The following is a 113,871-nucleotide window of genomic DNA, read 5'->3' on the forward strand; positions in this document are numbered from 1 at the left end:
GCCTGCATCGCCCAGCGCAGCTGCTGCTGGCTCATCTGATAATGGGTTTTCTGCAGGTTGCGGCAGAACTGCTGGCTGATTTTGGCGGCCAGCGCCGACATCATCACCAGCAGGATCAGCACCACCAGCAGGGCGACGCCTTTCTGTTTACGTAACGCGTTCATGGTTGTGCTTCCGGTGCGGTTGCAGGCGCTGACGCAGCGGCCTCGGGCAGATCGCCCGGCGTGGTAAACACCCAGCGCCAGGTATCGCCATTTTCCATGGTCAGGGTCAGCTCCACGCCGTCGGGCAGGTGGGCCGGGTCGCGCCAGCTTTTCTGCCAGCCCTGACGGTAAAAGCGCCACTGCAGAGACTTCACCCCGCTGACAATCAGCACTTCATCAGGCTTAGCGTTAGCCGGGCCGTCAATCACCGGCCAGACGTCGCGATACAATCGCCCCGCTTCCAGCCGCCAGCGCACGCGCTCCAGCTGCACCGTTCCGCTCACCCCGTTCAGGGTGGTCAATTCAACGGCGTCGTCGTTTTCGCGAAAAAGCGCCGGCTCGTTGCGCGGCGCGCGCGCCTGAAGCTGATAAAAATCGCGCTCCATCAGGTTCCAGGCCCGCTGGAGCTGATTGAGCTTCGCCGCGCTGGCATCGGTGGCCGAACTGGTGCGCATCGCCCCGTCCAGAATTTGCCAGGCCAGGGTGCTGATTACCGCAAAGATGGTCAGCGCAATCATGATCTCCAGCAGGGTAAAACCGCGCTGGCGTCGGGTTCTTTTCACCTGTTCTCTCCCGGCGGAACGATCTGCAGCGCGATAACCGGCTGGCTGTCGTCGCCTTCCGCATAAACGCGTATGGCGTTGGCCCAGCCGCTGTCGGCGGTTTTGACCCGCTGCTTGCGCCAGTTCCAGCTGCGCCCGCCCATGATTTCACTCCCCTGCTCCTCGGCGTCGGGGAAGTCACTTTTGGCCAGCTGCGCTTCCGCCAGCTGGTTCTCAGCCACCCAGCTCGCCTGAAGCGTATCGCCCAGCCCGTGTGTGAAACGCACGTTCAGGGAGACCGAGTTCATCAGGGCCAGCGCGGCGGTGGAGAAGATCACCAGCGCGACCATCACCTCCAGCAGCGTCATCCCCGTTTGCTTTTTGTTGCCGTTAGCCATCGTTTTCTACCGATACCGGGGCCGCGCCCTGCGACACCACGCGGAAATTCTGCTGTTTGTCATCGCTTTGCAGCGTCAGCGTGAAGCGGCTGATTTCGCCGTCAGGCAAAAAGAGCACCTGCGGGTCGGACGTTACCGTGGCGGCCAGACGCTGGGGAGAGAGCGAAACGTGCATCTCCTCCGGGAAATCGCCTTTAGTGGTAATACGCCCCGCGGACAACGGCACCCAGCGGCGCTCGCCGTTTTTATCCTCGAGCGTCACCAGCTGATAGCTATCCGTGGAAATCACCAGCCCCACAATATTTCCGTCCATCACCGCGCGGTCAGAACCGTAATCAACGAGGGCTTTTAGCTGCTGGCCAAATATATCCGCGCCGCTGCGTGAGGGTATTGTTGACACCACCATCATGGCGCAGCTGGCAAATATCACCAGCGCCAGAATAATTTCCAGCAGCGTAAAACCGCGTTGACGCTTCATTATTTTTCTTTCTTATCCAGAGACCAGTTCGTAATATCGTCGGCGGTATTGGCTTCACCGTCCGGACCGGCAGAGAATACGTCAACCGCACCGTGTTCGCCCGGGCTCACAAGGATATAATCCCCGCCCCACGGATCCTGCGGCAGGCGGCGAATATAGCCGTCAGCGCGGTAGCCGTTCGGGATAGGCGCGATTTCAGGCCTGGTCACCAGCGCCTGCAAGCCCTGTTCGGTAGTCGGGTAGCGGTGGTTATCCAGCTTGTACATATCCAGCGACCCTTCGAGCGCGACAATATCGCTGGTCGCTTTTTGCGTATCCGCTTTTTCTTTATTGCCCATTAAGTTTGGCACCACCATACTCGCTAAAACGCCGAGAATAACAATGACCACCATTAATTCGAGCAACGTGAAGCCCGCCTGACGAGCCAGGTGTTTTCTTTTTATAGCCATGATTTAACCTACCATATTATTAAGTTGCAGAAGCGGTTGTAATATTGACATGACGATGAATAAAACAATCGTCGCCATGGATACCACCAGCGCCGGTTCAAATACCGACAGCGTTAACGTAATGCGATGCTGTAATGCCGATTCCTGGTTTTCCGCCGCGCGGTCCATTAAATTGCCCAATTCCCCGCTCTCTTCGCCGGAGGCAATCATGTACAGCATGGTTGGGGGGAATAACTTCGCCTGCTCCAGCGCGGCATATAGCGAGGCCCCCTGGCGCACGGTATCCGCCGCCTGCTCCAGCACCTGCCGAGCGTAGAGGTTTTCGATACCGTCCATGGCGATATACATTCCCTCCAGCAGCGGCACGCTGCTGGCCTGCAGAATGCTGAGGGTGCGGATATAGCGGGCGCTGTTGATGGCACACACCAGCTTTTTAATCGGCGAGCCGTTCACCAGCCAGCTGTTCCAGCGAAAACGGTTTTTCACGTTGCGTACCCAGGTTTTGAAACCGATAACGCCGCCCGCCAGGCCGCCCGCAAGATAGATGCCGTACGCCTGCAGAAAATCGCTCACCGCAATCAGCGTGCGGGTGGCGATCGGCAGCTGCTGCTTCATGTGGGTGAACTGCTCGATCACCTGCGGCACCACCGCCACCAGCAGAATGCTGATGACCGCGATGGCCACCACCGTCAGGGTAATTGGGTAGACCATCGCCTGCGTCAGCTTGCTTTTCATCTTCTGGCGCTGCTCGTTGTACTCCGCCAGCTTCTCCAGCACGTCGCCGAGGTGACCGGTCTTTTCACCGGCCATCACCAGCGTGCAGTAGAGCTTGTCGAAGGTGCGCGGGAACTGGCTGAAGGCGTCGAACAGCGAGTGCCCTTCCACCACCTTCTCGCGGATCTCCACCACCATCGCCGCCAGCTTTTTGTCTTCCGTCTGCTTCGAAATCGCTTTAAGGGCACTCTCCAGCGGCAGCGCGGCGTTAATCAGCGTGGAGAGCTGACGGGTAAACATCGACAGCACCGGCGTGGAAAGCTTTGCTCCGGTTTTCGCTTTCCCGGACGCCGCCTCGCGGGTTTCGCTGATGCTGACGGGCATCAGCTTTTGCTCGCGCAACATCTGGCGAACCTGCTTTTGCCCCTCGGCCTGCAGGGTGCCGCGCCGGGTTTTCCCCGCCGCGTCCGTCGCCGTCCAGGCGTAGAGGGCCATTATTCATCCCCCCCGCGCTCGGCGGTGACGCGCATCACCTCTTCCAGCGAGGTCACGCCGTTAATCACCTTCAGCAGCCCGTTTTCGCGCAGGCTATAGGCCTGCTTAAAGAGCTGCGTTTCGATGGACATTTCGTCTTTGTCTTCATGAATGGCGCGGCGCATGGTGCTGTCCACAACAAGAAATTCATGAATACCGGCGCGACCCTGATAGCCGCTCTGGCGGCAGTGCTCGCACCCCACCGCGCGGTAAATGGCCTTAGGCGGCGCGTCCATAAAGCTGAACAGCGCTTTCTCATTGGCGTCCAGCGGACTGGTGGTCCGGCAGTGCGTACACAGCCGACGCACCAGACGCTGGGCAATGACACCGAGCAACGATGAACCGATTAAAAAGGATTCCAGCCCCATGTCCCGCAGGCGGGTGATCGCCCCTGCGGCGCTGTTGGTGTGCAGCGTAGACATGACCAGGTGACCGGTGAGCGAGGCCTGCACCGCGATCTGCGCGGTTTCGCCGTCGCGAATTTCCCCGATCATCACCACGTCCGGGTCCTGACGCAAAATGGCGCGCAGCCCGCGGGCAAAGGTCATGTCCACGCGCGGGTTAACCTGCGTCTGCCCCACCCCTTCCAGCTCGTATTCAATCGGCTCTTCAACGGTCAGGATGTTGCGTTCATGCCCGTTCAACGCCGAGAGAATGGCGTACAGGGTGGTACTTTTACCGGAGCCCGTTGGCCCGGTGACCAGGATAATGCCGTGCGGGCGGTCAATCAGCCCTTTTAACTTTTCCAGCTCTTCATCAATCAGGCCCAGCCTGTTGATGTCGGGCTTCAGGTTACTTTTATCGAGCAGACGCATCACAACGCGCTCGCCGTACTGGGACGGAATGGTCGACACGCGCACGTCGATCGCCCTGCGGCCAATGCGCAGGGAGATACGGCCATCCTGCGGCAGTCGCTTCTCGGCGATGTCCAGTTTTGACATCACCTTGATGCGTGACACCAGCAGCGGCGCGAGCTTACGCGCCGGCTGCAGCACCGGGCGCAGCACGCCGTCGACGCGAAAGCGAATGCTCAGCGTGCGCTCGAAGGTTTCGATATGTATATCCGACGCGCCGTCTTTCACCGCCTCGCCGAGAATGGCGTTGATCAGGCGGATCACCGGGGAGTTTTCGTCGTTATCGAGCAGATCCTCGTTATCCGGGATCTCCTCGGTTAACGCCATCAGGTCGATATCCGCGTCCATGTCGTCTACCAGCTGCTGCGACACGCCGCTGCTCTGCTGCCAGATTTTGGCCAGCAGCTCGTCAAAGGCTTCCGGCGCCAGGACGATCGGGACGAAAGCGCGTCCCAGCACCCGGCGCACCTCCAGCAGTGCCGACGCCGGGGTGTCATCACGGATATAGACATCGTTGTTGAAAAACAGCACGCCGTTATCTTTCGCGTAGCTGCTGCTGCACAGCGCTTTACTCAGTTCGTCCACGTTGCCCCCTCCGCCTCAGTGTTTGAACGGATTACGCGATGCGCTGGTTTTCACCGGCGCGGCGCTGGCGTCGAAGGGAAACGCGGGGAGAACCGCGTTATCCGCTGGCTCAATAATCCCGAGCTTTTTCTCTTCCACGCGCTGCTGCTGGCGGGCGCGGATCTGGTCATATTTCTCTTTCGACGCCGCGCTGTAGTTGTCGTCGTCGCGCAGAACGGTGGTATGGATAAAGACCATCAGATTGCGCTTGGACGTATCCTGCGAGGTATAGCGGAACAGCTGACCGACCAGCGGAATATCGCCCAGCAGCGGCACTTTGGACACCGACTGTTTGGTGACGTTTTCCATCAGGCCGCCGAGCACCACCGTCTGCCCGCTGTGCACCATCACTTCGTTGTTGATGGTGCGGGTGTTGAAGGTTGGGCCGAGGCTGGCGTCTTCCGTTGCGCTGTTATCCACGCTGGAGACTTCCTGCTCGATTTTCAGGTGGATCATGTCGCCGTCGTTGATTTGCGGCACAATTTTCAGCTTGGTACCGACGGTCTTACGCTCGACGGAGTTGAAGACGTTATCGCCGCTGGTGGTCTGGGAGCCGGAGAGCACCGGCACGTCCTGACCGACGTTGAACGAGGCTTCTTTGTTATCCAGGGTCACGACGCTTGGGGTAGAAAGAATATCGTTTTTTGCCCCGGTTGAGAGTGCGGTCATCAGCGCGCCAAAATCACCGTTAAAGAAGCCGGTCGCCATACCCGTGAAGCTGGCGCCTTTGATTACGCCACTCTTCACCTGGCCGATCGGCAGGCCGGTGGAGCCGAACTGCACGCCGCCGTGCTTGCCGGTCCACTGCACGCCGAGATCCAGGCCGTTGCCGTCCTGCACTTCAGCAATGATCGCCTCCACCAGCACCTGCGGACGGCGGATGTCGAGCTTGTCGATCACCTTCTCCAGAGAGTTCATCACGTTAGGCTGGGCGGTGATCACCAGAGAGTTGGTTGACTCGTCGGCGGTAATGTTCAGATCGCTGGAGGCGGTGGCGGTTTTCGCCTTCGGCGTACCGGCCTTGTCCTTCAGCTGTTCGCCAATCCCTGTCAGCACCGGCACCACCTTCGTGGCGCTGGCGTATTTGAGGTAGAAGACGCGGGTGTTCCCCTCGTTGTTCTGCTCGCGATCCAGCTGCTGGATAAGAGACCGGGTACGCGTGCGCGCATCTTCCGAGCCGCTGATCACCAGGCTATTGGTTTCGTCATCCGCCACCACTTTCGTCGCCAGCTGCGGCGCGTTCTGCCCCTTCTGCTCTTCGTTGTTGAGGTTGTTCAACATGTCCGAGAGTTCTTTAGCCGAGGCAAAGCGCAGCGGCACGATTTCGCGGCGCTGGATACCGTCTTTATCGACGCGCTGCACCAGATCCACCAGGCGGTTCACCACCGAGGCTTTACCGGTTAGCAGCAGCACGTTGGACGGCTCGAAGTGCACCACGTTACCAATGCCGGTGGCATCGTTGAGCTGGCGCAGCAGCGGGGCCAGCTCGCGCACCGGCACGTTTTCCATGCGCACAACGCGGGTAATGATCTCATCGCCCTTGCCCGGGTTTTTGCTGTCCGCCAGTGGCGCACCCGCCGTGCGGGCTACGCTTGAGCGCACCACTTTCACCATCCCGTTATCCATCGGGATCACCGACAGGCCGTACAGATCCAGCACGCTCAGGAAGAACTGGTAATACTCCTCTTCCGTTAGCACGTTGTAGGTTCTGACCGACACTGAACCCTGAACGGACGGGTCGACGAGGATGGTTTTGTTAAGGTTGCGGCCTACCGTATCGATAAACTCGCGGATATCGGTATTTTTAAAGCTCGCGCTAAAGTTGGCTGCAAGCAGCGAACTCGAATATAACGACAATGCGGTCAGCGCCACGCACGCCCAGGGAAATTTCTTCATGTCTGTACACTTGTTAATTGTTTAGAACATTAACCCAAATATTTTCAAGGTGAGCGTGACGCCTGACGACGACCTCCGCTTCTTTCATTTTTGACCAGTTGGCAATAACGTTTTTTGCATCTCCTGCATTGGTCATATCGACAGAATTCACTTTTACAGCCACATCCCCTTTTTGTAGCCCGGAGTGGCTGTAAAAGGGGGAGGCGTTCCTTGGATTAATGTTGTAGCCTTCCAGCTGGCCTTTTTCGATTAGGGGTTTTAACACCAGATAATCATCCAGATGCAAACTATCCGCGCCTGCATCTTTCGTCGATTTGGTTACCGGGCCGCTGTCTACGCTGCCCTTAAAATAAGCCGGATCTTTTAACGCCAGTACCTGCGTAGCACCTTCATAATTAACCACCACATTGTCTTTGTTAATTTCCTGAATAAATGCGTCGTTAAAACCGTTCAGCGGTTCGCCTTCGCGATAGCTCTGCTGACCACCCGGCGTTTTGATAACGGCAAAGGAGAGCCAGGCGTCGTCACTCCTTACGATCCCTTCTATCTCCGCAGCCAGCGGGGCTTTATCCGCCTTTGGAGCGCTATCCTGGCGTACCGCCGCCGTAAAAAGCGTAAAATTCTTTTCATCGCGACGCGTTTTTAGCGGCTGCACATCAGAATTAGCCAATTTAGTGGTAACTTTTTTATACTCTTTTAACGTGAGATAGCCCTGTTGGCCGCAAAAAATTAACAGCACAAACATCATACAAGGCGTTATCCACCGTGACAGAAATGAGAACCTCATTTTTCATCAGGCCTTTAGCTAAGCGAAAATAAGCAGCGTCGTACTGCGCCAATATGTGATGAAATAGTAATTACCTGCCACAAAGTCGACCACTGACTTTGCCGTTAACTTTCATAAAGAAAATTATTGACCGTATTAAATCCTGATGTTAAGCCCTGCCCACAGGTTATTTTTACCCTGTTTGCAAATTGACCACTCCAGACGCTTACCTTACCTTCACGTCCTGTTGCTATTCCTAATCAGAGACGGTAAGTCGTTATGTATCAGAGCCACTTCAGTTTTAAAAATCCGCCCTTTCGGAAAGTCACCCGCTTATCCGGGGATTTTCTGGTGCCTTATCATCAGGACGTGTTTAACCTGCTGAAAGAGAAAACCCAACGGGCGGGAATGATGGGGCTCTTTGGTGACGATGCTCCGCTGCTGGGCCAGTTCAGCGATGCCCTGAAGTCCGCGAGTCCTGGCGTACTTGCCATCAACGCGTTTCCAAAACTGAGCGCCAGTAGCCTGCTGTACAAGCTCAACCCGGGAACGAAAGAGAGCAAGAACCGGCTTCAGGCGGTGGATGCCGTGCTGCGTCAGTGGCAGGAGGAACCGTCCTCACGGAAAGCAAAAGCCAAAATTCTGACCATTGTCCACTGCGAAGCAATGAAAGAGAGCTGCCGGGAACTGCTGGGCATGTTGCTTACGCGCGCCCAGGAGCAGGATTTCCACTTATCCGTGGTGCTGATGGGCGGCGCCGCGCAGGAAGCCGTGCTGATGCAGCAGCCGGAACTGCGCGAATATATTCATACTCATCACGTTTTGCGCCCGCTGACCTGCCGTGAATTTCTCGGCTATGTGCAGGCGCAGTGTGAAGAGCATGGGTGCGAAAGTTCGCCGTTAACACCTGCTCGCGTGCGTAAAATGCATGCCCTGACCAGGGGAAACATCAGCAGGCTGAACGCGCTGGCGCATTTGTCCCTGCTTGCCGCCTGGACAGAACGGGCAGCGCAGGTTAGCCCCCGGCATTTACGCCTGGCGGCCGGCGAGATCCTGCCGGCGAAGAAACGGGGTAAGCGCCTGGCAGCCGTGGGATTATTCGCTTCTGTGCTGTTCGCGGCCTGCGGCTGGTACTTTACCGCTGCGGTAAATACAAGGCTGCCCATTCAACTTCCGGTTCCCGTCAGCTGGAAACACCAGACGCCAAAGGTTCAGGCGCCCGTCGTGCCGGTTATCGACAACGAGGTCGTCAATCAGCCGGATGCGATGCACCAGCTGTATCAGATGTGGGGGTATGACGCGTCGGCGGAAGATGCCCTGTGTCAAAACGCGGCGAAAGTAAACCTGATGTGTAAGCAGGGGAATGCCTCACCGGATGCCCTGGCGCGTGAAGGCTACCCGTGGGTCAGTGAACTGAAAACCGGCAACCATCTTAACTACGCCGTTGTCGCCCGCGTCGGCGAGACCTCTCTCGACCTGCTGATGAACAACCGCACCTGGCAGGTGAGCCGCAGCTGGTTTAGCCAGCATGCGACCGGAAATTACACGCAGCTGCACCGCCTGACGCCGGAAGGCAAAGACGCCATTAGCGCCGCCAGCGATGCGAAAGACCTTGGCTGGCTCGATCGGCAGTTAAGCCAGGCGCTGTCCCAGCCTGAAACCCATTCACAGGCATGGACGGCGGAGATGATGAAGCGCACGCGCGAGTTCCAGCAAAAAATGCATCTGCATGTGGACGGCATCCCCGGGGAAGAGACGATTATGCAGCTCATGCGTGAAACCAAAAGTACGCCGAGCGTTCTGATCCAGGCCACGCACGCCACGCCGGGCGTAAAAACGCAGGAGAAAAATACCTGATGTCCACTATCTGTCTTGCGGCTCAGCGCAGCTATACCACCGGGGAGCCGGTCTGGTTTTCCTACCGCCTCCCCGGCCTGAAAAAAGTTATTGGCACGTCATTCATCTGGATGTTGGGACTTTGCGCCATGTTGCTGGCGGGCGTGTACGCGCATATTTACTGGAACCTGCGCCACTCGGCGCCAGAACCGGTAAAAATGAGCGTCGCCAAACCAGACACGCAGCTTTCGGATATGCATTATGTGTACGTGAGTAAACCGTTCCCGCATCCACACCCGAAACCCGCACCGGTGCAAGCCGATGTTCCTGCCATGCAGGATCTGCCGATTAGCAGCGATGATAACGAGTGGCAGCAGGCGCCTGACGGTACAGTTCCACATGATACCTCGCGGGATATATTACCCGGCACCGAGGCGCATGATGATGCCTCGTTAACGGAGTTGTTTAAACAGGCGTTAAAAGAACAAGAGCAAGATTATTCGCAAGGGAAAATTCCCGCGCCGCCGGTTGACGAAACGCAGGATATTTCACAAAAGGATAGGCTGCAAAATGTTAATGCCCGATCCCCCTTGAATGTAAAAGGAGACCGGCGGGAGTAATTAATATTTCTCAGGCAATGATGTCAAATTAAGGAGTCGACCTTTTTCCACCACGATGTATTTCCCTTTCTTCAGGTCGGAGAGGATTTTAATAATGGTGCTACGAGCCAGGTTGGTGTACTCCTGTATATAGTCATAAACATTGATATCACGCTGATGATCGACAATCAGTTCATTGATCTCGTATAAGAATTCACGCACCACGGAATAGGCGCTGCGGGCAACGAGAACATCGTCGCGCTTGCTGAGCATACAAATATAACAGGCCAGCACTTTGGTCAGCTCAGGCCACAAATCATTGTCGGTCAATAACCGGGAGAAGGTCTCTTTTTTAATAGAACGCACCACCGTATTTGCACGAACGAGGCCGTACATATGGGTCGACTGGTAATACATAGAAGAGAGGCCAAAAATACACTGCCCGGTCACGGTGAACATACAGAGTTCGTCCGATTCACGTCGAAACTCAACCTCGCCGCTGACGATAATATGAATATATTGTGAATCACTGGTGGAAATTTTTTGCCATTTCTTTAACGTCTTTTCTTCAAAACCTGACGTGGCAGAAATGATTGCGTTCATTTCAGCCTGAGGGCGTAATTTTTTTGCGTAAATGCTTAACATTGTTATATCCGAATTAAGATGTATAAATTATAAGACAGAACCCAGGCGTTAGGGCCTGAACTCCGGAATATTTTCCTGATGAAAACATGGAATTAAAATAAAAATCACGGTTTAAAGTTATTTTCTTGCCTGATTGATTAGCAAGCTATACGTCTATCTTAAATGCGGATAATTTTAAGTCAATTAACTAAAAATGAATTGTGTTTGTACTTAAGATTAATCTCAAGCAAAACACGAAAAATATACTCATTCGGGGGTATCCGAAGGATCACCCCTGCCCGTATTTCTCTAAAAGCGCTTCGGCGACAGCCATTGTTTCTCTGTCAGCGTCACCGTTCCATAAGGCCGGACGGAAATGCATCTGAAAGGCGGTAATCACTCTTTTTTGCTGTTGCTCCGTCGCGTTGTCCGGCACTTCATAGCCATAACGCACCAGCAGATCGAGCAACGCAGCGCGGTCAACTTCCTCATAAGGCGGACGTCCTCCAAGATAGAATGCAACGCGAGCCGGATCGGGCCATGCGCCTATCCCCTGTTGCGCCAGTTCGCGCCAGGGGAACAGCGGGCCGGGATCGTCCTTACGCTGCGGGGCAATATCCGAGTGGGCCACCACGTTCTGCGGTTTGATGTCGTAGCGGGCGATAATGTCTTTTGCCAGCGGAACCAGCGCCGCAATCTGTGCCGGTTCGAACGGGGTGAAGCGTTTTACGCCCGCCGTTTTCTGCCAGCCGCGGTTTTCCAGCTCAATGCCAACAGACGTATCATTGATACGGTTGGTGCCGCGCCAGAAGCTGATCCCGGCGTGCCACGCCAGCTCGCTCTCCGGCACCAGCTGCCAGATGCGCGGTTTGCCATCCGGTTTCGGCGGAATTGCGGGGATTAAATAGTGGGAGCTGACGTTTTTGTCCGTCAGGGTTGCCAGCGAGCTGTCAAAATCATCGGCGGTATAGTGGATCACCAGCACCTTGATACGCGGGTACGCCGCCTGCGCCTGGTGGCGGGTATCCAGCTCGTAGGCATCTTTATCAACAATGCCCTTTTCCGTGGCGCACCCTGCCAGCAGCAGTGCCAGCAGGAGTGTTGAAAACGAACGCTTCATCGACGGGTTTTCACCGCCGTGCCGCTTACGCTCACCATCAGCATACTGGCGTCTTTACCGACGGTTTCGTAGTCGATATCGATGCCCACAACGGCATCTGCGCCCAGCGCTTTAGCCTGATCGCCCAGCTCTTTAAAGGCAATTTCGCGCGCCTTACGCAGCTCTTTTTCATACGCGCCAGAGCGCCCGCCGACGATGTCGCGAATTCCGGCAAAAAAGTCGCGGAAAATGTTGGCGCCCAGTATAGCTTCGCCGGTCACGACGCCGCAGTACTCGGTAATGGGTTGCCCTTCCAGGGTTGGGGTGGTTGAAAACTGCATACTTTCTCTCCTTCTTTAGCGTTCAATGCCTTACCCGCAGCATTATCGGTTCGTTACGCTATGATTGAAAGGATAGTTAATAAATAAGGAAATCAACATGCGCTACTCTGCTTTAACGCTTTTAGTGCCTTGCGCGCTGGTGCTCAGCGCGTGCACCACCCCGGTAACGCCAGCCTTTAAGGATATCGGTACACGCAGCGGCCCGTGCATTGACGGCGGCCCGGATACCGTGGCGCAACAGTTCTATGATTATCGCATTCAACATCGCGGTAATGACATCACCGCCCTGCGCCCTTATCTGAGCGACGGTCTGGCTAAGCTGCTGAACGATGCGGCCCGCGATCCGCAGCATAACGCGCTGCTTAAATCCGATCCGTTCTCCAGCCGCGCAACGCTGCCCGACGGCGCCAAGGTCGCGAGCGCGTCAACCATCCCAAACACCGATGCGCGAAATATCCCGCTGCGCGTGAAGCTGACTCAGGGCACCCAGTCCTGGCAGGATGAAGTGCTGATGATCCGCGAAGGCCAGTGCTGGGCGATTGACGACGTTCGCTACATCGGCGGCAGCGTTCATGCCCCGGCAGGCACGCTGCGCCAGTCGATCGAGAACCGTTAACTCATCCGTTAAATAAATGTTAACCCCGTAAAATGTCCGGCATTTCTGACGGAATGCCGACATTTATTCTCGCCGACATTAGCCTTCGCTATTTTGTGCTATGTTTAAGAGGAAACGCGGGTTATATTTAACTTTTAACGCAGAAATATTGCATAACTATTCTGTCAACGGTACTATCTGCGGCCTCAATTGCTATAGATTGCCTGGATGAGTAAAGACTGCCCCGATGAGTATTAAACTAAACGGCATTAACTGCTTCTACGGCGCACACCAGGCGCTGTTCGACATCACGCTGAACTGCCCAGAGGGCGAAACGCTGGTTTTGCTTGGCCCAAGCGGCGCAGGCAAAAGCTCCCTTCTGCGTGTCCTTAACCTGCTTGAAATGCCCCGCTCGGGAACGCTGGCGATTGCCGGTAACCATTTTGATTTTGCGAAAACCCCTTCTGATAAAGCGATTCGTGAACTGCGTCAAAATGTCGGCATGGTGTTTCAACAATATAATCTCTGGCCGCACCTGACCGTCCTGCAAAACCTGATTGAAGCGCCGTGTCGCGTGCTCGGTTTAAGCAAGGACCAGGCGATGGCGCGCGCCGAAAAATTGCTGGAACGTCTGCGCCTTAAGCCGTACAGCGACCGCTATCCTTTACATCTTTCCGGCGGCCAGCAGCAGCGCGTAGCGATTGCCCGCGCGCTGATGATGGAGCCTGCGGTGCTGCTGTTTGACGAGCCAACCGCGGCGCTGGATCCGGAAATCACCGCCCAGATCGTGAGCATCATTCGCGAGCTGGCGGAAACCAACATTACCCAGGTCATCGTGACCCACGAGGTGGAAGTGGCGCGCAAAACCGCCAGCCGCGTGGTCTACATGGAAAACGGGTATATCGTTGAACAAGGGGACGCGAGCTGCTTCACCAACCCGCAAACCGATGCCTTTAAAAATTACTTATCTCACTGATGTGTTAGGGAAAATGATAATGAAAAAAGTATTGATTGCCGCGCTGCTTGCTAGCGTCAGCCTTTCCGCTACCGCAGCCCAGACCATTCGTTTCGCCACTGAAGCGTCTTATCCTCCGTTTGAATCCATCGATGCCAACAACAAGATTGTTGGCTTCGACGTAGACCTGGCGAACGCCCTGTGTAAAGAGATCGACGCAACCTGTACCTTCAGCAACCAGGCGTTCGACAGCCTGATCCCAAGCCTGAAGTTCCGCCGTATTGACGCCGTGATGGCCGGTATGGACATCACCCCTGAGCGTGAAAAGCAGGTGCTGTTCTCTACTCCTTACTACGACAACTCCGCCCTGTTCATCGGTCAGAAAGGCAAATTCACCTCTATCGATCAGCTGAAAGGCAAAAAGGTGGGCGTGCAGAACGGCACCACGCACCAGAAGTTCATCATGGATAAACACCCGGAAATCACTACCGTTCCGTATGACAGCTACCAGAATGCGAAGCTGGATCTGCAGAACGGCCGTATCGACGGCGTATTTGGTGATACCGCGGTGGTGACTGAATGGCTGAAAGCGAACGACAAGCTGGCGCCCGTGGGCGACAAAGTGACCGATAAAGCGTATTTCGGTACGGGTCTGGGTATCGCCGTGCGTCAGGACAACACCGAGCTGCAGCAGAAATTTAACGCTGCGCTGGAAAAAGTGAAGAAAGACGGCACCTACGAAACCATCTACCAAAAATGGTTCCAGAAGTAATTCCTGATGAATGAAATTTTTCCTTTAGCAAGCGCCGCCGGTATGACCGTCGGCCTTGCCGTTTGTGCACTGATTATCGGCCTCGTGCTGGCGATGTTCTTTGCGGTGTGGGAATCGGCTAAATGGTTCCCCGTCGCCTGGACAGGCTCCGCGCTGGTGACCGTGCTGCGTGGGCTGCCGGAAATTCTGGTGGTCCTGTTTATCTATTTCGGCTCTTCGCAGCTGCTGCTGACGCTGTCGGACGGCTTCACGATTAATCTCGGGTTTGCGCAGATCCCGGTGCAGATGCAGATTGAAAACTTCGACGTCAGCCCGTTCCTGTGCGGCGTGATAGCCCTCTCCCTGCTCTATTCAGCCTACGCCTCGCAGACCCTGCGCGGCGCGCTGAAGGCCGTTCCGCAGGGGCAGTGGGAATCCGGCCAGGCGCTCGGCATGTCGAAAGCGGCCATCTTCTTCCGCCTGGTGATGCCGCAGATGTGGCGTCACGCGCTGCCGGGGCTGGGCAACCAGTGGCTGGTGCTGCTGAAAGACACCGCGCTGGTGAGCCTGATCAGCGTGAACGATTTAATGCTACAGACCAAAAGTATCGCCACCCGTACCCAGGAGCCGTTTACCTGGTACATCGTGGCGGCGGCTATCTACCTGGTGATCACGTTGCTGAGTCAGTACATCCTCAAACGCATCGACCTGCGCGCAACGCGTTTTGAACGGAGACCGGGCTGATGCTTGACTATTTACCCGAGCTGATGAAAGGGCTGCACACCAGCCTGACGCTGACCGTGGCGTCCATCGTTGTGGCGCTGATCCTGGCCCTGATCTTCACCATCATCCTGACGCTGAAAACGCCGGTGCTGGTGTGGATTGTGCGCGCCTACATCACCCTCTTTACCGGCACGCCGCTGCTGGTGCAGATCTTCCTGATTTACTACGGCCCGGGCCAGTTCCCGTCGCTGCAGGAGTATCCGGTTATCTGGCACCTGCTCTCAGAGCCGTGGCTGTGCGCCCTGATCGCGCTCTCCCTGAACAGTGCGGCCTACACCACCCAGCTGTTCTTTGGTGCGATCCGCGCCATCCCGGAAGGGCAATGGCAGTCCTGCGGGGCGCTCGGCATGAGCAAGAAAGACACGCTGGCGATTCTGCTGCCTTACGCCTTTAAGCGCGCGCTCTCCTCGTATTCCAACGAGGTGGTGCTGGTGTTCAAGAGTACCTCTCTGGCCTACACCATCACCCTGATGGAAGTGATGGGCCACGGGCAGCTGCTCTACGGACGCACTTACGACGTCATGGTGTTTGGCGCGGCGGGTCTGGTGTATCTGGTGGTCAACGGTCTGCTGACGCTGATGATGCGTCTGATAGAGCGCAAAGCGCTGGCGTTTGAGCGTAGAAACTAGTCGGGTGGCGGCGGCGCCTTACCCGACCTACAGCGTGCATAAATGTGAATATTCCTTGCGGGTAACCTTTTGGTTATCCGTTTTTTTTTGCTATCGACACAATACTTAATCATTTATATTGCATATAAATTCAATAACTGGCATTGTTTATTCATAAGACCTACAGACGGGAGTATGACAATGAAAAAGTTAGTTCTGGCCGCATTACTGGCAACCTTCGCCGCTGGCGCATCCGCCGCAGACAAAATCAATTTCGGCGTTTCGGCCACCTATCCGCCGTTTGAATCGCTGGATGCCAGCAACCAGATCGTCGGTTTTGATATCGACCTGGCGAAAGCCCTGTGTAAACAGATGCAGGCCGACTGTACTTTTACCAACCACGCGTTTGACAGCCTGATCCCGTCGCTCAAATTCAAAAAATACGACGCGGTAATTTCCGGTATGGACATCACGCCTGAGCGTAGCAAGCAGGTTTCCTTTACCGATCCGTACTACGCGAACTCTGCGGTCGTGATTGCGAAGAAAGGCGCCTACACCGCCTTTGACCAGCTGAAAGGCAAACGCATCGGGATGGAAAACGGCACCACGCACCAGAAATACCTGCAGGACAAACATCCTGAAGTGAAAACCGTGGCCTATGACAGCTACCAGAACGCGATTATCGACCTGAAAAATGGCCGTATCGACGGCGTGTTTGGCGACACCGCCGTGGTGAACGAGTGGCTGAAGACCAACCCGCAGCTGGGGACCGCGACCGAGAAGGTGACTGACCCGCAGTACTTCGGCACGGGCCTGGGTATCGCGGTGCGTCCGGATAACAAAGCCCTGCTGGAAAAACTGAACGGCGCGCTGAAGGCGATTAAAGCTGACGGTACGTATCAGAAAATTAGCGAGCAGTGGTTCCCGCAGTAATGGTTTTTGCCGGGTGACGGCTGCGCCTTACCCGGCCTACGGGGGGAGTTGTAGGCCGGGTAAGCGCAGCGCCACCCGGCACTCTCTCACAGCGGCACAAAGAATCTGAACCGCGCCCCGCTCACCGAATCCATTAGCCGAATCCCCCCGCCGTGCAGCTCCAGCATCCGTTTCACGATTAACAGCCCCAACCCGCCGCGATTTTCCCGCGATGCCTGGGTATTCAGCGCCGATGGCCGCTGGAAAAGATCGTCGCGCAGCGTCGCCTCTACCCCTGTTCCGCTGTCGGCCACCTCAACCTGCATCTGTTCATTTTCCTGCCACACCGCCAGACGAATCTCTCCGCCCGCTGGCGTATGCCGTATCGCGTTATCCAGCAGGTTCGTCACCACGCGTTCAATCATCGACACATCGGCGTTTACCAGCGGCAGCGGCCCGGGGACATCAATATGCAGGTTCAGCTCGCGGGTGCGGGCGGTGAGCTCAAATTTTTGCGCCACGTCGGAAATCAGCTCGCCCATCGCGAAACGCTCGCGCTGCGGCTTAATGCCGCCGTGCTCAAGACGCGCCAGCTCAAAGAGCTGCTGCGACAGGTGCCGCACCTTTTGCCCCTGACGCAGCGCGGTAGCGAGATACTGCTGATGCTCCTGCGGCGTGAGCGTGGCGGATTTCAGCGACAGGGTTTCGAGATACCCCAGCAGCGAGGTCAGCGGCGTGCGCAGGTCGTGTGAAATGTTGGCGATAAACTCCCGGCGCTGGCGGTCGCTGTCGGAAAGCTGATCCCACTGCGAGGTGATTTTGCGCGCCAGCTCGATAAAACTGTTGCGCAGGATGGCCACTTCGTCATTGACGGCAGGCTCCAGCGGCTCGTCTGCCAGCCGTTTAATGGCGCTCATGCTGTCCTGTTCCAGCCCGGCAACCTCCACCGTCAGGTGTTTCACCGGGCGCGTCACCCAGTACCAGATCAGCAATCCTGCCAGCAGGCCAAACAGCGCGACCCACAGCAAAGACCACAGCACGGTGCTCCAGAGCGCCTTGTGCCAGGCCATCTCCGCGAGCGCATTGGACTCTTCCCCCTGCAGAATAATGTATAAATAGCCCCTTAGCTCGCCGTCAACCCGCAGCGGCGTGGCGCTGAAGACCTTTTTATTCTGACTGCGCGGATCGTCGCCCAGTATCGGTATGGCGGTGCCGCTCAGGAAGGCCTGCACCGGCGCGAGGTCGATCTTTTGCCGCTGGATATGTCCCGGCGGCGCGGCATCGGCAAGGATTTCGCCGTCCGGAGAAACGACGTACAGCTCAACGCTCGGATTAAAGGTCATCAGCCGATCGAACAGCGGCTTAAGCGCGCTGCGATCGACCCTGCCCTGGGCGTCCAGAATCGGCTCGCGCTGGACAATCTGCTGCGCCAGCCCCCCGGACAGGCGCTGCACCATCGCGTTACCGTACTGCATGCTGGTGTAGAGCTGTACCGCGCAGGCAACGGTGGCGCAGAGCATCATCAGCAGGATAAACAGCAGCGTCAGCCGCTGGCTAAGGCTAAAGCGACGCATCATGATGTGGCTCCGCAAACTTATAGCCTTTGCCCCAGACGGTGCGAATAATCTCCGGCTCTGCGGCATCTTTTTCAATCTTGATGCGCAGGCGGTTAATGTGGGTGTTGACGGTGTGCTCGTAGCCCTCGTGCTGATACCCCCACACCTGCTCCAGCAGGGCCAGACGAGAGAAGACCTCGCCGGGATGGCGGGCGAAGAAGTACAGCAGTTCGAATTCGCGCGGGGTGAGATCGACGTCCTGGCCGTTAAGGCGTACCGCGCGGGCAAGGGGATCGATGGTCAGGCCATGCGCCTGAATCATCCCGGAGGTTTGCGCCTGCCCCATCGCCTGCTGGCGGCGGAACAGCGCCTTGATGCGCGCGATCAGCTCCTGCACCGAGAACGGCTTGGCGAGGTAGTCATCGGCGCCGGTTTCCAGCCCGGTGATGCGGTCGGTTTCGCTGCTGCGGGCGCTGATGATAATTACCGGCAGGTAGCGCGTCATCTGGCGAATGCGGCGGCAAATTTCCAGCCCGTCAACGTTGGGCAGCATCAGATCGAGGATTACCGCGTCCCACGGCTGAGCTTCCAGGCGCTGTAAGGCCTTCGCCCCGTCGGGTTCGTGGGTAATACTGTAGCCTTCGTCTTCTAAATTGAGTCGCAGAAGCGCCGCGATATCGTGGTCGTCTTCCACCAGCAGGATCTGCTTCATGGGTAAGCCTTATTCATGTCTTATGACGTAAGCTTACCTGATTTCGAGCGGGGGAAAAGTTCACATTTTGTTGAACATTGTGCAGGGTTCGCCGGGTGGCGGCTACGCCTTACCCGGCCTACGGGTTAACAACGTCAGCACTTCATAATGCGCGGTATGCGGGAACATATCGAAAAGCTGAACGCGTTCAATGCGGTAGCCCGGCAGGCTGGCGATATCCTTCGCCATGGTTTGTGCGTTGCAGCTGGAATAGACAATGGTGTCCGGTGCCATCTGGCTCAGGTAGTCGCACAGCGCTTTGCCAATGCCGCGACGCGGGGGGTTGACCAGCACCAGCTCCGGCACGTCACCCTGCCCGGTGGCGAACTGCGTGGAGTCCAGCGCCTGGAAGTGCAGATTCGTTAATCCCAGCTCGGCGGCAGACTGTTTCGCGCAGGCAATAGCCTCGGCGGAGATCTCAATCCCGGTCAGGCGCATGTCCGGCGTGGCGCAGTGCAGGCCAAAACCGCCCACGCCGCAGAACAGATCCCACATGTGGCTGATATTCAACGCGCGTACCCAGTCCCGCGCGGTGGCGTACAGGCTGCTTGCCACGGTCGGGTTGGTCTGGAAGAAGCTTTGCGGGCGGATCCACAGCGGCACGCCGTTAAACGCTTCTGCCAGGGCATGCTGTTCGGTGAAGAAAATTTCTTTCTCCCCTTCCATGATCGCCATATGCACAGGCTGGATGTTTGCCGTGATGACCTTAAGCTGCGGCAGCTGTTCCTGCAGCCACGGCAGCGCCGCGCGCAGCTGCTCCAGCTTGGCTTCCGAGCGCAGTACGAAGCGCAGCATCATGCCGCCGTCGATCTGGCTTTCCGTCAGCAACAGGTATTTCAGCTCTCCGCGCCTGCGGTCGACGTTATAGGGCGTTAACCCCGCGCGGGCGATGAACGGCTTAAGCGCGCCAAAGACCGGCTCAAAGGACGCAGGATAGAGCGGACAGTCGATTAAATCTTCCGGCGTGCCGTCGCGGTGCAGCATGCCGAGGAGCGGTTTTTCAACGCTGCCGCTGACCACCATTTTGGCTTTATTACGAAAGCCCTGCTCCGGGCCGCTCACGGGTGCGCACCATTCGCCCACCGCGTATTCAGCCAGCAGCTGCTGCAGGTCGGTCATTTTGGCGGTGAGTTGTTGAGAGACCGGCTGCTCTATCCACTGACAGGAGCGGCAGCGACCGGCGTCATAGAGTGCGCACTGCATATGAAAACCTTAAGGATTACGAGGGCTGCGATTATACACATTATTGCAGGCGGAAGAACCGCCTGCTCGACGCGGGCGCGTAGAGCAGGAATAACACCAGAATATCCGGCAGCTTCTGCATCACCAGCGAATGGAAAATCTCGCGTTTTGAACCGCCGGGAATGCTGAACAGCTCCGGGTAGCCGTAGCCCAGCGAGGCGGCCCACAGATAGCTGGCGGCCGTCACCTGCGTCAGCAGGTAGACCCAGCGCGCCCAGTTTCGCCCTTTCACCAGCGAGAATGCGCAGTAAATCTCGATAAACACCAGCACCAGGCTGCTCATAAAGACCAGCGTCAGGTTCCACGTTTGAACGCTGCGATGAATAAACTCACCGATGCCGCGCGCCCCCAGCGTGTTGAGGATCATCAGCACGTCAAGACAGCGGATCATAATAATGGCGAGCGCCGCCACCTGCACCAGCGCAGGAACGTTCGGACGAGCGTGCGTATGACGTGTTTTTTGAAAGAATCCCAATGTTTTACTTCCCTGAAAAACAGTGCCGCGTCATGCGCGGCACTTCACTGGAAATTTTAAATGCTTCAGCCGCGTCTTGCACGCTGGATATCACGCACGCGCTGTTTTTCCGCGCGCGCCATCAAATACCAGGCGATAAATCCGACAATTCCGACTACGCCAAGGATGATGGAGGCCAGGGCGTTGATCTCCGGGTTCACCCCCATGCGCACGCTGGAGAAGACCAGCATCGGCAGCGTCGTCGCGCCCGGCCCCGAGACGAAGCTGGCAATAACCAGATCGTCAAGCGAGAGCGTGAACGCCAGCAGCCAGCCGGAGATCACCGCCGGCATAATCATCGGCAGCGTGATGATGAAGAAGACCTTCAGCGGCGTCGCGCCGAGATCCATCGCCGCCTCTTCAATGGAGCGGTCCAGCTCGCGCAGGCGCGAGGAGATCACCACCGCGACGTAGGCCGTACAGAACGTCACGTGCGCCAGCCAGATGGTCAACATGCCGCGGTCCGCCGGCCAGCCGATGGCGTGCGCCAGCGCCACGAACAGCAGCAGCAGCGACAGGCCGGTGATCACGTCCGGCATAACCAGCGGGGCGGTGATCATAAAGGCAAAACCGGTTGAGCCGCGAAAACGACCGAAGCGCACCATCACCAGCGCGGCGATGGTGCCCAGGATGCAGGCCATTGTCGCCGCCAGCGCGGCAATCGTCAGGCTTAAGCCCACCGCGCTCATCATCGCATCGTCGTGGAACAGCTCCCGGTACCAGCGCGTTGACCAGCCCGCCCAGACCGTCACCAGCTTAGAACTGTTGAACGAGTAAATGACCAGCATCAGCATGGGCGCGTACAGGAAGGTAAAGCCAAGCACCAGGATCAGAATTCGCCACGGGGAGCGCACTACCGGTAAGTTGTTCATCCGTGGTCTCCCATCTGTTTCTGCTGATGCTTGTGGAACCACATGATCGGCACGATCAGCAGCAGGAGCATGACGATCGCTACCGCCGAGGCTACCGGCCAGTCGCGGTTATTAAAGAACTCCTGCCACAGCACGCGGCCAATCATGATGCTGTCCGGGCCGCCGAGCAGTTCCGGGATCACAAACTCCCCCACTGCCGGGATAAAGACCAGCATCGACCCGGCGATAATCCCGCCTTTGGTCAGCGGCACAATGACGCTAAAGAAGGTCTTCAGCGGGCGGGCGCCAAGATCCAGCGAGGCTTCCACCAGCGAGTAGTCGATGCGCGTCAGCGCCGTGTAGATCGGCAGCACCATAAACGGCAGGTAGGCATAAACAATGCCGATATAGACCGCAAGGTTGGTGTGCAGAATGGTCAGCGGCTGGTCGATAACCCCCAGCCACATCAGAACGTTATTCAGTATGCCGTTGTTTTTCAGGATCCCCATCCACGCGTAAACGCGGATCAGGAACGAGGTCCACGAGGGCAGTATCACCAGCAGCAGGAGAATATTGCGCGTCGATGGCTTGCTGTGTGCCACCGCCCACGCGAGCGGATAGCCCATCAGCAGGCAGCAGATCGTCGAGATCGCCGCCACCTGCAGTGACTGCAAATAGGCTTCGAAATAGAGCGGATCGTCGGTGAGCTGCAGGAAGTTGCCCAGATTAAGGGTGAGCGTCAGCTGCCCGTCGGCCCAGTCCAGCAGGTTGGTATAGGGTGGGATCGCCCGCGCCATCTCCGCCAGGCTTATCTTAAAGACGATCAGGAACGGCAGCAGGAACAGCAGGATCAGCCAGATATACGGCGTGGCGATGACCAGCTTGCGGCCGTGCGCCATCTGCATTCGCGCCAGCCAGTGCGCAAAACCGCCCGGCTTTTTAACGCGGGCTGGAGGTTCAAGTGTACTCATGGTCCGCTCCTTATACCGTCAGTACGACGCAGCTGTCGGCGTCCCAGCACAGGCGCACTTCGTCGCCCCAGGTCGGCTGTCCCTTGCGATAGCGATGTTCATTCTGCAGCTGGGCGCTGAGCATCTGCCCGCTTTTCAGACGCACGTGATAGATAGAGAGATCGCCCAGATAGGCAATGTGCACTACCTCCCCGACGGCAAAGTTGTAGCCGTCGGCGGGCGGCTCATCGCAGAGCATGATTTTTTCCGGGCGCAGGGCAACGTAAACCGGCACGTTGTCTACGACGGAGTTATCCGAGTCGACCTTCAGCGGGTGAACCAGCCCCGGAGATTCAATCACCAGCCCGTCTTCCTGGCGGTCTTTCAGCAGCCCTTCGAAGACGTTCACCGAACCGATAAACTCCGCGCTGTAGCGGGTGGTCGGATGCTCGTAAATCTCTTCCGGCTCGCCAATCTGCACGAACTTACCGCGATTCATGATCGCAATGCGCCCGGCCATGGTCATGGCCTCTTCCTGATCGTGCGTGACCATCACGCAGGTCGCCCCCACGCGCTCAAGGATGTCCACCACCTCCAGCTGCATGCGGTCGCGCAGTTTTTTATCCAGCGCGCCCATCGGTTCGTCGAGCAGCAGCAGCTTTGGGCGTTTTGCCAGACTGCGCGCCAGCGCCACGCGCTGACGCTGGCCGCCGGAGAGCTGGTGCGGCTTACGCTTCGCGAACTCCTGCATATGCACCAGGCTGAGCATCTCCGCCACGCGCGCGGCGATTTCCGCTTTCGGCAGCTTGTCCTGCTTCAGGCCAAAGGCGATGTTCTGCTCCACCGTCATGTGCGGGAACAGCGCGTAGGACTGGAACATCATGTTAATCGGACGCTGATACGGCGGCACGCTGGAGAGATCGACGCCGTCCAGCACAATTTGCCCGGCTGTAGGCTGTTCAAAGCCCGCCAGCATGCGCAGCAGGGTGGATTTGCCACAGCCGGATGCGCCCAACAGCGCAAATATTTCGCCTTTATAGATCGTCAGGCTGACGTCGTCCACGGCATGCTGGCCGTCGAAAGATTTGGTGAGGTTACGAATTTCAAGCAGCGGGGTCAGCGCTTTACGGACTTTCGCCTGCGGGCGGGGGATCGCGTCATTCACGGGGTGTTCTCCGGTAGAGATCAAATCATGGTGCAGGCGCACCAGTAAGGTGCGCCTGTTGCCGGGAGCGCTAACGCTTGCCCGGCCTACGACTCACGTTAACTTACTTACCGCTTTTCACCCTGGTCCACGCGCGGGTACGCACGCGGTCAATTTTTGGATCCTGAACCTTCAGGGTGAACAGCTTGGCAAACACATCTGCAGGCGGATAGATAGCCGGGTTATTGCGGATCTCTTCGCTCACCAGCGGCACGGACGCCTTATTGCCGTTGGCGTAGTAAACGTGGTCGCTGATGTGGGCAATCACGTCCGGACGCATCAGGTAGTTAAGAAACTGATAGGCTTCGTCTTTGTTTTTCGCATCAGCAGGCATCGCGAAGACGTCAAAGAAGGCCAGCGCCCCCTCTTTCGGAATGAAGTAAGAAACGTTCACGCCGTTTTTGGCCTCTTTCGCACGGTTAGCCGCCTGCCAGACGTCGCCCGCCCAGCCGATAGCCACGCAGATGTCGCCGTTGGCCAGGTCGTTAATGTACTGCGAGGAGTGGAAGTAGCGAATGTTTGGACGCAGCTTCAGCAGCAGATCGGTTGCCGGGCCGGTGTAGTCGTCGGCCTTGCTGCTGTTCGGATCTTTGCCCAGGTAGTTAAGCACGGTGGCGAAAACCTCTTCCGGCGCATCGAGGAAAGAGACGCCGCAGCTTTTCAGCTTCGCAAGGTTTTCCGGCTTCAGCACCACATCCCAGCTGTCCAGCTTAACGTCCGGGCCCAGCGCCGCTTTCACTTTGTCGACGTTAAAGCCGATACCGGTAGTCGCCCACAGGTAAGGCATCGCGTATTTGTTGTCCGGGTCGTGCTTAGCCACCAGCTTCAGCACCTCCGGATCGAGATTTTTCCAGTTCGGTAACTTGCTCTTGTCCAGCGGCTGGAAGACGCCCGCGGTCAGCTGACGCTCAAGGAAGCTGGCAGACGGAACCACGAGGTCAAAACCGGTGCTGCCGGCCATCAGCTTGCCTTCCAGCACTTCGTTGGAATCGAACACGTCATAGACCACTTTAATCCCGGTCTCTTTTTCGAAATTCGCCACCGTGTCCGGCGCAATATAGTCAGACCAGTTATAGACGTGCAGCGTTTTTTGTTCCGCAGCGAGCGTGCCGGCAGAGACGGCCATCAGAGCACCCGCAACCAGACCCGATAACCATTTTTTATTCAAGGCGATCATATCGTTATTCCTTCTGAAAGCTCGTTAACAAACGAACTAAAACTGTGCAATCTGAACATATGCAATAATCATGCATAGTTTGTCGCTCTGCCTGAAATAAAAATAAACCGCTTTTCCCGGCAGGATCCGCTCGCTTTTGTAAGCACCGCAAGAATAACTGTAGCCCGTGTCTCCGGCTATAGCCCAGACGAAAAAACGCCTTTTATCAATTTTTTATGCAGGTTAAGTCTACGTGATAAGCCGAAATGGCACTGGAGGAGGTGAAATATTCTTTAAGAAAAGGTTAAATGCAGCAGAAAAACTGGTGTTAAGCAGCCGCCGTGGCAGCGACTGCGCAAAAGTCAGACAGGATTAGTGAAGAAAATTGGGAGATGCATCATTATTCTCTGCATCATCTTCCGTGCTGTACAGCAGATGATGCGCATTGGCTTCCATCATCACCATAGAAATTTGCTCTTCGCTCAGGCGCATAAACGAGGAAAACTGCTGAAAGGAGAGCCCGGCGCCGGAGAGTAAAGACTGGCAAACCACCAGTTTCGGCAGATTATCATCCTGTATATCGAGAAATGCCTTCACGGTCAAAGAACTGGCGTTAATGGCCGACAGATCCGATGCCAGCGCCAGCAGCGCGGAGGGCTTCACCTCGGCCAGGGCAGAGAAGAGGATGACGTCGTTAATCAAATCGACTTTGGCATCAAAAATACCGTCGAAATTTTGCATGTGAGGCAGATGCAGCGCCTGGCAGGAATCGCATTCAAAGAAGGTGATACCGGCATCATCAAGCCATTGTCGTAACGTATCCAGTGTAGGGACGACCTGTAAATCCATCGCTGTGCAGCCTCTTTAATAAAAACTTCCCATAGGGTACGCAAAAAGTACGTTGTAATCCATTCAACCGCCCGTTTTCAGGCAGAATCCCGGCGTTGCATGACGTTCGATCCATGCGATCATTTTACCTGCAATATCGACGCCCGTGGTTTTTTCCACGCCCTCCAGCCCCGGCGAGGCGTTGACCTCCATCACCAGCGGGCCGCGGGTGGCGCGCAGCAAATCCACGCCTGCCACATCCAGACCTAGCGTCTGCGCCGCTTTCACCGCAATCTCACGCTCGCGTTCGCTGATAGTGGCAATGCGCGCGACGCCGCCCCGGTGGAGATTGGAGCGGAAATCGCCCTCTTTCGCCTGGCGCTCAATGGCGGCAACCACTTCATCGCCCACCACGAAGCAGCGGATATCGCATCCCCTGGCCTCTTCAATGTACTCCTGCACCAGAATATGAGCATTGAGGCCGCGAAAAGCGTCAATCACGCTCTCAGCCGCCTGGCGCGTTTCCGCCAGCACGACGCCAATGCCCTGGGTGCCTTCCACCAGCTTGATAACCAACGGCGCGCCGCCCACCATCTCGATGAGATCGCTGGTGTCGTCGGGGGAATGGGCAATACCGGTAACGGGCAGGTCAATCCCCTGTCGCGCAAGCAGCTGCAGCGAGCGCAGCTTATCCCGGGCGCGGGAGATGGCGACGGACTCATTGAGAGGATAGCTTCCCAGCATTTCGAACTGACGTAATGCCGCCGTGCCGTAGTAGGTAATCTGCGAACCAATGCGGGGGATCACCGCATCGAAATGCGGCAACCTGCGGCCCTTGTAATGAATCGACGACGCCGCAGGGTCGATGTTCATATAGCAGGACATCGGATCGAGGATCTCAATCTGATGCCCGCGTTTCGCCGCCGCTTCTCGCAGGCGTTTACATGAATAGAGCGTTCCGTCCCGGGACAATATGGCAATTTTCACCCTGCACCTCTCTAAAAACATGGGAAAAGCCTGCGTATCATACAGAATGAACTATCGCGTCGCCCAGCCCTGTTTGTGCAGATAGTCGAGAATAAACGGGCGGTTTTCTTTGATGATGGTGCGACGGATATGGTCGGTCCAGGTATCGCGACGGTTGTTGCTGTCGCGCGTCAGGTAGTAGTTTGCCAGCTCTTCGTCGTATTGGTTGAGAACGTCCTGGTCAACCGGCTGATAGTGATTTTCATGCACCAGCATCGCGGCGGGTATGCGCGGCTTAAGATCCGGGTTATCCGCCGGCCAGCCGAGGCACAGGCCGAACAGCGGCAGGACGTGTTTTGGCAGCTTCAGCAGCTCGGTCACGCTTTCGATGTTGTTGCGCAGCCCACCGATGTAGACGCCACCAAGCCCCAGCGACTCCGCTGCCGTAAAGGCGTTTTGCGCCATCAGCGCGGTATCCACCACGCCCAGTAGCAGCTGTTCGGCCAGGCCAAGCTCGGCCTCAGGGCAGATCTGCAGATGGCGGTTAAAGTCAGCGCAGAACACCCAGAATTCGGCGGCCTGAGCAACGTGCTTCTGCCCGCCCGTCAGCGTCACCAGCTGTTCACGCATTGCCGGATCGGTAATGCGGATAATGGAACTGCACTGCAGGAAGCTGGAGCTGGAGGTCCCTCTCGCGCTGTCGATAATCGCTTCACGCTGGGCCTGCGTAATGGGCTCTCCGGTGAAATGGCGAATGGAGCGGTGGGAGCGGAGCAGGTCAATGGTTGGCGTCATATGTTCTCTCTTAGTCAGTCTTTACGCGGTATGGCAGCCAGTATAGGCAAAGATGCAGGGCGTGTAATTGGCGAAACATAGCCTGACTGTATCAAAGTGACAGGTGAAACCTTCTTTCCATGACGGCAGGTTATCGTGCACACTACGCGTTATTCGCCGTCAGGCTTGTTTTTTGAGGAGAGAGAAATGTTTGCAGTCATTTTTGGTCGTCCAGGATGCCCTTACTGTGTGCGCGCTAAAGAACTGGCAGAGAAACTGACCGAAGAGCGTGATGATTTCAACTTCCGTTACGTGGACATCCATGCGGAAGGCATCAGCAAAGCGGATCTGGAAAAAACCGTGGGTAAACCGGTTGAAACCGTCCCGCAGATCTTCCTCGATCAGAAACACATTGGCGGCTGCACTGATTTCGAAGCCTACGCCAAAGAAAATCTGGGCCTGTTTGCGGCTCAGTAATGCCAGAGCGCCCTCACCCTGAGGGCGTTTTTATTTGTGCCGTTTGCGCCTGTTCAGCAGGCTGCGCACAAACAGGAAGCATAGCGCCCCCAGCGCGCACCAGAATACCCCGCTCAGCAACCACGCCAGCTCCTGCCAGACGCTTCTCGACGGGACATACATCAAACGCATCATCAGCAGACAGAGTGGTGCAGCAAGCATCGCCCCCAGCAGCGGCTTCACCACCTCCCCTTTACGGGAGAGAAAGCTTGCGGCCGCACCGGGCAGAATGAAAAAGAGCAGACCCAGCTCTGCATGACCGGACGCCCTGAACGCGCCTTTAACATTAAAAGCGAGCGACATACACACGACAGTAAACAGCAAAAAACAGCTGACGACGCCAGCCCAGTTTCGCTTAATGTTCACACTATCCTCCTGACTTCATCTCTATCAAATACACATTCGTCCGCTGGACGCCCAGTCAGATAAAGCATTTCGGCAATCCTTGCCAAAGCACGCACACGGTGACGCGATAATAGGTAGCTGTCGGTAGCTAATACGATTAAACTAACCGCCGGCTAATGTTTAAGAGAATTTATTAGGACGCAGAGAGTGTTGAAGACGTTCCCTGACCTGAAAAACAGTAGCCCAAATAATCTATTCATTCAACAACTTACTGGTAAACAAGAAGTTAGCCTCCGTGAATATAAACGTCGCAGACTTGTTAAATGGGAATTACATCCTGTTATTATTTGTGGTACTGGCGTTGGGCCTTTGCCTGGGTAAATTGCGCCTGGGGTCAGTTCAACTTGGTAATTCCATTGGCGTTTTAGTCGTCTCTTTATTATTAGGTCAGCAGCATTTCAGCATTAACACGGACGCGCTCAACTTAGGTTTTATGCTGTTTATTTTCTGTGTGGGCGTGGAAGCTGGGCCGAACTTTTTTTCAATTTTCTTCCGCGACGGCAAAAATTATCTGATGCTGGCGCTGGTGATGGTCGGCAGCGCTCTGCTCATTGCGTTAGGGCTGGGTAAACTGTTTGGCTGGGATATCGGGTTAACGGCCGGTATGCTGGCGGGTGCCATGACCTCCACGCCGGTCCTGGTAGGCGCAGGCGATACGCTGCGCCATTCCGGCATGGCCGGTTCACAGCTCTCTACCGCACTCGACCACCTGAGCCTGGGCTATGCCCTGACCTACCTCATCGGTCTGGTGAGCCTGATTGTTGGCGCGCGTTACCTGCCAAAACTTCAGCATCAGGATCTGCAGACCAGCGCCCAGACGATTGCCCGCGAGCGCGGTCTGGACACTGACTCAAAACGTAAAGTCTATCTTCCGGTGATCCGCGCCTACCGCGTTGGTCCAGAGCTGGTGGCCTGGGCGGACGGTAAAAACCTGCGCGAGCTGGGTATTTATCGTCAGACCGGGTGCTACATCGAGCGTATTCGCCGCAACGGCATTCTGGCCAACCCTGACGGCGACGCGGTGCTGCAGATGGGCGATGACATCGCGCTGGTGGGTTATCCTGACGCTCACGCCCGTCTCGACCCCAGCTTCCGTAACGGCAAAGAGGTGTTCGACCGCGATCTGCTCGACATGCGTATCGTCACCGAAGAGATCGTGGTGAAAAACCATAACGCCGTCGGCCGCCGTCTGGCGCAGCTGAAGCTGACCGATCACGGCTGTTTCCTGAACCGCGTGATCCGCAGCCAGATTGAGATGCCGATCGACGATAACGTCGTGCTCAACAAAGGCGACGTGCTGCAGGTGAGCGGCGATGCGCGACGCGTGAAAACCGTGGCCGACCGCATCGGCTTTATCTCTATTCACAGCCAGGTCACCGACCTGCTGGCCTTCTGCGCCTTCTTTATCGTCGGCCTGATGATCGGGATGATCACCTTCCAGTTCAGCAACTTTAGCTTCGGCATCGGCAATGCCGCCGGGCTGCTGTTCGCCGGGATCATGCTGGGCTTCCTTCGTGCGAACCACCCGACCTTCGGCTATATCCCGCAGGGCGCGCTGAACATGGTAAAAGAGTTCGGTCTGATGGTCTTTATGGCGGGCGTGGGCTTAAGCGCCGGTAGCGGCATCGGCCACAGCCTGGGTGCCGTCGGCTGGCAGATGTTGGTTTCCGGACTTATCGTCAGCCTGGTACCGGTTGTGATTTGTTTCCTGTTCGGCGCTTACGTGCTGCGCATGAACCGCGCCCTGCTCTTCGGGGCCATGATGGGCGCGCGTACGTGCGCGCCTGCAATGGAAATCATCAGCGATACCGCGCGCAGCAACATTCCGGCGCTGGGGTATGCGGGCACCTATGCTATCGCCAACGTACTGCTGACCCTGGCGGGTACGCTGATCATTATCATCTGGCCCGGACTCGGATAACTCTCAAGTTTGCGCATGACACAAAAAATTTTCGTTATGCGCAGAACTTTTTTCTTAGGGGGCAGTCATAACTATTGCCACTGCTTTTCTTTGATGTCCCCATTTTGTGGAGCCCATCAACCCCGCCGTTTTGGTTCAAGGTTGATGGGTTTTTTGTTGCCTGAATTTTACCATCCATTAAATCAATCACTTACATCACCACTTTCCCATGCATAGCGACATAGTCGCAGCAGAACTTTTTATGTGGCTGTAACAGGTAACAAAAAAACCGCCAGCGGCGGGTCAGTATCAGTAAGCTAATTCTTCCTGCATTCCTCTCGGCTTTTGGAACGAGTCATTCAATATCGAACTCCTCTTTTTTCACCTCGAACGCCAGACAGAGTGTATTTAGGTTAAAAAATATCAGGTCATAATCTTAAAAACCCCCTCCTTGTCGTAAACATGATCTGCTTTGAACTTCCATACTAGTGACGGAAATACTCTGGAGCGGATAGAAACATGCTAAGGAGGGAACAGAAATGAAGTTTTCACACGCAGTAATGGCATTTGAACGCCTCGTGCCGGACTTAGGGAATACAGCAAAGGTTCGCTCGATTGAGCTGAAGTGCGAGGCCAATAAGCATGTACCATTCTGAAGAGATCATCCGCCAGCTTCAGAGCCAAAAGATATTGGCAATGAAGCTGGACCGGGCGGTACGTGATGTAGGCGAAGAGGTAAAGGGCCAACTGAGTAATATAGGTGCCGGTGCCCAACGCCTGCTGTACTACACCTCCTGCTTTACTGATGAATATTATGATGTGTGCACCAGACAAAACCTGGAGGACGCTCGCTTCCGAAAAGGCATATTCCATCTCGTTTCTCGCTGGAACATCGTCTTTGACCTAATCAACACGTACGTTGAGGAACTGGTTAAAGATTATTCTCCGGCAGATTTATCAGCGATACAACATGCTCTAATGCGCGCTAACGTTTACATATCCACCAGCACGCTAACCTCGTATTCATTCTCTGCAGGCGTCGCATCGACCGTTTGCCTCTATGTGACACGTCCACCTTCAGGGTTAAAGATCGTTTCAGGATTAACGGGCGCGGCTATTGGCGGGCTGGGGTTATATGGGGTTTTACAAAAGGCTGCTGACAGCGCTCACCGCCTGCAAGTGATGCACCCCGCTTACTATCAAGCGTTATACCTGCGAGAGTTGGAGATGATGTATTTCCTGGTGGAGCCTACGTTTGCGCGCGCGGGGGTGCTAACCCAACAGTGGACTGATGGCCAAAGCCCTTATGGTGTTGCAGACACCATCCTGAAGCTAATGGGTAGACGCTGATGGGCTTTCTAAGACGCTGGTTCAAATCTCAGGCTCAGTTCTTCTTCTGGACCTATGTCCCGATCATCCTCACGTTCATTTTTGGCCATGTCCTTGACGTTTACTTCCCTGAGGTTAGTCAGGGATTCATCCTCCTGTTTTACCTGGTAACACTGGGACTGGCTTACTGGATATGGCATTGAGGAATATCAATACGTTACGCTTACTCATAAGGAAATTACATGTCTACTCCCGCACACCTATGGCTAGAAGACGAGAACGGTTCGCCAATTGTCGGTAGCTGCATGATGCCCATGCGTCCTGGCTCCATAGAGCTAAAATCGTTCTCCCACGGCGTAACCATTCCGGTTGATCCAAGCTGGGGCAAACTCACCGGGACGCGCGTCCATCGCCCGATTACGATAGTTAAAGAGTTTGATCAGACTACCCCACTTCTTTACCGTGCTGTCTGCGAAGGGCGAGTTATGAAGAAGGGTATCATTAAGATGTACCGCATTCTGGGGTCTGGGATCGAGGCCGAATATTTCAATATCGTGATGGAAAACGTTAAGTTCACGACAGTGGCACCCTTCCTGACCCCCAACGGGATGAGCAGCACCCATCTTGAAACGCTCGAATTGCGTTATGAAGCAATCTCCTGGAAGTACACGGAGGGGAATATCATTTACCGTGACACCTGGAACGATCGCTGCTGCGCCTGAGCACTGAAAGTAAGCAGATAAAAAGAAACCCTCCCAGGGGGACGGTTTCTTTCGCATGACTATCAGGAGTGGTCTGGGCAAGCCACAAAGACTATTTTGACCTTAACGAGTTCTCCAGGCGCTTTTTCTATCCTTCCTGCTATCTTCCTCTTCTCTCCTTTGCCACAAACATATATGATTAAATATATATGTTAAAGAACATTCAGGATGGCAGAATGCTCCACCCGCTCCAGCTCTTCAAAACCCTCTCCGACGAAACGCGGCTCTCAATCGTCATGCTGCTCCGTGAAGCGGGAGAATTGTGCGTCTGCGATCTCTGCGCCGCGACCACGGAGTCGCAGCCGAAGGTCTCCCGCCACATGGCGCTGCTGCGCGAGTCCGGGCTGGTTATTGACCGTCGCGAGGGGAAATGGGTTCATTACCGCCTCTCTCCCAACATGCCTGCGTGGGCGGCAACCGTTATCGACACCAGCTGGAACTGCCTGCGGGAAGAGACGCGCATGAAGCTTAAAAACCGACTTTCGGGCTCGTGTTGATAACAACATATTCACACAAACAGATATAACGGAGTGAACGATGTTTCTGGCAGGGGCTATTTTTCTGTTTACGCTTGTACTGGTCATCTGGCAGCCCAGGGGGCTCAGTATCGGCTGGAGCGCCACCATCGGCGCCGTGCTGGCGCTGGCCAGCGGCGTGATTCACATTAACGATATACCGGTCGTGTGGAATATCGTCTGGAACGCCACGGCAACCTTCATCGCCGTCATCATCATCAGCCTGCTGCTGGATGAGTCCGGCTTTTTCGAGTGGGCGGCGCTCCACGTTGCCCGCTGGGGAAACGGTCGCGGGCGACTGTTGTTTACTTATATCGTGCTGCTGGGCGCAGCCGTGGCGGCGCTGTTTGCCAATGACGGTGCGGCGCTGATCCTGACGCCTATCGTTATCGCCATGCTGCTGGCGCTGGGGTTCAGCAAGCAGGCCACGCTGGCGTTTGTGATGGCAGCAGGATTTATCGCTGATACCGCCAGCCTGCCGCTGATTGTGTCCAACCTGGTCAACATCGTCTCGGCAGACTTCTTTAAGCTGGGGTTCAGCGAGTACGCCTCGGTGATGGTCCCGGTGGATATCGCCGCGATTGCCGCAACGCTGTTGATGCTGCATCTGTTCTTTCGCAAGGAAATCCCTCTGGAATATGACCTGGCAAAACTCCGCGAGCCCGCGCGGGCCATTCGCGATCTCCCGACGTTCAGAACGGGCTGGATCGTCCTGCTGCTTCTGCTCGTCGGTTTCTTCGTACTTGAACCTCTCGGTATTCCGGTCAGCGCCATTGCAGCCGTCGGCGCGCTGATTTTATTCGCTGTCGCAAAACGCGGACATGCGATAAATACCGGAAAAGTGCTGCGCGGCGCGCCGTGGCAGATCGTTATCTTCTCGCTGGGGATGTATCTGGTGGTGTATGGCCTGCGTAATGCCGGGCTGACGGAATATCTCTCAGGCGTGCTGGATAGCCTGGCCGGACACGGGCTGTGGATCACCACGCTGGGAACCGGGTTCATCACCGCGTTTCTGTCATCCATAATGAACAATATGCCCACGGTGCTGATTGGCGCGCTCTCCATTGATGGCAGTACGGCGACGGGATTGATCAAGGAAGCGATGATTTACGCCAACGTGATTGGCTGCGATCTGGGGCCGAAAATCACCCCCATCGGTAGCCTCGCCACCCTCCTCTGGCTCCACGTGCTGGTGCAGAAAAACATGACGATTACCTGGGGCTACTATTTCCGGACGGGCATCATTATGACGCTGCCGGTCCTGTTTGTGACGCTCGCCGCGCTGGCGCTACGTCTCTCCTTCACACTGTAATGAGCCACTGATATGAGCCACATCACCATTTATCACAACCCCGCCTGCGGCACGTCGCGTAACACGCTGGAGATGATCCGCAACAGCGGCACGGAGCCAGAGATTGTCCTCTATCTGGAAACCCCGCCGTCGCGGGATAAGCTGACCACCCTCATTGCCGATATGGGCATTTCAGTGCGGGACCTGCTGCGCAAAAACGTGGAGCCCTATGAACAGCTCGGCCTTGCTGAAGATAACTTTACCGACGACCAGCTTATCGATTTTATGCTGCAGCACCCGATTCTGATTAACCGTCCCATTGTCGTTACGCCACTGGGTGTGCGTCTTTGCCGCCCTTCTGAGCGTGTGCTGGAGATCTTACCCGACCCGCAAAAAGGGGCGTTTACCAAAGAAGACGGCGAAGCGGTCGTCGACGCTGCCGGAAAAAAAATTCAGGAGCAGTAATATCATTGCCCTGCCGCTGCGCGCAGGGTATTACCTTTGCTCACCCGCAATCCGCCCCACCATCGCCCTAATCTCTTCCCGCGATAGCGGCTGCCTGTCGGTCACAAAATGCAGCGTCATCCCTTCGATAAACGCATCCAGCGCGCGGGCGGTTACCGGATCAAACCACTGCTCCAGCGTGTCCTGGCTCATCTTCATCCAGTCCTGCATCACCGTTTTCAGCGCCGCGCTGCGGTTCATAAAGGCATAAAGCTGGTACATCAGCTCCATATTATGTGGCGTGGTGACTTCCGAGCTGTGGATTAAGCTGGTGATGGACTCGCACGCCATCTCAGGGCCGGTTACTCCCGCGAAGAACTCCCGGTACTGCTGCGACATCTGCTGCGTGAACCACGTAAACGCCTCTTCAAGCAGCGGCTCTTTACCGTCAAAGTAGTAGGTCATCGACCCCAGAGGAACCCCCGCGCAGCTGGCGATTTTACGGTGGGTGACGGCATGAATACCGTGTTCGGCAATGGTGTCCAGCGTCGCCTGCAGGATCTTTTCTCGCCGGTGCGGATCGTTCGGTGGTCTGCTCATAAATTCCTCATTCGGTTTATGTACAAATGTACACAAACTTGCTAGTGTTGTCGCTATTGTTGTACTTCTGGTGCGAACCCAATGACCCTGACCTCTCCCCGCAAAACCCTGCAGCTACGCATGTGGGCGCTGTTTATGTTCTTCTTTATTCCAGGGCTGTTAATGGCCTCCTGGGCGACGCGTACGCCTGCTATCCGGGATATTTTATCCGTCTCCACGGCGGAGATGGGCATCGTGCTGTTTGGCCTGTCGATAGGCTCCATGAGCGGCATTCTCTGCTCCGCCTGGCTGGTGAAGCGCTTTGGCACGAAAGCGGTGATCCGTACCACCATGTGCTGCGCGGTGTTCGGAATGATGGTGCTGAGCGTGGCCCTGTGGTTTGCCTCGCCGATTCTGTTTGCCCTTGGGCTCACGGTCTTTGGCGGCAGCTTCGGTGCGGCCGAGGTGGCGATTAACGTCGAGGGGGCAGCCGTCGAACAGGAGATGAACAAAACCGTGCTGCCGATGATGCACGGGTTTTACAGCCTCGGCACGCTGGCCGGTGCTGGCGTGGGGATGGCGCTGACGGCGTTTGGTATTGCGGCCAACCTGCATATTTTACTGGCGGCGCTGGTGTGTATTATCCCGATCCTGACGGGTATCCGATTGATCCCTGACGGCACGGGTAAAAATACCTCTGGTGAACAAAAATCAGCCGAAAAGGGGCTGCCGTTTTACCGGGATATGCAGCTGATGCTGATTGGCGTGGTAGTGCTGGCGATGGCCTTCGCCGAAGGCTCTGCTAACGACTGGCTGCCGCTGCTGATGGTGGACGGTCACGGCTTTAGCCCTACCTCTGGCTCGCTGATTTACGCCGGATTTACCCTTGGAATGACCGTCGGGCGCTTTACCGGCGGCTGGTTTATAGACCGCTACAGCCGCGTGGCCGTCGTCCGTGCCAGCGCCCTGCTCGGCGGGTTAGGTATTGCGATGATCATCTTTGTGGACGTGGACTGGATTGCCGGGGTCTCGGTGATTCTGTGGGGACTGGGCGCGTCGCTCGGCTTCCCGCTCACCATTTCCGCCGCCAGCGATACCGGACCGGATGCGCCGACGCGCGTCAGCGTGGTGGCAACCACCGGCTACCTCGCTTTCCTGGTTGGGCCACCTCTGCTCGGGTTCCTGGGTGAGCACTACGGGCTGCGCAGCGCCATGCTGGTGGTGTTAGGGTTAGTCATTATCGCCGCGCTGGTGGCGCGCGCGGTGGCAAAACCGGAAGCAGAACAAACGACACTGGAGAAGGGATATGAGCGTTAAACTGATTGCAGTAGACATGGATGGCACCTTTCTGAGCGATGTGAAGACCTATAACCGCCAGCGTTTTCTGGCACAGTACGCGCGCATGAAGGAGCAAGGCATTCGCTTCGTGGTCGCCAGCGGCAACCAGTATTACCAGCTAATCTCCTTTTTCCCGGAGATCGCGCATGAGATAGCCTTCGTCGCCGAAAACGGCGGCTGGGTGGTTGATGCCGGTGAAGACGTGTTCAACGGCGAGCTGACGAAAGCCCATTTCGACACCGTGGCCGCCGTGCTAAACGATGTTGCCGGCATTGAGATCATCGCCTGCGGGAAAGGCAGCGCCTACACGCTAAAAGCCTATGACGATACCTTCATCGATATCGCGTCAAAATATTATCACCGCCTGGAAAGGGTGAAGGATTTCGACAACCTGAACGATATCTTCTTTAAGTTCGGCCTGAACGTTTCCGATGATGAGATCCCCCGCATTCAGGCGCTGCTGCATGAAAAGCTGGGCGACATCATGGTGCCCGTCACCACCGGCCACGGCAGCATTGACCTGATCATCCCGGGCGTACATAAAGCTAACGGTTTGCGGATTTTGCAAGAACGCTGGGGGATTGAAGACGGCGAAGTGGTGGCCTTTGGCGACAGCGGTAACGACGTGGAGATGCTGCGTCAGTCAGGGTTTAGCTTTGCGATGGCCAACGCCAAACCGCATATCAAAGCCGTCGCCCGGTTCGAGGCGCCGCACAATAATGATGAAGGCGTTTTAAACGTGATTGAGAAGGTGTTGAACGGAGAGGCACCGTTTAATTGATACCGTGCGTTCTGGTGCCCTCACCCTAACCCTCTCCCACAGGGAGAGGGGACTGTTCCGTGCACTCACACAGGGAAAGGGAATAAGAATTAAGGTTGCAGGGCGCTTCCGACGCGTTTGTCTTTCAGGAACACCACCATTAATCCTACCCACAGCACGCCGTTAGCAAGGTTGAACAGGCTGAACAGCCCGTTGCCGCCAAGCGCGTAGGCGTGTTTGCTCACCTCGATACCGACGGTGAAAATCAGCATCTGTAACATTCCCATTGCCGCCGACACGGTGCCTTTACTCATCTCGCTGGCAAACAGCGTCAGGCGCACCAGCCCGGCATTCGCCACCCCTATGCCAAAGGCGTAAATGCTCAGCCCTGCGGTCATCCACAGGTAGGCGTGGGAAGAGGCCACCGTGGCGACAGCCGCCACAATCAGCCCAGCCGCAATCGGCCATCCGCCCATAACGATCAGCGAGCGCACGGTGCGGCGCGAGGTCAGCCGCGCCAGCACCAGGTTACCAACGATAAGCGCGCCGAAAATCGGCACCTGCAGCAGGCCATACTCGTAGCTGCTGAGCTGCTCGCCGCTGATGATAATGACCGGAGACTGGGCAATCCACGCCAGCAGCGGCAGGCTCACAAAGCCCGTCGCCAGAGCACCGGCGACAAAGCGAACGTTTTTCAGGACTTCTTTATAGTCACGCCCCAGCTCTTTTAACGAGAGTTTTTCACCCAGGCGGGTAGCGGTTTCGGGCATCGCGCGGTGCAGGCCAAAGAAAGAGATGGCGGCAAGGACGGCGAAGAGAATAAACATCCCTTCCCACGGCGCGACGTGCACCCAGGCAGCCCCCACCAGCGGCCCCAACAGCGGCGCAATCAGCGCCACGTTCGCCATCAGCGCGGTAATTTTGATACACACCGCCTCTTCAAACGACTCCTGAATAGCGGCATACCCCACGGCGCCGATAAAGCACAGGCTAACCCCCTGCAGGAAGCGCAGCAGGGTGAATTGCTCAATGTTTTGCGCGAGCAGCGTGGCGAGGCAGGTCACGGTAAACCACACCACGCCCGTTAGCATCACGGGACGGCGGCCAATACGATCCGACAGCGGCCCTAACAGCCACTGCAAAAACATGCCGCCTGCCAGATAGGCAGTCATGGAGGTGGGCACCCACTCAATACCCGCGTTGAACTGCTCCACAACGGTCAGCATGCCGGGCTGGATCATATCGTTGCCGATATAGGTAGAGAATTCGTAGAGCACCAGACACAGAGGAAAAAGTAACGCCTGACGGCCCAGACGATTACCGGAAGAAGAACGGTTTGACATGCAATCTCTTTATGATGAAAAAATCGCGATGAGTGTAATAAATTGCCGGACGCCGAGATAGCACATAATCCATAAAAAACAGAAATAAAGCACTTATCGTCGTTGTTTAAGGTTTCCTTAAGTTGACAGATTTATGATAGCCCTATTATCACGTCATCGAACGAAACTATGGCACATACCGTCCCCCCTTCAGAATTATCTAAGTTACCGACAAATAAGACAAAACGTCTTTACCGTTTGCCGCCCCGCTTTTATGGTTATCAGCTTTTCGTGCTGATAGCCCTCGCCGTATTGTTTACCTGGCTATCGCGCGACGAAACGCTCGATAAATGGATCACCGGTTTTTGGTATGACGCAGCAACGCAGAGTTTTCCGCTGCAGAAAAACCATCTGTTGGATCTGCTGAACCACCGGCTGGCGAAGTACATCGCCATCGCGCTGGGCGCCGCGGCGCTGTTTTATGGCGCTTACGCGCGTAACGCAAGACTGGTGACTGCAGCACTGCTGATGGGGCTTGGCGCACTGGTCGTTGGCCTGCTTAAAAGTATCAGCCACCACAGCTGCCCGTGGGACTTAGTGGAATACGGCGGTAAGGCTGTCTCTTACCCCCTGTTCAGCGCTGTCCCGGCAGACAGCGGCCCCGGACGCTGTTTCCCCGGCGGTCACGCCTCCAGCGGCTTTATGGTGATGGGGCTGTTTTTCGCCTTCTGGCGCGAGCGTCCCCGTCTGGCATGGTGCTTTGTCGTGCTGGGTGCGGTGTTGGGCCTGGCGATGGGCTACGGCCAGGTGATGCGCGGCGCACATTTCTTCTCTCACAACCTGTGGGCTGGGTGGTGGGTCTGGTTTTCCCAGGTGGTGGTCTACGGGCTTGTTTCCACCTGGTTTGCGAAAGAGTGACAACACTATGTTAGAGAATCTCAACTACGGACTGTTTTATCTGATCAACGCAACTCCCGCCTCGCCGGAGTGGATGATTGATCTCGCCACCTTCCTTGCTAAGGATCTGATTAGCATCGTGCCGGTCATGGCCGCCATCCTCTGGCTATGGGGACCGCGCAGTCAGGTGAGCGCCCAGCGCCAGCTGGTCATAAAAATGGCGATGGCGCTCGGCGTCAGCGTGCTCGCCAGCTACGTGCTGGGCCACGTGTTCCCACACGATCGCCCTTTCGTCGAACACGTCGGCTACACCTTCCTGCACCACGCGCCGGATGACTCATTCCCAAGCGACCACGGAACGGTGATTTTCACCTTCGCACTGGCGTTCCTGTTCTGGCATCGCCTGTGGTCCGGCGCGGTACTGATGATCGTGGCGGCCGCTATCGCCTGGTCCCGCGTTTACCTGGGCGTGCACTGGCCGCTGGATATGGTCGGGGGATTCCTGGTCGGGCTGATTGGCTGCGTAAGCGCGGCCATCCTGTGGAGCCTCTTTGGTCAGGCGCTGTATCAAGGCTTGTCTCAGCTGTATCGCATACTGTTTGCCATCCCGATCCGCAAAGGCTGGGTACGTGACTAACCCCGGTCCGACAGGTTACACTTGAGCCCCCGCCCTGCGGGGGCTCACTTTTATACCCCGAGGAACTATGGAAACACGACGCGATGACCGCATTGCTCAGCTGCTGCAGGCGCTGAAGCGCAGCGATAAGCTGCACCTCAAAGAAGCCGCGGCCCTGCTGGGCGTTTCTGAGATGACCATACGTCGTGACCTGAACAGCGACAGCGCGCCCGTTGTGCTGTTGGGCGGGTATATTGTGCTCGAGCCGCGAAGCGCCAGCCACTATCTGATAAGCGATCAAAAAACCCGCCTTGTTGAAGAGAAGCGCAAAGCGGCACGGCTGGCCGCCATGCTGGTGCAGCCGCATCAAACCCTGTTTTTTGACTGCGGGACCACGACCCCGTGGATTATCGAAGCCATCGACAGCAGTATCCCGTTTACCGCCGTATGCTACTCCCTGAACACCTTTCTGGCCTTGCAGGAGAAACCCGAGTGTCGGGTGATCCTCTGCGGGGGCGAATTCCACGCCAGCAACGCCATTTTCAAGCCGCTCAATCTTCAGGATACGCTGAACAATCTATGCCCGGACATCGCGTTTTACTCAGCGGCGGGCGTGAACGTGCGTCAGGGGGCAACCTGCTTTAACCTGGAAGAGCTGCCGGTGAAGCACTGGGCGCTGAACGCTGCGCAGCACCATGTGCTGGTGGTCGATCACAGCAAGTTCGGCAAGGTGCGCCCGGCAAGAATGGGCGAGCTGGCGCAGTTTGACGCCATTGTGAGTGACTGTCGCCCGGATGACGAGCTGGTAGCGTACGCGAAGGCGCAGCAGGTGAAGCTGATGTATTGAGAGGGGTGTGGCCTGATGCCCTCACCCCGGCCCTCTCCCACAGGGAGAGGGAAAAAACCCATAAGGTTTAGCTAAACCAGCTGCCAAACCAGCCGTGGAATTTCATCATCACGAAGTCCCACATCCGGCTGAAGAAACCGCCCTCTTCCACCGCTTCCATCACAATCAGCGGACGCTGTTCAATCGACTTGCCGTTAAGCTGGAAATCAATCGTCCCGACGACCTGGCCTTTTTTCAGCGGCGCGGTGAGCTGCGGGTCGGTCAGGGTGAAGCTGGCTTTCAGGTTTTTCAGCTGACCGCGCGGAATCGTGACTGAACCGGCCTCGCCTGCTCCGAGGTTTACCTCACTCTTGTCACCAAACCAGACGCGCTGGCTAACAAACGTTGCATCCGGCTTAATTGGCGTTACCGTTTCAAAGAAGCGGAAGCCCCAGGTCAGCAGTTTTTCTGATTCGTTGAAGCGGATACGGTCCGTTTTAGTGCCCAACACGACAGACACCAGGCGCATATCGCCCTGCGTTGCAGAGGCCACCAGGTTGTAACCTGCCCCGGCCGTGGTGCCGGTTTTCATTCCGTCAACGTTGACGTTGCTGCTCCACAGCAGGCGGTTGCGGTTCGGCTGGCGGATCTTATTGAAGGTGAACTCTTTCTCTTTGTGGATAGCGTATTCTTCCGGTACGTCATGAATCAGCGCTTTTCCCAGCAGCGCCATGTCGCGCGCGGTACTGAACTGACCCGGCGCATCGAGACCGTGAACCGTTTTAAACGTCGTGTTGGTTAAGCCCAATTTTTGCGCGTAGCCATTCATCAAGCCAATGAAAGAATCCTGACTGCCGGCAACGTAATCGGCCAGCGCGATACAGGCATCGTTGCCAGACTGAATAATCACGCCTTTATTCAAATCGGATACAGAAACCTGATCGCCGGGTTTCAGGAACATCACCGAAGAGCCGCGCAGCGCCGGGTTCCCGGTCGCCCAGGCATCTTTCCCGATGGTGACCATATCATCAAGTTTGATTTTTCCCGCTTTCAGCGCCTGCCCGACCACATAGCTGGTCATGATCTTTGTCAGACTGGCGGGGTCGAGTTTTTCATCGGCGTTACCTTCCGCCAACACCTTGCCGCTGGCGTAATCCATCAGGATCCAGGCGCGTGCATCTACCGGTGGCGCTTCGGGCGCCGCCTGTTCTGCCGCATAAAGCGTAGGGGAAAAAAGGAAAAGCAGCGCAGAACCTGCCGCCAGGCTGCGCAGAGAAGAAGTTTTTTGCGTCATAAATGCCACCCGAGTGTCCTTTCTAAAATCACGTCACAATCACCGTGTCGCAAGAAGCGATGAGTAATAGCGCACAACAGCGTTCAAAGAAACCTAAACCAGGTAAAGTTTTTAAAGTTTATGCAATAACATTCAGATACGCTTTGATTCATACGAATTATTTGTCTCCTGTTGCGTAATGGTTAGGTTTATCTCACCATGACAAATCGCTGGCTCGGATTCACATCTCATCGGGAGTAAACATGATTACGCTGTGGGGCAGGAACAATTCAACCAACGTTAAGAAAGTCCTCTGGACGCTGGAAGAGCTCGATTTACCGTTTAAGCAGGTGATGGCAGGTTTGCAGTTTGGCGTAAACAAAGAGTCGGACTATCTCGCCATGAACCCGAACGGCCTGGTGCCGCTGCTGCGCGATGAAGAGACGGGCGCGACGCTGTGGGAATCCAACACCATTGTGCGTTATCTTGCCGCCCAGTACGGCCAGAGCCGCCTGTGGGTTGATAGCCCGGCGCAGCGCGCGCAGGGTGAAAAGTGGATGGACTGGGCAAATCAGACGCTTTCTCCGACCCACCGCGTGATCCTGATGGGGCTAATCAGAACGCCAGAGGCCGAACGTGATTACCCCGCCATACACGCCGCGCAGGACGCCTGTGAAGACCTGTTTGCGATGATGGACGACGAGCTGTCTAAGCACGCCTGGTTCTCCGGTGACGCGTTCGGCGTAGGCGATATTGCCGTTGCGCCCTTCGTCTGGAACCTGACCAACATGGGCCTGAAGTGGGCACCGCGCCCTCACCTTGAGCGCTGGCTCCAGCAGCTGAGCGATCGCCCGGCCTACCGTAACGTGGTGATGATCCCGGTCACCTGATTACGCTCCGGACGGGCTGACCTTCAGCAGCTGCCCGTCCGTTTCATCGGTCAGAACATACAGATACCCGTCCGGTCCAACCCGCACATCGCGAATGCGCTGGTCTTTATCGCCCAGAATGCGCCCGTCCTCGGTCACCTTATTGCCGTCCACGCTCAGCACGATAACGTCTTTTTCCTTCAGTGCCCCCACGAACAGCTTGTTTTTCCACTGAGGGAAGACGTCGCTGTTGTAGAACGCCATGCCGCTTACCGCGGGTGATACTTTCCAGACAAACAGCGGTTTTTCGGTGCCCTCGGCGTGCTCGCCTTTCGCTTCGGGGATCTTCAGGCCGCTGTAGTTAATGCCGTGCGTCGCCAGCGGCCAGCCGTAGTTCTTCCCTTTTTCAGGAATGTTGATTTCATCCCCGCCGCGCGGGCCGTGCTCGTTAAGCCATAGCGCGTCGCTCCACGGGTTCATCGCCATCCCCTGCGGGTTACGGATCCCGTAGGACCAAATTTCAGGCCGTGCGCCAGCGGCGTTCACGAACGGGTTATCCGCAGGTACTTTCCCGTCTTCGGTCAGGCGCACCACTTTACCCTGCAGTTTATCCAGATCCTGCGCCGTCGGGCGCTGGTTGTTTTCACCCAGACCAATAAAGAGATAGCCTTTGCCGTCGAACACCAGACGTCCGCCAAAGTGGTTGCCGGTTGAAAGTTTAGGCATCTGGCGGAACACCACCTGGAAGGCTTCGATGCGCGAGAGGTCGTCGCTCAGACGGCCATACCCCACCGCCGTGCCCGCTTTCCCGTCATCTCCCGCCTCGGCATAGCTCAGCCATACCCGGCGGGATTTTTCAAAATCGGGGGCCAGCACCACGTCAAGCAAACCGCCCTGACCGTTCGCCCACACTCTCGGTACGCCGACAATCGGATCGGATAGCCCTTTCCCCGCCTGCCAGTGCTTCAGCTGGCCGTCTCTTAAGGTTATTAAGAGACCCTTATCGTCCGGCAAAAACGCCAGCGACCAGGGATAGTCAAGCTTAGTCTGGAGCACCTCGACCTTTACCGCATCCGGCGCGGCAAGCAGTGACACAGGGAATAACAACGCGGGGACCAAAATCAGCGAGGATCGATGCATAACGCGCTCCTTTATCAGCATATGGCTTAAAGATTAGCCACATCGTCCGGGCACGTTACCACTTTTACAAAAGCTTGATCAGAAGGGGGAGTTTCCTCCCCCGGGCTTAGTGCTGTTCAAGCCGAGCGTGCTTGTTCAGGCACATGATGCAAAGAGAGAGCGTCGTCAGGCAGTTTTCGAGCTTCTCTGCGTTAACAGCAATAAAATTGGGGCAGTCATGGCGTCCATTCATCAGGCACACCCCTGCGATGGAAAGCACCTCGGCGGCACGACGCAGCGCCATCAGCTCGCTTTCGCCATATTCCGCCTTCAGGGTCGGCGCTTTTTCACGCATGTAATTGCAAAGTTCAAAGAGATTATCACGCAGATGTTCGCTTTCGCTGACTGACATATACCCTTTCGCCTTCCTCAGCTGTAGATACGCGGCAAGGTCGATTCGGGCGTTGATCAGCTTGTTAAGCAGATCGCGTTTCAGTCTGTCAACGGACATGCTAGTTCCTCCTCTGTCAGCCATGTTGCACAATTATAATAAGGTTAAATTTTGTACAATTGAATGCCGAAGATCAATAAACCGTAACTGATTAACATTCTTTACAATGTTACAACGTCTGAAGGATTCATCTGCCCCGCAAAGAGTGTATAAATCCCCCGCGATACGCTGTAAAATCCCGCCCTGATAACTCCATAATTGATGAATTTTTAACCTATGAGCAATGTTACGCACCAGCCGAAAATCGGCTTTGTCTCCCTGGGCTGCCCGAAAAACCTGGTGGATTCCGAACGCATCCTGACCGAGCTTCGCACTGAAGGCTATGACGTCGTACCAAGCTACGACAACGCCGATATGGTGATCGTTAATACCTGCGGCTTTATCGACAGCGCGGTTCAGGAGTCTCTGGAAGCCATCGGCGAAGCCCTGACTGAAAATGGCAAAGTCATCGTGACCGGCTGCCTGGGCGCAAAAGTGGACCAAATCCGCGAAGTGCACCCGAAGGTGCTGGAGATCACCGGCCCGCACAGCTACGAGCAGGTGCTGGAACATGTTCATCACTACGTGCCAAAACCAAAGCATAACCCGTTCCTGAGCCTCGTGCCGGAACAGGGTGTGAAGCTGACGCCGCGCCACTATGCCTACCTGAAGATTTCCGAAGGCTGCAACCATCGCTGCACCTTCTGCATCATCCCGTCCATGCGCGGCGATCTGGTGAGCCGCCCTATCGGCGAAGTGCTGGCGGAAGCCAAACGCCTGGCTGATGCCGGGGTCAAGGAGCTGCTGGTCATCTCCCAGGACACCTCGGCCTACGGCGTAGACGTGAAGCACCGCTCCGGCTTCCACAACGGCGAGCCGGTGAAAACCAGCATGGTCGGCCTGTGCGAGCAGCTCGCTAAGCTGGGCATCTGGACGCGTCTGCACTACGTCTACCCGTACCCGCACGTTGACGACGTGATCCCGCTGATGGCCGAAGGCAAAATCCTGCCGTATCTGGACATCCCGCTGCAGCACGCCAGCCCGCGTATTCTGAAGCTGATGAAGCGTCCTGGCTCCGTTGACCGCCAGCTGGCGCGCATCAAGCAGTGGCGTGAAATCTGCCCGGAACTGACCCTGCGCTCCACCTTCATCGTCGGCTTCCCGGGTGAAACCGAAGAAGACTTCCAGATGCTGCTCGACTTCCTGAAGGAAGCACGTCTGGACCGCGTCGGCTGCTTCAAGTACAGCCCGGTGGAGGGCGCTACCGCCAACGAGCTGGCGGATCAGGTGCCGGAAGAGGTGAAAGAAGAGCGCTGGAACCGCTTCATGCAGCTGCAGCAGCAGATCTCCGCCGAGCGCCTGCAGGAAAAAGTGGGCCGCGAGATCATGGTGATCGTTGACGAAGTGGACGAAGAAGGCGCGATTGGCCGCAGCATGGCGGATGCCCCTGAAATCGACGGCGCGGTGTATCTTAACGGCGAAACCAGCGTTAAGCCGGGCGATATTATTCGCGTGAAGGTTGAAAACGCGGATGAGTATGACCTGTGGGGTAGCCGGGTTTAATTACATTCCCCTCACCCCGGCCCTCTCCCCAAAGGGGCGAGGGGGAAAACCGCACCGAGCAGTCCCCTCTCCCCTCCGGGGAGAGGGTTAGGGTGAGGGGCAATAAATCTACCCCTTAATCCTCGGATCCAGCGCGTCGCGCAGCCCGTCTCCCAGCAGGTTAAACGCCAGTACGGTCAAAAAAATCGCCAGGCTCGGGAACAGCGCCACGTGTGGCGCAATCACCATGTCCGCTCTCGCCTCGTTCAGCATCGCGCCCCACTCCGGCGTCGGTGGCTGCGCCCCTAACCCCAGAAACGACAGGCTGGCCGCCGAGATAATCGACACGCCGATGCGCATCGTAAAATAGACCACGATGGACGACACCGTGCCCGGCAGGATATGGCTGAACAGAATAGTAGTATCGCTGGCGCCCATGCTGCGCGCCGACTCGATAAAGGTTTGCTGCTTCAACACCAGCGTGTTGCCGCGCACCAGACGGGCAAAGGCCGGAATCGAAAAGACCGCGACCGCAATGATAACGTTCGCCATCCCGCTGCCCATAATCGCCACCACGGCGATCGCCAGCAGGATCCCGGGGAAGGCAAACAGCACGTCGCAAATACGCATGATGATGCGGTCCCACCAGCCTTCGTAATACCCGGCTACCAGCCCCAGCACCGTGCCAATCGCCGCACCGATTAATACCGCAAATACCCCCGCGGCCAGGGATATCTGTGCACCCACCAGCACGCGGCTGAAGATATCGCGCCCGAGCGAGTCCACGCCAAACCAGTGCAGCATCGACGGCCCGTCGTTCAGACGGTCATAGTCAAAATAGTTTTCAGCATCAAAGGGCGCGACCCAGGGCGCAATAATCGCCACCACGATCAGCAGCAGCACGAAGAGTCCCGCCGTTATCGCAACGGGCTGGCGACGAAAACGCCGCCAGAATTCAGACCACGGCGTGCGGACATGGTCCGGCTTGAGCCCCGGCATAGCGTTTAATACCGCCTGACGACGCCAGTTCAACAATCGCATCTTACTTGTACCTGATGGCCGGGTTAATGGCGGCGTAGAGCACGTCCACCACTAAGTTAATGAGAATAAACTCCAGCGAGAAGAGCAGGACTTCCGCCTGAATCACCGGGTAATCACGCATGTCGACCGAGTCGACCAGCAGGCGCCCCAGACCCGGCCAGTTGAAGACCTTTTCCACGACGATAGAGCCGCCCAGCAGGAAGCCAAACTGCAGCCCCATCATCGTCACCACCGGGATCATCGCGTTGCGAAACCCGTGCTTCAGGATAACCCACTTCTCGCTCACCCCTTTCGCCCGCGCGGTGCGGATGTAGTCTTCGCTCAGCACGTCAACGAACGACGCGCGGGTGAAGCGCGCCATCACCGCGGCAACGGCTGCGCCCAGCGTCATGGAAGGGAGAATGTAGTGTTTCCAGGTATCGGCGCCCACGGTCGGCAGCCAGCCCAGCTCTACGGAGAAAATCTGCATCAGCAGCATGCCCAGCGCAAAGGCCGGAAAGGAGATGCCGGTCACCGCCAGCGCCATGCCGAGCTTATCCGGCCAGCGGTTGCGCCAGACGGCGGCCACAATCCCGGCGCCCAGCCCAAACACCACCGCCCAGCTCATGCTGGCAATCGTTAGCCAGAAGGTGGGCATAAAACGGCTGGCAATCTCCTCCGATACCGGGCGACGCGACACCATCGAGGTGCCAAAATCGCCCTGCAGGACGTTGCCGATATAGTGCAGAAACTGCTTGTACAGCGGCTGGTCGAGACCCAGCTGCTTGCGCACCAGGTCGATAACGGTCGCATCAGCCTCCGGCCCCGCCACCAGCCGAGCAGGATCGCCCGGCAGCATATGAACAAACAAAAAGACCAGCACCGCCACAATCAGCAGCGTCGGAATCAGCCCCAGCAGGCGTTTACAAACATAATTCAGCATGAGGTTTATTTTAAATCCGCGTCATCAAAGCTAAAGCCCGTATCCGGCATGATATAGAACCCGGTCAGCGCTTTGTTATGGGCAGAAACCAGTTTTTCCACCACCAGCGGCACCCACGGTGACTCTTTCCAGATGGTGTCCTGCGCCTCTTTATACAGCCGCGCTTTCTCCTCCGGTTTGGTGGTTTTCAGCGCGTCAGACAGGTTTTTATCCACCTGCGGGTTGCTGTAAAAGGCCGTGTTGAAGAGCGTTGGCGGCCAGTTCTGTGAGGCAAACAGCGGTGACAGCGCCCAGTCTGCTTCTCCGGTTGAGGCCGTCCAGCCGGTGTAGAACATCCGCACACCGCTCTCTTTCTGACCTTTGCCCTCCACTTCCGCCGCACGCTGGCCGGCGTCCATCGCGGTTACCTGCGCTTTGATGCCCACCTGCGCCAGCTGCTGCTGGGTAAACTGCAGCACCTTCTGGGCGGTGCTGTGATTATGCGATGACCACAGCGTGGTGCTGAAGCCGTTCGGGAAGCCCGCCTCTTTCAGCAGCTCGCGCGCTTTGGCCGGATCGTACGGCCACGGCTGGTAGCTTTGCGCATAGGCGATAGCCGGTGGCAGCACGCCAGTCGCCGGAGTCGCATAGCCCGCAAACGCCACCTTCACCAGCGCCTGGCGGTTGATCGCGTAGTTAATGGCTTCACGCACCTTCGGGTTATCAAACGGTTTTTGCGTAACGTTCATGCTGATGTAGCGCTGCATGATCGACGGGCTGGCGACCAGCTCCAGCTTGCCGTTTTTCGCCAGCAGCGCCGCCTGCTCGTAAGGGATCGGGAACGCAAACTGCGCTTCGCCGGTTTGCAGCATCGCCGCACGGGTATTGTTGTCCACCACCGGACGCCAGGTGATGGTGTCCAGCTTCGGCAACCCCTGCTGCCAGTATCCGGCGAACTTCTTCACCTTCACAAAATCGGTCTGGTTCCAGGTGAGCAGCTCGTACGGGCCGGTGCCGACCGGGTGGAAGCCGATCTCTTTACCGTATTTCTTCAGCGCCGCTGGCGAAATCATTGCCGTCGCCGGGTGCGCAAGAATATTGATAAACGCGGAGAACGGCTCTTTGAGGGTGATTTTCACGGTCGCCGGGTCAACCGCCTCGGTGCTGGCGATGTTTTTATACAGGTTATAGCGCTTCAGGCCGTTTTCCGGGTTACTCGCGCGGTCGAGGTTCACCTTCACCGCCTCCGCGTTGAAATCCGTGCCGTCCTGGAACTTCACGCCGGAGCGCAGCTTGATGGTATAGACCAGCCCGTCGTCCGAAACGGTATAGCTCTCCGCGAGCACGTTTTTGAGCTTCATCTCTTTATCCAGGCCAAACAGCCCCTGGTAGAACGATTTCGCTACCGCCTGGGAGAGGGTATCGTTAGCGTCATACGGATCCAGCGTCGTGAAATTGGAACCGACCGCGACGACCACGTCTTTGGCAGCGAACGCGGGGGATGCGGCCAGGGCTGCCGTCACGCTCGCGGCTAACAGCCATGTCCGAGCAACAAATTTAACCATTGTGTTCTCCTGCCTGTTGTAAGTTATAACCGCGAAAATGCATTGTCCTGACGCGGTGGTGCGACAAAATGACCGGGACCCACTTCACGCAGCGCCACGCGCTCCATGCTTTCGCCCCGTTTACGAATATTGCTCGGCATTTCGTCCTGCAGCAGCACGCGCTGGGCGTGACGATGCGCAGGATCGGCAACCGGTACGGCGGCCATCAGCTTGCGGGTGTACGGATGCTGCGGGTTTTCAAAGACCGCGCGGCGCGGGCCAATCTCAACGATCTGCCCCATGTACATCACCGCCACGCGGTGGCTGATGCGCTCCACAACCGCCATGTCGTGGGAGATAAACAGGAATGCGATCCCCAAATCCCGCTGTAAATCGAGCAGTAAATTGATGATTTGCGCACGGATAGAGACGTCCAGCGCTGAAACAGATTCGTCCGCAATTACCACCTTTGGGTTTAGCGCCAGCGCCCGCGCAATGCAGATGCGCTGCCGCTGGCCGCCGGAAAATTCGTGCGGATAGCGCCAGGCGTGTTCCGGCTTCAGGCCCACCCGCTCCAGCAGCCAGGCCACGCGGCGCTGCGCCGCTTCGCCGTCGAGCAGGTTATGCACCCGCAGCGGCTCCATAATTGAGTACCCCACCGTGTGGCGCGGATCGAGCGAGGCATACGGATCCTGAAAAATAAACTGAATATCCCGGCGTACCGCCTGCAGCTTGCTCTCCGGCAGGGTGTCAATGCGCTCGCCGTTGAAGGTAATACTCCCTTCCTGCGACTCCACCAGCCTGAGCAGCGCCCTCCCGGTGGTGGATTTACCGCAGCCGGACTCCCCCACCAGCGCCAGCGTTTCGCCTGGCCACAGGTCAAAGCTGACGTTTTCAACCGCATGCACTTCGCGCTTCACGCGGTTCAGTATTCCGCCGCGCAGGGGAAAACGGGTGACCAGATCGCGCACTTCCAGGATCGGCTTGCCCGGCACTACCGTATCCTGCTCGGTCTCCGCTTCCTGACGCCCCGGATCGCCCTGGGAGATTAGCGGGAAACGGCGCGGTAAATCGCTGCCGTTCATTGCGCCAAGGCGCGGCACCGCCGCCAGCAGCGCGCGGGTGTAGGGGTGAACGGACGCATGGAATATTTGCTCTACGCTGCCGGTCTCCACGGCATTGCCCTGGTGCATGACCAGCACGCGATCGGCAATATCGGCAACCACGCCCATATCGTGGGTGATAAAGATCACCCCCATGTCCATCTCCTGCTGCAGGACTTTGATTAGCTGCAGGATCTGCGCCTGAATGGTGACATCCAGCGCCGTCGTCGGCTCGTCCGCGATCAGCACCGCCGGGCGGCACGACAGCGCCATGGCGATCATCACGCGCTGGCGCATTCCGCCGGAAAGCTGGTGCGGGTAGCGCGCTAAAATGGCCTGCGCCTCCGGAATCCGTACCTGCTCCAGCATCCGCTTAGCCTCAAGGAGCGCTTCATCGCCGCTCAGACCCTGATGCAGCCGAATGGACTCGGCAATTTGCTCCCCCACCGGAAAGACCGGGTTCAGCGAGGTCATCGGCTCCTGGAAGATCATGGCGATATCCGCCCCGCGCACGCCCTGCATCTGCGAGGCGCTCAGTTCGTTTAAATCGATGACCTGTCGGTTACGGCGGCGCAGCAGCATTTGCTCGCTGTTCACCTGCCCACCCGTCTGTTCAAGCAGGCGCATCAATGCCAGCGCGGTGACGGATTTACCTGAACCGGACTCCCCAACGATCGCCAGCGTTTCGCCGCGGTTGAGCGAAAACGATAAATCCTGTACTGCAGGGATGAACTGCCGCTCTTCCTGAAAGGCAATATTCAGCTGATGAACCGCCAGTACTTCCCGGCTGTCCAGCTCTTCACTGTGCGGCACGCGTTGCCCCCTTATTCACGATAAATCCCCGTACTGGGCTCATCACCCGCATAGCCCCAGGCGCGGTACATCCCTTCGCTGTTGAACGGCAGCGCCACGTTACCCTCGCGATCTACCGCAATGAGCCCGCCGACGCCGCCCAGCGCGGGCAGTTTCTCCATCACCACGCGCTCGCAGGCCTCGCTCAGGCTCAGCCCGCCGTAATCCATCAGCGCGGTGATGTCGTAGGCCGCCAGAGCGCGGATAAACACTTCGCCGGTTCCGGTGCAGGAGACCGCCGCCGTGGCGTTATTGGCATAGCACCCCGCCCCCGGCAGCGGGCTGTCGCCTACCCGACCCGGTAGCTTGTTGGTCATACCGCCGGTGGACGTGGCTGCGGCAAGATTGCCGGCCTTATCGAGCGCCACCGCGCCAACGGTGCCCATTTTGGTACGCTCATCCAGCGGCGCGGCGTGGTCAAGCTGCGTCATGCCCGCAGTACGCGCGTCCAGCAGCTGCTGATAGCGCGCCTCGGTGGAAAAGAGATCGGGCGATACCGACTCCATCCCGTGTTCAAAGGCAAACTGCTCCGCGCCCGCCCCCGTCAGCAGAACGTGGGGGCTCTGCTCCATGACCAGACGCGCGGCCAGCACGGGATTACGCAAATGGCTGACGCCTGCAACGGCGCCGGCTTTCAGGCTAATTCCGTCCATGACGCAGGCATCCAGCTCGTGCGTTTCGTCACGGGTAAATACCGACCCAATACCCGCATTAAACAGCGGGCACTCTTCCAGCTGGCGCACCGCCTCGGTGACCACATCCAGCGCGCTTTCGCCCGCCTCCAGCATTCGCTGGCCCGCTTCCACGATGGTGGACAGCGCATCAATGTAGCGCTTCTCAAGCTCAGGGCTGAGCTGTGCACGGGTGATTGCCCCGGCGCCACCGTGAATTGCGATTACCGCATTAACCATTACGCATCACCCGTCAGCCTTATTTGCGGCTTTTTCTATAAATATCATTATCGTCGATGAATCTTCAGATGATTTTTGAATATAGAAAGACGCATCGGTGATGTAAAGCGTACACCTATCGGGTCATACAGTTAGCCGCACTTTTCTGCCATAATGGGCGCTTTCGTCGTTACTCCGCAGGAGCCACCCATGGATTTTACCGCCGGACTGATGCCGCTTGAGACGGCACTCACGCAGATGCTTGACCGCATTTCCCCACTGCACGAACGCGAGACGCTGCCCCTGGCGCGCTGTTTTGGCCGTATTGCCGCGGGCAATATTGTCTCCCCGCTTAACGTGCCGGGGTTTGATAACTCTGCAATGGACGGTTACGCGGTGCGCCTGGCGGATCTTCAGACGGGTAACGCGCTTCCCGTGGCGGGTAAAGCCTTTGCCGGCCAGCCGTTTAGCGGTGAGTGGCCTGCGGGCACCTGCGTGCGCATCATGACCGGTGCGCCGGTTCCGGCAGGCTGCGACGCCGTGGTCATGCAGGAAGAGACCGAACAAACGGATGACGGCGTGCGCTTTATCGCCAACGTTAAGGCGGGCCAGAACATCCGCCGCGCGGGCGAAGATATTACGCGTGGCGCAACGGTCTTTGCCGCCGGGCAAAAGCTCACGGTCGCCGAGCTGCCGGTGCTGGCATCCCTCGGCATCGCCGACATTGACGTGATCCGCAAGGTACGCGTCGCCGTCTTTTCCACCGGCGACGAGCTGCAGCTGCCGGGTCAGCCGCTGAAAGAGGGGCAGATTTACGACACCAACCGTCTGGCGGTGCACCTGATGCTCGAACAGCTGGGCTGTGAGGTGATTAACCTCGGCATTATTCCTGACGACCCGGAAAAACTGCGCGCCGCGTTTATCGAAGCAGACAAATCCGCAGACGTGGTGATCAGCTCCGGCGGCGTATCGGTAGGCGAAGCGGACTACACCAAAACCATGCTCGAGGAGCTGGGTGAAATCGCCTTCTGGAAGCTGGCCATTAAGCCCGGTAAACCGTTCGCCTTCGGCAAGCTTGAACACAGCTGGTTCTGCGGCCTGCCGGGTAACCCCGTCTCTGCGGCCCTGACCTTTTACCAGCTGGTGATCCCGCTGCTGGCGAAGCTTTCCGGCAATATCGCCAGCCCGCTGCCTGAACGCCAGCGCGTGCGCGCCGCTACGCGCCTGAAAAAATCACCGGGACGTCTCGATTTCCAGCGCGGGATCCTGGCGCGTAACGCTGACGGCGAGCTCGACGTGAGGACCACCGGACACCAGGGCTCGCACATTTTCAGCTCCTTCAGCCAGGGCAACTGCTTTATCGTACTGGAGCGCGAGCGCGGCAACGTCGAGGCGGGCGAATGGGTTGAGGTCGAGAGCTTTAACCACCTGTTCGGAGGCTAAGATGACGGTGGAGCTGAGCGACCAGGAGATGATGCGCTATAACCGCCAGATTGTGCTGCGCGGTTTTGACTTTGAGGGGCAGGAAGCGCTTAAGGCAGCAAAGGTGCTGGTTGTCGGCCTGGGCGGGCTGGGCTGCGCGGCCGCGCAGTACCTTGCCGCGGCGGGCGTGGGCAGGATGACGCTGCTGGATTTCGATACCGTGTCGGTGTCCAACCTGCAGCGTCAGACGCTGCACAGCGATGCGACCGTTGGCCAGCCGAAGGTGGAATCCGCCCGGGCTGCGCTGGCGCGCATCAACCCCAACGTTCAGTTCACCCTGATAGACGCGATGCTGGACGAAGACGCGCTCTTTGCGCAGGTTGCTCAGCACGACCTGGTGCTGGACTGCACCGATAACGTCACCATTCGCAATCAGCTTAACGCGGGCTGTTTTACCCATAAAACTCCGCTGGTCTCCGGCGCGGCGATCCGCATGGAGGGCCAAATCAGCGTCTTTACCTACGCCGAGGGTGAACCCTGCTACCGCTGCCTGAGCCGCCTGTTTGGCGAGAACGCGCTGACCTGCGTCGAAGCGGGCGTGATGGCGCCGTTAGTGGGCGTGATTGGGTCGATGCAGGCGATGGAAGCAATCAAGGTGCTGGCGCGTTACGGCACCCCGGCTGCGGGGAAAATCGTGATGTATGACGCGATGACCTGCCAGTTCCGCGAGATGAAGCTGATGCGTAACCCGGGGTGTGAGGTGTGCGGAGGTTAAACCCTGCTGCGGCCTGATGCCCTCACCCCAGCCCTCTCCCACGGGGAGAGGGAGAAAATCGTAGGCCGGGTAAGCGTGAGCGCCACCCGGCAACAGTATCAGATCGACGTCCGTCCAAACGCCCCCTGCCAGTCCTGCTCAAACTTCACAATCGCCGCGTCTACTGCCGGAGAGGTAATAAACTGCTGCGCCACGTCCAGCGGCAGCGTGATGGACTCGCACCCTGCCAGCAGGCAGTCCAGCGCCTGGCGCGGGGTTTTAAAGCTCGCGGCCAGCACTTTTGACTGCGGGGCGTGCAGCGTCAGCAGCTGCTGCAGTTCAACCACGGTCTGGATCCCGTCCCCGCCCTGTGCGTCCACGCGGTTAACGTAGGGCGCCACATACTCGGCCCCTGCCAGCGCGGACAGCATCCCTTGCGCTGCGCCGTATACCGCCGTGCCCAGCGTCGGGATCCCTTCGGCTTTCAGCATCTTGATAGCCGCCAGCCCTTCTGCGGTCACCGGCACTTTAACCACCAGATCGTTGATAATCGCGCGCAGCCTGCGCGCGTCTTCCACCATCCCTTCAGCGGTGGTTGCCATCACCTGCGCGAACAAACGGCCTTTGCCGCCCAGCGCGTCGTGCAGTTCTGGCAGCAAAACGTCCAGCGGCGTTTTACCGGCTGCCACAATGCTTGGGTTGGTGGTCACGCCCGCCAGCGGGAAGATGCGCGCCAGCTTTTTGACTGCCGCTACGTCTGATGTATCGAGATAAAGTTCCATGATGTCGCCCTCAAAATTAGCCTGCACTTACCCTATCATGACAAAACCTGCTCAAGAGTTGACCTGCATCAAGATAACCTTCATTCGAAAGTAATTTAATCTTCATATGCAACTTGAGGGCAAAAATATGATCTTCAATATTCAGCGTTACTCTACCCACGATGGCCCCGGCATCCGAACCGTGGTGTTCCTGAAGGGCTGCTCGCTGGGCTGTCGCTGGTGCCAGAACCCGGAAAGCCGCTCCCGCAGCCGGGACGTGCTGTTTGACGCTCGCCTGTGCCTTGAAGGCTGCGACCTGTGCCAGCAGGCGGCGCCGGGCTGTATCGAACGCGCGCTGAACGGGATGGTCATCCACCGCGAAAAGCTGAGCGATGAGACGCTCAATGCCCTCACCGACTGCTGCCCGACGCAGGCGCTGACCGTCTGCGGTGAAGAGAAGCAGGTGGAAGAGATCATGGCGACCGTGCTGCGCGATAAGCCCTTCTACGACCGCAGCGGCGGCGGAATCACTCTCTCCGGCGGTGAACCCTTTATGAACCCTGAGCTGGCACACGCGCTGCTTAAAGCCAGCCACGAACAGGGTATTCACACCGCGGTTGAAACCTGCCTTCACGTACCCTGGCACTATATCGAGGCATCATTACCGTACGTCGATCTGTTCCTCGCCGACCTGAAGCACGTCGACGGCGACGTTTTCAAACGGTGGACGGACGGCTCGGCCAAACGCGTTCTGGATAATCTGAAACGCCTGGCGGTAGCCGGCAAGAAAATCACCATCCGCGTCCCGCTGATTCAGGGCTTCAACGCCGATGAAGCCGCCATCACCGCCATCACCAACTTCGCTGCTGATGAGCTGAACGTTAGCGACATTCATTTTTTGCCGTACCACACGCTGGGCATGAACAAATACACCCTGCTCGGCCAACCTTACTCTGCCCCTGACAAACCGCTTGATAACCCTGCGCTACTGGATTTCGCCCAGCAGTACGCCAGCCAGAAAGGGTTAACCGCGACCTTACGAGGATAAAATTATGACGACCCTGAATCTCAACACCCTCAGCGAGCGCATTAAAGCGCATAAAATGGCCCTGGTGCATATCGTCAAGCCGCCGGTCTGTACCGAGCGCGCGCAGCATTACACCGAAATGTATCAACAGCACATGGACAAGCCTATCCCGGTCCGTCGCGCCCTGGCGCTGGCGCATCACCTGGCCGAGCGCACCATCTGGATCAAGCACGACGAGCTGATTATCGGTAACCAGGCAAGCGAAGTGCGCGCCGCGCCGATTTTCCCGGAATACACCGTCTCCTGGATTGAGAAAGAGATCGACGACCTCGCAGATCGTCCGGGCGCAGGCTTTGCGGTGAGCGAAGAGAACAAACGCGTTCTGCATGATATCTGCCCGTGGTGGCGCGGCCAGACGGTGCAGGATCGCTGCTACGGTATGTTTACCGACGAGCAGAAAGGCCTGCTGGAAACCGGCATTATCAAAGCCGAAGGCAACATGACCTCCGGCGATGCGCACCTGGCGGTCAACTTCCCGCTGGTGCTGGAAAAAGGGCTCGACGGCATGCGCGCCAAGGTAGCCGAGCGCCGCTCGCGCATCAACCTGACGGTGCTGGAAGACCTGCACGGTGACCAGTTCCTGAAGGCGATTGATATCGTGCTGGAGGCCGTCAGCCTGCATATCAAACGCTTTGCCGACCTGGCGCGCGAAATGGCGTCAACGGAAACCCGCGAAAGCCGCCGCGATGAGCTGCTGGCAATGGCGGAAAACTGTGACGTAATCGCCCACGAGCCGCCAAAAACCTTCTGGCAGGCGCTGCAGCTGTGCTACTTCATTCAGCTGATCCTGCAGATTGAATCCAACGGACACTCCGTCTCCTTTGCGCGTATGGACCAGTATCTTTATCCGTACTACCGCCGCGACGTGGAGCTTGACCAGAGCCTCGACCGCGAGCACGCCATCGAGCTGCTGCACAGCTGCTGGCTGAAGCTGCTGGAAGTGAACAAGATCCGCTCCGGCTCGCACTCTAAAGCCTCCGCCGGCAGCCCGCTGTACCAGAACGTCACCATCGGCGGCCAGAAGCTGGTCAACGGCGAGCCGATGGACGCGGTGAACCCGCTCTCCTACGCGATTCTGGAATCATGCGGTCGCCTGCGCTCCACCCAGCCGAACCTGAGCGTGCGCTACCACGCGGGCATGAGCAACGACTTCCTCGACGCCTGCGTGCAGGTGATCCGCTGCGGCTTCGGCATGCCCGCCTTCAACAACGATGAAATCGTCATTCCTGAATTCATCAAGCTCGGCATTGAGAAAGACGACGCCTACGACTACGCGGCCATCGGCTGCATCGAAACCGCGGTCGGCGGCAAGTGGGGCTACCGCTGCACCGGCATGAGCTTTATCAACTTCGCCCGCGTGATGCTGGCAGCGCTGGAAGGCGGCCGCGATGCCACCAGCGGCAAGGTGTTCCTGCCGCAGGAGAAAGCGCTCTCTGCCGGAAACTTCAACAGCTTCGACGAGGTGATGGCGGCCTGGGACAGCCAGATCCGCTACTACACCCGCAAATCCATCGAGATTGAGTACGTGGTGGACACCATGCTGGAAGAGAACGTCCACGACATTCTCTGCTCGGCGCTGGTTGACGACTGCATCGAGCGCGCGAAAAGCATCAAGCAGGGCGGCGCGAAGTATGACTGGGTCTCCGGCCTGCAGGTGGGCATCGCCAACCTCGGCAACAGCCTGGCGGCGGTGAAAAAGCTGGTGTTTGAACAGGGCACTATCGGCCAGCAGCAGCTGGCAGCCGCGCTGGCGGATGACTTCGACGGGCTGACCCACGAGCAGCTGCGTCAGCGCCTGATCAACGGCGCACCGAAGTACGGTAACGACGACGACAGCGTCGACCTGCTGCTGACGCGTGCGTATGAAACCTATATCGAAGAGCTGAAGCAGTATCACAACCCGCGCTATGGCCGCGGCCCGATTGGCGGTAACTACTACGCGGGCACGTCGTCCATCTCCGCAAACGTGCCGTTTGGCGCGGCGACAATGGCCACCCCGGACGGACGTAAGGCGCACACCCCGCTGGCGGAAGGGGCAAGCCCGGCCTCCGGTACGGACCACCTCGGCCCAACGGCGGTGATCGGCTCAGTCGGTAAACTGCCTACCGAGGCGATCCTCGGCGGCGTGCTGCTTAACCAGAAGCTGAACCCGTCGACGCTTGAAAATGACAGCGATCGCCAGAAGCTGATGGTGCTGCTGCGCACCTTCTTCGAAGTGCATAAGGGCTGGCATATTCAGTACAACATCGTGTCGCGAGAAACGCTGATGGAAGCGAAGAAACACCCTGACCAGTACCGTGACCTGGTGGTGCGCGTGGCGGGCTACTCGGCGTTCTTCACCGCCCTGTCGCCGGATGCGCAGGACGACATTATTGCGCGTACTGAGCATACACTGTAACGGTGTATCCCCTCTCCCTTGAGGGAAAAAACACTAAAAACGGCAACCTGGGTTGCCGTTTTGCTTTTACTTTCGAATGAAATTAAATTTGTGCTCCCCGTCACCTTGTTATTAGAATGTTTCAAAACGCAGTGACCCAGGAGCGCAATGTATGACCGTAAAAGTTATCGTCACCGATATGGACGGAACTTTCCTTGATGATGCCAAGCAGTACGATCGTGACCGCTTCCAGGCACAGTTCGAACAGCTGAAAGCCCGCGACATCGAATTCGTTGTCGCCAGCGGCAACCAGTATTACCAGCTCATCTCTTTTTTCCCGGAGCTAAAAGAGCAGATCTCCTTCGTGGCGGAAAACGGTGCGCTTGTGTTCGATCGCGGTGAACAGATTTTCCACGGTGAGCTGACGCGTCATGAATCGCAGATCGTGATTGGCGAGCTGCTGAAAGACAAAGGGCTGAACTTCGTGGCCTGCGGGCTGGAGAGCGCCTACGTCAGCGACAAAGCGCCCGACGAATTCGTGCAGCTGATGTCAAAGCACTATCACCGCTTAAAGCGCATCAGCGATTACCGCGACATTGACGACGTGCTGTTTAAGTTCTCCCTGAACCTGCCGGACAGCGATATCCCTAATCTGGTGGATAAACTTCACGTCTCCCTGGACGGCATCATGAAGCCGGTCACCAGCGGCTTTGGGTTTGTGGATTTGATTATCCCCGGCCTGCACAAAGCCAACGGCATCAGCCGCCTGCTGAAACGCTGGAAAATCTCCCCGCAGGCGTGCGTGGCGATTGGCGACAGCGGCAACGATGCCGAAATGCTGAAGCTGGTGAAATACTCGTTTGCGATGGGCAACGCGGCGGAAAGCATCAAAGAAATCAGCCGCTATAGCACCGACGACAACAACCATCAGGGCGCGCTGAACGTCATTCAGGCCGTGCTCGACAACCACTCCCCGTTCGACGTCTGATTCCCTCCCCGCCGGAGCCTCGCTCCGGCAGCCTCGCTCATTTTCCATCCTGTGGCGTACGTCAAAGTTTTAAACTTGCATTAACTTATTTTTAACTTAAAGTATCACTTGTAGACACTTTTACTTTCGAATGAAAGATGCGAGGCAGTTATGACCTTTACCAGTGAAACCTTGCCGACGGATCACAAAGCGGCAATCCGTCAGTTAAAACGCGAGCTGCGCGCGCAGATCGGTGACGTGCAGGCGGTGTTCAATAAGCTCAGCGATAAGATTGCCACCCGCGTGGCGGAAATTAACGCCCTTAAAAATAAAGGCGAAGCCGTCTGGCCGGAGATCCCGTTTGCGGACGTGAAAAACGGCACCCTCACCGACGCGCAGCGCGAAGCCGTTAAACGCCGCGGCTGCGCGGTGATTAAAGGTCATTTCCCGCGCGAGCAGGCGCTGGCGTGGGATCAGTCGATGCTCGACTACCTCGATCTGAACAAATTTGACGAAGTGTACAAAGGGCCGGGCGATAACTTCTTCGGCACCCTGACGGCCTCCCGCCCGGAAATTTTCCCGATTTACTGGTCGCAGGCGCAGATGCAGGCGCGCCAGAGCGAAGAGATGGCGCAGGTGCAGTCGTTCCTTAATCGCTTATGGACATTCGAGAGCAACGGCAAGCAGTGGTTCGATCCGGACGTGAGCGTGATTTACCCGGACCGCATCCGCCGCCGCCCGCCGGGAACCACCTCGAAAGGGCTGGGGGCGCACACCGATTCCGGCGCGCTGGAGCGCTGGCTGCTGCCGGCCTATCAGCAGGTCTTTGCCCGCGTGTTTGACGGCAACGTCGAGAAATACGATCCGTGGAACGCCGCGCACCGTACCGAAGTGGAAGAGTACACCGTGGATAACACCACCAAGTGCTCGGTATTCCGCACCTTCCAGGGCTGGACCGCGCTGTCGGACATGATCCCGGGCCAGGGTCTGCTGCACGTGGTGCCGATCCCGGAGGCCATGGCGTACATCCTGCTGCGTCCCCTGCTGGACGACGTGCCGGAAGATGAACTGTGCGGCGTCGCACCTGGGCGCGTGCTGCCGATTTCCGAGAAGTGGCACCCGCTGCTCATCGAGGCGCTGACCAGCATTCCGGCACTCGAAGCGGGCGATTCCGTATGGTGGCACTGCGACGTGATCCACTCCGTTGCGCCAGTGGAAGAACAAAAGGGCTGGGGCAACGTGATGTACATTCCTGCCGCGCCGATGTGCGAGAAGAACCTCGCTTACGCGAAAAAGGTCAAGGAAGCGCTGGAAACCGGCGCCTCTCCGGGAGACTTCCCGCGTGAAGACTATGAAAAAAGCTGGCAGGATCGCTTTACCGTGAACGACCTGAACATCCACGGCAAGCGCTCGCTGGGCATGGTTTAACTGTCGTATAGCCCTTCCCGCTCCACGGCGGTGCGTCGTTTCCCCTGACGTATCCGCCGTACCGAATCCCGCACGGTCAGCGTGCCGTTAAGCAGTAACGTCCCCACCGGCGCCTCCGGGCGCATCAGCCGCTGCTGGAGCATATGCACCGCTTCGGTTCCCAGCTCATCGCGGGGAACGTGCACGGCCGTTAAGGGCACATCCTGAATCGCCGCCAGATTAAACCCGTCGATGCTCATCACCGAGACGTCCTGCGGCACGCGCAGGCCGTGCTTTTGCAGTGCGCTTATCGTTCCGGCTGCCATAAAATCGCCGCCGACTAAAAATGCGGTGGGCAGGTCTTTCCCCTGACGTTGACCGAGCCACGCGCCCATTAGCTGCTCCGTCTCGCGCGCGCTAAAGCTTGGGACCACCAGAAGATCGCGCTTGTCGCTAAATTTCAGGTTGTGCGACTGCCACGCATCGCGGATACCCGACAGGCGCAGCTCCATGGTGTAGCGCCTCAGGCAGAGCACGTTCATCACCTCGCGGTGCCCCATTTCAAACAGGTAATCCGCGGCGCGTTCACCAATGGCGCGGTGATCGGGCGCGACCGCTGGCAGGCGCATGTGTCGGTCACGGCAGTTAATCAGCATGCAGGGTTTATCGACATCCACGGCCAGATCGTGAATATGCGGGTCGTCGATGCCCAGGAGAATGGCGGCCTGCGTATCCGGCTCATTCATGCGCGCCAGAAACAGCTGCGCGTCGCTGTCGTTCTCCTCGAGCGCACAGTAGCGCAGGCGAACCTCGTGAGATGCGAGCCCCTTGCTTACGCTCTGGATCACGCGGTAGTAAAAGATGTCGGACCGTTCGTCGAACGCCCGCTGCGGCGCAAAAACCACCAGGCTGTTAAGCAGCAGGCGCCCCGCCGCCATGCCGTCCATTACCCCCAGCTCCCGCGCGCATGCCAGCACTTTTGCTCGCGCTTTTTCGCTGGTGTTGGCCTTCCCCGCCAGCACGCGGGAAACGGTGCTGATAGAGAGCTGAGTACGGGCGGCAATTTCGGTGATTTTTAGCCTTTTGTCCATTTTGTGATCTGGCTCCGTTTGCGAAATGAAAAAATTTTCATAGCGTCTTCATCAGTCCATAACTGATGTCGCCCTCATGATGCCAAAGTATTGAACTCAGTTATGAGAAAGTTTGCACAAAATCCGCTATTGCCTCCTCATCTTCTCCCTTAAGGTGAACTTGTCACACAACTTCCATACTAGTTGTATATCAGCTTCAAGCATTAAAACAGATAACTATCAAAGCCATAAAAACGCTGTGTGACACCTGAACCTATGTCCCCTACCGTCCGTCTTGTGGAGAGTAAAATGAGTCAGGACATCAATAACACCGTTGCGACCAGCAAAACCCGTCGCGTCATTAAGAACCTGCGCTGGTACGTGCTGGTACTGTTCTTACTGGGCGTCACCGTCAACTACATCACCCGTAATTCACTGGGCATTCTCGCGCCGGAGCTGAAGGAGAGCCTCGGGATCACCACCGAGCAATACTCCTGGATCGTCGGCGCTTTCCAGATTGCATATACCATCTTCCAGCCCCTGTGCGGCTGGCTGATTGACGTTATCGGCCTGAAGATTGGCTTTATGGTCTGCGCCTGCCTCTGGGCACTGATGTGTATTTTCCACGCGGGCGCCGGAAGCTGGCTACATCTTGCCATCCTGCGCTTCTTTATGGGTGCCTCCGAAGCCGCCGCCACGCCGGCAAACGCCAAAACCATCGGCGAATGGTTCCCGAAATCGGAGCGTCCCGTTGCCGCCGGCTGGGCCGGGGTGGGCTTCTCCATCGGCGCGATGCTGGCACCGCCAATTATCTACTTTGCTCACGCCTCGTTTGGCTGGCAGGGCGCGTTTATGTTTACCGGCGTGCTGGCGCTGGTCTGGGTGGTACTGTGGTGGGCGTTCTACCACAACCCGGAGCAGCACCCGAATCTGGGCAAAGATGAACTGGCGTTTATCAAGCAGGATAACGAACCGCCTGCGGTCAAACTGCCCTTCCTCACCGCGCTGAAAACCGTTTCGAAAAACAAACGCTTTTACGGTATCGCCATCCCGGCGTTTATGGCGGAACCGGCCTGGGCGGTGCTGAGCTTCTGGGTGCCGCTCTACCTCGCCAAAGAGCACGGCATGGACCTTAAGCAGATTGCCATGTTTGCCTGGCTGCCGTTCCTCGCTGCCGATCTCGGCAGCGTGGCGAGCGGCTATCTTACCCGGCTCTACACCCGGTGGTTCGGCTGCTCCCGCGTTAACTCCGTGGTCGCCAGCTCCGTGACGGGCGCGTTCCTGATGATCTCGCTGGGCATCGTGGCCATTACCCGCGACCCGTACATCACCATCGTGCTGATCTCCATCGGCGGCTTCGGGCACCAGATCATCTCGTGCATGCTGAGCGCGCTGGTCGTGGAATCCTTTGATAAAGGCCAGATGGCCACCGTCAACGGCATGCGCGGCTCGGCGGCGTGGATCGCCAGCTTCCTGTTCTCTCTTTTGATTGGCGTGACCGCCGACAAAATCGGCTTTAACCCGCTCTTTATTGCCATGGGCTTCTTTGACCTGATTGGCGCTGTCTTCCTGGTGGCATTTATTGCTGAACGTCGCGCCAAGCGCGCCTGATAGTGGATGTATTGCATATGAAAACTTTGAAAAACTGGACCGTCGAGAAGCAGTCCGCAAACCATCTTGAGCTGCTGGTTGATAACCAGCACCGCCTGTGCCTGTACGTGCTGGAAGAGAATCTGTTCCGCGTGCTGATTAAGCGCAAAGGCGAGCTGGCGCTGGACCGCACCTGGAGCATCGCGCCGGAAAAAGACGTGCCCTGGGAAGGTCGCCATCGCGATGACCTGAGCGGCTTTACCTGCCCTTCCTGGACGCTGACGCAGCAGGGGGACAGGTTAACCGTAGCCACCGAACGGCTGCGAGTGGCCGTCCACCAGCCGCTGTGGCTGGAGTGGCACTACCGCAACGACGCGGGCGAGTGGCAGCCGCTGGTCAACGACCGTCCGACCAGCGCCTACCTCCTGAACGCCCACGGCGACGGCGTGGCGCACTATCTCAGCCGTCGTAAGGACGAGCGTTTTTACGGCCTGGGCGAGAAAGCGGGCGATCTGCAGCGCAACGGCAAACGCTATGAGATGCGAAATCTGGATGCGATGGGCTACAACGCGGTGAGCACAGACCCGCTCTACAAGCACATCCCCTTCACCATCGCCCGCCGCGAGGACGTGAGCTACGGCCTGTTCTACGACAACCTGAGCAGCTGCTGGCTGGACCTGGGCAACGAAATTGACAACTACCACACCGCCTATCGCCGCTGGCAGGCGGAAGCGGGCGATATCGATTACTACATCTTTACCGGCAGGCGGGTGCTGGACGTCACCAAAGCCTTCGTGCGCCTGACCGGTAAAACGCTGTTCGGGCCGAAGTGGAGCCTGGGCTACAGCGGCTCGACCATGCACTACACCGACGCGCCTGACGCGCAAAACCAGCTGATGAACTTTATCCGCCTGTGCGAAGAGCACGCGATTCCGTGCGACTCGTTCCAGCTCTCCTCCGGCTATACCTCTATTAACGGCAAACGCTACGTCTTCAACTGGAACTATGACAAGGTGCCGCAGCCGAAGGTGATGAGCCAGGCGTTCCACGACGCGGGATTGAAGCTTGCGGCCAACATCAAGCCGTGCCTGCTGCAGGATCATCCGCGCTATAGCGAAGTCGCGGAAAACGGGCTGTTCATCCGTGATTCAGAAACCGATGCGCCGGAACGTTCCAGCTTCTGGGATGACGAAGGATCGCACCTCGACTTTACCAACCCGCAGACGGTGCAGTGGTGGCAAAACGGCGTCACCACGCAGCTGCTGGAGATGGGCATCGACTCCACCTGGAACGACAACAACGAATATGAAGTGTGGGACGGGGAAGCGCGCTGCTTTGGATTCGGCAAGGAGATCGCCATCAAGCACATTCGCCCGGTGATGCCGCTGCTGATGATGCGCGCCTCGCTGGAAGCGCAGCAGCGTTTCGCGCCGAAAAAGCGTCCGTACCTGATTTCCCGCTCCGGCTGCGCCGGGATGCAGCGCTACGTCCAGACCTGGAGCGGCGATAACCGCACCAGCTGGGACACCCTGCGCTATAACACCCGCATGGGGCTGGGGATGAGCCTGTCCGGGCTGTTCAACGTCGGTCACGACGTCGGCGGTTTCTCCGGCGACAAACCGGACGCCGAGCTGTTTGTACGCTGGGTGCAGAACGGCGTGATGCACCCGCGCTTTACCATTCACTCGTGGAACGATGACCGCACGGTGAACGAGCCGTGGATGTATCCGGGCGTTACCCCGGCCATTCGCAGCGCGATTGAGCTTCGCTACCGCCTGCTGCCGTATCTCTACACCCTGCTGTGGCAGGCGCACGCTGACGACGAGCCGATGCTGCGCCCGACCTTCCTTGACCACGAGCAGGATGCACAGGCGTTTGAGGAGTGCGACGACTTCCTGCTGGGTCGCGACGTGCTGGTCGCTAGCGTCGTCGAAGCCGGGCAGCGCGAGCGCCGCGTCTGGCTGCCGGATAACGCCACCGGCTGGTACGATTTTTACACCCACGCGTGGTTCTCCGGCGGCCAGTGGATCGTCCTCGACGCGCCGCTGGAAAAACTGCCGCTGCTGGTGCGCGCCGGTGCCGGTCTGCCGCTCAGCGAGCGCATCACGCACGTAAGCGCCGAAAAGGACAATACCCGCGAGCTGAAGCTGTTCCCGGTGAAGGGCGTCGGCACGACCTCGGGGCTGCTGTTTGAGGACGACGGCGAAAGCTGGGGCTACCAGAACGGCAACGCGCTGTGGGTTGAGTGGGAAATGGCGTGCGACGGCGCAACCGTCAACCTGAAGGTGAACGCGCGCGGGGATTATCGTCCGGCGTGGAAAGCGCTGAAGGTATCATTACCGGTAGGGGAAAAGCGTAAGCTGCTGGTGAACGGTGTTGAAGGGGGCGAGTGGGTGGTGTAGTGCGGCCTGATGCCCTCACCCTAACCCTCTCCCACGGGGAGAGGGAATAGAACGTAGGCCGGGTAAGGCGAAGCCGCCACCCGGCTTTTTTTAGTTATCGACGCCTTTACTGCGCAGGTAGTCTTCGTAGTTACCGGTGAAGTCCACCACGCGCTCTGGCGTAATTTCGATCACGCGGGTCGCCAGCGAGCTCACAAACTCACGGTCGTGAGAGACGAAGATCAGGGTGCCCTGATACATCTCCAGCGCCATGTTCAGCGATTCGATAGATTCCATATCCAGGTGGTTAGTCGGTTCGTCCATGACCAGGATGTTTGGTTTTTCCATCATCAGTTTGCCAAACAGCATGCGGCCTTTTTCACCACCGGAGAGCACTTTGGCTGGCTTTTTGATGTCGTCCTGGCTGAACAGCAGACGGCCCAGAATACCGCGCACCACCTGCTCGTCATCACCTTCCTGCTTCCACTGGCTCATCCAGTCGAAAACGGTCAGGTCATTTTCGAACTCGTATTCGTGATCCTGCGCGTAATAACCAATCTGCGCGTTCTCAGACCATTTGACGGTACCGTGATCCGGCTGAAGTTCACCGACCAGCGTTTTGAGCATGGTAGATTTACCCACGCCGTTCGCACCCAGAATGGCAATCTTCTCGCCCACTTCCAGCAGCAAATTGAATTTTTTAAACAGCGGGCCGTTATCAAAGCCCTTCGCCAGCGCTTCCACTTCCAGCGCGTTACGGAACAGTTTCTTGTCCTGCTCGAAGCGGATGAACGGGTTCTGACGGCTGGAGGCCTTCACTTCGTCGAGCTTGATCTTATCGATCTGACGCGCACGGGAGGTTGCCTGACGTGATTTAGAGGCGTTAGCGCTGAAGCGGCTCACGAAGGACTGCAGGTCAGCAATCTGCGCTTTCTTCTTGGCGTTATCCGCCAGCAGACGTTCACGCGCCTGCGTCGCTGCCGTCATGTATTCGTCGTAGTTGCCCGGGTAAACGCGCAGCTCGCCGTAGTCCAGATCCGCCATGTGCGTACAGACCATGTTCAGGAAGTGACGGTCGTGCGAGATGATAATCATGGTGCTGTCGCGGTCGTTCAGCGTCTGCTCCAGCCAGCGGATGGTATCGATGTCCAGGTTGTTCGTTGGTTCGTCGAGCAGCAGAATGTCAGGGTTAGAGAACAGCGCCTGCGCCAGAAGCACACGCAGTTTCCAGCCCGGCGCCACTTCGCTCATCGGACCGTAGTGTTGCTCAACCGGAATACCCACGCCCAGCAGCAGCTCGCCCGCACGCGATTCGGCAGAATAGCCATCCATTTCGCCGTACAGCACTTCGAGGTCAGCCACTTTGTAGCCGTCTTCTTCGCTCATTTCTGCCAGCGCATAGATACGGTCGCGCTCTTGTTTCACTTCCCACAGCTCACCGTGACCCATAATCACCGTATCAAGCACCGTGAACTCTTCGAAGGCGAACTGATCCTGACGCAGCTTACCGATGCGCTCGTTGGGATCGAGCGAAACGTTGCCAAGCGTCGGCTCTAAATCGCTGCCGAGGATCTTCATAAAGGTGGATTTGCCGCTACCGTTGGCACCAATCAGGCCGTAACGGTTGCCGCCGCCAAATTTGACGGAAATATTTTCGAACAGCGGCTTACTGCCAAACTGCATAGTGACGTTGCTGGTAACTAACACGGAGAGATTCCTGCGAAAAGTGTGATAAACACGGCATTATGCCACAATTCCGAATTGAGATCCCGTGTTGCGACTATCCACTAAACTTTAACAAATTCGAAAAAAGTGTGATTTCGTACACATCTGAATTCCCTGTTAGCGGGAATGCACATATAATGCGCTCCCATCACAGATTCAGACTTATCAACCAATCGCCAGAGTGGCTCAGATACCTCGCATAACATGAACATGAAATTAACAACGCTTTTTGCGGCGGCGTTAGCCGTAGTAGGTTTTTGTAACACCGCGTCTGCGGTAACTTATCCTCTGCCGACAGACGGTAGCCGTCTGGTGGGTGAAAATCAGGTGGTGATTGTGCCGGAAGGTAACTCTCAGCCGCTGGAATATTTTGCCGCACAGTACCAGCTTGGCCTGTCAAACATGCTGGAAGCAAACCCGGGCGTTGACCCGTACCTGCCAAAAGCCGGTACCGTGCTGAACATCCCGCAGCAGCTGATCCTGCCGGACACCGTCCATGAAGGTATCGTGATCAACAGCGCCGAAATGCGCCTGTACTACTACCCGAAAGGCACCAATACCGTGATCGTGCTGCCAATCGGCATCGGCCAGCTGGGCAAAGACACCCCGCTGAACTGGACTACCAAAGTTGAGCGTAAGAAAGCCGGCCCAACCTGGACCCCTACAGCCAAAATGCACGCTGAGTACATCGCGGCGGGCGAACCGCTGCCAGCCGTTGTGCCAGCAGGCCCGGACAACCCAATGGGCCTGTACGCGCTGTACATTGGCCGTCTGTACGCAATCCACGGCACTAACGCCAACTTCGGCATCGGCCTGCGCGTAAGCCACGGCTGCGTGCGTCTGCGTAACGAAGACATCAAGTTCCTGTTCGATAACGTGCCGGTCGGTACGCGCGTCCAGTTCATCAACGAACCGGTGAAAGCAACCTCCGAGCCGGACGGTAGCCGTTACATCGAAGTGCACAACCCGCTGTCCACCAGCGAAGACCAGATCAACAACAACGAAATCGTGCCAATCAACCTGAACAGCGCGGTACAGGCCGTGACGTCTCAGGCTGACGTTGAAACTACCGTTGTTGACCAGGCCGTTCAGAACCGTTCCGGTATGCCGGTGCGTTTGAACTAATAACGCAACGCACAAAAAAGCGGGCTTCGAAGCCCGCTTTTTTTTTATCCGTTATTCACGATCACGATGCCACCGTGATCGTAGCGATAGTGGCAGTGGGCGTACTCCAGCGGCGTGCCGTCTTCAAGATAGATCACCTGCTCCACCTCCAGCACCGGATCCGTCTGTTCACAGACTAAGTGCTGCATGTCCAGCGCGTTCGGCTTTAACGCGCGCACCACCCGATACGAGCCCATAATCTTCAGCCCCAGCGTCTCCTGCACGTACTGGAACACCGAGCTTTCAAGATGGCTTTTGTTCAGGCCGGGCACCAGATTGAGCGGCATCACCGTTGAGTCCAGCGACATTGGCTCGCCGTTTAGCAGGCGCAGACGAATAAAGTCATAGATGGGCGCATCGGCGTTCAGCATCAGCGACGCCTGCTCTTTCTCGTTTGGGAAGCGCAGTTCAAAATGGACCACCTGGCTGGTCACCGTTCCAAGGTGCTCCCAGGTTTTCGTGGCGCCAAAGTAGTCGCTGCCTGAGAGATCCCACTGCGAGAGCTGCAGGAAGTTTTTGCGAATAAACGTTCCCTGCCCCTGACGGGTATAGACCAGCCCTTCGACAATCAGCTGGCGCATGGCCTGCTGAATGGTCATCCGGCTGGTGTTGAACTCTGCAGCCAGCGCGAACTGGTCCGGCAGGGTTTCATTGGCGGCATACTGCTGGCTGATAATGCGTTTTTTAATTTCCCGCGCTATGGTGATGTACTTCGCCGCCATCGTCCTTCCCTTCTGATTAGTTTTCTATCCCGCTGTTTTTCAACGCCACTCTCTCGGCAATCTTGAGGAAAGGCAGGTAGAAGAATACACCAAATACGATGATTGCCAACTGCACCACCACCGCCCGCCAGTCCCCCGCCGTCGCCAGCCAGGCGCTCAGGATCGGCGGCGTTGTCCAGGGGATCATCACCACGCAGCGCGACATTAACCCCAGCGTGGTGCAGAGCCACGCGAAGTAAATGCCGATAGCGGGCAGCAGCACAAACGGGATCATCAGCGGCAGGTTAAAGACGATGGGCAGGCCAAAGATCACCGGCTCGTTGATGTTGAACAAGCCGGGCGCCAGCGACAGGCGCGCGACCTGCTTCGCCGACTTCTGTCGGGAGAAGAGAAAGATAGCGATCAGCAATGAGATAGTGCTGCCCGTCCCGCCCACCATGCCGAACGTCGGCACGAAGATGTTATTGATGATGTGCGGAATTGGCTGGCCGTTGGCGAAGGCCAGCATGTTCTCGTTGGTGTTGATCAGCAGAAACGGCTCCAGCACCACGCTGTTGACGACTGACTGATGAATACCGAGCGTGAACAAGAAGTTACCGAAGCTGTAGATGAAAATCGTGCCCGGCAGGCTGGTGTTGATCAGCCGCAGCGGCTGCTGGATAAAGGTCGTAATAAGGTGGATCAGATCCGTATGCAGCACGTTCGCCAGCAGTGCTGCCAGCACCGCGAAGAGAGAGAGCGTGAGGATAGTTGGGATCAGCGCGGTAAAGGACTGACTCACCGCCGGAGGCACGTTCTCCCCGAGCGAAATGTGCAGCGCCCTGAGCCGCGAAATGGCGATAAACAGCTCCGTCGAGAGCAGGCCAATCAGCACTCCGGCAAAAATCCCGGTGGAGCCGATATTGGCAAACGTCAGCACCTGCGTCACGTTCACCGTCGTCTCACTGCCGACGGGCGTCAGCTGCAGGCGCATCGGCATCATGATAATAAAGCTGCTGACGGCAATAACCACTGCCGAGACCGGATTGTTGAAGTCTTTGTTGCGCGCCAGCGACCAGGCAATCATCGGGGCCAGCAGCAGCGCGGCGATATTCAGCGTGCCGTTGATGATCGCCTCGCCCCAGGCCTTAAACTGCGTCAGCGTGTCACCTTCCAGCACCCACGGAAACACCACGTTATTGACCAGTACCGCCAGGCCGGCGAGGATGAAAATCGGCATCACCGTGGCAAACGCGTCGCGCAGGGAGCGCAGGTGCACCTGGTTAGCCAGGCGCGCCGAGAACTCGACAAATTTATCAACAAAGGACTGCATGTTCGGTGTTATTTTTGCTTCAGACATAGCGGATAGTTCCCATCAATCAGTCACAAAAACGGCCCGGCAGCGTACGGCTTACATCTCGCGTCCGTTGGTATGAATAGCCTGTTTTAACCACGCGTAGCTTTTCTTCGGCACGCGCTTCAGGTCTTTCAGGTCGTGGTTCTCACGGTTGACATAGACCACGCCGTAGCGCTTGCGCATGTCGCCCTGCGAGCTGAGAATGTCGATCAGGCCCCAGCCGAGATAGCCGATGACCTCAGCGCCGTCCTCAAATATGGCCGCTTTCATCGCCTCGATATGCGCCCGGTGGTAGTCGATGCGGTAGGTGTCCTCTATCGGGTTAACGCCGTCCCAGGACTCAATCACTCCAATGCCGTTTTCGATAGGGAATACCGGCAGACGCCAGTCGTTGGCATAGCGGGTGATGATGGTGCGGAAACCCAGCGGGTCAATCTGCCAGTTCCATTCGGTGGCCTTCAGGAATGGGTTGTTTTTCTCGCCGTGCAGCAGGTAATAGTTAACCGGAGTGCTTTCGGGAATCGCATCGCTGTCCAGCGTTTTGCTGGCGTAGTAGCTGAAGGCCATGTAGTCGTTTTTGGTACGCGCGAGAAGCGCTAAATCCTCGGCGCGGTAGATATCACCAAAGCCTTCCTGCTCAACTACCGCCATTACCGCCGGGCTGTAGCCCTGGCCTGCGAAGACGCGCAGCAGGTTCTGGTTGAGGAACTCGTCATACTGCTGGGCGCAGAAGATATCGCGCGGTTTACACGTAGCCGGGTAGATCAGCTGGTGCGCCAGCATCCCGCCCATCAGCTGGCCCGGTTTGGTCTGGTGCAGATACTCGGTCAGCGCCATATGCGCGACCATGGTGTGATGCTGCAGCTCGTACAGCTCGCGCAGGGTTTTCTCGCCCTTCATGTAGCCGGAAATGCGGAACGCTTCCGGCATGTGGAAAATGTTCTGCTCGTTGAAGGTCAGCCAGTACTTCACGCGGTCGCCAAAGCAGTCGATCATCTTTTTGCCGTAGCGGATAAAGGCCTCCATCACGCGACGATCGTTAAACCCGTTGTACTCCTGCGCCAGCGCCAGCGGCATATCAAAGTGGTAAAGGCAGATCATCGGCTCGATGCCGCGGGCGATGAGATCGTCGATAAAGCGGTCGTAAAACGCGATGCCTTCGTCGTTGAAATCGCCGTCACCCTGCGGGCAGACGCGGCTCCAGGAAATCTGGAAGCGGTAGCAGTTCATGCCCAGATCCTGCATCAGGTCAAAATCTTCCCGATAGCGGTGGTAGGAGTCGGTCGCCACTTTCCAGTCGGAGATGTTTTCTCCGGCTTCGCGAATGTCATACACCGACATCCCTTTTCCACCCTCATTCCAGGCGCCTTCCGTCTGCATGCTGGATACCGAGTTGCCCCATAAAAAGTTGGCTGGCAATGCATGGTTCATGTTCGCTCCCTATATGACTAGTCATTTAAATTTCATGAATAGTCATATAGATCGAGATGAAAAATCAATCAAAGAGAAGGATCGTTTTTTGTGAGGTGGGTTGAAATAATGACCAGAGATAGTAGCCCCGGTAAGCGAAGCGCCACCGGGGAAGAGGAAGGTTACTGCTGCGCGAGCTGGTTACGGCGATATTCCCCCTGCCGCTCAAGCATCCACCCCGGATACTCCCGCGGCAGCGCGCTCACCGCATCAAGCTGCTTAAGCTCGTCCTCGCTTAAGCGGACCCCGGTTGCGGCAATATTGTCATCCAGCTGATCGACGCGCTTCGCCCCAATAATGACGCTGGTGACGGCTTTCTGATGCAGCAGCCACGCCAGCGCGATCTGCGCGACGGAGACGCCTTTGCTCTCGGCAATCACGCGCATCACGTCCACGCTGTCGAAGGCGCGATCTTTATTCACCGGCGGGAAGTCGAACTCCAGACGGCGGCCTCCGGTTTCGCTCGTGCCGTCACGGCCATATTTCCCGCTCAGCAGTCCCCCTGCCAGCGGGCTCCAGACCATTAGCCCAACGCCCTCGCTCTGCATCATCGGCACCAGCTCGCGCTCCAGGTCGCGCCCGGCGATGGTGTAGTACGCCTGCAGCGAGGCAAAACGCGCCAGCCCCAGACGCTCCGAAATGCCCAACGCTTTGGCTATCTGCCAGGCCGCCCAGTTGGAAACGCCGATGTAGCGCACGTGGCCGTGCTGCACCAGGTTATCCAGCGCATAGAGCGTCTCTTCGATGGGTGTCGCGGGGTCGAAGCCGTGGAGCTGATAGAGATCGATATGATCCAGCTGCAGGCGGCGCAGGCTCTCCTTCACGCTGCTGATAATGTGATAGCGCGAGCTGCCGCGCGAGTTGACCCCTGCGGTGCCCGTTTCGCCGAACACCTTGGTGGCGACCACCACGTTTTCGCGCGGGACGTTCAGGTTTTTCAGCGCCTGCCCGAGGATCGCCTCCGAGCGCCCTTCCGAATAGACGTCGGCGGTGTCGATGAAGTTGATGCCCGCGTCCAGCGCGCGGCCCACCAGCTGCTCGGCTTCGTTTTGCTGAAGCTGGCCAATCTTACCCCACATGCCGCCCTCGCCGCCGAAGGTCATGGTGCCAAGGCAGAGTTCAGAAACAAACAGTCCGGTATTGCCCAGTTTTTGATAACGCATAACGTTTTCCTCACATGTCGATTGGGTGTCCGTTAGTTATACCCGCCCCTCAGCCATCGCGAATGTGGCGTTCCTGTCCGTTTCTTGCCCAATCCTCTGAATCGTCATCCGCGCGGAGCGTCGCCAAAGACCTTGTAGTCCGGGAGCTGCACCTGCTGATACGGCTCCCAGCCGCCGCCGAGCGCCTTGTAAAGCGCCACCAGGTCGAGGGCGCTTTGCACCTGCGCCTGCGCGCGCTGCTGCTGGGCCTGCGCCAGCTGCCGCTGGGCGTCCAGCACGTCGATAAAGCTGGCGATCCCCTGCCGGTAGCTGTCGCTTGCCAGGTCGAATGCGTTTTGCAGCGCGTCGATGGTTTTTGCCAGACCCGCTTCGCGCTGCTGGTCGGTTCGATAGCTCACCAGCGCGTTTTCCACATCCCCGAGCGCCGTCAGCACCGTCTGGCGATAGTCCAGCACCGCCGCGCCCTGCTGCGCGCGCGCCACCTTGACGCTGGAGACCAGCCGGCCGCCCTGGAAGATGGGAATGGAGACCTGCGGGCCGAAGCTGTAGAAATGGCTGCTCCAGTCGGTCAGCCAGTTAGTTTCACTGTTGCGCAGGCCAAACTGCCCGGAGAGGGTGAAGCTCGGGAACAGCTCCGCCACCGAGACGCCAATCTGCGCCGTGGCGGCATGAAGGTTCGCCTCGGCCTCGCGCACGTCCGGACGACGGCGCGCCAGCGTCGACGGGATCCCCGTTTGCACGATATCCGGTAAGGCTGGCATCGGCTTAACCGTCTGCAGCTCCGCATCCAGCGCGTCCGGCGGTTTGCCAAGCAGGATCGCCAGGCCGTTCATCGCCTGCCGCTCCTGCGCCTGATACTGCGGGAGCTGCGCTTCAAGATTGCCCAGCTGCGCGCGGGCGTTTTCCACGTCCATCTGCGGAGACAGCCCGCCGCGCTGGCGGCTTTCCGTGAGATCCAGCGTCTGCTGGGCGCTTTCAATCTGGGTGTTGAGCGTGGCGATAATGCTCTGGGCGCCGCGCAGCTGGAGCCACGCGCGCGCGACTTCGGCCTCCAGCGACACCAGGGCATCGTTACGCTGCTCTATCGCCGCTTTCTGCTGCGCTTCGGCGGCTTCCACCTGGCGGCGTACCTTGCCCCACAGGTCAATTTCCCACTGGGCGTCGAAGCTGCCCTGGTAGAGGTTTATCGGCTGCGTCAGCGGCCCTAACGCCCCTTTGAGTTCAGGGTCGACGCTATCCAGCTGGTCATAGACGCCGTGGGATTTTAGCTCCCCTTCCAGCCCGAGCTGCTGACGCGTCGCCTGCAGATTGCCGTTCACCGACGGGTAAAAGGCCCCGCCGGCCTGATTTATCTGTTCGCGCGCCCCGGCGATGCGCAGCACCGTTTGCTGCAGGGACAAATTCCCGGCGATGGCGCGTTCAACCAGGCTGTCGAGCTGCGGCGAGCCGAAGGTTTTCCACCAGCGCGGGTTGGTTGCGGCTGAGGTTGTTTTCGACTTCACCTCGCCGTCGCCCCTGTCGTTCCAGTGCGAAGCGGCAGGTGGTGCGGGCTGCTGGTAGTCTGGCCCCACGGCGCAGCCCACCAGCAGCATCATTATCATCAGGGGGTGTAAACGTCTGTGTATCATCAATGTGCTCCTGCACTCCCCTCGCTCTTAACCGGCGAGAGCAACAAACAAAACGGAATCAGTAAGAAGGCCACCGCGCTCAGGAGGGTGAAAACGTCGATGTAGGCCAGGAAGCGCGACTGCTCGATCATGGTCTGGTACATGCGCCCGGTGGCAATTCCCGTAGGGTCACCCACCTGGGTGGTGAAATTTTGAATCGCCTGGGCGCTTTCGCGAATCGCCAGCTGGAACTGCTCGTTAAACGGCGAGGCGTGGTACGCCAGATGGGCGCTGTGCGCCTGCGAGCGTTCGGTTATCGCCGCCGTCGAGAGCGAAATCCCAATCGAACCCGCCACGTTGCGGAACATGGTAAACAGCGCCGCCGCATCGGCATTGAGACGCCTCGGTATCGAGATAAAGGCAATGGTGGTCAGCGGCACAAACAGGAACCCCAGCCCAATCGACTGCGCGCTGCGGAACAGCACCAGCGTTTCGAAGTCGATATCCGGCGTCAGCGTGCGGGACCAGAAGAACGACACCGCCAGGCAGGTAAAGCCAAAGGCGATTATCCAGCGCGTCTGCACCACCGGCATCAGCTTCAGCACCAGCGGAATGGTCAACACAATCAGCACCGCCCCGGGCGAAAGCACCAGCCCGGACCAGGTGGCGGTATAGCCTAAATCCTGCTGCGCCAGCTGCGGGATCACCACCGAGCTGCCGTAGAGGATCATCGCCATCCCCGCCATCAGCAGGCTGGAGATCGCGAAGTTGCGGTCCTTCATACAGTGCAGATCCACCACCGGCTTTTTGGCGTACATCAGCCAGTAAATGGCGCCGATAATGCCGATAAGCGTCAGCACGGCGAAGGTGCGGGTAAAGTCAGAGTTGAACCAGTCTTCGTCTTCCCCGCGGTCAAGCATCACCTGCAGGCAGCCCAGGCCGAGGGCGATCAGGCCGATCCCCGTCCAGTCGACGGAGAGCTTCTCTTTTGATTTGCTCTCCCAAGGCGGATCTTCCAGCAGATTGTAGATCGCCAGCACCGTCACAATCCCCACCGGAATGTTGATGAAGAACACCCAGCGCCAGGAATAGTTATCGGTGATCCAGCCGCCTAGGGTTGGCCCAAGGACCGGCGCAACGATAATGGCAATCGATGAGAGGCCGAAGGCTTTGCCCCTGTCCTCGGGCTTAAAGTAGTCGAGCAGCACCGACTGCTGCGTCGGCTGTAGCCCGCCGCCAAAGAAGCCCTGCATCACGCGAAACAGGATGATCTGCCACAGCTCGGTAGCAATACCGCACAGGAACGAGCAGATGGTGAACATCACGATGCAGATCAGGAAGAACTGCTTGCGGCCAAACAGTCGGCTAAGGAAGGCAGAGATGGGCAGCACGATGCCGTTCGCCACCAGGTAGCTGGTCAATACCCAGGTGGATTCGTCGTAGCTGGCCGAGAGCGACCCCGCGACGTGCGGTAGCGCCACGTTAACGATAGTGGTATCGAGGATCTCCATAAATACCGCCAGCGTGACCACGATAGCCACCGCCCACGGGTTGCTGGCAGGCTTCCAGCTGTCGTGGCTGTGGTCCGTCATTCGAGCGTGACCTTCGGCTCAACGGACAGCCCCAGCGGCAGCGGTTGGTTCGGATCCAGGCCTTTATCAATCACGATTTTCACCGGCACGCGCTGAACGATCTTCACAAAGTTGCCGGTGGCGTTCTCTGACGGAAACGCGGAGAAGCGCGAGCCGCTGCCCTGCTGGATGCTGTCGATATGGCCTTCAAGCTCCATATCCGGCCAGGCATCGACCGAGACCGTTACCTTGTTACCCGGCTTCATGCGTTCAAGCTGCGACTCTTTGAAGTTCGCAACCACCCACACGTTCGGGGAAACCAGCGAGAACAGCGCCGATCCCGCCTGCACCAGCGTCCCGGGCTGGACGTTGCGTTTGGTGACAAAGCCGTCGAACGGGGCGCGAACTTCGGTATAAGAGAGGTTCAGGTTTGCGGTTTCAAGCTGGGCTTTAGCCTGATCGACCTGCCGTTCGCGCGCTTCAACATTTGTCTCCTGCTGGCGGATCTGCAGCTGAACCTGCTCCGCCACCTCCAGCTGCGCCTGCGCGCTGGCCAGCCCGGCCTGGGCGCTGCGCAGCTGGGCATTTGCGGAATCGATACTTTGCTGCGTGGTCGCGCGCGGGTCGACGCCGCGCTGACGGCGGTACTCCGCCTGCGCGTTCGCCATATCCGCCTGGGCTTTCAGCACCTGGGCTTTAGCCTCGTCGCGCTGGGCGGGATATTGCACCTTCGAGAGCGCCAGCTGCGCCTGCGCCTGGTGCAGCTGAGCAACCGCCAGTCCCAGCTGGGCCTGAGCCTGATCGCGCTGGGCGGTGCTGTCTCGGGGATCGATAACGACCAGCAGGTCGCCCTTTTTCACGCGTTGGTTATCGCGCACGTGAAGTTCGGTCACGTAGCCCGCGGCTTTGGGGGCAATCGTGACCACGTCGCCGTCGGTAAAGGCGTCGTCCGTGGTCTCCTGGTTGCGGGTCAACAGCCACCAGACGAGCGCCACAACCACCATCACGACCACGACAATGCCGAGGATAATTAACGGTTTTTTGCCCGGACGCTTGCGCGCGTTATTGTTGTTTTCCTGCTCGTCAGCAGGCGGGTTTTGATCTTCAGCCATAGTTCAGCAACGGTCCTGTCAGTGAGCGGCATCACACTATGCCGTTCACTAAAGCTAGGACGTTGCTATACATTTGCCAGGATAAACTGACAAATAGCGCACTATATGAGAAGGAATAGTCCGAATCCGATCGCGGCGGCCCAGGCAAGCATCGGGACCGACCACAAATGGAACCGCCACCAGATGCGGCGGTCGTTGGCCATGCGCAGGGCAATGAGGTTCGCCAGCGAGCCGGGCAGCAGCCCAAAGCCGCCGACGTTTACCGCCCACGCAAGGAGCGTATCAGGGGGAACGTAGTTGAGGAGCAGGATAGTAGAAGGTACGTTGCTGATAACCTGCGAGAGGCCAATTGCCGTCAGCCACAGCCCCGGCTGAGACAGGCCACTCACGTTATGCAGAACGTTCTGCAGCGCGGGAAGCTGGATGAGCAAATGCACATCGATAAACATTGCCATAAAGACCAGCAGCAGCGTCCAGTCCACGCTCACCAGCACGCGCCTTGCCAGCACTAGAAACCCGGCAGCAACCAGCAGTACGCCCGCCAGCTCAAACTTCATCTCCAGTGCAATCAGGAAAACGATGTACAGCGCCAGACAGCTCCAGACCAGCCGTGGCTGCCACTGCGGGCCCGCGGTTCCGCTGTGGTACTGCAGCTTTTTATCCGGGAAGGCAAACCAGCAGACCACCAGCAGGGACACCGTCATCACCAGCGCCAGCGGAGCCATCTGCCAGGTAAAGGCGGCAAACGACAGCCCGGAGCGTCCCCAGAGCAGAATGTTTTGCGGGTTACCGATGGGGGTTAACAGTGAACCCGCGTTAACCGCCAGCGCTTCAAAGATAATGAGGCGGGTAACGGGTATTTCGCAAAGCTTACGCAGCGTAAGCGTTAGCGGCACGATGATAAACAGCGCCACATCGTTAGTCAGAAAGGTCGACAGCACCGCTGCAGAAAAGACCATAAAGAGGGAGAGCCTGCGCTCGGTGGCAAAGCGGCGCACCATCTTGCGCCCCAGCACGTCAAAGTAGCCGCTCAGCTCCACCCCTTTGGTCAGCATCATTAAGCCGCTCAGGGTAATAATGGTGCGCCAGTCAATGGCCGCAGGCCAGGCGTGAGGGGCAAACGGCACAAAGAAGCTTAACCCTGCGCCAACAAGCAATAAGAGATGAAAGAAACGATCGCGGGCCAGCGCCTGCAGTCCGGGGATCGTCATTCTGCACCGGGTCCGTATTTAAGGGTGAACTCGCGGAACTTCACCAGCGTCTCTTCGCTGACGTGGTGCTCCATGCCTTCCGCGTCCCGGCGGGCAATATCCTGGCTGACGCCCAGCACCAGTAAAAAGTTTTCCACGATCTGATGACGCTCGCGGCTCTCCTGCGCCAGCTTTTCGCCTTCTGCCGTCAGAAACACGCCGCGCCAGGGGATCATTTCGATCAGGCCCACCGTCGCCAGACGTTTTAACATTTTGGCAACCGTTGGCTGGGACACGCCCAGCCGGGCAGCCATGTCGACCTGACGCGCTTCGCCCACTTCGCGAATCAAATCGGAGATCAGCTCGACGTAGTCATCAATTAGCTCCCGGCGGTGCGCTTCCCGCACCTGGCGGAACCCTTCAACATGCTCTTCAACATTCACCAGTTGCGTCGTTTTTTTTGTTGTTGGCTTACCTGCGCGACGGTTCATTGTGCTTCCTCAATGGGGGTGACGCTTCCAGCGTCCTGTAACGGAGCGCACAGTGTAAACCATAGCTCTACAAGCACAAAAAATTAACGAATTAGCCATAGCTATACAATATAGCCTGTGCTATATCTGTATGTAATGCAGTCACCCTTCACGGATCGAAGGGATCAAACTTCAGGAGGTCATATGAACGAATTCAAGAGGTGTATGAACGTGTTTACCCACTCTCCTTTCCAGGTACGCTTAAAGCTGTTAAACATGCTGTGCGACATGTTTACCCACAAACCGCACCAGGACGACAAACCTTCCCACTAAGCGGCGTCGCGGTACGCCGCTTCATTTTTCCGTCACAATCCCCGTGTAAACTGGCTTTTTGCCGCCCTATTCCCGATCTTTTTTACGGATTTGCAGCCCCCTTCGCAAAACATCTGTTTAGCAACTGTTGACCTTATTACCCGCTCGCTCTATCTTCTTGCAGCCCTGCACCCTTTGCGGCTCGCTGAAGCGGACCCTCATTCCCTCTCCACGCACTGTCAGGCAGGCTTTGACCCTTGGCGCCAGGGTGAGCACATGGCGTTTTCACGATAGTTGCCTATGAACGTAACCCTGAAAGACACACTTGTTACCCGCCGCCGGGCCTTAAGCCCGTGGACGGGATTTTACTTTCTGCAATCTCTGCTGATTAACTTTGCGCTTGGCTATCCGTTTAGCCTGCTTTATGCCGTCGCCTTCACCTGTATTCTTCATCTGCTGTGGCGGAGCGCGCCGCGCGCGCAAAAAGTGTTAATCGGGGTCTGTTCACTGGTCGCAGCCTTCTATTTTCCGTTTGGTCAGGCCTACGGCTCGCCAAACTTTAATACCCTGCTGGCGCTGCACTCGACCAATATGGAAGAGTCGACGGAGATCCTGACGATTTTCCCGTGGTACAACTACGTGGTCGGACTCTTCATTTTTGCGCTGGGCGCGATCGCGGTTCGCCGTAAGCCGTCCGAGAAAAAAGCGTGGGGCAGAATCGAAAGCCTTTGTCTGGCCTTCAGCGTCGTCACCTTTTTCGTTACGCCGGTGCAAAACCTGGCCTGGGGTGGCGTATTTAAGCTGAAAGATACCGGCTATCCGGTGTTCCGCTTTGTGAAGGACGTGGTGGTCAATAACGCGGAAGTGCTCGACGAGCAGACGCGCATGGCCGAGCTTTCCACTATGAAAGATACCTGGAACGTACTGGCCGTAAAGCCGAAGTACCACACCTACGTGGTGGTCATCGGTGAAAGCGCACGCCGCGATGCGCTGGGCGCGTTTGGCGGGCATTGGGATAACACCCCGTTTGCCAGCTCGGTCAACGGCACGCTGTTTACCGACTACGTCGCGGCCAGCGGGTCAACGCAAAAGTCACTCGGCCTGACGCTGAACCGCGTGGTCGACGGCAAACCGCAGTATCAGGATAACTTCGTTACGCTCGCCAACCGCGCCGGTTTCCAGACCTGGTGGTTCTCGAATCAGGGGCAGATCGGCGAATATGATACCGCTATCGCCAGCATCGCGAAGCGTGCCGATGAGGTGCAGTTTTTGAAAAGCGGCGATTTCGAAGCCGACAAAAATACTAAAGATGAAGCCCTGTTAAAGATGACCGCGCAGGTCTTTGCTACCCAGCGCACCCAGCCGCAGCTGATTGTCCTGCATCTGATGGGGTCACATCCGCAGGCGTGCGATCGTACGCAGGGTAAATACGCCGAGTTTGTGCAGTCGAAGGAGACATCCTGCTATCTCTACACCATGACGCAAACGGACGACCTGCTCAGCAAGCTCTACGCACAGCTGCGCAATACCGGCGACAGCTTCTCGATGGTCTACTTCTCGGATCATGGGCTGGCGTTTAAGGAGCGTGGTAAAGAGGTACAGTACCTGGCACACGATGACAAGTTCCAGCAGAACTTCCAGGTTCCGTTTATGGTGCTGTCGAGCGATGACAAGAAGCATCGAATCATCAAGGCGCGTCGTTCGGCGAATGATTTCCTGACGTTCTTTTCGCAGTGGACGGGGATTGCGGCAGAGCAGATAAAAAATGCCTACCCGTTTGTCTCAAATAAGAAAGCACCCTCAGTTTACATTACCAACTTCAAGTTACAGAAAGTTGACTATAACCATCTGGGCACGGACATTTTTGATATTAAGAGTAAGTAATCTCTTCCGTCTCGTGCGGTCTGATGCCCTCATCCTGGCCCTCTCCCACAAAATAATGTCTGCACGGACGTCCCCCTCTCCCTTGAGGGAGAGGGCTGGGGTGAGGGGGAACATACGACTCCGGTGATCATTCCGTTCACTTTATGTTCCTAGCTACTCTGTCACGACATGACCGGTGAACGTGCCAGGGTGGCTCAATCGCCACCACCCTGGCGACCCGGGCTCCCGGCGGTAAATCGCCGCTTCGCGATACCTTCAGCTTATTCCTTCCGGCTTATTGGGTACGGGCGGAGGAAACGTCCCTGTAAAGCCCGCCCTCTCGGCGCATCCATGCGCCTCGCCCCGGCCTGCAGGAAACGCCTCAGCGATTTACAGCCGGACCAGAGTGTCGCTGTAATTAATTAATTTTCCTGATAAAACGTAAATCGCTTCCAGTTTAAAAAATTACTGGGGATTCATCAGCCCACGGGGAGAGGGTACAAAACAAAAAAAATCCGCCACATTGGGCGGATTTTTTACTGGCTCACCGAAGTGATTAGAAGCGGTAACCTACGCCCGCGATCCAGGTGCCAACGTCAACGTTGCGGATACGGCTCTGCTCATAGGAGAAGTCCAGAGCAACGTTTTCGATTGGGTTGAACTGCAGACCAGCGCCGTAGGAGAAGCCGTAGTCGCTGTTGCTTGCAGTACGGTTAGCAGATTCGTTTTCGGTCTGCTGGAATTTACCGTAGCCAACACCTACAACACCGTAGATGCTTGCCCAGTCGTTCAGACGGTAAGCTGGACCAGCGGTGATACCGTAGTACTGACCTTTGTTGTAAGCACCGTTTTCGAAATTATCTTTTTCGGTGTAGGTGAAAGAACCGATCACGCCCAGCGGGTTGTTATCCTGCTCGTAACGGTACTTCAGGTTGAAACCGTTAGCTTTGTTCATTACGCCCTGATAGTCGCTCTGTGCGTAACCACCGGTAACGGTAGAAGTCGCAGCTACAGCGGTACCTGCGGAAACAGCCAGAACAGCGGCCAGTGCTGAAAGACATGCAATTTTTTTCATAACCACCTCAAATGTGCTTCAAGTAAATCCGTAAGTTATAAATATATCAAAAAATCTTGTGAAACTCTTTGTCATTCGTAATGTCTAACGGAATCTTTCCTGTAACAGAACGTTTCCGCCGCACGCTATCTTATTCAAATAACTTAGAATTTCCACATTAAAACGCCAATTTTGCTCGCGATTGCCGTTTCATTCATCCAGATTATTCCTAATCTTTCAGGCGATAAAACCATCAACCTTTCCTCATTTTACGGATTTTCCCTGGTTTTTTTTCAACAGTAGCTCAACCGCGGCGGCATATTTCCATTACACTGCGGCTTTTACCCTATTTGACAAAAATTGACAGGAGAAAGGATGCCTGGGTTATCCCGCAAAACGTCGGTCTGGATGCCGGTTGCAGTAATACTGATCGCCATGTTGTCGATACAAAGTGGCGCATCGCTGGCAAAATCACTTTTTCCTGTAGTAGGTGCACCGGGCGTTACGGCGCTGCGTATCGCACTCGGTACTCTGATCCTCGTGGTCATCTTCAAGCCCTGGCGTCTGCGCTTCAAAAAAGAGCAACGGCTCCCGCTGCTCTTTTACGGGCTGGCGCTGGGCGGGATGAACTATATGTTCTATCTCTCCATTCAGACCATCCCGCTCGGGATCGCCGTTGCGCTCGAATTTACGGGGCCGCTGGCGGTTGCGCTTTTCTCTTCCCGTCGCCCGGTTGACTTCATCTGGGTAATATTAGCCGTTCTCGGGCTTTGGTTCCTGTTACCGCTGGGGCAGGACGTTGCGCAAATCGATCTGACGGGGGCGGCCCTGGCGCTGGGGGCGGGTGCCTGCTGGGCGGTTTATATACTTACCGGCCAACGCGCCGGCGAAGAGCATGGCCCGGCAACGGTGGCCCTGGGGTCGTTAATTGCCGCCATTATTTTTGTGCCGATTGGTATGGCCCAGGCCACCGACTCCATCTGGCAATGGTCAATCCTGCCCGTGGGCCTGGCGGTTGCGGTCCTCTCTACGGCACTCCCCTATTCACTGGAGATGATTGCCCTGACGCGCCTGCCCACGCGTATCTTCGGCACGTTGATGAGCATGGAACCCGCTCTGGCGGCTATCTCGGGGATGGTGTTCCTGGGCGAGACCCTGACATTTACCCAGACGCTGGCGCTCTGTTCAATCATTGCGGCGTCAATGGGCTCAACCCTGACAATGCGCCCTGAACCCAAAGTGCAGAAGGTCGATATCAGTTAATAGGTATATTCTGCATGGCGTTATCGTTGTGCAGAATATCACGCCAGTCAGCGTCATTAATAATTCCTTACCTTTATTGTCATATTGCCGAAATATGCCGCGGCCAGGCAGCGTCGGTTATACAATTAAGATTGATCTGCATCAATTTTACAAATATCTATACACTTCAATAAGTTATGATTTCAACAACCTTCGCACTATTAAACCGATAGGCAGAGCCAAACCGCAGGAAAAAAATCCGGTGCTATACTTAGTTTCGTAATTACCTGGGACACAAACATCAAGAGGATATGAGATTATGAGTACCGCTAAACTGGTGAAAACGAAAGCGTCTAATCTGCTTTATACCCGTAACGATGTATCGGATAGCGATAAGAAAGCGACTATTGAGCTGCTGAATCGCCAGGTGGTCCAGTTCATCGATCTGTCGCTGATCACCAAACAGGCCCACTGGAATATGCGCGGTGCAAACTTTATTGCCGTTCATGAGATGCTGGATGGCTTCCGCACGGCGCTGGTTACCCATCTTGATACCATGGCAGAACGTGCCGTTCAGCTGGGCGGTGTAGCGCTGGGCACCACGCAGGTGATCAACAGCAAAACGCCACTGAAAAGCTATCCGCTGGATATCCATACCGTTCAGGACCACCTGAAAGAGCTGGCTGACCGTTACGCGGTTGTCGCAAACGACGTGCGTAAAGCGATTGGTGAAGCCAAAGATGAAGACACCGCAGATATCTTCACCGCCGCCTCTCGCGACCTGGATCAATTCCTGTGGTTCATCGAATCTAACATCGAATAAACCTTACGGATTTTCCCTCCAACCCTCGCTTCTGGCGGGGGTTTTGCACGTTTATGGTGCACACTTTTTGCCGACACGCCTGCAAAAGTGAACGAAATGTAATAATCACCTCACACAACGGTTAATGGAAGATTGTTTTTTCGTCAGAATCTGCGCTAAATATCACCCTGTCAGCGGACCTAAACGATGCGCACCAAAACGGTGCTCCATTCTGGTGCAATAATTCAGGTTTGCCACGTTTATTGTGCAACTCATTACATCATCCCCTTTGCAAAACAATAGCTTGTAAAGTTGGCACGTTTTTTTCATTGTGCCACCTGTTCTCGCAGGGGATCGCCCCGTGGATATAAAAGGAAATGCTATGAAGTCTGTATTAAAAGTTTCACTGGCTGCACTTACCCTGGCTTTTGCGGTGTCCTCTCACGCCGCCGACAAACTGGTTGTGGCGACTGACACGGCGTTCGTTCCGTTTGAATTTAAACAGGGTGATAAGTACGTTGGTTTTGACGTGGATCTGTGGGCTGCGGTCGCAAAAGAACTCAAACTGGATTACACCCTGAAGCCAATGGACTTCAGCGGCATTATCCCTGCTCTGCAGACCAAAAACGTTGACCTGGCGCTCGCGGGTATCACCATTACCGAAGAACGTAAAAAAGCAATCGACTTCTCTGACGGCTACTACAAAAGCGGCCTGCTGGTGATGGTGAAAGCCGATAACAACGACGTAAAAAGCGTAAAAGATCTCGACGGTAAAGTGGTCGCGGTGAAAGGCGGTACGGGTTCCGTGGATTACGCGAAAGCCAATATCAAAACCAAAGACCTGCGTCAGTTCCCGAACATCGACAACGCGTATATGGAACTGGGCACCAACCGTGCCGACGCCGTTCTGCACGACACCCCTAACATCCTTTACTTCATCAAAACTGCAGGCAACGGCAAGTTCAAAGCGGTTGGCGACTCTCTGGAAGCCCAGCAGTACGGTATTGCGTTCCCGAAAGGCAGCGACGACCTGCGTAACAAAGTTAACGGCGCGCTGAAAACCCTGAAAGAGAACGGTACGTATAACGAAATCTATAAAAAATGGTTCGGTACCGAGCCTAAATAATTCAGCCTGATTAATCAGGTGCTGTAACGCCCGGTGGCGCTTGCGCTTACCGGGCCTACAATTTTAGTCATCCCTTTGGCTAATTTTTTATTTTCACCACGGTATACAGGAATACATCATGCAGTTTGACTGGAGCGCCATCTGGCCTGCCATTCCTCTCTTGCTTGAAGGCGCCAAAATGACCTTATGGATTTCGGTCCTGGGTCTGGTTGGCGGGTTGATTATCGGCCTTGTCGCCGGTTTTGCCCGCACCTACGGTGGCTGGATTGCAAACCACATCGCACTGGTTTTCATCGAAGTGATCCGCGGCACCCCGATTGTCGTGCAGGTCATGTTCATCTACTTTGCCCTGCCAATGGCCTTCAACGACCTGCGCATTGACCCGTTCAGCGCCGCCGTCGTGACCATTATGATCAACTCAGGCGCCTACATCGCTGAAATTACGCGCGGTGCGGTTCTGTCGATTCATAAAGGTTTCAGCGAAGCGGGCCTGGCGTTAGGGCTGTCGCGTCGCGAAACGATCCGCCACGTTATCCTGCCTCTGGCGCTGCGCCGCATGCTGCCACCGCTGGGTAACCAGTGGATCATCAGTATCAAAGATACGTCGCTGTTTATCGTTATCGGCGTGGCTGAACTGACCCGTCAGGGCCAGGAGATCATCGCTGGCAACTTCCGCGCGCTGGAAATCTGGAGTGCGGTCGCCGTTGTCTACCTGATCATCACGCTGGTTCTGAGCTTTGTTCTGCGTCGTCTTGAAAGAAGGATGAAAATCCTGTGATTGAATTTAAAAACGTTTCCAAGCACTTCGGACCAACCCAGGTGCTGCACAATATCGATTTAAACATAAAGCAGGGTGAAGTGGTGGTGATTATCGGGCCTTCCGGTTCCGGTAAGTCAACCCTGCTGCGCTGCATTAACAAGCTGGAAGAGATAACCAGCGGCGATCTGATTGTTGATGGCCTGAAGGTGAATGACGCGAAGGTGGACGAGCGTCTGATCCGTCAGGAAGCCGGCATGGTGTTCCAGCAGTTTTACCTGTTCCCGCACCTGACGGCGCTGGAGAACGTGATGTTTGGCCCGCTGCGCGTGCGCGGTGCCAACAAGGCGGCGGCCGAAGCGCTGGCGAAAGATCTGCTGGCGAAGGTTGGCCTCGCGGAGCGTGCGCACCACTACCCTTCCGAACTGTCCGGCGGACAACAGCAGCGCGTGGCGATTGCCCGTGCGCTGGCGGTTAAGCCGAAGATGATGCTGTTTGACGAGCCAACGTCGGCACTCGACCCAGAGCTGCGTCATGAGGTGCTGAAGGTTATGCAGGATCTGGCCGAAGAAGGGATGACGATGGTGATCGTGACCCACGAAATCGGCTTTGCTGAGAAAGTGGCTTCCCGTCTGATCTTTATCGACAAAGGCCGTATCGCCGAAGACGGTAATCCGCAGGCGCTGATCGCCAATCCGCCGAGCCAGCGTCTGCAGGAGTTCCTGCAGCACGTCTCCTGATAAAACGCGTAATACGAAGCCGGGCATTCCCGGCTTTTTTACGCCAGATTGTTCCCAAAAATCCCCCTTCGCTCCCCGCCCTCTATACTTATCATTTTGTTAGACATTTTAACCGGAGGACGCCGTGCCGTGGATCCTGTTGCTGTTACTGAGCCTGTTTAGTGCGCCATCGCTCGCCGTTGCGATCCCCGGCGTCACGACCGGAACCACCGCTACGCAAGAAAATACGCCGCCCCCGGAACCCGACGTCGAACAGAAAAAAGCCGCCTACAGCGCCCTTGCCGATGTGCTTGAGAACGATACGTCCCGGCAGGAGCTGATTGGTCAACTGCGTAAAGTCGCCGCAACGCCGCCGCAGGAGCCTGTGCCCACCATTACTCCCCCGGAAGTCGAAGAACAAAAAACGGTGCTGGAAAATGTCACCGACATAGGCCGCCATTATGGAGACGAACTCTCCTCCCGCTTTGCCCAGCTGTACCGCAATCTGATAGGTTCGCCGCACAAGCCGTTTAACCCCCAAACCTTCTCCACGGCCGCCACGCAGTTTTTGATGCTGGCGGGCGCGGTCTTTATTTTTTACTGGCTGTTGCGGCTCTGTGCGTGGCCGCTGTACCGCAAAATGGGGCAATGGGGGCGCAAAAAAAATCAGCAAAAAAGCAGCTGGCTGCATCTACCCGCGACGATCGCCGGAGCCTTTATTATCGATTTGCTGCTGCTGGCGCTGACGCTGGCGGTAGGACAGGTGCTGGCCGATCGTCTCAACGACGGCAACAGAACCATCGCTTTCCAGCAGGCGCTGTTTCTGAACGCCTTTGCCCTGATCGAGTTCTTTAAGGCGCTGCTGCGGCTCATCTTTTGCCCGCGCGTGCCGGAGCTGCGCCCTTTCAACATCAAAGATGACAGTGCAAAATACTGGGCCGTACGGTTAAGCGTGCTTAGCGGCCTCATTGGCTACGGCCTGCTGGTTGCGGTGCCGATTATATCTAACCAGGTGAACGTGCAGTTTGGCGCGCTGGCAAACGTGCTGATCATGCTCTGCATTACCGTCTGGGCGCTGTATCTGATTTTCCACAATAAAAAGGCGATCACCGAGAGCCTGCTCCATCTGGCCGACCGCTCCCTCTCCTTCTTCAGCCTGTTTATCCGCGCCTTCGCACTGGTGTGGCACTGGCTGGCAAGCGCTTACTTCATCGTGCTGTGCTTCTTCTCGCTGTTCGATCCGGGCAACAGCCTGAAGTTTATGATGGGGGCGACGTTCAAAAGCCTGGCGATTATTGGCATTGCGGCGTTTGTCTCCGGCCTGCTCTCCCGCTGGATCTCAAAAACAGTCACGCTGTCACCGCAGGTACAGCGGAACTACCCGGAACTGCAAAAACGGGTCAACGGCTGGATGTCGGTCTCGCTGAAAGTGGCGCGTATCCTGACGGTCTGCGTGGCGATTATGCTGCTGCTGAACGCCTGGGGACTGTTTGACTTCTGGAACTGGCTGCACAACGGCGCGGGGGAGAAGACCGTTGATATCCTGATCCGCATTGCGCTGATCCTGTTCTTCTCTGCCGTCGGCTGGACGCTGCTGGCGAGCCTTATCGAAAACCGCCTGGTCTCCGACATTCACGGCAGGCCGCTGCCGAGCGCCCGCGCGCGCACGCTGTTAACCCTTTTCCGCAACGCGCTGGCGGTGATTATCAGTACTATCACCATCATGATTGTGCTTTCGGAAATCGGCGTGAATATCGCCCCGCTGCTGGCGGGTGCGGGTGCGCTGGGGCTGGCCATTTCCTTCGGCTCGCAAACGCTGGTGAAGGATATTATCACCGGCATCTTTATTCAGTTTGAGAACGGCATGAATACGGGCGACCTGGTGACCATCGGCCCGCTGACGGGTACGGTTGAGCGGATGTCCATTCGCTCGGTCGGCGTGCGTCAGGATACCGGGGCATACCACATCATTCCGTGGTCATCGATTACCACCTTCGCCAACTTTGTGCGCGGGATTGGCTCCGTGGTGGCGAATTACGATGTCGATCGCCATGAGGATGCCGATAAAGCGAAGCAGGCGTTGAGGGATGCGGTAGAAGAGTTAATGCAGATGGACGACATACGCGGGCTGGTCATCGGTGAACCGTCGTTTGCCGGAATTGTCGGGTTAACCAATACCGCCTTTACCCTGCGCGTGTCGTTCACCACCCAGCCGCTGAAGCAGTGGACGGTGCGCTTTGCGCTCGACAGCATGGTGAAAAAACACTTTGATCTGGCAGAGGTAAGGATGCCGGTGCAGACGTATCAGGTGCTGCCTTCGCCGAGCGCACAGCTTCCCCCGCAGGAGCCAACCTTATAGCGCAGATGCCGGGTAGCGGCTTCGCCTTACCCGGCCTACGTCAGAGACGGGTAATGGCCTACTTGCGGCGTTTATTGTTTTCCATAAACGACCAGGCAATAAAGCGGCTCTGCTTCTGCCCCTGCGCCATCTCTTTTTTCACCACTTTCACCGCGCCAGCTTCAGTTAACGCGCGATACAGCGGCGGCAGGTTGTCCCCGCGCGAGACCAGCGTAGTGAACCATTTCACCTGACGGCCAAACGTCTTGCTTTCCTCAATCATCCGCAGGATAAACGCCACTTCACCCCCCTCGCACCAGAGCTCGTGCTGCTGGCCGCCGAAGTTCAACGCGGCATCCTCAGCCTGACCCAGGTTTCTACGCTTGCGCTCGCTGCCCTCGCGGGCCGCCGCGGCTGAATCATGGAACGGCGGGTTGCACATGGTGGCATCGTATTGTTCGTTCTTGTGGATAATGCCGTTGAAGATTGAGCCCGCATCTTTTTGGCGACGTAAACGGATCGATCGGGTTAGGCCTGGGTTTCCATTGATAATCGCCTGCGCGCTGGCGAAGGCCTCTGCGCCAATTTCGCTGCCGGTAAAACGCCACTGGTATTCATGGGCGCCAATCAGCGGGTAAATCAGGTTTGCCCCGGTGCCGATGTCCAGAATGGTCGCCTGCTGTGGAACTACGCCCTCATTCCCTTCAGCAAGAAGGTCGGCAAGATGATGGACGTAGTCCGCGCGGCCGGGGACCGGCGGGCAGAGAAAGCCTTCAGGAATGTCCCAGTGCGTCACGCCATAAAAATGCGCCAGCAGCGCTTTGTTCAGCGTTTTAACCGCCAGAGGATCGGCAAAGTTAACCGAAGGCTCGCCTGCAGGGGTCTGGACAATAAAATCCTGCAGCTGAGGGCAGCTCAGGCACAGCGCTTTCATGTCATAGCGGCTACGGTGGCGGTTACGCGGGTGCAATCCCGGCTTTTGGGCAGTCATGGCATTCTCCTTTAAACAGCGGCGTAAGATACCCTTTGCTGACCCATGGGTAAATATCTCTCTGCGTCTGGGGGAAAACCGAAAAAAATCATAGACCTGTATGTCTATGATCTGTCAATGGTTTGTCAACATTTATCGTTCAAAAAATAAGCAGATCATCATCAAATTTTTGCGCTAAATCACACTCGCCGGGCTTCTAAACTTAGAAAGAATCACCAGTTGTTTCTCCCTGAGGATGTGATTATGAAAAAATACCTGACCCTTGTTGTACTCGCTGGCGCGCTGGCTACGGCGTCGTTTTCTGCCTGGTCAGTTCAGTCGTTGAACGAAAGCACTGACACCAGCCAGCTCCGCCCGGCCGGTACCGTCTCCGTAAGCCGTGCCACCAACCTCGACGATCTCCAGGATAAGCTGGCAGAAAAAGCCCGCCAGGAAGGTGCAAAAGGCTTCGTGGTGAACTCCGCTGGCGGGGATAACCACATGTATGGCACAGCAACCATCTACAAGTAGTCTCTTATCCTGCCTCAAGACTGCATCTGTCCACCAGATGCAGTTTCTCACTTGCATACCTTGACCGTACGTTTTTTAACCCCATATTAAGAATATGCGTTTTGAATACCACACAGGAGGACGCAATGGCTTCCGGTTGGGCAAATGACGATGCCGTCAACGAACAGATCAACAGTACAATTGAAGATGCCGTCGCCCGCGTTCGCGGTGAATTACCGCACGGCGAAAGTTTGCATGAATGCGAAGAGTGCGGCGATCCCATCCCCGAGGCTCGACGTAAAGCCGTTCCGGGCGTGCGGCTATGCATCACCTGCCAGCAGAATAAAGATTCACAAAATTCTTCCTATGCAGGATATAATCGCAGGGGATCGAAAGACAGCCAGCTACGTTGACTCTCATTTACGTAATTTCACCGCGTAAGGGGTTTCCTTTACGCTCACGAATTTCAGGACTACACGTAGCAAATTGTGCGCTTCGCTAGCGCTCTGTAAAGCGCAGCGACAAGAACTGTAAATCACCCTTCTGAATTTATTAATATTCAATAACTTATTTGTCATTCAATTTTTTTGAGCAATGCTGTCAATTCTCTTCGATTTTATCTCTCGTAAAAAAACGTGATACTTATCACATCGACGGAACATCGTCCCCTTAACAGAATAACCTGCGAGAGATTAACCATGAAAACCATTAAATATGCTGTTGCTGCTGTTGCCCTGTCCGCTCTGTCTTTTGGCGCATTTGCTGCAGAAGCGGTATCGACCGCTCAGGCACAGAGCATGAATAAAATCGGCGTGGTGAGTGCAGAAGGCGCAACCACGCTGGACGGTCTGGAAGCCAAACTGGCTGAGAAAGCGGCTGCTGCCGGTGCAAGCGGGTATACCATCACCTCTGCAAACACCAATAACAAACTGAGCGGTACTGCGGTTATCTACAAATAATCGGCTGAATGAATGTTCTACCCTCGCCAAACCCTCTGGTGAGATGCTCCAACCCTCATTGACCCTGTTGTTGTTACCCTTTGTTTGCCCGTCCGCCACTGGACGGGCTTTTTTTTTGCCTAAAACGACTCCGCCACGCGCGCAAGCCCGGCTTCCACCGTTTCCACTTCACCGGTTGCCAGTAAACAGCAGGCCATCTGTAGCTTGATGGATCGCGGGACGGGCACATTCCCGGACAGGCATTGTTCGATCCAGCGCGCGGTGGTTTGCGGATCTTTCGCGTCTGGCAGGATCACATCGCTATTTTCCTCCCCACGCTCAAGCACTACGCGCGTACCAGCGGCGTCAATCAGCGTCAGCTGCGGGCAGCGCTGCGGATTGGCATACACCTCCCCTTCGGTCCCGTGCATCAACAGCGCTCGGCCGCCAATTTCCTCAAAGAATTTGCCGACGCGCGTGACGTACTCCGGGTGCGACACGCTGGACAGGCGCAGCGCCGCATCTTCAGCAAACGGCGTCGCCAGCTTTGCCAGCGTGTGAGCGCTGTTACGCACCCCCATCCGCCAGCGCATATCCAGCTGCTTTTCCAGCGGTGGGCACAGTGCGCCAACCGGAATATAGACCGGCTGATGCCCGTCGAGCTTAGCCTGCGCCTGCCCGGCATGCAGGGTCGGCTCAATGCCCAACAGTTCAAAAATGGTTTCTGTCAGAACGCGTGTCGGATCTTCGCTGACGCCGTGTACAACAACCGGAAACCCGATTTTATGCAGCAAAATAGCCAGCAGCGGCGTCAGGTTCGCCTGTTTACGCGCGCCGTTATAGCTGGGGATAACAATCGGCATCGGTTTCGCTACCGGCAGGGTCAGGCGCAGCGTTTGTTTCTGCATCGCCTCATAAAAACCGCGCATCTCAGCTTCGCCTTCCCCTTTGATGCGAAGCGCAATCAGAATACCGCCTGTTTCGAGGTCCGGGACCTCGCCGTTCAACATATGCGTGTACAGCGCACGGGCCGTTTCCCGATCCAGGTCGCGGGCGTGGTTTTTTCCGCGCCCTACCTCTTTGATAATTTTGCGATAATCCACAATTTTCTCCTGACAGCATCATCTTGTTAACAATATAGCCCTTAAGAAGGTCTGGCCGTTAGTTTTTTATCTACTTATTCAACCCGCTGTTTTTATGAAAAAAAGATAATCTCAAGCGCTATTTCAATTATTAGTAATTTCTACGGAAGAATCTTAGTAATACATTTTTTGGTTAAATCACCGCCGGAAAATCATTAAGGTCAGGATTTGTTATGAACAAGATCGCATCAGGTTTATTCATCGCTGCAATGGTCGGATGTTCAGCATCCACATTTGCGGCAACAAACGGCGAAGGCCAAATAAACTTCACCGGTGAAATTATCGATTCCGCTTGCCAGGTCGTTAATGGGTTAAGTAATCCATTACATGTTCAGCTAGGCAAAGTGTCTAAAACCGTATTTACCGGTGCAGGTTCCACCAGCACATTAACGAAGTTTGATATTCAGCTTAAAGATTGCCCGGAAACGGTGACCTCTGCAGCCATTAACTTCGGCGGAACGCCAGACGCCAACAATAACTCCACGCTGGCATTAACGCCCGACGCGGATGCGGCAACGGGTGTGGCTATTCAACTGGTTGACGCAGCGGAACAGCCTGTGAGTTTATACACGCCGACTCAACAATACCCGTTAGCCTCCGGTACGGCGGTTAACGACCTGGAGTTTGGCGCGCGTTATATTCAAACCGATGCCGCGGTTACCGCAGGCCCGGCAAACTCTGTATCGACCTTCACCGTTATCTATAACTGATATTATCAATCCCGAGATATTAACGTTTTTTTAAGCGTTAATATCTCATCCTTTTTTTGAGAAATACCTATGCGCCACGGCTATTTACTGAGCACACTTATACTGGTTGCCGCGACTGCACATGCAGGCGTCATTATTAATGGCACACGTCTGGTATACCACGGTGATAAAAAGGAATCCTCTCTTGGTCTTTCAAACCCGGATGCGACGGATTATCTGGTACAGTCCTGGGTCGATTCTGGCGGTAAAAATACGGCCAAAGCCCCCTTTCTCATCACGCCACCGCTTTTTCGCCTCGATGCGAAAGAGGATAACGTGCTGCGCGTCGTGCGCACCGGCGGCAATTTACCCGAAGACCGCGAATCCCTGTACTGGCTGAACATCAAAGCGATTCCATCCTCAAAGCACGTTGAGGGGGTAAACACCCTGCAAATTGCGATTAATACCCGCATTAAACTGCTGTATCGCCCGCCAGCGGTAATAGGCAAACCTGAAGACGTGGCCGACAAGCTTGAATGGCATCGCGAAGGCAACGATCTGGTCGTGAATAATCCGACGCGTTTCTATATGAATTTCCAGAAGGTGACGCTTAGCGGCCATAAAGTGGATAAAGCCACCTGGGCTGCGCCAAAAACGGAAACTCACTTCGTATTACCTGGCAACGTCAGCGGGACGAATATCGCGTATTCCATTATTACGGATTACGGCAGCATCAGCCAGACCTGGTCAACTTCCGTTCATTAAAAACGTCCTCAGGTAAATAAATAATCATGTACAGCCATAAAAAGCCGTTCACGTGCCGAATGCCATCATTACTGCTCGTTCTTTGCGGTCTGGCAATGATGATATTGGCACAGCAGGCGATGGCGGATGATTATTTCAACCCGGCGCTGTTGGATATTGATAATCCTCAGCAGGGGAAGACCGATCTATCGGTTTACGAAAAAGGCCCAGGACAAGCCCCGGGAAAATATCAGGTCGCTATTTTTATCAATAATAATAAAATTGATACCCGAGACGTGACGTTCAAATTAAAAAAAGATGCTCAGGACAATAATTCGCTTCAGCCCTGCTTTAGTTTGAATGAGTTAAAAAGCCTCGGCATTAAAATCCAAAAATATCCGCAGCTGATGGCGAAAGGCCAGTGTGCAGATTTATACGCTATCCCTGCGGCATCCGCTACGTTTCACGTACGTAACCAGCAGCTGCTGCTCAGTATTCCACAAACCGCTCTGGGCCAGGTCCCGCGCGGCTACATCGACCCTAAAGAGCTCGACGAAGGCATCAACGCAGGGCTGCTGAACTACAGCGCCACCGCCAGCCAGAGCCATGCGCGTCAGCAGGGCGAACAGGATAACAGCAGCCAGTACGTCAACCTGCGCCCTGGCCTTAACGTCGGTGCATGGCGCGTGCGCAACTACTCCACGTGGAACCGCAGCACTCAGGGCAAGGAAGAGCAGCAAAAGTTTTCCTCCGTCTATACCTACGTGCAGCGCGATATTGTGGCGATGAAAAGCGACCTGACGGTGGGGCAAAGCTCCTCGCCTTCCGATGTATTCGACAGCGTACCCTATACCGGCGTACAGCTTAATTCTGACAGCGACATGCTGCCGGATAGCGAAAAAGGCTATGCGCCCATTATCCGCGGCACCGCGCACAGCAACGCGCTGGTGATGGTGCGCCAGAACGGCTACGTCATTTATCAGAACACCGTTGCCCCTGGCGCGTTTGAAATTAACGACCTCTACCCTACCGGCAGCAGCGGCGACCTGCAGGTCACCGTGAAAGAGACCGACGGCAGCGAAAGTCATTTCGTGGTGCCGTACGCCTCCGTGCCCGTACTGCAGCGTGAAAAAAACCTGCGCTACAGCGTGACCGCCGGTCACTATCGTTCCTATGACAAAGACGTAGAAAAGACGCCGTTTTCCCAGGGCAGCGCGATCTATGGCCTGCCCTATGGCTTCACCGCCTACGGTGGCGTGCAGCAGAGCAGCCACTATCAGTCTCAGGCGCTCGGCGCCGGGAAAAACATGGGCGATTTAGGCGCGTTTTCCATCGACGTGACGCGTGCCAAAGCGCTGCTTAAAAAACAGCAGGCCAGCAAGGGCCAGTCCTGGCGCGTGCGCTACAGCAAAGATTTTGCCGGTTCTGGCACTAACTTTTCGCTGGCAGGCTATCGCTACAACAGCAAAGGGTTTTACACCCTGGAAGACACGCTGCAGTCATATACCCGCTCTGATGACTGGTCTGCCCCGCAGCAGCGCCGCGCCCGCACCGAAGCCACCGTCGACCAGACGCTGCCCGAAGGCTGGGGGTCCGTCACCCTAAGCCTGGTTAAGGAAACGTACTGGAGCCAGAACCAGGACATGACCTCCATGAGCGTCAGCTACAACAACAGCTGGCACGGGGTGAGCTACAGCCTGAGCTACAGCCTGAGCTACAGCATGAACAAAAACACCAGCGACAGCGATGAAAACGGCGACGAAGTGACGAACGACAACCAGTTCTCGCTGAACGTCTCCGTTCCGCTGGACCGCTGGATGCATAACACCTGGGCAACCTACAGCCTGAACAACACCAAAGACGGCACCACGCAGAATATCGGTCTGAACGGCACGGCTCTCAAGGAAGACAACCTGAACTGGAATATTCAGGAAGGTTTGAGCAGTACCGGCAGCGGTAACTCGACCAGCATGAACGCCGATTACAAAGCGACCTATGGCGAAGTGAGCGCAGGCGTCAGTCAGGATAAGTATCAGCAGACTGTTAACGTTGGTTTGCAGGGCGGCGTGGTTGTCCACGCGAACGGGATCACCCTGAGCCAGCCGCTCGGTGAGACCATCGCGCTGGTGAAAGCACCCGGCGCGCACGGAACGCATATTGCTAACCAGACGGGCGTGGAGACCGATTTCCGCGGCTATACCGTCGTGCCGTTCGTGACCGCATATCGCAATAACACCATTGCGCTGGATACCGAAACGCTGCCGGAGGATGCCGACGTGACGCACGCGGCGCAGGTGGTGACCCCAACGCGCGGCGCCGTGGTGCGCGCGAGCTTTACTACCCGCGTGGGCAGTCGCGTTTTGATGACGCTCACCCATAACGGCAAACCGCTGCCCTTCGGCGCAACGGTAACCACGGAGGATAAGGACAGCGAGTTTATTGTCGGTAACGACGGGCAGACCTACCTCTCGGGTCTCCCACAGCAAGGGCATCTCGCCGTCTCCTGGGGAGAGGATGTGAGCGAGCACTGCGTCGCTGAGTATGCGCTCACGGATGAGAACGAGAAAACCAGCATTATCAACGCTGCGGCGCAGTGTCATTGATGCATCCTTCAGGCAACTATTATGCAAATGATTAAACAGTGCTTCTTCTTACTGGTTCTGGGAACCGCAGCGTTATTTATGCCGCATGCGAAAGCGACATGCACCACGCCGGATCTGCCCAAAATGATCAATGTGGCATCCATCTCCGTTCCGACGACGCTGGCGGTTGGCGAGACCATTCCCGGCACCGAACAAATCACCCATGTCGCCGGGAGTTGCGATCGGGCGGTAGAAAGCGGCCTGGAAATTGTCTCCTGCTATTACGGCACGGGCGCGGAAATCCCGGGCCTGAAAGGCGTCTACGATTCTGGCGTACCCGGTATTGGCGTGGCATTGATGAACGATCGGGGCGAACGCATCAGCGGAGCCGGAGGGGTTGACTGTATCTCTACGGGAACGCCGGTCGGTTATGTCTCCAGTGACGGCAATCTCTCTTTTAACTTTGACGTTACGCTTGAGCTGGTCAAAACCAGCAATACGGTGACGTCAGGCACGCTGAATCAAAGTCAGACCCGTTTTGGGATCGGTGTTTATCAACACGATGGCATCGGCGATCCGAACTCAATCGCCTACGCAGGGAATATCAATGTCCAGCAGGTGACCTGCTCCGTCTCGCCAAAAAGCCTGACCGTGGTGCTGGGCGATTTTCCCTTGAGCCAGTTTTTCTCAACCGGCCTGCTCACCGACGAAAAGGATTTTAACGTTAGCCTGAACTGTAATACGACGGTTCAGCCGGAGCTGAAGATCGGCAGCGCGAACGGCTACGTTCCGGGCTTCGGAGGGGTGATTAAGCTCACGCCCGAGAGCGGTGTGGCAACAGGGGTAGGCGTATTTATGGTCACCGATGGCAAGGTTCCCGCCTTCGATGAGTACTTCACCACCTCAAGCCCCGCGAACGCAAATGAAACCTTAAACATCCCCTTCAAGGTACGCTACGAGCAGATAAGCGATACCGTCACGCCCGGGCCGGCCAACACCGTCGCGACCATTACCGTTGCGTATAAGTAGGTTCACAATGAAAAGTTATTTGATTTTCCTGACCCTTGGCCTGTTGGCTAACGCTTATGCGGAGGATATTCAGATAGAGATGACCGGCAACATTTACGCCAATACCTGCACGGTCGATAGCGCCAGCCAGAACCTGACGGTCAATCTGGGTCAGGCCGTCGCGGGTAATTTTAAGGACGTGGGGGATACCGGGGAGTGGAAAGCGTTTGATCTAACGCTCTCAAAATGTCCCTCAACCACCACGCTTGCGACCGCGACATTTATCGGCCAGGCCGACGGCGCGCACCCGAACAAATTCGCTAACACCGGTACGGCCGGTGGGCTGGCGCTGGAGCTGGCCGATCGTCCGGATAAGATGCTCATCGCCCCGCAGGCAAGCTTCAGCGTTCTGGTGAATCAGGACGCTCGTACCGCCGACTTCCCGCTTTCTGCCCGCTATTACGCTACCGCCCTGCCCGTTACCGCCGGCACGTTCAGCAGCGTTGTTCAGGTCACGTTTATTTACCAGTAGGACCGCGCCTCTTAGCACGGATGCTTTTTGCACGCCCGGCAGCGGGTTTCGCCGGGCGTTTTTTTACTTCCGGCACCTCTGGCTGTTCAATCGGGAAAACGGGCAGCGCGTTCAGCAGGCGCTGGCCGTAGTTTTTTGTCAGCAGACGCTTGTCGTAAATAACAATCTCTCCCCAGCAGCCGTGGCTACGAATCAGACGCCCGACCTGCTGAATCAGGTTAAACGACGCCGCGGGTAAACTCTGCACCTCAAACGGATAGCGATTGAGGCTTTTCAGCCACTCCCCTTCGGTGATCACCACCGGGCTGTCGATGGGCGGGAAGGCGATTTTATGAATGTGCACCTGCGTCAGGTAGTCGCCCTTCAGATCCAGACCTTCCGCAAACGACTGCAGCCCCACCAGCACGCTGCGCTCGCCGTTATCAATGCGTTTGCGGTGCGTTTCCACCAGCCGATAGCGCGGCTGATCGCCCTGTACCAGCAGGAGTAAGCGCAGGTCGGTCACGTATTCAAGAAAACGCTGCATTGCGCGCCCGCTGGCAAACAGCACCAGCATGCCGGGGTACTTTTTGCTCTCAACCTGCTCGCGGAAGTACGCTGCCATTTCGGCAATATGATGCTCTTCGTTTTCCATGAGCGGCTCATACTTCATGCGCGGGATCACCAGCTTGCCCTGCTCGCAGTGGTTAAACGGCGAATCGAGCGCCACAAAGCGGTCGCCCGCTTTCTCCTTCAGGCCGCTCATCTCCTGCAGGCGCGAGAAGCTATTCAGGGAACGCAGCGTGGCCGACGTCACCACCACGTGCGGCACGCTGCGCCAGATAAGCTTTTCCAGCTGATCGGCCACGCGGATGCCGACGCAGTGGAAAAAGAGGTGTACTTGTCCGTCCCGCTCTTCGCGGGTGGCCCACTTGGTGACCGGCGCGCCGGACGCCTGCGCCAGCGAGGCCAGCCGCCAGAGCTTACTCTGCGATTCAAACATGCCCAGCGCGCGGTTCATCTGCAGCAGCACCCGGTGGACGCGGACTACGTCATGCGTACCGGTTTTTTCGCTGAGATCGTTCAAGAACATCTCCGCCAGCCCGCGGAGCTTTTCCAGATGCTTCGCCAGCTGTTTGCAGATTTCCATGATCTCGTCCGGCAGTTCTCCCATCGCAAAGCGGTGTTCGGCGTCCTGCGCTTGTGGAAGATAGAGATTCAAAATGTTGTTGAGCGATGCGATCAGCCCGTAGACCTCTTCGCAGTGCTCGCTCAGCCGCTCCGGAACCGCCAGCGGCGGCGTGGTTTTCGGGCGGAACTGCTCCATGCAGGTGGCAATCAGCTTGCAGAACAGGTCAAGCTGCAGGCGAAACCAGGGTGCGGTGATCTCCGCGCTCATCTCCAGCGCATCGCGCGCCACGTCGGGCAGATGATGGCCTTCATCGAGGACCAGGAGCAGATTTTTCGGCTCGGGCAGTACCGCTTCGCTCTCCAGCGCGGCCATCACCAGCGCGTGGTTAGCCACAACCACTTCCGCTTCCTGAATTTCGCGGCGCGCGACGAAGAACGGGCATTCGCGGTAGTAGTGGCAGTTGCGGTTCAGACAGCTGGCTTTATCGGTGCTGAGCCTGCGCCACAGATCGTCGCTGATGGCTTTATCGGTATGATCGCGCAGGCCATCCCATTTATAACCGTCGAGATCGACTTTAAGCTTAGCGCAGAGCTCCTGCTCGGCTTTGTTGTTCGGCGTCAGATCGTCATCAAGAAAAGCGAGCAGATCCTGCTGCGTCGCGTCGCTGCTGGCCAGACCCGCCAGGTTGCGCGGGCAAACGTAACGACCGCGCCCAAACGCCGCCGTAAAGCGCAGCTCAGGGATGATTTTGCGCAGCAAGGGTAAGTCTTTGCTGAAGATTTGATCCTGCAAGGCCACGTTGGCAGTGCTGACCACCAGCGTTTTTTGCTCTTCACGGGCAATCGCGATGCCCGGGATAAGATAAGACAGGGTTTTACCGACGCCGGTCGGCGCTTCAATTGCCAGATGTCGCCCGTCGTCCCCGGCGAGCGTTTTTGCCACGTCAGCAATCATCTGCCGCTGCGGCGCTCGGGGGATAAAGTCGGGGATCTGCTGTTGTAGCGCCTTATACCATGCGCCAATTTGCGCTTTGAGCGCAGCGGTTAAAGCCATCGGAAAACCTGAAATACTGTATAAACAGCCACTATTGTGGCACTTTCTATTCGTTGCCGCAAAAAGAAAAGCCCGGCTTTACGGCCGGGCTTCCAGATTACTGTGAATTAGCAGGTTTGCGCGGACGGCGTCGGCGCTGTCCTTCCCCTGCCGGGCGCGCGTCACCGCTGCGCCATGGGTTTTCACCCGCCGGTTTGGCATCATTGCCGCGACGCGCAGGCCCGGCTGATGATTTTGGCGCGCCCCCTTCAGAACGACGCGGCTGCTGGCCGCGTCCGCCGCCACCCTGACCACGGCCACCGCCCTGACCGCGACCGCCGCCCTGGCGACCGTTTTGAATCGGTTCGGCTTTGATAGACTGGTCTACCTCATACCCTTCCAGAGCAATGCGCGGGATCTCTTTCTTCAACAGGCGTTCGATATCGTGCAGCAGCTTGTGCTCATCGACGCACACCAGAGACAGCGCTTCACCGGTCGCCGCCGCGCGGCCGGTACGACCAATGCGGTGAACGTAATCTTCCGGCACGTTTGGCAGCTCGTAGTTCACCACGTGCGGCAGCTCTTCAATGTCCAGCCCACGCGCCGCGATGTCGGTTGCGACCAGCACGCGAATGTCACCCGATTTAAAATCAGCCAGCGCGCGAGTACGAGCACCCTGGCTCTTATTACCGTGGATAGCCGCGCTGCGGATACCATCCTTGTTCAGCTGTTCAGCCAGGTGGTTAGCGCCGTGCTTGGTACGGGTAAAGACCAGCACCTGCTGCCAGTTACCTTCGCCAATCATCTGAGACAGCAGCTCCCGTTTGCGCTTTTTGTCCACGAAGTGAACGTGCTGGGTCACCTGCTCGGAAGCGGTATTGCGGCGCGCAACCTCAATTTCCAGCGGGTTACGCAGCAGTTTTTCAGCCAGGCCTTTGATCTCATCAGAGAAGGTGGCGGAGAACAGCAGGTTCTGACGTTTGGCAGGCAGCTTTGTCAGCACGCGGCGGATATCATGGATAAAGCCCATGTCCAGCATACGGTCGGCTTCATCCAGCACCAGAATTTCAACCTGATCCAGCTTCACCGCGTTCTGATGTTCGAGATCCAGTAAACGACCCGGCGTCGCCACCAACACGTCGACGCCGCTGCGCAGCTTCATCATCTGCGGGTTGATGCTGACGCCGCCGAAGACCACCAGCGAACGAATGTTGAGATAGCGGCTGTACTCACGCACGTTCTCACCAATCTGCGCTGCCAGTTCGCGGGTTGGCGTGAGGATCAGTGCACGCACCGGACGACGGCCCTTCGCATGCGGCTGGTTTTTTTCCAGCAGCTCTAACAGCGGCAGCGTAAAGCCTGCAGTTTTACCGGTACCGGTCTGGGCGCTGGCCATCAGGTCGCGGCCTTCCAGAACGGCAGGTATCGCCTGCTTCTGGATCGGGGTTGGCTCAACGTAGCCCTGTTCTGCGATAGCGCGCAGAATTTCTGGGTTCAGGCCAAGGGAATCAAAAGACATAAAAACTCCGAACCGCCCCGACCATCACAGGTGTAGTTTTCAGGGAGATATAACGAATAGGGGGAGGACAAAAACCACGATGTCGCGAAGCAGCGGAGTGTAGCAGATTTTGTGACGCGGCGCATAAAATATCCCTCAGCGAACTCTCGATGAACGATTTCCCGCCAAAGGGCCAACTGGACAAAATGGCGAACCGGACATAGTCTTAATCAATCGATTGATTAATTCCTGGTGCGGCTATGAATACCACCCCGACCACATCCAAAGGTGAACAGGCTAAAAGCCAGCTAATTGCCGCCGCGCTGGCGCAGTTCGGCGAGTATGGGATGCATGCCACCACGCGCGACATCGCGGCGCAGGCCGGGCAAAACATAGCGGCCATTACCTACTATTTTGGCTCAAAAGAGGATTTGTACCTCGCCTGCGCGCAGTGGATCGCTGACTTCATCGGCAACCAGTTTCGCCCGCAGGTTGAGGAAGCTACCGCCCTGCTCAACCAGCCGACGCCCGACCGCGCCGCTATCCGCCAGCTTATCCTCAACGCCTGCCATAATATGATCCGCATGCTGACGCACGACGATACGCTGAACCTGAGCAAGTTTATCTCACGCGAACAGCTTTCGCCTTCTGCGGCCTATCGGCTGGTTCACGATCGGGTGATTGCCCCCATGCACACCCACCTGACGCGGCTTATCGCAGCCTATACCGGACGCGATGCCAGCGATACCGAGACGATTTTGCATACCCATGCCCTGCTGGGTGAAGTACTCGCCTTCCGCCTGGGACGAGAAACCATCCTGTTACGCGCGGGCTGGACACAATTTGATGAGGATAAAGCCGCGCAGATTAGCCAGGTCATCACCTGTCATCTCGACCTGATCCTGCAAGGCTTAACGCAAAGGAGCCTGAAGTCATGAAAAAACCTGTCGCCATCGTTCTGGTGGTTGTTGTTTTGCTTGCTGCGGGGATCGGCGGCTGGGTGTGGTATCAGAGCCAGCAGGATAAAGGCCTGACCCTGTACGGCAACGTTGATATTCGCACTGTGAATATGAGCTTCCGAGTGGGCGGTCGCCTGGCGTCGCTGACCGTTGACGAAGGCGATGCCATCAAAACCGGACAGACGCTGGGTATGCTGGACAAAGCCCCCTACGAGAATGCGCTGCTGCAGGCAAAAGCCGGCGTTTCCGTAGCCCAGGCGCAGTACGATCTGATGCTGGCAGGCTATCGCGATGAAGAGATCGCCCAGGCCGCCGCCGCCGTCAAGCAGGCGAAAGCCGCCTACGACTATGCGCAGAACTTCTATAACCGGCAGCAGGGGCTGTGGAAAAGCCGCACCATTTCTGCCAACGACCTCGAAAACGCGCGTTCGTCCCGCGACCAGGCGCAGGCAACGCTGAAATCCGCGCAGGATAAGCTGAGCCAGTACCGCACAGGTAACCGCTCGCAGGATATTGCCCAGGCAAAAGCCAGCCTTGAACAGGCCCAGGCGCAGCTGGCGCAGGCTGAACTGGATCTGCACGACACCACCCTCATCGCCCCGTCTGACGGCACGCTGTTAACCCGCGCCGTCGAGCCGGGCAGCATGCTCAGCGCGGGCAGTACCGTCTTAACGCTTTCGCTGACCCGCCCGGTGTGGGTGCGTGCCTATATAGATGAGCCGAATCTGGGCCAGATGAAGCCGGGCCGCGAGCTGCTGCTTTACACCGATGGCCGTCCGGATAAGCCCTATCACGGCAAAGTCGGCTTTGTCTCCCCTACCGCCGAATTCACGCCAAAAACCGTTGAAACGCCGGACCTGCGTACCGACCTGGTATACCGCCTGCGCATCATCGTGACCGATGCGGACGACGCGCTGCGTCAGGGCATGCCCGTCACCGTAACAGTGAACGACGGGGAACGACATGAATGACGCGGTTATCCAGCTCAACAATCTGGTCAAACGCTTCGCGGGGATGGATAAACCGGCGGTCGCGCCGCTGAACTGTACCATCCAGAAAGGCTATGTGACCGGGCTGGTCGGCCCGGACGGTGCCGGCAAAACCACGCTGATGCGCATGCTGGCGGGGCTGCTGAAGCCCGACGAAGGCTCGGCCAGCGTGCTCGGGCTCGACCCGATTGAAAACGACGGCCCCCTTCACGCAATAATGGGCTATATGCCGCAGAAGTTCGGCCTGTATGAAGACCTGACGGTGATGGAAAACCTGAATTTGTACGCCGACCTGCGCAGCGTCACCGGCGAAACCCGTCAGAAAACCTTCGCCCGCCTGCTGGAGTTTACCTCCCTTGGCCCGTTCACCGACCGGCTGGCGGGCAAGCTCTCCGGCGGCATGAAGCAGAAGCTGGGGCTCGCCTGTACGCTGGTCGGCGAGCCGAAAGTCCTGCTGCTGGACGAGCCGGGCGTGGGCGTTGATCCCATTTCGCGCCGTGAATTGTGGCAGATGGTGCACGAGCTGGCGGGCGACGGGATGCTGATCCTCTGGAGCACCTCCTACCTCGACGAAGCGGAGCAGTGCCGGGACGTGCTGCTGATGAACGAAGGCGAGCTGCTCTATCAGGGCGAGCCGACGACGCTGACGCAAAGCATGGCCGGGCGCAGCTTCCTGCTGCACAGCCCGCAGGAGTCCAACCGCAGGCTGCTTCAGCGCGTGCTCAGGCTGCCGCAGGTCAGCGACGGGATGATCCAGGGCCGCTCGGTGCGCATTATTCTGAAAAAAGAGGCCACCGCCGACGACATTCGCCAGGCGCAAGGGATGCCAGAGATAGAGATAGAAGAGACCGCACCGCGCTTCGAGGACGCGTTTATCGACCTGCTGGGCGGCGCGGGAACGTCAGAGTCGCCGCTTGCCGCCATTCTGCATACGGTGGAAGGCACGCCGGGCGAAACGGTGATTGAGGCCAAATCCCTGACCAAGAAATTTGGCGATTTCGCCGCGACCGATAACGTCAACTTTGCGGTGAAGCGCGGCGAGATTTTTGGCCTGCTCGGGCCGAACGGAGCGGGGAAATCCACCACCTTCAAAATGATGTGCGGCCTGCTGGTCCCCACATCCGGCAAGGCGCTGGTGCTGGGTATGGACCTGAAGGTCAGCTCCGGCAAAGCGCGCCAGCGTCTCGGCTATATGGCGCAGAAGTTTTCGCTGTACGGCAACCTGACGGTGGATCAGAACCTGCGCTTTTTCTCGGGCGTCTACGGCCTGCGCGGCCGGGCGCAGAACGAAAAAATCAGCCGGATGAGCGACGCGTTCGGGTTAACCCACATTGCCTCCCACGCGACGGACGACCTGCCGCTCGGCTTTAAGCAGCGGCTGGCGCTGGCCTGCTCGCTGATGCATGAGCCGGATATTCTGTTTCTTGATGAACCGACGTCAGGCGTTGATCCCATTACCCGCCGCGAGTTCTGGCTACACATCAACAGCATGGTAGAAAAAGGGGTGACCGTCATGGTCACTACCCACTTTATGGACGAGGCGGAATATTGCGACCGCATCGGGCTGGTGTACCGCGGCAAGCTGATTGCCCACGGTACGCCGGACGACCTGAAAGAGCAGGCCGCTGACGATGAGGTCCCGGACCCGACCATGGAGCAGGCGTTTATCACCCTCATCCACGACTGGGATAAGGAGAATGCACATGCGCAGTAATGCCCTTTCCTGTCGCCGGGTGCGCGCCCTGTGCGTCAAAGAGACGCGGCAGATCGTGCGCGACCCCAGCAGCTGGCTGATTGCCGTGGTGATCCCCCTGCTGCTGCTGTTTATTTTTGGCTACGGCATTAACCTGGATTCCAGCAAGCTCAGGGTGGGGATTTTACTGGAACAGCAGAGCGAAGAGGCGCTGGACTTTACCCACGCCATGACCGGCTCGCCCTATATTGACGCCACCATCAGCGACAGCCGACAGGAGCTGATCCAGAAAATGCAGGCCGGGAAAATTCGCGGCCTGATCGTCATTCCGGTGGATTTCGCCGCCAATATGGCGCGTGCAAACGGCGATGCGCCGATTCAGGTCATCACCGACGGCAGCGAGCCGAACACCGCTAACTTCGTGCAGGGCTACGCCGAGGGGATCTGGCAGCTCTGGCAAATGCAGCGCGCGGAAGACCGGGGCGAGACGTTCGAACCGCTGATCGACGTGCAGACGCGCTACTGGTTTAACCCGGCCGCCATCAGCCAGCACTTTATCATTCCGGGCGCGGTGACGATTATCATGACGGTTATCGGCGCAATTCTGACGTCGCTGGTCATCGCCCGCGAGTGGGAGCGCGGCACCATGGAGGCGCTGCTGTCCACCGAAGTGACGCGCGTCGAACTGTTGCTCTGCAAAATCATTCCCTACTATTTCCTCGGCATGCTGGCGATGCTGCTCTGTATGCTTGTCTCCGTCTTTATCCTCGGCGTGCCCTATCGCGGCTCGCTGATCGTGCTGTTCTTTATTACCAGCCTGTTCCTGCTGAGCACGCTGGGAATGGGGCTGCTGATCTCCACCATCACCCGTAACCAGTTCAACGCCGCGCAGGTGGCGCTGAACGCCGCGTTCCTGCCGTCGATCATGCTCTCCGGCTTTATCTTCCAGATAGACAGCATGCCCGCCGTCATCCGTGCCGTGACCTACATTATCCCGGCGCGTTACTTCGTGAGCACCCTGCAAAGCCTGTTCCTGGCGGGGAATATACCGGTGGTGCTGATTATCAACACTCTGTTTTTGATGGCGTCGGCGGTGATGTTTATCGGGTTGACGTGGATGAAAACGAAAAGAAGATTAGATTAGCCAACGGATTTTGTAGGTCGGGTAAGCAAAAGCGCCACCCGACAGGAGGACGACGCGATGTTTCACCGATTATGGACGTTAATACGCAAAGAGCTGCAATCCCTGCTGCGCGAGCCGCAAACCCGCGCCATTCTGGTGCTGCCGGTGCTCATCCAGGTGCTGCTGTTCCCCTTTGCCGCCACCCTTGAGGTCACCAACGCCACCATTGCCGTCTATAACGAAGACAACGGCAAACATTCCGTTGAGCTGACGCAGCGCTTTGCCCGCGCAAAAGCCTTTACCCACGTGCTGCTGCTGAAAAGTCCGCAGGAGATCCAGCCCACTATCGACACGCAGAAAGCCCTGCTGCTGGTGCGCTTCCCGGCCGATTTCTCCCGCAATCTGGATACCTTCCAGACCGCGCCGATGCAGCTGATCCTCGACGGGCGTAACTCCAACAGCGCCCAGATCGCGGCGAACTATCTCCAGCAGGTAGTGAAGGATTATCAGCAGGAGCTGATGGACGGCAAGCCAAAGCCCAACAACAGCGAGCTGGTGGTTCGCAACTGGTATAACCCGAATCTGGACTACAAGTGGTTTGTGGTGCCGTCGCTGATCGCCATGATCACCACCATCGGGGTGATGATCGTCACCTCGCTGTCGGTGGCGCGCGAGCGGGAACAGGGCACGCTCGATCAGCTGCTGGTATCCCCGCTGGCGACCTGGCAGATTTTTGTTGGCAAAGCGGTTCCGGCGCTGATTGTCGCCACCTTCCAGGCCACTATCGTGCTGGGCATTGGCATTTGGGCATACCAGATCCCGTTTGCCGGATCGCTGGCGCTGTTTTACTTCACGATGGTGATTTACGGGCTGTCGCTGGTCGGGTTTGGGCTGTTGATTTCGGCGCTCTGCTCCACGCAGCAGCAGGCGTTTATTGGCGTGTTCGTCTTTATGATGCCGGCGATATTGCTCTCAGGCTACGTCTCACCGGTCGAGAATATGCCGGTGTGGCTGCAGGACCTCACCTGGGTAAACCCGATCCGGCACTTTACGGACATCACCAAGCAAATTTATCTGAAGGACGCGAGTCTGGATATCGTCTGGGGAAGCTTGTGGCCGCTGCTGGTCATCGCGGCCACAACGGGTTCAGTGGCCTATGCGATGTTTAGACGCAACATTGCGTAGTTTTTTCTCTTTGGTAAGTAAAGAGACAACCGCAGGCCCTGCAAGGATTGCCAGACCGGCCAGGGCCAGCAGCAGGTTGTTTTGCAGCACGCGTGACAGAAGCCACAGGACGATCATCGCCGCACCAAAATACCAGGTGGTGGTGAGCTCTTCGAGCACATCACCCACTTCACGCCAGCGTGCTTCATGGTGCCGCTGCAGGAACAGCATCGACAGCACGGTCACGCCGTAAAGTACGCATAACCCTAAGCCAACACGCACCAGCGTGCCGCTCATCCAGCCCATCACCAGTACGGCCACGACCAGTAAATGCAACATTATCTGCCAGCAACTTAAACCCGTTGCGACACGAACACGTTGTTGCCACTTCATGGCTTCTCTCCTGAAGGATTTTTCTCTGCAAGTTCAGACTACCGCACTTTACGGAAAATTCCGTAACGCCGCATCTTTTTGTGACGCCGACTACACTTTATTTTCATCGGGATAGTCATCCAGGAAGGTGTTTATGACCCATAAAACGCAGCATTTCTCACTTAAGGTGCTGACGATTAACATTCATAAGGGCTTCACAGCATTTAACCGCCGCTTCATTTTACCGGAACTGCGCGACGCGGTGCGTACGGTAAGCGCGGACATTGTTTGCCTCCAGGAGGTGATGGGCGCCCACGAGGTGCATCCGATGCATGTCGAAAACTGGCCTGATACTCCCCACTACGAATTTCTGGCCGATACCATGTGGAGCGATTACGCCTACGGGCGCAACGCAGTCTACCCGGAGGGTCATCACGGCAACGCGGTGCTGTCGCGTTTTCCGATTGAACACTACGAGAATCGCGACGTCTCGGTCGGTGAAAGCGAAAAGCGCGGGCTATTGTACTGCCGCATCGCGCCGCCGGAACTCGATTTCCCCATCCACGTGGGCTGTGTTCACCTTGGCCTGCGTGAAGCGCACCGTCAGGCCCAGCTGCAGATGCTGGCCGAGTGGACGAACGCGCTGCCGGAAGGCGAACCCGTGGTTGTCGCTGGCGATTTCAACGACTGGCGGCAGCGGGCCAACCATCCGCTGAAGGTCAAGGCCGGGCTGGAGGAGATTTTCACCCGCGCCCGCGGCAGGCCGGCACGGACATTTCCCGTGCGTTTTCCCCTGCTGCGCCTTGACCGCATCTACGTGAAAAACGCTCATGCCAGCAGCCCTACCGCGCTGGCGTTACTCAACTGGCGACATTTATCAGACCATGCCCCGCTGAGCGCGGAGATCCACTTATGAAATGTTCATGGCAGGAAGGGAATCGAATTACGCTGCTGGAAAATGGCGATAACTTTTATCCGGCGGTCTTTGAGGCCATTAGCCACGCACAGCAGAAAGTCTTTCTTGAAACGTTTATCTGGTTTGAAGACGACGTGGGCAGACAGCTGCACAGCGCGCTGCTGCATGCCGCACGGCGCGGTATTACCATCGAGGTCCTGCTCGACGGATATGGTTCGCCGGATCTCAGCGATGAATTTGTCAACGAACTGACCTCCGCGGGCGTGGTGTTCCGCTACTACGATCCCGGCCCGCGCCTGTTAGGCATGCGCACCAACCTGTTCCGCCGTATGCACCGCAAAATTGTCGTGGTGGATGAAACGGTGGCGTTCGTTGGCGGCATTAACTACTCCGCCGAGCATATGTCGGATTACGGCCCCGAAGCGAAGCAGGACTACGCGATCCGCATCGAAGGGCCGGTGGTTCAGGACATTCAGCTGTTCGTGCTGGAAAACTTACCCGGCAAAGAGGCCGCTCGCCGCTGGTGGCGTCGTCGTCATCGCCCGGAAGAGAACCGCAGGCCGGGTGAAGCTCAGGCGCTGTTTGTCTGGCGGGACAACGAGGAGCACAGGGACGATATCGAGCGTCATTACCTGAAGATGCTGGCGAACGCAAAGCGCGAGGTTATTATCGCCAACGCCTACTTCTTCCCCGGCTACCGTATTTTGCACGCCATGCGCAACGCGGCCCGACGCGGCGTGAGCGTGAAGCTCATCGTGCAGGGCGAGCCCGATATGCCGATTGTGAAGGTGGGCGCGCGTCTGCTTTATCGCTATCTGGTTAAGAGCGGCGTGCAGATTTATGAATACCGCCGCCGCCCGCTGCACGGCAAAGTGGCCCTGATGGATGACCACTGGGCAACCGTTGGTTCGAGCAACCTCGACCCGCTGAGCCTGTCGCTCAATCTGGAGGCGAACCTGATCATCCACGATCGCCAGTTTAATCATACCCTGCGCGAAAACCTTCAGGGGCTTATCGACAAGGACTGCGTGCGGGTGGATCAATCCATGGTGCCCAAGCGCAGCTGGTGGAACGTTGGCGTCGGCGTGGTGGTGTTCCACTTCCTGCGCCACTTCCCGGCCATGGTCGGCTGGCTCCCCGCGCACACGCCGAAGCTTGCGCAGGTGGACCCACCGGTTCAACCCGAAATGGAAACCCAGGACCGCGTAGAAGCGGAAGACGGAGGGAAAACCTGATGTCAAAATCCCATCCACGCTGGCGCGTGGCGAAGAAAATCCTCACCTGGCTGTTCTTTATTGCCGTCGCGGTGCTGCTGGTGGTGTACGCCCAAAAAGTTGACTGGGAAGAGGTGTGGAAGGTTATCCGCAACTACAACCGAACGGTGCTGCTTAGCGCCGTTGGGCTGGTCATCGTAAGCTACCTGATGTACGGCTGTTATGACCTGCTGGGCCGCGCCTACTGCGGCCACAAGCTGGCCAAGCGTCAGGTGATGCTGGTGTCGTTTATCTGTTACGCCTTTAACCTGACGCTGAGCACCTGGGTCGGCGGGATTGGCATGCGCTATCGCTTATATTCGCGCCTCGGCCTGCCGGGTGGGACCATCACGCGCATTTTCTCGTTAAGCATCACCACCAACTGGCTGGGGTATATTCTGCTCGGTGGGGTAATCTTTACCATCGGCGTGGTGCAGCTGCCCGCGCACTGGTATATCGATGAAACCACGCTGCGGATTTTAGGCTTCGTGCTGCTGCTGATCATCGCCGTGTACCTGTGGGCCTGCGCCTTTGCTAAGCGTCGGCATATGACCATCAAAGGGCAAAAGCTGGTGCTGCCCTCGTGGAAATTCGCGGTACTGCAGATGGTGGTCTCCAGCGCCAACTGGATGGCGATGGGGGCGATTATCTGGCTGCTGATTGGCGAAGACGTGAACTACTTCTTCGTGCTCGGCGTGCTGCTGGTGAGCAGCATTGCCGGGGTGATTGTGCATATTCCGGCGGGTATTGGCGTGCTGGAGGCGGTGTTTATCGCGCTGCTTGCGGGGGAACATGTTTCTCATGGCACAATCATCGCCGCCCTGCTGGCATACCGCATGATCTACTACTTCCTGCCGCTGGCGCTGGCGACGGTCTGTTATCTGGTGCTGGAGAGTCGGGCGAAGAAGCTGCGGGCGAAGAACGAGAGGATGTTAGCGAAGTGAATAAGTCGGGTGGCGGCTTCGCCTTACCCGACCTACGGTTCGCGTTTCGTAGGCCGGGTAAGGCGAAGCCGCCACCCGGCAAAGCAACCTTAACGACGGTTGCCCATAATACGCAGCAGCATCAGGAACAGGTTGATAAAGTCCAGATAGAGGGTCAGCGCGCCTACAATCGAGTATTTGCGCAGCGTTGAACTGTCGCGCACGTCAATCTGCTCGCCAATGTTCTTCAGCTTCTGGGTGTCGTAGGCCGTCAGCCCGACGAAGACCACCACCCCGATATAGGTCACGGCCCACATCAGCGCTTCGCTCTTCAGCCACAGGTTCACCAGCGACGCCAGCACGATCCCAATCAGCCCCATAAACAGCATGCTGCCAAAACCGCTCAGGTCACGCTTGGTGGTGTAGCCGTAGAGGCTCATCGCGCCGAACATCCCGCCGGTCACCACAAACGTGCTGGCGATCGAGGCGTAGGTATAGGCGATGAAAATACTGGAGAGCGTTAGCCCGGTCAGCACCGAATAGAGCATAAACAGCGTGGTTGCCATGCCGGCGCTGAGCTTATGCACCATACCGGAAAGGACAAAAACGACCGCCAGCTGCGCAATGATCAGGCCAAAGAAGGTTATTTTGCTCGAGAAGATAAACATCATGATCTCTGGCGTATTTGCCGCATACCACGCGATAAACGCGGTGAGCAGCAGGCCGACCGTCATCCAGCCGTACACCTGAGCCATATACGTCTGCAGGCCGCTACGGGTCTGCTGTACTATTGAATCGGAACGCGGAAATCGGTCCATGATTCACTCCTGATTAAGTTGACACACACGTTAAGACTAACACATCAAACTAAACCTGTTACCAACGGCTGGCCGCCTGCTTGTCGCTGTCGCGGGATTCCACCCACCGGTCGCCTTCCGGCGTCGCTTCACGCTTCCAGAATGGCGCTTTGGTTTTGAGGAAGTCCATAATGAACTCCCCTGCCGCAAAGGCGCTGCTGCGGTGCGCGCTGGTCACCCCGACGAAGACAATCTCCTCGCCTGGCCACATCTCACCGATGCGGTGGATAACCGTCACCCGCCCCAGCGGCCAGCGGCCTCGCGCCTGTTCCACAATCTCCACCAGCGATTTTTCCGTCATGCCCGGATAGTGCTCCAGCGTCAGCGCCTTCACGCTGTCGCCAAGGTTGTGATTACGCACTTTTCCGGTGAAGGTCACCACCGCGCCGTCTTCGTCGCGCTCCGCCAGCCAGTCATATTCCGCACCGACGTTAAAGCGATCCTGGCCGACCACAATTCGGGTTTCCGCCATCTCAGCCCCCTGTAACCGGTGGGAAGAAGGCCACTTCATCCCCTGCTGACAGCGGATGAGAGAACTCCACCAGCGTCTGATTAACGGCAGCCAGCAGCTTGCCTTCGTCCAGGGCCAGCGCCCAGCGGTCGCTTTGCGCGGCCAGATGCGCGCGCAGCGCGGCAACGTTTTCAAACGGCGCGTCCAGCGTCAGGCTGTCAGTATTGACCAGCTCGCGGACCTGCGCAAAAAAGAGCACCTTAATCATGACTGTCCACCTTAAAATCGCCGGATTTGCCGCCGCTTTTCGCCAGCAGACGCACCGGGCCAATCACCATATCTTTCTGCACGGCCTTGCACATATCGTAGATAGTCAGCGC

General features: G+C 57.1%; 110 protein-coding genes and 1 pseudogene (2 of these 111 running past the window's edge). 55 read left to right on the forward strand and 56 right to left on the reverse strand.

Going from position 1 to position 113,871, the window contains the following annotated elements; translation table 11 throughout:
* The 9 genes in view from gspK to gspC are tightly spaced (at most 15 nt apart) and all read right to left on the reverse strand, a layout consistent with a single transcriptional unit that may run on beyond the window.
* Positions 1–164: the 5' portion of a type II secretion system minor pseudopilin GspK gene (gspK, locus tag D5067_RS15320; RefSeq protein WP_119934897.1), read on the reverse strand. It extends 847 nt beyond the left edge of the window; only the first 164 of its 1,011 coding nucleotides appear in the window; it begins with the start codon at positions 162–164; its stop codon lies beyond the left edge, outside the window.
* Positions 161–766 (reverse strand): type II secretion system minor pseudopilin GspJ, encoded by a 606-nt coding sequence (gene gspJ / locus D5067_RS15325; RefSeq protein ID WP_119934898.1) that lies wholly within the window; start codon positions 764–766, stop codon positions 161–163. Before gspJ ends, gspK begins: the two co-directional genes overlap by 4 nt.
* On the reverse strand, positions 763–1,143 hold the full coding sequence (gspI, locus tag D5067_RS15330; protein ID WP_119934899.1) for a type II secretion system minor pseudopilin GspI: 381 nt from the start codon (positions 1,141–1,143) through the stop codon (positions 763–765). Before gspI ends, gspJ begins: the two co-directional genes overlap by 4 nt.
* A complete protein-coding gene (gene gspH / locus D5067_RS15335; RefSeq protein WP_119934900.1) occupies positions 1,136–1,621 on the reverse strand; it encodes a type II secretion system minor pseudopilin GspH in 486 nt (161 codons plus the stop codon). Before gspH ends, gspI begins: the two co-directional genes overlap by 8 nt.
* Positions 1,621–2,070: a type II secretion system major pseudopilin GspG gene (gene gspG, locus D5067_RS15340; protein WP_119934901.1), complete on the reverse strand. Its 450-nt coding sequence runs from the start codon at positions 2,068–2,070 to the stop codon at positions 1,621–1,623. Before gspG ends, gspH begins: the two co-directional genes overlap by 1 nt.
* Positions 2,071–2,073: 3 nt before the next feature.
* Positions 2,074–3,279 carry a type II secretion system inner membrane protein GspF gene (gene gspF / locus D5067_RS15345; RefSeq protein ID WP_119934902.1) on the reverse strand — a complete coding sequence of 402 codons (1,206 nt, stop codon included), beginning with the start codon at positions 3,277–3,279 and terminating at the stop codon, positions 2,074–2,076.
* On the reverse strand, positions 3,279–4,757 hold the full coding sequence (gspE, locus tag D5067_RS15350; protein WP_119934903.1) for a type II secretion system ATPase GspE: 1,479 nt from the start codon (positions 4,755–4,757) through the stop codon (positions 3,279–3,281). The genes gspF and gspE overlap by 1 nt, the downstream gene beginning before the upstream one ends.
* A gap of 15 nt (positions 4,758–4,772) precedes the next feature.
* Complete coding sequence (gspD, locus tag D5067_RS15355) at positions 4,773–6,692, reverse strand: type II secretion system secretin GspD (protein WP_119934904.1); 1,920 nt, start codon at positions 6,690–6,692, stop codon at positions 4,773–4,775.
* Positions 6,693–6,705: 13 nt separating this feature from the next.
* Entirely contained in the window at positions 6,706–7,437 is a 732-nt protein-coding gene (gene gspC / locus D5067_RS15360; protein ID WP_119935452.1) for a type II secretion system protein GspC, read from the reverse strand.
* Between the two features lie 300 nt (positions 7,438–7,737).
* Here gspC and D5067_RS15365 point away from each other — a divergent pair, with 300 nt between their 5' ends.
* Positions 7,738–9,315, forward strand: coding sequence for an ExeA family protein (locus D5067_RS15365; RefSeq protein ID WP_119934905.1), 1,578 nt, complete (start codon positions 7,738–7,740; stop codon positions 9,313–9,315).
* Positions 9,315–9,914 (forward strand): type II secretion system protein GspB, cryptic system variant, encoded by a 600-nt coding sequence (locus D5067_RS15370; RefSeq protein WP_119934906.1) that lies wholly within the window; start codon positions 9,315–9,317, stop codon positions 9,912–9,914. Before D5067_RS15365 ends, D5067_RS15370 begins: the two co-directional genes overlap by 1 nt.
* Here D5067_RS15370 and D5067_RS15375 read toward each other — a convergent pair whose 3' ends face one another.
* From D5067_RS15375 to D5067_RS15385, 3 genes are all read right to left on the reverse strand, one after another.
* Entirely contained in the window at positions 9,915–10,538 is a 624-nt protein-coding gene (locus D5067_RS15375) for a helix-turn-helix domain-containing protein (protein WP_119934907.1), read from the reverse strand.
* Positions 10,539–10,806: 268 nt separating this feature from the next.
* On the reverse strand, positions 10,807–11,637 hold the full coding sequence (locus D5067_RS15380) for an N-acetylmuramoyl-L-alanine amidase (RefSeq protein ID WP_119934908.1): 831 nt from the start codon (positions 11,635–11,637) through the stop codon (positions 10,807–10,809).
* The gene (locus tag D5067_RS15385) at positions 11,634–11,957 is read right to left on the reverse strand and encodes a heavy metal-binding domain-containing protein (protein ID WP_119934909.1); all 324 of its coding nucleotides are present in this window, start codon (positions 11,955–11,957) and stop codon (positions 11,634–11,636) included. The genes D5067_RS15380 and D5067_RS15385 overlap by 4 nt, the downstream gene beginning before the upstream one ends.
* Positions 11,958–12,054: 97 nt before the next feature.
* Here D5067_RS15385 and D5067_RS15390 point away from each other — a divergent pair, with 97 nt between their 5' ends.
* The 6 genes from D5067_RS15390 (at position 12,055) to artJ (ending at position 16,582) form a co-directional block, all read left to right on the forward strand.
* The gene (locus D5067_RS15390; RefSeq protein WP_119934910.1) at positions 12,055–12,573 is read left to right on the forward strand and encodes a lipoprotein; all 519 of its coding nucleotides are present in this window, start codon (positions 12,055–12,057) and stop codon (positions 12,571–12,573) included.
* A 226-nt stretch (positions 12,574–12,799) separates the two neighbouring features.
* Positions 12,800–13,528, forward strand: coding sequence for an arginine ABC transporter ATP-binding protein ArtP (gene artP / locus D5067_RS15395; RefSeq protein WP_119934911.1), 729 nt, complete (start codon positions 12,800–12,802; stop codon positions 13,526–13,528).
* A 19-nt stretch (positions 13,529–13,547) separates the two neighbouring features.
* Positions 13,548–14,279 (forward strand): arginine ABC transporter substrate-binding protein ArtI, encoded by a 732-nt coding sequence (gene artI / locus D5067_RS15400; protein WP_119934912.1) that lies wholly within the window; start codon positions 13,548–13,550, stop codon positions 14,277–14,279.
* A 6-nt stretch (positions 14,280–14,285) separates the two neighbouring features.
* Complete coding sequence (gene artQ, locus D5067_RS15405) at positions 14,286–15,002, forward strand: arginine ABC transporter permease ArtQ (RefSeq protein ID WP_119934913.1); 717 nt, start codon at positions 14,286–14,288, stop codon at positions 15,000–15,002.
* On the forward strand, positions 15,002–15,670 hold the full coding sequence (gene artM, locus D5067_RS15410; RefSeq protein ID WP_119934914.1) for an arginine ABC transporter permease ArtM: 669 nt from the start codon (positions 15,002–15,004) through the stop codon (positions 15,668–15,670). The genes artQ and artM overlap by 1 nt, the downstream gene beginning before the upstream one ends.
* Before the next feature lie 180 nt (positions 15,671–15,850).
* Positions 15,851–16,582: an arginine ABC transporter substrate-binding protein ArtJ gene (gene artJ / locus D5067_RS15415; protein WP_058610355.1), complete on the forward strand. Its 732-nt coding sequence runs from the start codon at positions 15,851–15,853 to the stop codon at positions 16,580–16,582.
* Between the two features lie 86 nt (positions 16,583–16,668).
* Here the strand turns inward: artJ and D5067_RS15420 are convergent, their stop codons facing one another.
* From D5067_RS15420 to nfsA, 11 genes are all read right to left on the reverse strand, one after another.
* Positions 16,669–18,138 (reverse strand): sensor histidine kinase, encoded by a 1,470-nt coding sequence (locus D5067_RS15420; RefSeq protein WP_119934915.1) that lies wholly within the window; start codon positions 18,136–18,138, stop codon positions 16,669–16,671.
* Complete coding sequence (locus tag D5067_RS15425; protein WP_119934916.1) at positions 18,122–18,829, reverse strand: response regulator transcription factor; 708 nt, start codon at positions 18,827–18,829, stop codon at positions 18,122–18,124. The genes D5067_RS15420 and D5067_RS15425 overlap by 17 nt, the downstream gene beginning before the upstream one ends.
* A gap of 102 nt (positions 18,830–18,931) precedes the next feature.
* Positions 18,932–20,071 (reverse strand): 23S rRNA (uracil(747)-C(5))-methyltransferase RlmC, encoded by a 1,140-nt coding sequence (gene rlmC / locus D5067_RS15430; RefSeq protein ID WP_119934917.1) that lies wholly within the window; start codon positions 20,069–20,071, stop codon positions 18,932–18,934.
* Positions 20,072–20,111: 40 nt separating this feature from the next.
* Positions 20,112–20,585, reverse strand: coding sequence for a YbjO family protein (locus D5067_RS15435; RefSeq protein ID WP_119934918.1), 474 nt, complete (start codon positions 20,583–20,585; stop codon positions 20,112–20,114).
* A gap of 65 nt (positions 20,586–20,650) precedes the next feature.
* Entirely contained in the window at positions 20,651–21,496 is an 846-nt protein-coding gene (potI, locus tag D5067_RS15440) for a putrescine ABC transporter permease PotI (RefSeq protein WP_119934919.1), read from the reverse strand.
* The gene (gene potH / locus D5067_RS15445; protein WP_119934920.1) at positions 21,493–22,446 is read right to left on the reverse strand and encodes a putrescine ABC transporter permease PotH; all 954 of its coding nucleotides are present in this window, start codon (positions 22,444–22,446) and stop codon (positions 21,493–21,495) included. Before potH ends, potI begins: the two co-directional genes overlap by 4 nt.
* A gap of 10 nt (positions 22,447–22,456) precedes the next feature.
* Positions 22,457–23,590: a putrescine ABC transporter ATP-binding subunit PotG gene (gene potG / locus D5067_RS15450; RefSeq protein ID WP_119934921.1), complete on the reverse strand. Its 1,134-nt coding sequence runs from the start codon at positions 23,588–23,590 to the stop codon at positions 22,457–22,459.
* A 103-nt stretch (positions 23,591–23,693) separates the two neighbouring features.
* Positions 23,694–24,806 (reverse strand): spermidine/putrescine ABC transporter substrate-binding protein PotF, encoded by a 1,113-nt coding sequence (potF, locus tag D5067_RS15455; RefSeq protein ID WP_119934922.1) that lies wholly within the window; start codon positions 24,804–24,806, stop codon positions 23,694–23,696.
* Positions 24,807–25,157: 351 nt separating this feature from the next.
* The gene (locus D5067_RS15460; protein ID WP_119934923.1) at positions 25,158–25,634 is read right to left on the reverse strand and encodes a YbjN domain-containing protein; all 477 of its coding nucleotides are present in this window, start codon (positions 25,632–25,634) and stop codon (positions 25,158–25,160) included.
* 63 nt (positions 25,635–25,697) lie between these two features.
* On the reverse strand, positions 25,698–26,600 hold the full coding sequence (gene rimK, locus D5067_RS15465; protein ID WP_119934924.1) for a 30S ribosomal protein S6--L-glutamate ligase: 903 nt from the start codon (positions 26,598–26,600) through the stop codon (positions 25,698–25,700).
* Positions 26,601–26,651: 51 nt separating this feature from the next.
* Positions 26,652–27,374, reverse strand: a complete 723-nt coding sequence (gene nfsA, locus D5067_RS15470; RefSeq protein ID WP_119934925.1) for a nitroreductase NfsA — start codon at positions 27,372–27,374, stop codon at positions 26,652–26,654.
* A gap of 186 nt (positions 27,375–27,560) precedes the next feature.
* On the opposite strand from nfsA, the gene D5067_RS15475 reads away from it, so the two are divergent.
* Entirely contained in the window at positions 27,561–27,830 is a 270-nt protein-coding gene (locus D5067_RS15475) for a GrxA family glutaredoxin (RefSeq protein WP_014069504.1), read from the forward strand.
* Between the two features lie 30 nt (positions 27,831–27,860).
* Here the strand turns inward: D5067_RS15475 and D5067_RS15480 are convergent, their stop codons facing one another.
* Positions 27,861–28,235 carry an inner membrane protein YbjM gene (locus D5067_RS15480; protein WP_119934926.1) on the reverse strand — a complete coding sequence of 125 codons (375 nt, stop codon included), beginning with the start codon at positions 28,233–28,235 and terminating at the stop codon, positions 27,861–27,863.
* Between the two features lie 274 nt (positions 28,236–28,509).
* Between D5067_RS15480 and D5067_RS15485 the strand changes: the two genes are divergently transcribed.
* From D5067_RS15485 to arsC, 6 genes are all read left to right on the forward strand, one after another.
* Positions 28,510–30,195: an aspartate:alanine antiporter gene (locus D5067_RS15485; RefSeq protein ID WP_119934927.1), complete on the forward strand. Its 1,686-nt coding sequence runs from the start codon at positions 28,510–28,512 to the stop codon at positions 30,193–30,195.
* 621 nt (positions 30,196–30,816) lie between these two features.
* Positions 30,817–31,524 carry a hypothetical protein gene (locus D5067_RS15490; RefSeq protein ID WP_119934928.1) on the forward strand — a complete coding sequence of 236 codons (708 nt, stop codon included), beginning with the start codon at positions 30,817–30,819 and terminating at the stop codon, positions 31,522–31,524.
* 221 nt (positions 31,525–31,745) lie between these two features.
* The gene (locus D5067_RS15495) at positions 31,746–32,225 is read left to right on the forward strand and encodes an Hcp family type VI secretion system effector (protein WP_119934930.1); all 480 of its coding nucleotides are present in this window, start codon (positions 31,746–31,748) and stop codon (positions 32,223–32,225) included.
* Between the two features lie 215 nt (positions 32,226–32,440).
* Entirely contained in the window at positions 32,441–32,761 is a 321-nt protein-coding gene (locus D5067_RS15500; RefSeq protein WP_119934931.1) for a metalloregulator ArsR/SmtB family transcription factor, read from the forward strand.
* Positions 32,762–32,801: 40 nt separating this feature from the next.
* On the forward strand, positions 32,802–34,091 hold the full coding sequence (locus tag D5067_RS15505) for an arsenic transporter (protein ID WP_119934932.1): 1,290 nt from the start codon (positions 32,802–32,804) through the stop codon (positions 34,089–34,091).
* Between the two features lie 12 nt (positions 34,092–34,103).
* Positions 34,104–34,535, forward strand: a complete 432-nt coding sequence (arsC, locus tag D5067_RS15510; protein ID WP_119934933.1) for a glutaredoxin-dependent arsenate reductase — start codon at positions 34,104–34,106, stop codon at positions 34,533–34,535.
* Positions 34,536–34,565: 30 nt separating this feature from the next.
* Here arsC and D5067_RS15515 read toward each other — a convergent pair whose 3' ends face one another.
* On the reverse strand, positions 34,566–35,114 hold the full coding sequence (locus tag D5067_RS15515) for a TetR/AcrR family transcriptional regulator (protein ID WP_119934934.1): 549 nt from the start codon (positions 35,112–35,114) through the stop codon (positions 34,566–34,568).
* A gap of 81 nt (positions 35,115–35,195) precedes the next feature.
* Between D5067_RS15515 and D5067_RS15520 the strand changes: the two genes are divergently transcribed.
* Positions 35,196–36,410 carry an MFS transporter gene (locus D5067_RS15520; RefSeq protein ID WP_119934935.1) on the forward strand — a complete coding sequence of 405 codons (1,215 nt, stop codon included), beginning with the start codon at positions 35,196–35,198 and terminating at the stop codon, positions 36,408–36,410.
* Positions 36,400–37,212: a Cof-type HAD-IIB family hydrolase gene (locus D5067_RS15525; protein WP_119934936.1), complete on the forward strand. Its 813-nt coding sequence runs from the start codon at positions 36,400–36,402 to the stop codon at positions 37,210–37,212. Before D5067_RS15520 ends, D5067_RS15525 begins: the two co-directional genes overlap by 11 nt.
* Positions 37,213–37,301: 89 nt before the next feature.
* Here D5067_RS15525 and D5067_RS15530 read toward each other — a convergent pair whose 3' ends face one another.
* Positions 37,302–38,534 (reverse strand): MFS transporter, encoded by a 1,233-nt coding sequence (locus D5067_RS15530; protein ID WP_119934937.1) that lies wholly within the window; start codon positions 38,532–38,534, stop codon positions 37,302–37,304.
* 168 nt (positions 38,535–38,702) lie between these two features.
* Here D5067_RS15530 and D5067_RS15535 point away from each other — a divergent pair, with 168 nt between their 5' ends.
* From D5067_RS15535 to deoR, 3 genes are all read left to right on the forward strand, one after another.
* Positions 38,703–39,431 (forward strand): phosphatase PAP2 family protein, encoded by a 729-nt coding sequence (locus tag D5067_RS15535; RefSeq protein ID WP_119934938.1) that lies wholly within the window; start codon positions 38,703–38,705, stop codon positions 39,429–39,431.
* A gap of 7 nt (positions 39,432–39,438) precedes the next feature.
* Positions 39,439–40,047, forward strand: coding sequence for an undecaprenyl-diphosphate phosphatase (gene ybjG / locus D5067_RS15540; RefSeq protein ID WP_119934939.1), 609 nt, complete (start codon positions 39,439–39,441; stop codon positions 40,045–40,047).
* 67 nt (positions 40,048–40,114) lie between these two features.
* A complete protein-coding gene (gene deoR / locus D5067_RS15545; protein ID WP_119934940.1) occupies positions 40,115–40,873 on the forward strand; it encodes a DNA-binding transcriptional repressor DeoR in 759 nt (252 codons plus the stop codon).
* 67 nt (positions 40,874–40,940) lie between these two features.
* Here deoR and dacC read toward each other — a convergent pair whose 3' ends face one another.
* A complete protein-coding gene (gene dacC, locus D5067_RS15550) occupies positions 40,941–42,146 on the reverse strand; it encodes a serine-type D-Ala-D-Ala carboxypeptidase (protein WP_119935453.1) in 1,206 nt (401 codons plus the stop codon).
* A 242-nt stretch (positions 42,147–42,388) separates the two neighbouring features.
* Between dacC and D5067_RS15555 the strand changes: the two genes are divergently transcribed.
* Positions 42,389–43,015, forward strand: a complete 627-nt coding sequence (locus tag D5067_RS15555; RefSeq protein ID WP_119934941.1) for a glutathione S-transferase family protein — start codon at positions 42,389–42,391, stop codon at positions 43,013–43,015.
* Here D5067_RS15555 and D5067_RS15560 read toward each other — a convergent pair whose 3' ends face one another.
* Together D5067_RS15560 and bssR are read right to left on the reverse strand one after the other, a co-directional pair.
* The gene (locus D5067_RS15560; protein WP_119934942.1) at positions 43,016–44,134 is read right to left on the reverse strand and encodes a PQQ-dependent sugar dehydrogenase; all 1,119 of its coding nucleotides are present in this window, start codon (positions 44,132–44,134) and stop codon (positions 43,016–43,018) included.
* A gap of 106 nt (positions 44,135–44,240) precedes the next feature.
* Positions 44,241–44,624, reverse strand: coding sequence for a biofilm formation regulator BssR (gene bssR, locus D5067_RS15565; RefSeq protein WP_119934943.1), 384 nt, complete (start codon positions 44,622–44,624; stop codon positions 44,241–44,243).
* 216 nt (positions 44,625–44,840) lie between these two features.
* Here bssR and rimO point away from each other — a divergent pair, with 216 nt between their 5' ends.
* Positions 44,841–46,166 carry a 30S ribosomal protein S12 methylthiotransferase RimO gene (rimO, locus tag D5067_RS15570; RefSeq protein WP_119934944.1) on the forward strand — a complete coding sequence of 442 codons (1,326 nt, stop codon included), beginning with the start codon at positions 44,841–44,843 and terminating at the stop codon, positions 46,164–46,166.
* 108 nt (positions 46,167–46,274) lie between these two features.
* On the opposite strand, the gene gsiD is transcribed toward rimO, so the two are convergent.
* The 5 genes and pseudogenes from gsiD to iaaA all read right to left on the reverse strand — a co-directional run bounded on the left by gsiD (position 46,275) and on the right by iaaA (position 52,497).
* Positions 46,275–47,186 (reverse strand): glutathione ABC transporter permease GsiD, encoded by a 912-nt coding sequence (gene gsiD / locus D5067_RS15575; RefSeq protein WP_119934945.1) that lies wholly within the window; start codon positions 47,184–47,186, stop codon positions 46,275–46,277.
* Position 47,187: 1 nt separating this feature from the next.
* The gene (gene gsiC, locus D5067_RS15580; protein WP_119934946.1) at positions 47,188–48,108 is read right to left on the reverse strand and encodes a glutathione ABC transporter permease GsiC; all 921 of its coding nucleotides are present in this window, start codon (positions 48,106–48,108) and stop codon (positions 47,188–47,190) included.
* Positions 48,109–48,113: 5 nt separating this feature from the next.
* Positions 48,114–49,652: a glutathione ABC transporter substrate-binding protein GsiB gene (gsiB, locus tag D5067_RS15585; RefSeq protein ID WP_119934947.1), complete on the reverse strand. Its 1,539-nt coding sequence runs from the start codon at positions 49,650–49,652 to the stop codon at positions 48,114–48,116.
* 23 nt (positions 49,653–49,675) lie between these two features.
* Positions 49,676–51,547: a glutathione ABC transporter ATP-binding protein GsiA gene (gsiA, locus tag D5067_RS15590; protein ID WP_119934948.1), complete on the reverse strand. Its 1,872-nt coding sequence runs from the start codon at positions 51,545–51,547 to the stop codon at positions 49,676–49,678.
* Positions 51,534–52,497: pseudogene (gene iaaA / locus D5067_RS15595) on the reverse strand (beta-aspartyl-peptidase). The gene gsiA and the pseudogene iaaA overlap by 14 nt, the downstream one beginning before the upstream one ends.
* A gap of 189 nt (positions 52,498–52,686) precedes the next feature.
* Here iaaA and moeA point away from each other — a divergent pair.
* Both moeA and moeB read left to right on the forward strand, forming a co-directional pair.
* Positions 52,687–53,919 carry a molybdopterin molybdotransferase MoeA gene (gene moeA / locus D5067_RS15600; RefSeq protein WP_119934950.1) on the forward strand — a complete coding sequence of 411 codons (1,233 nt, stop codon included), beginning with the start codon at positions 52,687–52,689 and terminating at the stop codon, positions 53,917–53,919.
* Between the two features lies 1 nt (position 53,920).
* Entirely contained in the window at positions 53,921–54,673 is a 753-nt protein-coding gene (moeB, locus tag D5067_RS15605) for a molybdopterin-synthase adenylyltransferase MoeB (protein ID WP_119934951.1), read from the forward strand.
* A 98-nt stretch (positions 54,674–54,771) separates the two neighbouring features.
* On the opposite strand, the gene fsa is transcribed toward moeB, so the two are convergent.
* Positions 54,772–55,434 (reverse strand): fructose-6-phosphate aldolase, encoded by a 663-nt coding sequence (fsa, locus tag D5067_RS15610; RefSeq protein WP_119935454.1) that lies wholly within the window; start codon positions 55,432–55,434, stop codon positions 54,772–54,774.
* A gap of 127 nt (positions 55,435–55,561) precedes the next feature.
* On the opposite strand from fsa, the gene D5067_RS15615 reads away from it, so the two are divergent.
* The 4 genes from D5067_RS15615 to D5067_RS15630 all read left to right on the forward strand — a co-directional run bounded on the left by D5067_RS15615 (position 55,562) and on the right by D5067_RS15630 (position 61,272).
* Positions 55,562–56,461: a glycyl-radical enzyme activating protein gene (locus D5067_RS15615; protein ID WP_119934952.1), complete on the forward strand. Its 900-nt coding sequence runs from the start codon at positions 55,562–55,564 to the stop codon at positions 56,459–56,461.
* A 4-nt stretch (positions 56,462–56,465) separates the two neighbouring features.
* Positions 56,466–58,898, forward strand: coding sequence for a formate C-acetyltransferase/glycerol dehydratase family glycyl radical enzyme (locus tag D5067_RS15620; protein WP_119934953.1), 2,433 nt, complete (start codon positions 56,466–56,468; stop codon positions 58,896–58,898).
* A gap of 151 nt (positions 58,899–59,049) precedes the next feature.
* On the forward strand, positions 59,050–59,865 hold the full coding sequence (locus D5067_RS15625) for a Cof-type HAD-IIB family hydrolase (protein ID WP_119934954.1): 816 nt from the start codon (positions 59,050–59,052) through the stop codon (positions 59,863–59,865).
* A 150-nt stretch (positions 59,866–60,015) separates the two neighbouring features.
* Complete coding sequence (locus tag D5067_RS15630) at positions 60,016–61,272, forward strand: DUF1479 domain-containing protein (RefSeq protein WP_119934955.1); 1,257 nt, start codon at positions 60,016–60,018, stop codon at positions 61,270–61,272.
* Here D5067_RS15630 and D5067_RS15635 read toward each other — a convergent pair.
* Positions 61,269–62,342 (reverse strand): LacI family DNA-binding transcriptional regulator, encoded by a 1,074-nt coding sequence (locus tag D5067_RS15635; RefSeq protein ID WP_119934956.1) that lies wholly within the window; start codon positions 62,340–62,342, stop codon positions 61,269–61,271. The genes D5067_RS15630 and D5067_RS15635 overlap by 4 nt on opposite strands.
* Before the next feature lie 288 nt (positions 62,343–62,630).
* Here D5067_RS15635 and D5067_RS15640 point away from each other — a divergent pair, with 288 nt between their 5' ends.
* Both D5067_RS15640 and D5067_RS15645 read left to right on the forward strand, forming a co-directional pair.
* Positions 62,631–63,932, forward strand: coding sequence for an MFS transporter (locus D5067_RS15640; RefSeq protein WP_119934957.1), 1,302 nt, complete (start codon positions 62,631–62,633; stop codon positions 63,930–63,932).
* A 17-nt stretch (positions 63,933–63,949) separates the two neighbouring features.
* Entirely contained in the window at positions 63,950–66,313 is a 2,364-nt protein-coding gene (locus tag D5067_RS15645) for a glycoside hydrolase family 31 protein (RefSeq protein WP_133302812.1), read from the forward strand.
* A gap of 90 nt (positions 66,314–66,403) precedes the next feature.
* Here the strand turns inward: D5067_RS15645 and D5067_RS15650 are convergent, their stop codons facing one another.
* Entirely contained in the window at positions 66,404–67,999 is a 1,596-nt protein-coding gene (locus tag D5067_RS15650; RefSeq protein ID WP_119934959.1) for an ABC-F family ATPase, read from the reverse strand.
* Positions 68,000–68,221: 222 nt separating this feature from the next.
* On the opposite strand from D5067_RS15650, the gene ldtB reads away from it, so the two are divergent.
* Entirely contained in the window at positions 68,222–69,142 is a 921-nt protein-coding gene (ldtB, locus tag D5067_RS15655; protein ID WP_119934960.1) for a L,D-transpeptidase, read from the forward strand.
* 44 nt (positions 69,143–69,186) lie between these two features.
* On the opposite strand, the gene D5067_RS15660 is transcribed toward ldtB, so the two are convergent.
* The 9 genes from D5067_RS15660 to mntR form a co-directional block, all read right to left on the reverse strand.
* Complete coding sequence (locus D5067_RS15660) at positions 69,187–69,903, reverse strand: GntR family transcriptional regulator (RefSeq protein ID WP_119934961.1); 717 nt, start codon at positions 69,901–69,903, stop codon at positions 69,187–69,189.
* A 16-nt stretch (positions 69,904–69,919) separates the two neighbouring features.
* Positions 69,920–71,242 carry a PTS sugar transporter subunit IIC gene (locus D5067_RS15665; protein WP_119934962.1) on the reverse strand — a complete coding sequence of 441 codons (1,323 nt, stop codon included), beginning with the start codon at positions 71,240–71,242 and terminating at the stop codon, positions 69,920–69,922.
* A gap of 51 nt (positions 71,243–71,293) precedes the next feature.
* Entirely contained in the window at positions 71,294–72,670 is a 1,377-nt protein-coding gene (locus D5067_RS15670) for a glycoside hydrolase family 1 protein (RefSeq protein WP_119934963.1), read from the reverse strand.
* A 161-nt stretch (positions 72,671–72,831) separates the two neighbouring features.
* Entirely contained in the window at positions 72,832–73,872 is a 1,041-nt protein-coding gene (locus D5067_RS15675; RefSeq protein WP_119934964.1) for an aldo/keto reductase, read from the reverse strand.
* 104 nt (positions 73,873–73,976) lie between these two features.
* Positions 73,977–75,500: an efflux transporter outer membrane subunit gene (locus D5067_RS15680; RefSeq protein ID WP_119934965.1), complete on the reverse strand. Its 1,524-nt coding sequence runs from the start codon at positions 75,498–75,500 to the stop codon at positions 73,977–73,979.
* The gene (locus D5067_RS15685) at positions 75,500–77,071 is read right to left on the reverse strand and encodes a DHA2 family efflux MFS transporter permease subunit (RefSeq protein ID WP_119934966.1); all 1,572 of its coding nucleotides are present in this window, start codon (positions 77,069–77,071) and stop codon (positions 75,500–75,502) included. Before D5067_RS15685 ends, D5067_RS15680 begins: the two co-directional genes overlap by 1 nt.
* The gene (locus D5067_RS15690) at positions 77,068–78,162 is read right to left on the reverse strand and encodes an HlyD family secretion protein (RefSeq protein ID WP_119934967.1); all 1,095 of its coding nucleotides are present in this window, start codon (positions 78,160–78,162) and stop codon (positions 77,068–77,070) included. The genes D5067_RS15685 and D5067_RS15690 overlap by 4 nt, the downstream gene beginning before the upstream one ends.
* 101 nt (positions 78,163–78,263) lie before the next feature.
* The gene (locus D5067_RS15695) at positions 78,264–79,373 is read right to left on the reverse strand and encodes an anion transporter (RefSeq protein ID WP_119934968.1); all 1,110 of its coding nucleotides are present in this window, start codon (positions 79,371–79,373) and stop codon (positions 78,264–78,266) included.
* Positions 79,370–79,843: a manganese-binding transcriptional regulator MntR gene (mntR, locus tag D5067_RS15700; protein WP_119934969.1), complete on the reverse strand. Its 474-nt coding sequence runs from the start codon at positions 79,841–79,843 to the stop codon at positions 79,370–79,372. The genes D5067_RS15695 and mntR overlap by 4 nt, the downstream gene beginning before the upstream one ends.
* A gap of 183 nt (positions 79,844–80,026) precedes the next feature.
* Here mntR and mntS point away from each other — a divergent pair, with 183 nt between their 5' ends.
* Entirely contained in the window at positions 80,027–80,155 is a 129-nt protein-coding gene (gene mntS / locus D5067_RS15705) for a manganase accumulation protein MntS (RefSeq protein ID WP_119934970.1), read from the forward strand.
* A 279-nt stretch (positions 80,156–80,434) separates the two neighbouring features.
* Positions 80,435–82,018: a phosphoethanolamine transferase gene (locus D5067_RS15710; RefSeq protein ID WP_119934971.1), complete on the forward strand. Its 1,584-nt coding sequence runs from the start codon at positions 80,435–80,437 to the stop codon at positions 82,016–82,018.
* A 535-nt stretch (positions 82,019–82,553) separates the two neighbouring features.
* Here D5067_RS15710 and ompX read toward each other — a convergent pair.
* Positions 82,554–83,072: an outer membrane protein OmpX gene (gene ompX, locus D5067_RS15715; RefSeq protein WP_119934973.1), complete on the reverse strand. Its 519-nt coding sequence runs from the start codon at positions 83,070–83,072 to the stop codon at positions 82,554–82,556.
* 354 nt (positions 83,073–83,426) lie between these two features.
* Here ompX and rhtA point away from each other — a divergent pair, with 354 nt between their 5' ends.
* The 6 genes from rhtA (at position 83,427) to ybiO (ending at position 90,056) form a co-directional block, all read left to right on the forward strand.
* Complete coding sequence (gene rhtA, locus D5067_RS15720; protein ID WP_119934974.1) at positions 83,427–84,314, forward strand: threonine/homoserine exporter RhtA; 888 nt, start codon at positions 83,427–83,429, stop codon at positions 84,312–84,314.
* A gap of 298 nt (positions 84,315–84,612) precedes the next feature.
* A complete protein-coding gene (gene dps / locus D5067_RS15725) occupies positions 84,613–85,116 on the forward strand; it encodes a DNA starvation/stationary phase protection protein Dps (protein WP_119934975.1) in 504 nt (167 codons plus the stop codon).
* A 361-nt stretch (positions 85,117–85,477) separates the two neighbouring features.
* Positions 85,478–86,221 carry a glutamine ABC transporter substrate-binding protein GlnH gene (gene glnH, locus D5067_RS15730; protein WP_119934977.1) on the forward strand — a complete coding sequence of 248 codons (744 nt, stop codon included), beginning with the start codon at positions 85,478–85,480 and terminating at the stop codon, positions 86,219–86,221.
* Positions 86,222–86,339: 118 nt separating this feature from the next.
* Positions 86,340–86,999: a glutamine ABC transporter permease GlnP gene (gene glnP, locus D5067_RS15735; RefSeq protein WP_010428919.1), complete on the forward strand. Its 660-nt coding sequence runs from the start codon at positions 86,340–86,342 to the stop codon at positions 86,997–86,999.
* Positions 86,996–87,718, forward strand: coding sequence for a glutamine ABC transporter ATP-binding protein GlnQ (glnQ, locus tag D5067_RS15740; RefSeq protein ID WP_119934978.1), 723 nt, complete (start codon positions 86,996–86,998; stop codon positions 87,716–87,718). The genes glnP and glnQ overlap by 4 nt, the downstream gene beginning before the upstream one ends.
* A gap of 124 nt (positions 87,719–87,842) precedes the next feature.
* On the forward strand, positions 87,843–90,056 hold the full coding sequence (gene ybiO, locus D5067_RS15745; RefSeq protein ID WP_119934979.1) for a mechanosensitive channel protein: 2,214 nt from the start codon (positions 87,843–87,845) through the stop codon (positions 90,054–90,056).
* Positions 90,057–90,114: 58 nt separating this feature from the next.
* Here the strand turns inward: ybiO and rlmF are convergent, their stop codons facing one another.
* Complete coding sequence (gene rlmF / locus D5067_RS15750) at positions 90,115–91,026, reverse strand: 23S rRNA (adenine(1618)-N(6))-methyltransferase RlmF (RefSeq protein WP_167456765.1); 912 nt, start codon at positions 91,024–91,026, stop codon at positions 90,115–90,117.
* A gap of 243 nt (positions 91,027–91,269) precedes the next feature.
* On the opposite strand from rlmF, the gene mcbA reads away from it, so the two are divergent.
* The 3 genes from mcbA (at position 91,270) to ybiJ (ending at position 92,474) form a co-directional block, all read left to right on the forward strand.
* The gene (gene mcbA, locus D5067_RS15755) at positions 91,270–91,536 is read left to right on the forward strand and encodes a DUF1471 family periplasmic protein McbA (RefSeq protein WP_119934981.1); all 267 of its coding nucleotides are present in this window, start codon (positions 91,270–91,272) and stop codon (positions 91,534–91,536) included.
* A gap of 125 nt (positions 91,537–91,661) precedes the next feature.
* Complete coding sequence (locus D5067_RS15760; RefSeq protein WP_119934982.1) at positions 91,662–91,928, forward strand: DksA/TraR family C4-type zinc finger protein; 267 nt, start codon at positions 91,662–91,664, stop codon at positions 91,926–91,928.
* Positions 91,929–92,213: 285 nt separating this feature from the next.
* Positions 92,214–92,474 (forward strand): DUF1471 family protein YbiJ, encoded by a 261-nt coding sequence (ybiJ, locus tag D5067_RS15765; protein WP_119934983.1) that lies wholly within the window; start codon positions 92,214–92,216, stop codon positions 92,472–92,474.
* Positions 92,475–92,593: 119 nt separating this feature from the next.
* On the opposite strand, the gene ybiB is transcribed toward ybiJ, so the two are convergent.
* The gene (gene ybiB / locus D5067_RS15770; protein ID WP_119934984.1) at positions 92,594–93,556 is read right to left on the reverse strand and encodes a DNA-binding protein YbiB; all 963 of its coding nucleotides are present in this window, start codon (positions 93,554–93,556) and stop codon (positions 92,594–92,596) included.
* A 212-nt stretch (positions 93,557–93,768) separates the two neighbouring features.
* Between ybiB and D5067_RS15775 the strand changes: the two genes are divergently transcribed.
* The 5 genes from D5067_RS15775 (at position 93,769) to D5067_RS15795 (ending at position 99,150) form a co-directional block, all read left to right on the forward strand.
* Positions 93,769–94,305 (forward strand): fimbrial protein, encoded by a 537-nt coding sequence (locus D5067_RS15775; protein ID WP_119934985.1) that lies wholly within the window; start codon positions 93,769–93,771, stop codon positions 94,303–94,305.
* A gap of 69 nt (positions 94,306–94,374) precedes the next feature.
* Positions 94,375–95,049, forward strand: a complete 675-nt coding sequence (locus D5067_RS15780) for a fimbrial biogenesis chaperone (RefSeq protein WP_119934986.1) — start codon at positions 94,375–94,377, stop codon at positions 95,047–95,049.
* 26 nt (positions 95,050–95,075) lie between these two features.
* The gene (locus D5067_RS15785) at positions 95,076–97,631 is read left to right on the forward strand and encodes a fimbria/pilus outer membrane usher protein (RefSeq protein WP_160117932.1); all 2,556 of its coding nucleotides are present in this window, start codon (positions 95,076–95,078) and stop codon (positions 97,629–97,631) included.
* A 21-nt stretch (positions 97,632–97,652) separates the two neighbouring features.
* Entirely contained in the window at positions 97,653–98,639 is a 987-nt protein-coding gene (locus tag D5067_RS15790; protein WP_119934987.1) for a fimbrial protein, read from the forward strand.
* A gap of 7 nt (positions 98,640–98,646) precedes the next feature.
* Complete coding sequence (locus tag D5067_RS15795; RefSeq protein WP_119934988.1) at positions 98,647–99,150, forward strand: fimbrial protein; 504 nt, start codon at positions 98,647–98,649, stop codon at positions 99,148–99,150.
* On the opposite strand, the gene dinG is transcribed toward D5067_RS15795, so the two are convergent.
* Both dinG and rhlE read right to left on the reverse strand, forming a co-directional pair.
* A complete protein-coding gene (gene dinG / locus D5067_RS15800; protein WP_119934989.1) occupies positions 99,137–101,314 on the reverse strand; it encodes an ATP-dependent DNA helicase DinG in 2,178 nt (725 codons plus the stop codon). The two genes, D5067_RS15795 and dinG, sit on opposite strands and share 14 nt — an antisense overlap.
* Positions 101,315–101,411: 97 nt before the next feature.
* Positions 101,412–102,812: an ATP-dependent RNA helicase RhlE gene (rhlE, locus tag D5067_RS15805; RefSeq protein WP_119934990.1), complete on the reverse strand. Its 1,401-nt coding sequence runs from the start codon at positions 102,810–102,812 to the stop codon at positions 101,412–101,414.
* A 239-nt stretch (positions 102,813–103,051) separates the two neighbouring features.
* Here rhlE and cecR point away from each other — a divergent pair, with 239 nt between their 5' ends.
* Genes cecR through D5067_RS15830 form a run of 5 tightly spaced genes read left to right on the forward strand, consistent with a single transcriptional unit; the run spans position 103,052 to position 108,740 of the window.
* Positions 103,052–103,729 carry a transcriptional regulator CecR gene (gene cecR, locus D5067_RS15810; protein ID WP_119934991.1) on the forward strand — a complete coding sequence of 226 codons (678 nt, stop codon included), beginning with the start codon at positions 103,052–103,054 and terminating at the stop codon, positions 103,727–103,729.
* Complete coding sequence (gene hlyD, locus D5067_RS15815; protein ID WP_119934992.1) at positions 103,726–104,721, forward strand: secretion protein HlyD; 996 nt, start codon at positions 103,726–103,728, stop codon at positions 104,719–104,721. Before cecR ends, hlyD begins: the two co-directional genes overlap by 4 nt.
* Positions 104,714–106,453 (forward strand): ATP-binding cassette domain-containing protein, encoded by a 1,740-nt coding sequence (locus D5067_RS15820; RefSeq protein ID WP_119934993.1) that lies wholly within the window; start codon positions 104,714–104,716, stop codon positions 106,451–106,453. Before hlyD ends, D5067_RS15820 begins: the two co-directional genes overlap by 8 nt.
* Complete coding sequence (locus tag D5067_RS15825) at positions 106,443–107,576, forward strand: ABC transporter permease (protein ID WP_119934994.1); 1,134 nt, start codon at positions 106,443–106,445, stop codon at positions 107,574–107,576. The genes D5067_RS15820 and D5067_RS15825 overlap by 11 nt, the downstream gene beginning before the upstream one ends.
* Positions 107,577–107,633: 57 nt before the next feature.
* Positions 107,634–108,740: an ABC transporter permease gene (locus D5067_RS15830; RefSeq protein ID WP_119934995.1), complete on the forward strand. Its 1,107-nt coding sequence runs from the start codon at positions 107,634–107,636 to the stop codon at positions 108,738–108,740.
* Here the strand turns inward: D5067_RS15830 and D5067_RS15835 are convergent.
* Positions 108,702–109,112 (reverse strand): YbhQ family protein, encoded by a 411-nt coding sequence (locus tag D5067_RS15835; protein WP_115874544.1) that lies wholly within the window; start codon positions 109,110–109,112, stop codon positions 108,702–108,704. The two genes, D5067_RS15830 and D5067_RS15835, sit on opposite strands and share 39 nt — an antisense overlap.
* A 133-nt stretch (positions 109,113–109,245) precedes the next feature.
* Here D5067_RS15835 and D5067_RS15840 point away from each other — a divergent pair, with 133 nt between their 5' ends.
* The 3 genes from D5067_RS15840 to D5067_RS15850 are packed head-to-tail and all read left to right on the forward strand — an operon-like array spanning position 109,246 to position 112,204.
* Positions 109,246–110,007, forward strand: a complete 762-nt coding sequence (locus D5067_RS15840) for an endonuclease/exonuclease/phosphatase family protein (RefSeq protein ID WP_119934996.1) — start codon at positions 109,246–109,248, stop codon at positions 110,005–110,007.
* The gene (clsB, locus tag D5067_RS15845) at positions 110,004–111,242 is read left to right on the forward strand and encodes a cardiolipin synthase ClsB (RefSeq protein WP_119934997.1); all 1,239 of its coding nucleotides are present in this window, start codon (positions 110,004–110,006) and stop codon (positions 111,240–111,242) included. Before D5067_RS15840 ends, clsB begins: the two co-directional genes overlap by 4 nt.
* On the forward strand, positions 111,242–112,204 hold the full coding sequence (locus D5067_RS15850) for a lysylphosphatidylglycerol synthase domain-containing protein (protein ID WP_119934998.1): 963 nt from the start codon (positions 111,242–111,244) through the stop codon (positions 112,202–112,204). The genes clsB and D5067_RS15850 overlap by 1 nt, the downstream gene beginning before the upstream one ends.
* 89 nt (positions 112,205–112,293) lie before the next feature.
* Here the strand turns inward: D5067_RS15850 and D5067_RS15855 are convergent, their stop codons facing one another.
* The 4 genes in view from D5067_RS15855 to moaC are tightly spaced (at most 58 nt apart) and all read right to left on the reverse strand, a layout consistent with a single transcriptional unit that may run on beyond the window.
* Entirely contained in the window at positions 112,294–113,001 is a 708-nt protein-coding gene (locus D5067_RS15855) for a Bax inhibitor-1/YccA family protein (RefSeq protein WP_119934999.1), read from the reverse strand.
* A gap of 58 nt (positions 113,002–113,059) precedes the next feature.
* Entirely contained in the window at positions 113,060–113,512 is a 453-nt protein-coding gene (moaE, locus tag D5067_RS15860; protein WP_119935000.1) for a molybdopterin synthase catalytic subunit MoaE, read from the reverse strand.
* Position 113,513: 1 nt separating this feature from the next.
* On the reverse strand, positions 113,514–113,759 hold the full coding sequence (gene moaD / locus D5067_RS15865; RefSeq protein ID WP_119935001.1) for a molybdopterin synthase sulfur carrier subunit: 246 nt from the start codon (positions 113,757–113,759) through the stop codon (positions 113,514–113,516).
* On the reverse strand, positions 113,752–113,871 hold the 3' portion of the coding sequence (gene moaC / locus D5067_RS15870) for a cyclic pyranopterin monophosphate synthase MoaC (RefSeq protein WP_049008689.1). The gene runs 366 nt beyond the window's last position; 120 of the gene's 486 nt are visible here — the last part of the coding sequence; its start codon lies off the right edge, out of view; it ends in the stop codon at positions 113,752–113,754. The genes moaD and moaC overlap by 8 nt, the downstream gene beginning before the upstream one ends.

The sequence above is a fragment of the Enterobacter huaxiensis genome (assembly GCF_003594935.2).
GTDB lineage: Bacteria > Pseudomonadota > Gammaproteobacteria > Enterobacterales > Enterobacteriaceae > Enterobacter > Enterobacter huaxiensis.

Bases quoted from the DNA above. Each gene is read 5' to 3' on its own strand.
- potI (WP_119934919.1), bottom strand. From the start codon at position 21,496: ATGAACAACTTACCGGTAGTGCGCTCCCCGTGGCGAATTCTGATCCTG.
- deoR (WP_119934940.1), top strand. From the start codon at position 40,115: ATGGAAACACGACGCGATGACCGCATTGCTCAGCTGCTGCAGGCGCTG.
- D5067_RS15495 (WP_119934930.1), top strand. From the start codon at position 31,746: ATGTCTACTCCCGCACACCTATGGCTAGAAGACGAGAACGGTTCGCCA.
- D5067_RS15790 (WP_119934987.1), top strand. From the start codon at position 97,653: ATGCAAATGATTAAACAGTGCTTCTTCTTACTGGTTCTGGGAACCGCA.
- mcbA (WP_119934981.1), top strand. From the start codon at position 91,270: ATGAAAAAATACCTGACCCTTGTTGTACTCGCTGGCGCGCTGGCTACG.
- D5067_RS15420 (WP_119934915.1), bottom strand. From the start codon at position 18,138: ATGATGCGTCGCTTTAGCCTTAGCCAGCGGCTGACGCTGCTGTTTATC.
- D5067_RS15615 (WP_119934952.1), top strand. From the start codon at position 55,562: ATGATCTTCAATATTCAGCGTTACTCTACCCACGATGGCCCCGGCATC.
- D5067_RS15475 (WP_014069504.1), top strand. From the start codon at position 27,561: ATGTTTGCAGTCATTTTTGGTCGTCCAGGATGCCCTTACTGTGTGCGC.
- mntS (WP_119934970.1), top strand. From the start codon at position 80,027: ATGAACGAATTCAAGAGGTGTATGAACGTGTTTACCCACTCTCCTTTC.
- dacC (WP_119935453.1), bottom strand. From the start codon at position 42,146: ATGACGCAAAAAACTTCTTCTCTGCGCAGCCTGGCGGCAGGTTCTGCG.
- D5067_RS15840 (WP_119934996.1), top strand. From the start codon at position 109,246: ATGACCCATAAAACGCAGCATTTCTCACTTAAGGTGCTGACGATTAAC.
- D5067_RS15490 (WP_119934928.1), top strand. From the start codon at position 30,817: ATGTACCATTCTGAAGAGATCATCCGCCAGCTTCAGAGCCAAAAGATA.
- potF (WP_119934922.1), bottom strand. From the start codon at position 24,806: ATGATCGCCTTGAATAAAAAATGGTTATCGGGTCTGGTTGCGGGTGCT.
- D5067_RS15685 (WP_119934966.1), bottom strand. From the start codon at position 77,071: ATGACGGACCACAGCCACGACAGCTGGAAGCCTGCCAGCAACCCGTGG.
- D5067_RS15635 (WP_119934956.1), bottom strand. From the start codon at position 62,342: ATGGACAAAAGGCTAAAAATCACCGAAATTGCCGCCCGTACTCAGCTC.
- artP (WP_119934911.1), top strand. From the start codon at position 12,800: ATGAGTATTAAACTAAACGGCATTAACTGCTTCTACGGCGCACACCAG.
- D5067_RS15690 (WP_119934967.1), bottom strand. From the start codon at position 78,162: ATGGCTGAAGATCAAAACCCGCCTGCTGACGAGCAGGAAAACAACAAT.
- D5067_RS15520 (WP_119934935.1), top strand. From the start codon at position 35,196: ATGACCCTGACCTCTCCCCGCAAAACCCTGCAGCTACGCATGTGGGCG.
- D5067_RS15645 (WP_133302812.1), top strand. From the start codon at position 63,950: ATGAAAACTTTGAAAAACTGGACCGTCGAGAAGCAGTCCGCAAACCAT.
- D5067_RS15425 (WP_119934916.1), bottom strand. From the start codon at position 18,829: ATGAAGCAGATCCTGCTGGTGGAAGACGACCACGATATCGCGGCGCTT.
- dps (WP_119934975.1), top strand. From the start codon at position 84,613: ATGAGTACCGCTAAACTGGTGAAAACGAAAGCGTCTAATCTGCTTTAT.
- D5067_RS15785 (WP_160117932.1), top strand. From the start codon at position 95,076: ATGTACAGCCATAAAAAGCCGTTCACGTGCCGAATGCCATCATTACTG.
- rimO (WP_119934944.1), top strand. From the start codon at position 44,841: ATGAGCAATGTTACGCACCAGCCGAAAATCGGCTTTGTCTCCCTGGGC.
- gspF (WP_119934902.1), bottom strand. From the start codon at position 3,279: ATGGCCCTCTACGCCTGGACGGCGACGGACGCGGCGGGGAAAACCCGG.
- D5067_RS15775 (WP_119934985.1), top strand. From the start codon at position 93,769: ATGAACAAGATCGCATCAGGTTTATTCATCGCTGCAATGGTCGGATGT.
- D5067_RS15670 (WP_119934963.1), bottom strand. From the start codon at position 72,670: ATGAACCATGCATTGCCAGCCAACTTTTTATGGGGCAACTCGGTATCC.
- rhlE (WP_119934990.1), bottom strand. From the start codon at position 102,812: ATGTCTTTTGATTCCCTTGGCCTGAACCCAGAAATTCTGCGCGCTATC.
- D5067_RS15555 (WP_119934941.1), top strand. From the start codon at position 42,389: ATGATTACGCTGTGGGGCAGGAACAATTCAACCAACGTTAAGAAAGTC.
- gspD (WP_119934904.1), bottom strand. From the start codon at position 6,692: ATGAAGAAATTTCCCTGGGCGTGCGTGGCGCTGACCGCATTGTCGTTA.
- D5067_RS15825 (WP_119934994.1), top strand. From the start codon at position 106,443: ATGCGCAGTAATGCCCTTTCCTGTCGCCGGGTGCGCGCCCTGTGCGTC.
- D5067_RS15820 (WP_119934993.1), top strand. From the start codon at position 104,714: ATGAATGACGCGGTTATCCAGCTCAACAATCTGGTCAAACGCTTCGCG.
- D5067_RS15760 (WP_119934982.1), top strand. From the start codon at position 91,662: ATGGCTTCCGGTTGGGCAAATGACGATGCCGTCAACGAACAGATCAAC.
- hlyD (WP_119934992.1), top strand. From the start codon at position 103,726: ATGAAAAAACCTGTCGCCATCGTTCTGGTGGTTGTTGTTTTGCTTGCT.
- ybiJ (WP_119934983.1), top strand. From the start codon at position 92,214: ATGAAAACCATTAAATATGCTGTTGCTGCTGTTGCCCTGTCCGCTCTG.
- gsiB (WP_119934947.1), bottom strand. From the start codon at position 49,652: ATGGTTAAATTTGTTGCTCGGACATGGCTGTTAGCCGCGAGCGTGACG.
- rlmC (WP_119934917.1), bottom strand. From the start codon at position 20,071: ATGCAGTGCGCACTCTATGACGCCGGTCGCTGCCGCTCCTGTCAGTGG.
- D5067_RS15835 (WP_115874544.1), bottom strand. From the start codon at position 109,112: ATGAAGTGGCAACAACGTGTTCGTGTCGCAACGGGTTTAAGTTGCTGG.
- D5067_RS15675 (WP_119934964.1), bottom strand. From the start codon at position 73,872: ATGCGTTATCAAAAACTGGGCAATACCGGACTGTTTGTTTCTGAACTC.
- ompX (WP_119934973.1), bottom strand. From the start codon at position 83,072: ATGAAAAAAATTGCATGTCTTTCAGCACTGGCCGCTGTTCTGGCTGTT.
- D5067_RS15460 (WP_119934923.1), bottom strand. From the start codon at position 25,634: ATGGATTTACAGGTCGTCCCTACACTGGATACGTTACGACAATGGCTT.
- dinG (WP_119934989.1), bottom strand. From the start codon at position 101,314: ATGGCTTTAACCGCTGCGCTCAAAGCGCAAATTGGCGCATGGTATAAG.
- cecR (WP_119934991.1), top strand. From the start codon at position 103,052: ATGAATACCACCCCGACCACATCCAAAGGTGAACAGGCTAAAAGCCAG.
- D5067_RS15780 (WP_119934986.1), top strand. From the start codon at position 94,375: ATGCGCCACGGCTATTTACTGAGCACACTTATACTGGTTGCCGCGACT.
- D5067_RS15855 (WP_119934999.1), bottom strand. From the start codon at position 113,001: ATGGACCGATTTCCGCGTTCCGATTCAATAGTACAGCAGACCCGTAGC.
- fsa (WP_119935454.1), bottom strand. From the start codon at position 55,434: ATGGAACTTTATCTCGATACATCAGACGTAGCGGCAGTCAAAAAGCTG.
- D5067_RS15710 (WP_119934971.1), top strand. From the start codon at position 80,435: ATGAACGTAACCCTGAAAGACACACTTGTTACCCGCCGCCGGGCCTTA.
- D5067_RS15370 (WP_119934906.1), top strand. From the start codon at position 9,315: ATGTCCACTATCTGTCTTGCGGCTCAGCGCAGCTATACCACCGGGGAG.
- D5067_RS15385 (WP_119934909.1), bottom strand. From the start codon at position 11,957: ATGCAGTTTTCAACCACCCCAACCCTGGAAGGGCAACCCATTACCGAG.
- artQ (WP_119934913.1), top strand. From the start codon at position 14,286: ATGAATGAAATTTTTCCTTTAGCAAGCGCCGCCGGTATGACCGTCGGC.
- D5067_RS15375 (WP_119934907.1), bottom strand. From the start codon at position 10,538: ATGTTAAGCATTTACGCAAAAAAATTACGCCCTCAGGCTGAAATGAAC.
- D5067_RS15505 (WP_119934932.1), top strand. From the start codon at position 32,802: ATGTTTCTGGCAGGGGCTATTTTTCTGTTTACGCTTGTACTGGTCATC.
- D5067_RS15535 (WP_119934938.1), top strand. From the start codon at position 38,703: ATGGCACATACCGTCCCCCCTTCAGAATTATCTAAGTTACCGACAAAT.
- artI (WP_119934912.1), top strand. From the start codon at position 13,548: ATGAAAAAAGTATTGATTGCCGCGCTGCTTGCTAGCGTCAGCCTTTCC.
- D5067_RS15500 (WP_119934931.1), top strand. From the start codon at position 32,441: ATGCTCCACCCGCTCCAGCTCTTCAAAACCCTCTCCGACGAAACGCGG.
- gspI (WP_119934899.1), bottom strand. From the start codon at position 1,143: ATGGCTAACGGCAACAAAAAGCAAACGGGGATGACGCTGCTGGAGGTG.
- D5067_RS15695 (WP_119934968.1), bottom strand. From the start codon at position 79,373: ATGACGATCCCCGGACTGCAGGCGCTGGCCCGCGATCGTTTCTTTCAT.
- glnP (WP_010428919.1), top strand. From the start codon at position 86,340: ATGCAGTTTGACTGGAGCGCCATCTGGCCTGCCATTCCTCTCTTGCTT.
- rlmF (WP_167456765.1), bottom strand. From the start codon at position 91,026: ATGACTGCCCAAAAGCCGGGATTGCACCCGCGTAACCGCCACCGTAGC.
- D5067_RS15850 (WP_119934998.1), top strand. From the start codon at position 111,242: ATGTCAAAATCCCATCCACGCTGGCGCGTGGCGAAGAAAATCCTCACC.
- D5067_RS15380 (WP_119934908.1), bottom strand. From the start codon at position 11,637: ATGAAGCGTTCGTTTTCAACACTCCTGCTGGCACTGCTGCTGGCAGGG.
- ldtB (WP_119934960.1), top strand. From the start codon at position 68,222: ATGAACATGAAATTAACAACGCTTTTTGCGGCGGCGTTAGCCGTAGTA.
- gspC (WP_119935452.1), bottom strand. From the start codon at position 7,437: ATGTTTGTGCTGTTAATTTTTTGCGGCCAACAGGGCTATCTCACGTTA.
- D5067_RS15680 (WP_119934965.1), bottom strand. From the start codon at position 75,500: ATGATACACAGACGTTTACACCCCCTGATGATAATGATGCTGCTGGTG.
- D5067_RS15525 (WP_119934936.1), top strand. From the start codon at position 36,400: ATGAGCGTTAAACTGATTGCAGTAGACATGGATGGCACCTTTCTGAGC.
- bssR (WP_119934943.1), bottom strand. From the start codon at position 44,624: ATGTCCGTTGACAGACTGAAACGCGATCTGCTTAACAAGCTGATCAAC.
- rhtA (WP_119934974.1), top strand. From the start codon at position 83,427: ATGCCTGGGTTATCCCGCAAAACGTCGGTCTGGATGCCGGTTGCAGTA.
- D5067_RS15625 (WP_119934954.1), top strand. From the start codon at position 59,050: ATGACCGTAAAAGTTATCGTCACCGATATGGACGGAACTTTCCTTGAT.
- moaE (WP_119935000.1), bottom strand. From the start codon at position 113,512: ATGGCGGAAACCCGAATTGTGGTCGGCCAGGATCGCTTTAACGTCGGT.
- nfsA (WP_119934925.1), bottom strand. From the start codon at position 27,374: ATGACGCCAACCATTGACCTGCTCCGCTCCCACCGCTCCATTCGCCAT.
- clsB (WP_119934997.1), top strand. From the start codon at position 110,004: ATGAAATGTTCATGGCAGGAAGGGAATCGAATTACGCTGCTGGAAAAT.
- D5067_RS15640 (WP_119934957.1), top strand. From the start codon at position 62,631: ATGAGTCAGGACATCAATAACACCGTTGCGACCAGCAAAACCCGTCGC.
- D5067_RS15620 (WP_119934953.1), top strand. From the start codon at position 56,466: ATGACGACCCTGAATCTCAACACCCTCAGCGAGCGCATTAAAGCGCAT.
- gsiD (WP_119934945.1), bottom strand. From the start codon at position 47,186: ATGCGATTGTTGAACTGGCGTCGTCAGGCGGTATTAAACGCTATGCCG.
- D5067_RS15630 (WP_119934955.1), top strand. From the start codon at position 60,016: ATGACCTTTACCAGTGAAACCTTGCCGACGGATCACAAAGCGGCAATC.
- D5067_RS15390 (WP_119934910.1), top strand. From the start codon at position 12,055: ATGCGCTACTCTGCTTTAACGCTTTTAGTGCCTTGCGCGCTGGTGCTC.
- D5067_RS15665 (WP_119934962.1), bottom strand. From the start codon at position 71,242: ATGTCTGAAGCAAAAATAACACCGAACATGCAGTCCTTTGTTGATAAA.
- D5067_RS15830 (WP_119934995.1), top strand. From the start codon at position 107,634: ATGTTTCACCGATTATGGACGTTAATACGCAAAGAGCTGCAATCCCTG.
- gsiC (WP_119934946.1), bottom strand. From the start codon at position 48,108: ATGCTGAATTATGTTTGTAAACGCCTGCTGGGGCTGATTCCGACGCTG.
- D5067_RS15795 (WP_119934988.1), top strand. From the start codon at position 98,647: ATGAAAAGTTATTTGATTTTCCTGACCCTTGGCCTGTTGGCTAACGCT.
- potH (WP_119934920.1), bottom strand. From the start codon at position 22,446: ATGAGTACACTTGAACCTCCAGCCCGCGTTAAAAAGCCGGGCGGTTTT.
- gspH (WP_119934900.1), bottom strand. From the start codon at position 1,621: ATGAAGCGTCAACGCGGTTTTACGCTGCTGGAAATTATTCTGGCGCTG.
- artJ (WP_058610355.1), top strand. From the start codon at position 15,851: ATGAAAAAGTTAGTTCTGGCCGCATTACTGGCAACCTTCGCCGCTGGC.
- moeB (WP_119934951.1), top strand. From the start codon at position 53,921: ATGACGGTGGAGCTGAGCGACCAGGAGATGATGCGCTATAACCGCCAG.
- mntR (WP_119934969.1), bottom strand. From the start codon at position 79,843: ATGAACCGTCGCGCAGGTAAGCCAACAACAAAAAAAACGACGCAACTG.
- artM (WP_119934914.1), top strand. From the start codon at position 15,002: ATGCTTGACTATTTACCCGAGCTGATGAAAGGGCTGCACACCAGCCTG.
- moaD (WP_119935001.1), bottom strand. From the start codon at position 113,759: ATGATTAAGGTGCTCTTTTTTGCGCAGGTCCGCGAGCTGGTCAATACT.
- arsC (WP_119934933.1), top strand. From the start codon at position 34,104: ATGAGCCACATCACCATTTATCACAACCCCGCCTGCGGCACGTCGCGT.
- moeA (WP_119934950.1), top strand. From the start codon at position 52,687: ATGGATTTTACCGCCGGACTGATGCCGCTTGAGACGGCACTCACGCAG.
- D5067_RS15660 (WP_119934961.1), bottom strand. From the start codon at position 69,903: ATGGCGGCGAAGTACATCACCATAGCGCGGGAAATTAAAAAACGCATT.
- ybjG (WP_119934939.1), top strand. From the start codon at position 39,439: ATGTTAGAGAATCTCAACTACGGACTGTTTTATCTGATCAACGCAACT.
- D5067_RS15365 (WP_119934905.1), top strand. From the start codon at position 7,738: ATGTATCAGAGCCACTTCAGTTTTAAAAATCCGCCCTTTCGGAAAGTC.
- glnH (WP_119934977.1), top strand. From the start codon at position 85,478: ATGAAGTCTGTATTAAAAGTTTCACTGGCTGCACTTACCCTGGCTTTT.
- D5067_RS15560 (WP_119934942.1), bottom strand. From the start codon at position 44,134: ATGCATCGATCCTCGCTGATTTTGGTCCCCGCGTTGTTATTCCCTGTG.
- D5067_RS15515 (WP_119934934.1), bottom strand. From the start codon at position 35,114: ATGAGCAGACCACCGAACGATCCGCACCGGCGAGAAAAGATCCTGCAG.
- D5067_RS15530 (WP_119934937.1), bottom strand. From the start codon at position 38,534: ATGTCAAACCGTTCTTCTTCCGGTAATCGTCTGGGCCGTCAGGCGTTA.
- gspG (WP_119934901.1), bottom strand. From the start codon at position 2,070: ATGGCTATAAAAAGAAAACACCTGGCTCGTCAGGCGGGCTTCACGTTG.